Origin of the sequence: Propioniciclava flava, assembly GCF_004126535.1 — a bacterium.
Taxonomy (GTDB): domain Bacteria; phylum Actinomycetota; class Actinomycetes; order Propionibacteriales; family Propionibacteriaceae; genus Propioniciclava; species Propioniciclava flava.
Window position 1 is genome coordinate 57,188 of record NZ_PPCV01000004.1, and the last position, 113,394, is coordinate 170,581.

The following is a 113,394-nucleotide window of genomic DNA, read 5'->3' on the forward strand; positions in this document are numbered from 1 at the left end:
GAAGCCGGGGGAGTCTCGGTCGGGTTGGGCATCGAGCTTCCCTTCGAGGACTCCCTCAACAAGTGGGTCAGTCTGGGGATCAACTTCCGCTATTTCTTCGTGCGGAAGGTGATGTTCCTCAAGTACGCCCAGGGTTTTGTGGTCATGCCCGGCGGATTCGGAACTTTGGATGAGTTGTTCGAGTCGCTCACGTTGGTGCAGACCCGCAAAATGACGCGGTTCCCGATCGTGTTGTTCGGTTCGGCTTACTGGTCAGGGCTGGTGGACTGGCTCAAGGGCCGGATGCTGGCCGATGGCTATAACAGCGAGGCGGATTTGGGTCTGATTCACGTGGTCGACGACGTGGATCGCGCCGTTGAGATCATCGTGGACGACGCCCGTCACGGCGGGCGCGGGCCGAGCGGAGCGGAGTAGCCGTGGAGTGGTTCTTGTGGGGCATGGTGGTCGTCATCGTGGGCTTAGCGTCGCTCGTGGCCGCTGGCCGGTTCGGGGGGATGCCCGCCACGGCGGTGCATGACACGGCGGTGCCGGAACTGCCGCCACACCCGCTGAGCGGGGAGGACGTCCGTGCTGTGCGGTTTGCGGTGGTCCCGCGGGGCTACTCCATGTCCCAGGTGGACGATCTGGTGGACCGCCTCGCGGCGCAGTTGGATGACCCCGCCGCTCGGGGTATGCGTCACCTCCTCGAGGAACCGTTTGTGGACTCCGAGGGCACCTCAGAACCAACGAACGGACGCCGAGCCGCGAGAGAGTCGTCCGGGTCTGCGATAATGGGGGAGAACGTGAGCTGGCAGCCAGGAAATGAGGGAGAACATGGCAGCAATGAAGCCCCGCACGGGTGAAGGCCCCATCGAGGTGGCCAAGGAGTCGCGCGTGATCGCGATGCGGATCCCCGCGGATGGTGGCGGTCGCCTCGTCATCGAACTGAATGCCACGGAAGCGGCAGAGTTGCTTGAGGCGCTGAAGGGCGTCGTTGGCTGACACTCGTCGCACCCTTTGCAACGCGGGCGGCCCCGGAGCTTCTGCTTCGGGGCCGCCCGCGTTGTGCGCGGGTGAGGCCCCGAGGGGGTCGGCTAGCGCGCGTGTCCCAGCGCGCCGACCTCCCGGTGCACCCAGGACAGCTGGTGGCGTGAGGCGGCTTCGGCGCCTTCGGGATCCTGCTCGGCGATGGCTTTCGCGATCCGCAGGTGATCGTTGACGGCGTCCAGTTCTGGCCACACCGGGTGCAGGTCGTGGACGGCGCGCCCGCGCAGTACGTCGGCGACCATGCCTCGCATGGCGTAGAGCATTTCGTTGCCGGACGCCTCGAGGAGTAGGCCGTGGAAGCGAATGTCCGAGTCGAGGTACTCGGGGGCACGGCCGAGGCCCCGCTCGGCGAGGGAGACCAGCGTGGCCCCGAGCCTGAGTAGCTCGTCGGCGTGCTCGTCGCTGCGATGCAGGGCTGCGAGGCGGGAGGCGCGGGGCTCGATCGCTTCGCGAACATCGGTGAGGGAGTCGATCTGTGCCAGACGGTCCTCGCCCGCCAGCCGCCAGGCGATGATCTCGGGGCTGAGGACGTGCCAGCCTCGACGGGGCTGAATGGTGACGCCGGCGCGGCGGCGCGTCTCCACCATGCCGAGTGCGGCGAGCGTCTTGACGGCGTCGCGTGCGACCGTGCGGGAGACGCCGTGTGCCTCTTCGATGTCAGACAGCGTCAGGCGTTGTCCGGGCGGGTAGTGCCCGGACACGATGGCGAACCCGAGGTCGTTGACGACCGCATCGTAGATGGCCGCTGCAGGCACGTCTGGCTCCTTTGTCGAAGTGTCTGGGCGACAGCCTACGCGTTGACGTTGGTGATACGTTTCGTTTATGATGCTACCAATAGCGCTCAATGGTGACGCTGGCGGCAAGCCACCAGAGTGACCTGATCAGGAGAGAGGACTCCGGTGGCCGATCGAATCGAACGTGTGGAGGTGCTGGTCGCCAGCCCCACCCGCAACTATGTGACCCTGCGGGTGACGACGGCAGACGGCATCGTCGGACTCGGCGATGCGACCGTGAACGGTCGTGAACTGGCCGTGGCGTCGTACCTGCGCGACCACGTCGGGCCGTTGCTCATCGGGATGGATCCCAGCCGGATCGAAGACACGTGGCAATACCTCTACCGCGGGGTCTACTGGCGCCGCGGGCCGGTCACGATGGCCGCCATCGGGGCCATCGACATGGCGCTGTGGGACATCTTGGGCAAGCGCGCCCAGATGCCCGTCTACCAGTTGCTCGGTGGGCGCGTCCGCGACGCCATCCCGTACTACAGCCACGCCTTCGGCTGGGACATCCCGGCGCTGCTCGATTCGGTGCGCGAGCACCAGGAACGCGGCGAGACCTACATTCGCGTCCAGTCCGGCGTCCCCGGCCTCGACAAGGTTTATGGCGTCTCCAAGGATCCCAACTACGAGCCGGCCGGCCGGGGCGCACGCCCCAGCGAAGAGCACTTTGATCCCGGGGCCTACATGCGGCACCTGCCCAAGGTGCTGACCGCCGTCCGCGAACTCGTCGGGCCCGACGTCAAGCTCCTGCACGACGCCCACCATCGCCTTACCCCCATCCAGGCCGCACGCCTGGCCAAGTCGGTCGAAGAGTTCGATCTGTTCTGGCTCGAGGACGTGACACCTGCAGAGGACCAGGAGGCCTTCCGTCTGGTGCGCAACGCCTCCACCACGCCCCTGGCCGTCGGCGAAGTGTTCAACACCATCTGGGACTGCCAGCGCCTGATCGAGGAGCGGCTGATCGACTACATCCGCACCGCGATCGTCCACGTCGGCGGCATCAGCCACGCGCGCAAGGTCTTCGCCCTGGCGGAGGTGCACGGCGTCAAGGCGGGCCCGCATGGTCCCTCCGACGTCTCGCCGATCGCGTTGGCGGCGTCCATTCACATGGCCGCGGCCACGCACAACTGGGGCGTCCAGGAGTACATGGGCTACCCCGCACAGGTGCATGAGGCCTTCCCGCACGCCTGGTCTGCTGCCGACGGCATGCTCCAGCCCGGCGATGCCCCCGGGCTGGGCGTCGACCTCGACGAAAGCATCCTCGCCGCGTCGCCGTACGTGCCCGCCTACCTGCCGACCGCTCGCACCCTCGACGGTGCGGTCCTCGACTGGTGATACCCGCGTCGCGGCCTTGCGGGGCCGCGACGCCCCATCGACCCCCCCTTGAGTCACACCCGTTGGAAGAAAGAAGCGCCATGAAGGCCTTAAAGATTCTGGGACCTGAGGAACTCGTCGTCGAGGACCTCCCCCTGCCCGAGCCCGCGGAGGACGAGGTACGCGTCCGCATGCAGTACGGCGGTATCTGCGGCTCGGATCTGCACTACTACTACCTGGGACGCAACGGCGCCTTCGCCGTCACTGAGCCGTTCACCCCGGGACATGAGATGTCCGGTGTCGTCGATCTCGACCCCTCCGGCACCTATGCCCCCGGCACCCCGGTGACCATCGCCCCGGCCACGTTCGGTACGCCGCTGCGCGGCATCGAGGATCGCCGCCACTTGTGGCCTGGCGGGACTTACCTGGGCAGCGCCTCCACCAAGCCGCACACCCAAGGCGGCATGCAGGAGTATCGCAACGTCAAGAACTTCATGATCCGGACGCTGCCCGAGGGGCTGTCGGTGCAGGACGCCGCGCTGGCTGAGCCGCTCGCGGTCGCTCTGCACGCCATCAACATCGCCGGGGGAGTCAAGGGTCAGCGCGTCCTCGTCGCGGGCTGCGGGCCGATCGGGCTGTGTGTCGTCGCTGGCGCACTGGCTGGTGGGGCCGAGCGCGTCGACGCCACCGACGTGTTGTCCGGGCCGCTCGGCCGCGCCACGGCACTGGGGGCATCCACCGCCTTCGTCGCCGGAACCGATGAGGTGCCCGCCGAGGAGTACGACATCGTCTTCGAGTGCTCGGGCGCAGCCCCCTCCATCACGACGGCCATGCGCGCCGTGCGGAAGGCGGGAACGGTCACGCAGGTCGGGATGCTCCCCGACGAGAACATCGGCGTCAACCTCGCCCCGTTCGTCAGCAAGGAGGTCACCTACAAGGCGACCTTCCGCTTCGACGACGAGATCGACGCCGCCATCACGACGCTGGCGCAGAACCCCAGCATCGCGTCGATCATCACCACCCATGTCATTCCCGCGCAGCGAGCCGTGGACGCCTTTGCCGTCGCCAAGGACTCGCAGGTCTCGGGCAAGGTCGTCGTGTCGCTGTGGCTCGACGAGTGATCGAACCCTTCACAAGAAAGACAAACCGCAATGGCACGCAATGAGGCATTAGCCGCGGACCCGGCCGAGCAGCGCACGACAGGTGACCTTGCTCGCGCCGCCGTCTCCGGCTGGCTGGGAACCGCCCTGGAGTTCATGGACTTCCAGCTTTACTCGCTGGCGGCAGCGCTGGTCTTCCAGACCATCTTCTTCCCGACCGACGCCCCCGGCATGGCGATCATCCTCGCTATGGCCACCTACGGTGTGGGGTACATCAGCCGTCCCCTGGGCGCGTGGTACTTCGGTCACCTGGGCGACAAGATCGGACGCCGCAAGGTGCTCTTCTACACGATCTTGCTGATGGGCGTCTCCACGACTCTCATCGGCGCGCTGCCCACCTACCACCAGGTCGGCGCCCTGGCCCCGATTCTCCTGGTCGTGCTCCGGTTGGCGCAGGGCTTCGGTGCGGGTGCTGAGATTGCTGGCGCGTCCGTCATGCTCACGGAGTACGCGCCGCGTCGTCGTCGTGGCATCGTCGGCTCGCTGGTTGCGCTTGGCACCAACTCCGGCACGCTGGGCGCCTCCGCCATCTGGGGCGTGCTCGTCGCGACCCTCTCCCACGACGACATCGTCAACTGGGGTTGGCGTATCCCGTTCCTCGCGTCGGTCCTCATCATGGTGTTCGCCGTGTGGGTGCGGTTCAACCTGAAGGAATCCCCGGTGTTCGAGGCCCGCGAGGACGTCGTCGACGGCGTCGCGGTCTCCAAGGAGGAACTGGCTCAGGTGGCCTCGAACAGCAACGTGCTGGCCGAGGGTCTCTCCGAGCGCAAGGGCCGCGCCTTCTTCGAGGCGTTCTTCCTGCGGTTCGGCCAGGCCGGTAACTCCGGCATGGTCCAGACCTACCTGATCTCCTACATCACGGCGACGCTGCTGCTGGCGCCGAGCGTGGGCACCAACGTGGTGATCACCTCCTCGCTGGTCGGCTTCATCACCGTCCCGCTGGTTGGTTTCCTCAGTGACAAGTTCGGCCGCAAGCTGATGTACATGGTGATGTCGTCCATCTCGCTGATCCTGGTCTTCCCGATGATCTGGATGATCGCCACGGCACAGGTCAACGCCGTGTTCGCGGGGTACATCATCATTCACCAGTCCTCCGTCTTGGCTTTGGCCTCCCTGGAGAACCTGACCATGGCCGAGATCTTCGGCGCTCGTCACCGCTACACCCAGATGGCGCTGGCCAAGGAGATCGCTGCCATCATCGCTACCGGTGTCGGCCCGGTCGTCGCCGCCGCCCTCGTCGTGGCGACCGGTGGCTCCTGGTGGCCGATCGCGATCATGATCGCGATCTTCACGGCCCTCTCGCTGGGCGCCTCGATCGTGATGCCCGAGGTTGCGGGCCGCGACCTGACGCTGCTCAACGACAGCAAGCCGGGCGAGGCCATCATCGGGCCGTTCGCTCGCCGCGAGCGGATCAAGCTCGGCCTGCCGGTCGACGATGAGGCCATGCGGGCGAAGTAACTCATCCCTGCCACAGCGACGGAGGGCCCCGGAACTCACGTTCCGGGGCCCTCCGCCTGTCTGCGTGTGGCTAGTGCGCGCCGTCGGCTGCGTGACGGTCGATGGCTGCCTGGTAAACCTCGACGGTCTGCTGGGCGATCGCGGCCCAACTGAACTCATCGATGCAGCGTTGCCGGCCGGCGACCCCCATGGCAGCGGCCCGCTCGGGGTCGCGGGTGAGGTCGTTGATGCGCTCGGCGAAGGTGGCCTCGAAGGCGGCGATGAAGGCCGGATCGTTGGCCCGCGCCGGATCGTAGGGGACCAGCAGGCCCGTCACGCCGTCATCGACGACCTCCGGAATGCCGCCGACAGCAGAGGCGACCACGGCCGTCTCGCACGCCATCGCCTCGAGGTTGACGATGCCGAGGGGCTCATAAATCGACGGGCAGGCGAACACAGTGGCCGCCGTATTGATCTGGCGCACCTGCTCGCGCGGCAGCATCTCCTCCACCCAGAACACGCGGCCCGGACGCTCGGCCTGCAGACGCGCGAACTCGGCATTGAACTCTGCGGCGATCTCGGGGGTGTCCGGGGCGCCAGCGAGCAGGAGCAGCGTCGTATCGGGATCCAGCGCCCGCGCAGCACGGACGAGGTGGATGAGCCCCTTTTGACGGGTGATGCGCCCGACGAACACCACGATGGGGCGATCCAGCGGGACGCCGAGGCGCTCCAAGACGTCGGTGTCGTGGTCGGGGCGGAACTCATCGGTGTCGATGCCGTTCTTCACGACGTGGATCTTCTCGCGCGGCACGAACGGGTACGCGCGAGTGATGTTCTCGATCATCGCCTCCGACACGGCGATGACCGCATCGGCCTCGGCGAAGGCGGTCTTCTCGATCCAACTGGAGACGCGGTAGCCGCCGCCGAGTTGTTCGACCTTCCACGGACGATCCGGTTCGAGACTGTGCGCGGTGACCACGAGCGGCACGTCCAGGAGGCGTCCGCCGATGACCCCGGCGAACTGGGCGTACCAGGTGTGCGCGTGGATGACGTCAACATCAGGAATGGCGGCGGCCATCGCCACGTCGGTTCCTAGCGTCCGCAAGGCTCCGTTGGCCCCGGGCGGGAACGTCTCGGGGTGCGCCGTAGCGCCCTCGCGGGGTTCGCCCATCGCTTGGACGTCGACCATGTCGGTGATCGCCGCGAGTTGCGGGACCAGTTGGGCCACGTGGACGCCAGCGCCCCCGTAGATCGTGGGGGGGTACTCACGGGTGAGGATCGAAACGCGCATGACCCGATGGTGGCACATGCGGGGGGTGCCGGGGGCGGCAAATCCTCCTCGGTGGGCGCCGATGCAGGCCGCCCGAGGGGGCGTGCGGGTCGCGCACAGCGACGAAATGGGACAGTCCGGCTTGGGTTCCCCACGGAGGGCTCGCGTGGCCTAGGTTTAGCACCATGAGCGATCGACCGAATGTCCTGTCGATTGTCCTGGCAGGTGGAGAAGGCAAGCGTTTGATGCCGCTCACCGCCGACCGGGCCAAGCCGGCCGTGCCCTTTGGGGGCACCTACCGCCTCATCGACTTCGTGCTGTCCAACTTGGCGAACTCGGGGCTGACAAAAATTGCCGTTCTGACGCAGTACAAATCCCACTCCCTCGACAAGCACCTCGCGCAAACCTGGCGCATGTCGACGCTGCTGGGCAGCTACGTCACTTCTGTTCCGGCACAGCAGCGCACCGGGAAGCAGTGGTTCAGCGGAAGCGCCGATGCCATCTTCCAGTCGATGAACCTGATCAACGACGAAGATCCTGACTACGTCGTCGTCTTCGGCGCCGACAACATCTACCGGATGGACGTCGCCGATATGCTGCGCGCCCACATCGATTCGGGAGCTGAAGCCACCATCGCGGGCATTCGCGTGCCGCGATCGGAGGCGTCCGCCTTCGGGATCATCGATGCGGGCGAAGACACCGTGATCGACGCGTTCTTGGAGAAGCCCGCCAACCCGCCGGGGCTGGTGGACAGCCCCGAGGAGTCTTACGCGTCGATGGGGAACTACATCTTCACGCGCAAGGCGTTCGTGGAGGCGCTGCGCGCCGACGCGGAGGACGAGGGCTCGATGCACGACATGGGCGGGAACATCATCCCGTCGTTCGTGGACAAGCAGCAGGCGCACGTTTACGACTTCACCCGGCAGTCCGTCCCCGGCGCCACCGAAAAGGACCGGAACTACTGGCGTGACGTGGGCACCATCGACGCCTATCACGCGGCCCACATGGACCTGGTCAACGTCGTGCCGGAGTTCAACCTCTACAACCGCCGCTGGCCGATCTTCACCTCCCAGCCGCAAGCGCCGGGGGCGAAGTTCACGCTGCGTGGTACCGCTGAGGACTCGATTGTCTCCTCGGGTTGCATCATCTCCGGCGGCGACGTCGATCGGTCCGTGCTGTCGCCCAACGTGCTCGTCGACAAGTGGGCCAAGGTCGAGGAGTCGATCATCTTGACCGGCGCGCGCGTCGGACGCAACGCGGTTGTGCGCAGGGCGATCCTCGACAAGAACGTGGTCGTGGAGGACGGCGCCGAGGTGGGCGTCGATCTCGACCACGATCGTGCCCGGGGATTCCACGTCTCCGAAGGGGGCATCACGGTTCTGAGCAAGGGAGACCGCGTTCACGCCGAGTGATCTGCCTCCCACCGGCCCACACCACGACCGCCCCTCACGTTGAACGTGAGGGGCGGTCGTGGTTGATGCCAGGCGCCTTCAGGGCGCCGGGGTTGAGGGCTTAGGCGCGCCGGGCCACCAGCACGCCGTCACCGACCGGCAGCAGCACGGGGGAGAGGTCTTCTGCGTCGGCGACGGCGGCGAGCGCCTCACGCATGATGACGGTGTCGTCGTCCTCGTTGCCCGTGTCGGCGACCCGGCCGCCCGACAGCGCGTGGTAGATCACGAGGAGGCCGCCGGATCGCAGGAGCCGCAAGGCCTCTTCGACATACTCGACGGCTTCGAGCGGGTCCGCGTCGACGAAGACGAGGTCGTAGGCGCCATCGCTGAGCTTGGGCAGGACCTGCAGCGCAGGACCCGCGATGAGTCGCGCGCGGCGGGAAGGGATCCCCGCTTCCACCAGGATGCGGCGCGCAGTCGCCTGATGTTCTGGCTCAGTGTCGATCGAGGTCAGGGTTCCTTCGGCCATGCCTAAGAGCAGCGCCAACGACGCCACCCCAGCACCGGTGCCGACCTCGACGACGGTACGGGCGTCCAAGGAACGCGCCAGAAACGTCAGCAGGGTGGAGGTGCCGGGGGAGACGGCCCCGATCCCGAGACTCTGCGCGGCGGCACGGGCCGCGGCTGCGTCCGCGGACTCCGGCACGAACGCTTCGGCATAGGCCGAAGCAGCGGTGTGGGGGATGCTGGGCGTCGACGCTGCGTTCACGAGTGCCACACTAGCGCTCAGGGGGCAGGACGCCGTGCGGATGTGCCTAGACTGTCCCTCATGGCCCCGCAACCTTTCGGGCGACTCATCACGGCCATGGTGACGCCCTTCACGTCCGACGGCTCTCTCGACCTTGACGAGTCGCGCCGCCTCGCCGCCTACCTCGTCGACGAGCAGGGCAACGATGCCTTGGTGATCAACGGCACCACAGGCGAGTCGCCGACCACCGACGACGACGAGAAGAAGGCCCTGCTGAAGGCTGTCGTGGCGGAGGTCGGGGACCGCGCGCAGGTCATCGCGGGCGTCGGCACCAATGAGACGGCCGCCACGATCAAGCGCTGCCACGATGCGGTCGAGGCGGGTGCTCATGGCGTCCTCGTCGTCACGCCGTACTACTCCAAGCCCCCGGCGGACGCGTTGCTGGAGCACTTCGTCATGGTGGCGGACTCCACCGACCTCCCGGTCATGTTGTACGACATCCCCAGCCGCTCCGGTATCCCGATCCCCGAAGACGTCCTGATCGAGTTGGATCGCCACCCCACGATCGTCGCGGTCAAGGACGCCAAGGGTGACCTGGTGAGTTCCGCGCGCGTCATGGCCTCCACGGATCTCGCCTACTACTCCGGGGACGACGCCGTCACGTTGCCGTTGCTCTCGCTCGGGGCTGTGGGGCTCGTCGGAACCTCGACCCACTTCACGGGGGCTGCCACGAAGGAATGGCTGTCGCTGTGGGAGGACGGTGCAACGCAGGAGGCCTTGGAGTTGTACCGCCGGTTGCTGCCGGTCTACACGGGGGTCTTCGCCACGCAGGGCTGCATGCTGGTCAAGGCTGCGTTGGCGGCGCGTGGGTTCACCACCCACACATTGCGGCGACCGCTGAAGCCCGCCAGTTCGGCTCAGGCTCGAACTTTCCTCCAGGTCCTGGAAGCCGCCGGCTTGTGACCAGACCCCGCGGCTAGGAGTCTGCGTGGACTTCAACATGGTGGAGATCGTCTTGCTGGGCGGTCTGGCCATCGTCATCTTTGGCCCCGAGAAACTCCCGGAGTTGGCTCGGAAGGCGGCGCGCGTCCTGGCCTACCTGCGCAAGATCAGCGAGGACGCCCGCGGGCAGCTTCGCGAGGAGTTGGGCCCGGAGTTCGACAACTTCTCCCTCGCCGACCTGAACCCGAAAACCCTGGTGGCTAAGCACCTTCTATCGGGCGAAGAGATCGCCGATTTCCGCGAGATGCGTGACGAGGCGATCGCGACTGGCCAGATCGTGAAGGAGGCCGTCGACGAGGCCAACGGCGTCGCCTCAACGGCATCCGTCGTCGCGGAGCCTCGCGTCGTGCCGTTCGATCCCGAGGCGACCTAGAACTCTCCTACCCCCGTGGGCCATGATGTGCCGATCCGTTGGGTCGGCATTCGTGAGCGTGCGCTAGCCTTCGCCCGTGAGTGGATCTGCCTCGTCGATCTTCGTGTCGCGCATCAGGGGCCTGCCGATTATGGACGCCAGTGGCGACCAGGTGGGCAAGGTGCGCGATGTCGTTGTGCAAAACCGATCGAATGCCCGGCCTCCCCGTGTGAAGGGCCTTGTGGTGGAGTTGCTGAGGCTCAGACGCGTGTTCTTGCCGATGGAACGGGTGCACTCGATCGACGCGCAGCAGGTCATCATCTCTGGCGTCGTCAACACCGTCGTCTTCCAGCGTCGCGATTTGGAACGCTTGGTCGACGCCGACCTGTTCGACAAGCGGGTGGACCGGCCAGGAGAGAAGCCGTCCACCATCTTCGACGTGGCCATCCAGCAGACCCGCAACCATGCCTGGGAGGTCAGCGAGGTCGCCTTGAAGGAGAGCACTGGGCGCCCCTTCAGCCGTGGACATGTGGTGATCGTCGACTGGAACGAGGTGCCGGACTACTTCGCAGACTCGGCGCAGGGCACCGATCAGGTCGTGGCGCAGTTGGCCGAGATGAAGCCGGCCGATGTGGCGCGAGAGTTGCACGAGATGAGCCCCGAGCGCCGCGCCGAGGTGGTTTCCGCCTTGGAGGACGACGTCTTGGCCGAGGCGCTGGAGGAGTTGCCCGAGCGTGAGCAGGTCAGCCTGATCCGTTCGCTGGACACCGAACGTGCCGCCGACGTGCTGGAGGAGATGGATCCCGACGACGCCGCCGACCTGATCGCCGAACTGACCCCAGAGTTGGCCGAGACGATTCTGCAGCAGATGGAACCAGAAGACGCCGAGGACGTCCGGACGCTGTTGAACTATGACGCGGCCACCGCGGGCGGCCTGATGACGCCCGAACCGGTGATCCTGGGGCCCGACGAGACGGTGGCCGATTGCCTGGCCAAGCTCCGTCAGGAAGAGGTGACACCCGCGCTGTCCGCGTTGGCGTTCTTGTGCCGCCCCCCGCTGGATACCCCGACGGGCCGCTACGTCGGAGCCGTGCACATTCAGCGGCTGCTGCGCGAGCCACCCTCGACGTTGGCGGCGAACCTGGTCGACGCGTCGATCACGCCGCTGCGCCCCGACAACAGCGTCGCCCAGGTCAGCCGCTACTTCGCGACCTACGACCTGGTGTGCGCGCCCGTCGTCGACGAGAGGGGTCGCCTGGTGGGCGCGGTCACCGTCGATGACGTCTTGGACCACATTCTGCCTGCGGACTGGCGCGGGCTTCAGCTAGCAGAGGGGGCGGATGATGGCCGCCGGTGATCGACTCAATACGCCCGGGCGCAACCGCACCTGGCTGCCACGGATGCGCCTGCCCGATGACGCCTTCGGGAGCTTCGCGGAAACCTTCGCCCGGTTCATGGGCACGGCCTCCTTCATCATGTGGATGACCGCCTTCATCATCGCCTGGATCGTGGTCAATCAATACAACTCCAGCTTCCTGGGGGACCCGTTTCCGTTCATCTTCTTGACGCTGCTGCTGTCGCTGCAGGCCTCCTATTCGGCGCCTTTGATCCTGCTGGCTCAGAACCGATCCGAAGCGCGCGAACGCGTCAGCATGGAGCATGATCGGCAGGTGGCGGCCCAGAGCCGCGCCGACATGGACTTCCTAGCCCGCGAGATCGCTGCGCTGCGGATCCGGATCAACGACATGCCGACCCGCGACTTCCTTCGCAGTGAACTGCGTGATCTGGTCGACGAACTGGGACGCGAGGACGACAAGGCGGCCGCAGAAGCCGCCGAGGACGACACGGAAGAGGCCGCAGCCACGGCGGACGCCGCGACGTCCACGCAGCAGCGCTCCTGATCGGCCTGTCACTCCACGACGCCCAAGGGGCTCGGGCCGTAGTCCTGCCGTAGACTGGGGGCATGTCTGCCGTCAGCCTCCACGAAGCCGTGTGGGACGCGTTGTCTCACGTCCAAGACCCCGAGATCCACAAGCCGATCACCGAGTTGGGCATGGTCGAATCGGTGGAGGTCGACGATGCGGGTCAGGCCAACGTGTCGGTGCTGCTGACCATCTCCGGGTGCCCGATGCAGAACACCATCGAGCATGATGTGCATGCCGCGTTGCAGCAGGTCGAAGGGCTCACCGGCTTGGAGTTGAACTTCGGCGTCATGTCGGATGAGCAGCGCGACGAGTTGAAGACCAAGCTGCGCGGCGGCGTCCGGGAGCGCGTGATTCCTTTCGCTCAGGACGGCAACCTGACCCAAGTGCTGCTCATCGCCTCAGGCAAGGGTGGCGTCGGCAAGTCGAGCGTGACGGTGAACCTGGCCAGCGCCTTGGCGGCCCAGGGCAAGAAGGTCGGCATCCTGGACGCCGACATCTACGGTCACTCCGTCCCGCCGATGCTGGGCATCGCGGACGCGGACGTGACCGGCATCGACGACATGATCATCCCGGTGAGCGCGGGGGAGAACCTCAGCGCGATCTCGATTGGCATGCTCAAGCAGTCGCGGGATCAGGTCATCGCCTGGCGCGGGCCGATCCTGGACCGGGCGATCCAGCAGTTCCTCGCCGACGTTTACTGGGGCGATCTCGACTTCTTGCTCGTCGACCTGCCCCCCGGGACGGGTGACGTGGCCATGAGCCTGGGTGCCAAGCTGCCCAACGCCGAGGTCATCGTGGTGACCACGCCCCAGCAGGCCGCGGCCGAGGTCGCCGAGCGGGCCGGAACGATGGCCTCCATGGTCGACCAGAAGGTTCTGGGTGTGGTGGAGAACATGGCCTACCTGGACGCGGAGTGCCCCCATTGCGGCCAGACCCACCGCGTCGACCTCTTCGGGTCCGGCGGTGGCGCCCGGGTCGCGGAGGCGCTCACGTTGCGGCTGGGCTACGACGTGCCCCTGCTGGCAGAGGTCCCGATCGATGCACGCATGAGCAGTTCTGGGGACGCCGGTGTGCCGCTCGTGCAGGCCGACGCTGAGCGTCCTGCCGCGGCAGCGCTGACCGGTCTGGCCGAACGGCTCGCCTCGCGCAAGCGCGGCTTGGCGGGCCGCAAGCTCACCCTGCACGTCGGCTGAGGGACGAGGAGCCCCCGCGCCGCTAGGCTGCCAGCGTGCTGGAGGAGACCAGGCGGCGTATCGAAGGGCACTGGGCCCGACGGTTCGGCGCGCCGGTCCCCGGTCTGGCGCCGGTGGTGATCGGCTCGACCGGGCTTCTTCGCGACGCCGCCGTGGTGCTCCTCCTCGGCGACCATGCGTATGTGGACACGCCCGTGGCCCATCTGGACGACATCGTGGCCGTGGCCAGGGACGCCTCCCCAGCGGAGGTTCTCGACCCGCAACGGTGGGCACCTGTCGCCGACGGTCCCGTCGCGGGGCCCGTCGATCACTGGTGGGCTGATCGCGGCACCGAACTCGCAGGTGATGTGGACGCGCTCGAGGATTCCCGGCGTCGTTCCTTGGCCGCGACCGTCAGCGAAGACGTCTGGCGGGAGGCAGGCTTCGATCGTCCCCTTCAGGCGTCCTTCGGCGTCGTGGAGGACGACACGGTGCTGGCGGCGTCCGTCGTCACCGCGCTGTGGGGATGGCCGTTGGATGTGGGGGTTTTGGTGCGTCCGGACGCCCGAGGGCGGGGACTGGGCCGTCGGGTTGCGCAGGCCGCGCTAGCCGCCGCGGTCGGGCTGAGCGGATTCGCCGCATTTCGGGTGGATCGAGGGAACCCCGCGGCGCAGAGGATCGCCGCCGGTCTGGGGCTGACTCGCTACGGAACCCATGTGAGCGTGCCCCTGCCCGTAGGCTAGAGGGCATGCCCGTCACGCCTCGCCCAGCCCGCGTCCGCCGCACCGTTTTGGCTGTCCCCGGCTCGTCAGACCGGTTCATCGCCAAAGCGCGCACCCTTCCCGTGGACACCTTGTTCCTGGATTTGGAGGACGCCGTCGCGCCTGCGGTGAAGCAGGAGTCGCGGCAGCGCATCGTCGAAGCCCTGCTGGATCCAGCGGGGTTCGCGGCGCCGACGGTGACGGTCCGGGTCAACGACTGGTCGACGCCCTGGACGTTTCGCGACGTCGAGGTGGTCGTCGGCGGTGCCGGGGTCAAGATCGACTGCGTCCTGCTACCCAAGGTGACGTCGGCGTCCCAGGTCGTTGCGTTGGATCTGCTGCTGACCCAGGTGGAGCAGGAAGCGGGCCTTGAGGTGGGGGCGATCGGGATCGAGGCGCAGATCGAGGAGGCGCTCGGGCTGATCCACGTCAACGAGATCGCGGCCGCATCGCCCCGGTTGGAGACCCTGGTGTACGGCCCCGGGGATTTCATGGCCGCCATGGGCATGGCGGGGCTGAACGTGGGCGCGCAGCCGGCCGGCTACGGCGCGGACGCGTTCCATTACGTCATGATGGCGATCCTGGTGGCCGCTCGCGCGCACGGCCTCCAGGCGATTGACGGGCCGTTCGTCGCTATCCGTGACCCAGAAGGGTTTGAGGTAGCCGCGCGTCGGGCTGCCGCGCTGGGCTACGACGGAAAGTGGGTCCTGCACCCCGACCAGGTTGCGGCGGGCACACGCATCTTCTCTCCTGATCCCGCCGACCTGGCGCGGGCGCGGCGCATCGTGGACGCCTACGCGCAGGCCGGCACCCGGGAGGGTGGTGCACGAGGCGCTATCGTGGTCGATGACGAGATGGTCGACGAGGCCGGTGTGAAACTCGCGGCGGCGATCGTCGCCCGGGGTCAGGCCGTGACGTCGTCGGCCGGGAAGGAGCAGGCATGACCCAGCAGACCCCGTTGGGCGGCAACGCTGCGCTGTTCAACCTGGAGTACCCGCAATCCCTGGGGGTCTTCGACAGCTACGCGGATGCCCAGAAGGCCGTGGATCAGCTCGCTGACGCGGACTTCCCCGTGAAGAACCTCGCCATCGTCGGGACGGATCTTCGGCTGATGGAGCGTGTCACCGGGCGACGTACCTGGGGCACGGTGCTGGGCCAAGGCGTCACGAGTGGCCTGTCGACGGGCTTCATCGTCGCGATCGTGATGATGATCTTGCAGCCGCAGCCCGAGTCTTTCTTCGCCATGCTGCTGACCGCGATCCTCATCGGCGTCGTGATCGGGCTGGTCTTCGCCATCTTGGGGTACGTGCTCAGCCGCGGCCAACGCGACTTTACGTCGGTCTCCCAGACGATCGCCACCAAGTACGAGGTGTTGTGCGAGCACAAGGTCGCGGCCCAGGCGCGCGAGTTGCTGGCCAAGAACCCGGCGACGCGTGGGCAGCAATTCAATCAGCCGCCGCGGCAGCAGCCCTACGCCGGGTACGGAAACCAGCAGTCCGGGTATGGGAACCAGCAGCCCGGGTATGGGCAGGGCTACCCGCCGCCGCCCGGATACGGGCAGCAGGGGTGGGGTCAGCCCTATCCCGAGCAGCCAGGGCAGGGTCACCCCGCCGTGCCCGGGCAGGCGTACCCCGAGCAGCCGGGCCAAGGCTATGCGCCTTATCCCGGGGCGTCCTACCCCGCTCAGCCCGAGGGGGGCGTGCCCAGCTATGGGCCCCCGCCCGGATACGGGGCAGGACCCGGCAGCGAGACCGCTCCCGAGGCGGATTCAGCACCTGCGGCAGAGACGAACGCTGCGGCCGGTGGCGACCCTGAACCCCATGACAAGCAGACGGGGGACGCCAAGGCGTAATCCGTCCTTGCGGGCGAGGTTGACGCTCACGGCGAGGGGAAAGGCTCCCCGAGGGAGCGAGCCCGCCGCATCACAGAGCCACGTCACAGACGACAACGAGGGGGACACAGGCATCAAGCCTGTGTCCCCCTCGTTGGGTGTGGCGTTACGCGTCCAGCATGTTCCCGGCCAGGAACTCCGAGTACGCCGGGAGGTCAAGCTGCCCGGAGCCGGAGACCCCGATCAGGATGACCGGGGAGGTGCCGTCCTGCGCGGCCTGCTTGGCCTGGCGAAGCGCCCCCGCGATCGCGTGGTTCGACTCCGAGGCCGGGACGATGCCCTCGGCGCGGGCAAACTCGACACCTGCAGCGAACGCTTCCCGCTGCTTGATGGCGATCGCCCGCAGCAAACCCTCGTGGTAGGCGTGCGAGACCAGCGGCGCCATGCCGTGATAGCGCAGCCCGCCCGCATGGACCGGGTCGGGCACAAAGTCGGCGCCCAGGGTGTACATCTTCAGCAGCGGGGTCATCTGCGAGCTGTCGCCGAAGTCGTAGCGGTATTCGCCCTCGGTCAGCGACGGGGCTGCCGCGGGCTCGCACGCCACAACGTCGACGTTCATCCGGCCCTCGATGTTCTCCCGCAGGAACGGGAAGCTGATCCCGGCCAGGTTTGAGCCACCGCCCGCGCACGCGAACAAGAAATCGGGTGCCTGCTCGCCGAACTTGGCCAGTTGCTTGATCGCTTCCTGCCCGATCACGCTTTGATGCAGGGCCACATGGTTGAGAACCGAGCCCAGCGCGTAGGAGGCGTCCGGATCGCCGGCGGCAACCTCGACGGCCTCGGAGATGGCCATCCCCAGGCTGCCGGGGGTGTCGGGGAAGCGTTCGCGCAACGCGCGTCCGGCTGCGGTCAGTTCTGAGGGGCTCGGCGTGACCGTCGCACCGTAGGTCTCCATCAGCATGCGGCGGTACGGCTTGGATTCGTACGTGTTGCGGACCTGCCACACCTCACACGACTGGCCAAAGATCTGCGTGGCGAAGGCCAACGCCGACCCCCATTGCCCGGCACCCGTCTCAGTGGTGAGCCGCATGCGGCCCGCCTCGCGGTTGTAATAGGCCTGCGGCACCGCAGAGTTCGTCTTGTGTGAGCCGACCGGCGATTCGCCCTCGTACTTGTAGTAGATGCGGGCGGTCGTGCCGAGTGCCCGCTCCAACCGGCGCGCACGATGCAAGGGGGAGGGGCGCCACAGCCGATAGATGTCCCGTACCTCGTCGGGGATCTCGATCCAGCGCTGCGTGCTCAGTTCCTGCTCGATGAGCCCGGCCGGGAACAGGGGGGCCAGATCGTCGGGCTGCAGCGGCTGCTGCGTGCCCGGGTGCAGGTGAGGCGGCGCCGGGTTCGGGAAGTCCGCGGCAATGTTGTACCAGTGGGTAGGGATCTCGTCCTCGTCGAGGAAGACCTTCGTCAGTTCGGCCATGACTGAACTGTAGAGGGCTCACCCCGCCTCATGCGCGCGAGGACCACCCTCCGGCAAGGGTTGCCGCCCCTGCCGGACGCGACTGGCTCAGGCGCGCTGGGCCGCTAGCCAGGCCTCGACATCGTCGGGGGTACGCGGCAGCGATCCCGAGAGCAGGCGCGGTGCACCATCGGTGATGACGATGTCGTCCTCGATGCGCACCCCAATCCCACGCAACTCCGGCGGAACCAGCAGATCGGTCGACTTGAAGTAGATGCCGGGCTCCACGGTGATCACCATGCCCGGACGCAGGATCCCCTCGCGGTAGAACTCCTGACGCGCCTGCGCGCAGTCATGCACGTCCATGCCCAGGTGGTGCGAGGTGCCGTGCACCATCCAGCGACGATGCTGACCGCCCGTGACCGGATCCAGCGATTCCTCCACCGTCACGGGGAGAATGCCCCACTCGCGCAGGTAGGTCGCGACGACCCGGATGGCCGCCTCGTGAACATCCTGGAACCGGGCGCCGGAGCGCGCGGCCTCCATGCCCGCCTGCTGGGCTACCAGCACCGCCTCGTAGACCATGCGCTGAGGGTCGGTGAACGTGCCGTCGACCGGAAGGGTGCGCGTGACGTCGGCGGTGTAGAGGGAATCGACCTCCACACCCATGTCCAGCAGGATCAGATCCCCGGGACGCAGGCCACCGTCGTTGCGAATCCAGTGGAGTGTGTTCGCGTGGTCGCCCGAAGCACAAATACTGCCGTAGCCGACCCCGTTGCCCAGGTGGCGGGCGTGCAGTTCGAAGACGCCTTCGCACCAGCGCTCGCCGCGGCCCTTCTCGACCGCCGTGGGAAGGTCGGCCGCCACAGCGGCGAATCCGACGGCGGTGGCGTCACAGGCGGCCTGCAACTCGTCGATCTCGAAGGCGTCCTTGACCAGGCGCAACTCCGACAGCGCCGTCCGTAGTTCCTCATCGGCGTCACGGTCGACCTCGCCCGTGGCTTCCTGACGCAGGCTGTCCAGCAGGGCAGTCAAGGAGACATCGACGTCGCGGACCAGGCGAGTTGGCACCGTGTCGATATGGTCGGCCAGCGCGCCGGGAAGTTCGCTGATCGGACGCGTGGGGAGCCTGGTCAGGGCCGACATTTCCTCGCACGACTCGCGTTGCCCGACCCACATTTCGCCGTAGCGCGGGTCAGCATAGAACTCAGGGTCGGTGCGCGGCGCGCGCGGCTTGAAGTACAGCGTCGCGTCGTGGCCTGCCGGCTGATCGCCTGCGGCAGCGTGCGGCTCCAAGACGAGGACGGCGTCGGGCTCCCGGTCGGTGCCCAGGCCGGTGAGGTGAGCGAACGCGGAATGCGGACGGAAGCCGTAGTCGCAGTCGTTGCTGCGCACGACCAGGTTTCCGGCGGGAATGACCAGTCGTTCACCGGGGAAGGCGGCGCTCATGGCGTCCCGGCGCGGGGCGGTGTGCGCGGACGCGGGCAGCGGTGCGGGGAGGTCGCTCGGATAGGGCTCCCAGTCGGTCGCGATGAACGACACGAAGGCCTCCGAGAAGGGGGTTTGGCGGTTGGGCAGCTTGGGTGCCTTCTGCGACATGAGATCCATCTCCTCCCTCGCGGCATCTGACCACATGGGTTCTTCTCCACCCTAGCGCGCAGTCCTGCTCTGGTCAGGGGGTTCTCCGCCGTCCCCCGCTCCCCGGGGGGGAGAAGTGTTGGGTGGACGGGAACGCTAACATGTTCCAGTGCAGGACGGCCCAGGACTCCTTCTCTCGCCCCAGCACCGACAGCGAGGCCGTGTCGAGCGGGAAGCTTTGGCCAAAGATCAACGGGAAGTCCAACCAGCACTGGGCCAAGACGCGCAGGGCGTGCCCGTGGCTGAAGCAGATGGCCCGCGCCGCGCCGGAATCGCGTACCCGGTGGACGACACGCGTCAGTCGCGCGCGGACCTGATCGGCGGTCTCACCGCCGCGCGGCCCGTTGAACCACAGCCGCCAGCCGGGGTGGAACTGCGAGCGGATCTCGTCGGAGGTGAGGCCTTCATAGTCGCCGTAGTTCCACTCGGCCAGGTCGTCGGTGATCTCGAGGTTGGTGAACCCCGCCAGTTCTGCGGTGCGGCGCGCGCGACGTCGCGGGCTCGACAGCACCAGGTCGAAATCGGACGGATTGAGCTTCTCGCGTAACGACAGCGCCTGCTCGACGCCGTGGGGCGTGAGATCCAGGTCGGTGTAGGAGGTGTGCTGTCCTGACTTGCTCCAGGACGTCTCACCGTGTCGGACCAGATACAGGTTCGTCATGGGTTCATCCTGGCAGGTCGCCTCCCTGCATATCAGGGGAGGACCGCCGCAGCCTTTCCCCCTGCGGTATCGTGCGACCGGCGAAACGGCTCAGGAGGACGCATGAAGGCACAACCCGCAGCGCAGCATCGGCTGCTTGATCTTCAGGCGACGGACACCGCGATCGCCCAACTGGACCATCGGCGGGCAACACTGCCCGAAACGGCGACGGCGCGCGCGCTGCAAGCCGACCGGGCCAAGGCCGCCGAGCGGGTCATCGCCGCCGACACGGTCGCCTCGGACGCCGACCTCGAACTCACCAAGGCTGAGCAGGATCTGGTCCCGGTGCGTGAGCGTCTCGCCCGCAACGAGGCCCGCGTCGCCGATGGCACGATGACCGATCCGAAGGCGCTGCAAAGCATGCTGGAGGAGATCACGCACCTCAAGCGCCGGATCAGTGAGCTAGAGGACGGCCAACTCGAAGCGATGGAGCGGGCCGAGGCGGCGCGCGAGAAGGCCAACCAGGTGCAGGCGGACAAGACGGAGATCGAGTCACGGATGCGGGCTGTGCTCGCGGAGCGGGAAACCAAGCTGGCGGACATCGCCGCCGAGCGTAAGGTCTTGGAGCGGGAGCACGACGTCGTCGCCGCCGGGATCCCGGCCGAACTGCTCGCGCTGTACGCCCGGATCGCCGAGAAGGCGGGCGTCGGGGCCGCGCTTCTGCAGCACGGGCGCTGCGGCGGCTGCCAACTGGAGGCCAACACCTCCGACATGAACCGCTACCGCGCCGCTGCGGCCGATGAGGTCCTGCGCTGCGAGGAATGCGGTCGGATCCTCGTTCGCACCGCCGAGTCGGGGCTGTGAGCCCCAGCGCGGTCTATTCCTCCGGGCGGACGGCCCCTGAGCCGTTGCGTCCCGGGTTGCGGCGATTGCGCGGTGAACTGAACGTCCCGGACGCCTTCCCGGCGTCCGTGGAGGCCGAAGCGGCGGCGTCCGCGCGCGACACCTCGCTGCCCGTGCGCGACGCCACCGACATCCCGCTGGTCACGATCGACCCGCCGGGTTCCACGGACCTGGATCAGGCCCTGTTCATCGCCCGTGAGGGCGAGGGCTATCGGGTGGTCTACGCGATCGCCGACCTGGAACGTTTCGTGACGCCCGGTAGTGCGCTGGACGCCGAAGTGCACGCGCGTGGGGTGACGCTGTACGCCCCCGACGGGCGCGTCCCGCTGCACCCCACGGTGCTGAGCGAAGGCGCTGCGTCGCTTCTGCCGGACGTAGAGCGCCCAGCACTGTTGTGGGAGCACACGCTGGACGCTGAGGGTCGTACCACGGCGTCCCGCGTCGAGCCTGCCCGCGTGCGTAGCCGCGCCCAGCTCAGCTACGAGCAAGTTCAGGCGTCCCTGGACGATGGCACCGCCGACGAGACGCTGATGCTGTTGCGCGAGGTCGGCCTCAAGCGGGAGGCACTGGAGCGCGACCGCGGTGGCGTCAGCTTGCAGATCCCGGAGCAAGAGGTCGAGGTCATCGACGGTCGCTGGGCGTTGCGTTTCCGGGCGACCCTACTTGTGGAGGGGTGGAACGCGCAGATTTCCTTGCTCACTGGCATGGCGGCGGCCGAACTGATGCTGCGTGGCGGTGTGGGGATCCTGCGGACACTGCCGCCCGCCCGCCCGGCGGATGTGGCCCGGCTGCGTCGCGTCGCGTCCGCGCTGGGTATCCGCTGGTCGGCGTCCCTCAGCTATCCGGAGTTCGTTCGCACGTTGGATCCGGCGTGTCCGCGCGACCTGGCAATGCTCAACGCCTGCACCACGCTGTTTCGGGGTGCGGGCTACGTCGCGTTCGACGGCGCTTCGCCGCAGCAACCGCTGCACGGGGCGATGAACGCGCCGTATGCCCACTGCACGGCGCCGCTGCGTCGGCTGGCGGACCGCTACGCCAACGCGGTGTGCGTCGCCCTCTCGGCCGGGGCCCCGGTCCCCGCGTGGGCACGATCGGGTCTGGCGGCGTTGCCGGGGGTCATGGGGAAAGCGACCCAGCGATCCAACGCCTATGAGCGCGGGATCCTCAGCCTGGTCGAGGCGCTCGTGCTGGACACGCGCCGCGATGAAGAGTTCGTGGGCACCGTGGTCGAGGTGAATGAGAAGTCCGGTCGGGCTGAGCTGCAACTGGCAGACCCGGCAGTGTCGGCGCCCATGGAGGGCGAACCGCACGTCTTGGGCGAGCAGGCCGCCGCGCGCCTGGTCGAGGCCGATCTCCTGACCGGCGCAGTCCTGTTTGCGCGGGAGTCTCAGTGAGCGGGGGAGGGGAGCGGGTTCCGCTGCTCCGCGCCAACGACGAGGCCCAGATGCAGGGGGACAAGGCCGCTTTGGAGCGGCTGGTTGCCTTCAGTGACGCCGTCGTCGCGATCGCGATCACCCTCATCGTGTTGCCGCTGGTGGATCACGCGATCGAGGCCGAGAATGCGACGGAGTTCTTTGCCGGGAACGTCGTCGGCCTGATCACAGCACTGCTGAGTTTCGTGATCGTCGGGGTGTTTTGGCGAGCCCACCACCTCGTCTTGGCGCAGGCCACGGGCTACACCCGCAACGTCATGCGGGTGGAGTTCCTGTGGCTTGCTTCGGTCGTTTTCTTGCCGGTGGCGACCGCGCTGGACTTTGCTGGACACGGTCCCGACGTCGTGGCGTTGGCGTCCTATTTCGGGACGCTGCTGGTGGCCAGCGTCTCGTTGCGCCTTCAGCGGGTGTTGCTGGAACACGCAGGGCTGATTCCGGTGGAGACCATCAGCTTCCTGGATCGCTGGCTGGGGAGCCTGCTGTTGGCTGTCGCCTTCGTCTTGGTGCTGCTGGTGCCCTCGGTGGGGGCAGCGTGGCTGCTCGTGCAACTCGTCGAGCCGGTCTCCCGGCGCATCTTCGGGCGGCGCATGGAGCGCCCCCGAAACGATAAGCTGGTAGAGGATGAGTCGGCCGGGTGATCGCGGCGCGTCAGCGTCGAGGAAAGTCCGGACTCCACAGGGCAAGGTGGTGGGTAACGCCCACCCGGGGTGACCCGCGGGACAGTGCCACAGAGAACAGACCGCCGCCCCCGCGAGGGGGAGGTAAGGGTGAAACGGTGGTGTAAGAGACCACCAGCGTCCTCGGTGACGGGGATGGCTCGGTAAACCCCACCTGGAGCAAGACCAAGAAGGGCTTCGGCCCGCGGATGCCGTTCGAGCGCTGCCCGTGCGAGGCATCCGGGTAGGTTGCACGGCATCGCCGGGGGTTCCCCGGTATACCGGAGGCCGTCGGCAACGGCGGTCACAGATGGATGATCACCGCCCGTTTGGGCACAGAATCCGGCTTACAGGCCGACTCGTCCCCACCCACTCCCGATGGCGGCAAAATGACGCCTCGGCTGCGCAATGCCGCCGCATAGGTCATCGTGGGGTCATGAACCGTGCACCCCTCATGGCTGCGGGAGCGGCGCTCCTGCTCGTCGGGTGCACTGCGGTGCCCGTGGGGCTGCCGATCAGCCCGACGCCGACCGCTACCGTGGCATCGGGCCGACCGTCGACCATCCCCGCGACGGAATCCGCTGGAGCGCAGCCTCCGCCAGCCGAGCAGACGCAACCCACTTTCGGATGCGAGAGCGTTCCTGAGCCTGCACGCAAGGCGGCCATCAAGGTGGCGGATAGCCGGGGATTTGCGGCGTCGGGACGGGCCGTCATGGTGCGGGGCGGGGTGACGTCCCAGGGGTTGCCGTGGCGAGTGATAGCGCTGGCTGGGAGCGCCCGCAAGGGCCACGAGGCGTCGGCCACCAACACGGTGCTGTGGTGGGGCCCCGCGGGCGGTAAGCCCGAGGTTCAGCAGGGGCACGCTCGGGGTCTCTTCGGCTGGCTGATTCCCGGTTGGACCGGTGACGCTACGGCTGGCTTCTCGGTCCCCTGGGGGGCGCAGGGGCAAGCAGCGGCGCTGGCCTGTCTCGGGAGGTAGACGGCGCTGACCTGTTTCGGGAGGTAGGGGAGTGAGCCGCGCCCCGTTCCTGTCGGCATGGGCAGTGCTCGTGCTGCTCGGGTGTACCGGCGGCCCGCAACCCACCCCGACCCTCACCGGCGCCCCCTGTCTGGAGGTGCCGATGCCGAGCGCGTCCGCGCCGGAATCGTTTACGCCGACGCGTCCACGCCGAAGACTTCTGTGCCCGGCATGGACGGACCGACGGGGTTGCCAGGGACGCGCTCGGCGGCGTTGGGCTCAACGCTCCCGTTGCTCGGGCGGGGGCATGATCGTGGCCGGAACCACAGGCTCGGACGCGACCGAGGGAACCATGCCGCCGGTGGCCGGGGCTGCGACGGCTCGCGGCCCGCGCCGCAACCGGTTCTGGATCCAACCTGCCAAACGGGTCAAAGCCGAGTTGACCAGGATGTACATGGTGGCCAAGACGATCATCGTCGGGATCAGGTTGCCGTACGCGGTCGACAGGTAGGTGCCCGAGCGCAGCAAGTCCAGGTAGGAGATCATCGAGCCGAGCGCGGAGTCCTTCAAAATGACCACCAGTTGGCTGACCATCGAAGGGAGCATCGCGGTGACGGCTTGCGGGAGCAGGATCGTCACCAAAGTGCGCAGCGGTGTCAGACCGATCGCCAGCCCGGCTTCGCGTTGACCATGAGGCAGGTTGTTCACGCCAGAGCGGATCAGTTCGGCGATGACGCAGGAGTTGTAGAGGGTCAAACCGACGACGACACCGAAGAAGGGCAGCGCCGCGCCGGTGATCTTGAGCAGGAACAGGCCCGCATAGTAGGCGAAGAGCATCATCATCAAGACGGGGACGGCGCGGAAGAACTCGACGAACGCGCCGCAGGCCCACCGGACCCACCGAATCTGGACGAGGCGCCCGATCCCCAGCAGCAACCCGAAGAACAGGGACGCCACCACGGCAGTGACGGCCGCGAGCAAGGTGCCCCACAGGCCGGGCAGCAAGTAGGAGGTCCAGGTCTGCGGCTGCAGGAACGGGAGCCACTTCTCGGGGGCCCATTGATTGTTGGGCGTCCGGCCGACCGGAGCGGGGAAGTCCGCCAACCGCAGCACGAGCCACACCAGGAGGGCGGCCACGACGAGACCGCCAGCGATGGCGATAAGGCGATACCGGGCGCGGGCCTTCGGGCCGGGCGCGTCGAACAGGACGGAGGCTTCCGCGCTCATCGTTGCACCGCCAATCGGTTGGACAGCCACGTGAACAGCAGCCCGATGGGAAGGGTGAGGATCACGAAGGCCGAGGCCATCACGAAGAAGATCAGGTAGAGGTACTGCGGGGAGAACTCGATCATGTTCTTCATCTGGAAGGCCAACTCGGCGACGCCGATCGTTGCGGCGACCGTCGTGTTCTTCGTCAAGGCGATGAGGGTGTTCCCCAAGGGGGCGACAGCGCCGCGCATCGCCTGAGGCAAGACCACGTAGCGCAACGTGGAGGCGAACCCGAGCCCGATGGAGCGAGCGGCTTCTGCCTGCCCTTGGGGCACCGTGTTGATGCCGCTGCGGATGGCTTCGGCGACGAAGGACGCATGGTAGAACGCGAGCGCCACGATGGCCCAGCGGACGCCATTGTCGGTGATCGACGTCGGCGAGTTCGGATCGGACAACGTGATACCCAGCGTGAACGACAGACCGAGCAGGCAAAAGGCGACGATCAGCGTCAGGGGGGTGTTGCGGAACACGGTCACGTAGGCCGTGCCGAACTTCTGCAGGACGGCGACCGGGGAAACCCGGCAGATCGCGATCACCAAGCCGATGACGAGCGCACCAAGGGCCCCCAGGAGTGAGAGTTGAATGGTGAGCCAGAACGCGCCGAGGACGTCGTAGCGGGTGAAGAGTTCGACGAACCCTGTCATGGGCTCACCTCCTTCCAAGAACGAGTGGGGTGAGGTGGCCGACGCGAGGCGCGCCGGCCACCTGGATGATCAGGAGCAGGCGTCAGCCTTGGGCGGGTTCACCGCAGCGTCCGGGGTGAACCCCGAAGCACCCACGGTCGAATCGAGAGCCTTCTGCCAGGAGCCGTCTTGGACCATCTTGGACAGGGCGCCGTTGATCTTGGTGCACAACTCGGTGTCACCCTTCTTGATGCCGACGCCGTAGCGCTCCTGCGTGAAGGGCTTGCCGACGACCTTGAGCTTGCCCACATACTGCGGCTGCGAGGCGAAGCCCGCCAAGATCACGTTGTCGGTGGTCACCGCGTCGATGGAGCCGGTTGAGAGGGCCTCCACGCACTTGGAGTAGGTGTCGAGTTCCTGCAACTGCACCTGGCCAGCGAACTGGTCTTTGACCTTCTGCGCCGAGGTGGAACCGGTCACCGAGCACAGCTTCTTGCCGTTGAGCGACTCCGGGCCAGTGATGTCGGTGTTGTCGGCGCGCACGAGGAGATCCTGCCCGGCCACGAAGTAGGGGCCAGCGAAGGAGACCCGCTGCTTGCGCGCATCGGTGATCGAGTACGTCGCCACAACCATCTTCACTTGCTCGGATTCCAGCAGCGTCTCGCGCTGAGCCGACGGCGCCTCCTTGAAATCGACCTGGGTGTAGCCGAGATCCTTGGCGATGTACTTTGCGACCTCGACATCGAAGCCCTGGTACGCCTCGCCGACCTTCAGGCCCAGGCCGGGCTGATCGAACTTGATGCCGATAGTGATCTTGGAGGAGTCGCTGGCTCCTGGGGTCGATGAACAGGCCGTGAGGCCAGCAAGCAGGACGAGGGCCGCAGAGGCCGCCGCCCATACCTTGACGTTCTTCTTCATCTGTCTTCCTTTCGGATGCATGAAACGGAGGAGGTGGATCAGTGGGACAAGATCTTGCTGAGGAAATCCTGTGCGCGGGTCGTCGTGGGGTTCGTGAAGAACTCGGCGGGCGTGTTCTCTTCCACGATCTGCCCGTCAGCCATGAAGACGACGCGATCGGCGGCCTTGCGGGCGAAGCCCATCTCGTGCGTGACGACGACCATGGTCATGCCGCCTCGAGCCAGAGTGACCATCACGTCGAGAACCTCATTGACCATCTCGGGGTCGAGAGCGGAGGTGGGCTCGTCGAACAAGATCACTTTGGGATCCATGGCGAGTGCTCGCGCGATGGCGACACGTTGTTGCTGTCCGCCGGAGAGTTGGGCGGGGTACTTGTCGGCCTGGTTGGCGACGCCCACGCGCTCCAAGAGTTCCATCGCCCGAGTACGGGCCTGCGCGGCGGGAACCTTGCGCACCTTGGTGGGGCCGAGGGTGATGTTCTCCAGGACCGTCTTGTGGGCAAAAAGGTTGAACGACTGGAACACCATTCCTACATCGGCGCGCAGGTTGGCGAGCGCACGGCCCTCCTCCGGCAGGGGGACACCGTCGATCGTGATCGTCCCCGAACCGATGGGTTCGAGTCGGTTGATCGCCCGGCACAGCGTCGACTTGCCCGAACCTGACGGGCCAAGAATGACGACCACCTCACCCTTGTGGATGGTGAGGTCGATGTCGCGCAGGACGTGCAGTGACCCGAAGTGCTTGTTCACGGAGGTGAGTACCACCAGGGGTTCACCCGACAGGCCTGCGGGGTTCGGCTCGGCTTCGGTCATAGGGGCGACGCTAGCGGCCTCAGGCTTACGGGTCTGTGAACTCGTGTTACAAGAGCGTCACGAAAATGTGGGTTTGGTTCTGGTTTCGTGCGCTAGAAGGCGACCTTTGCCGCCCGTTACGCTGGTGCGAAGTCGGCCACCCCTCCCGAAAGGCGCGCCATGTCACACCCTCATCTTGACCCGACGTCCGTCCGGAACCCCTCGCTGTCGCTGTCGCTGGATCCGGACGCTGCGAAGCTCCCGCAACTCATCGATAACGTGGTCATCCTCGCCTTCGAGGCGCAAAAGGCGTTCATCGAACGGTTCGGCGGGTTACCCCAGTGGGGCGTTGATCTCGATGCGCAACTCCTGTGGTTGGAAGGCGAGCAGGGGCGTGCCGAGTTCGTGCCGTTCTTCCTCGGTACGGCGGCGGAAGGGTCCGACACGTGGATGTGGGGATGGAACAACATCAACGGGTTCTCCGCCTCCGTGGTGGGAATCGCCAATGACGTCTTGGCCTTCGGCGAGCACTTCGCGGAGCAGGCCCTCACCGTGGCGCAGCAACCGCTGGATGCCGCCAACCGCGTGGCGCAAGGGCTGCCCGCTTTGCAGCCCGATGTTTCGCTCGTGCGGGTGTGCGTCCTTGCAGCCCAAGCTCTGTCCGGAATCGCCGCGCCTGTGTGGTACGTCGCGAAAGCGGCCCCGGGCTCGGATGCGTGGTTCCTGCTGTCGAATCCTGCCCAGTTCGCCCTGCCCCCGGCCACATTCCTGCCCACCTTGGCCGCTTTGACCGATGCCCTCGCGGTGGGAGCCATCACGCACGGTGCCGCAGCCCTGGCTGGCTACGCGTCGCGTCGGGAGGGTGTCGCGTTGATCGAGGAGGGCCCGAACCTCGTCCTGCGGCTCACCGACGGTGACATCCGCGTGACGCTCGATGACCGCGGCCGGATCACGCGGATGAACGGGACGGCGGGTGCGTCGGCGCCACAGCCGCCCGCCGAGTCGCGCCCAGGGCTCCTGAGGCGGATGTTCGGGCGCTGACCGCGTCCGCTCACACCGTCTCGGCCGGACGCAGGCCCAGACGGTGGAAAGCGTACGAGCAGCCCGCAGCGGCAGCCAGGCAGATTCCGCCGGACACCATCAGCGCGGCGGGGGCCCCATAGCTATCGGTGACCCATCCGGTGAAGAGGGACCCCAACGGCGTGGTGCCCATCATGACGACGAAGTACAGGCTCATGACGCGGCCACGGACGGCGGGGTCGGCCTCGATCTGCACCGACGCGTTGGCCATCGTGTTGAACGACACGCCTGCCAGGCCGGCGATCACGAGCACGACCATGAACGCGGGGAGCCAGCCGATGAGACTCAAGACGATCAACCCGGCGGCGAAACTGGCCGACATGGTGATCATGCGCGCCGGCGTCACGCTCTCCCGACGTGCAGTCAGGATGGCGCCGAGGACCGACCCGACGGCCATCATCGAGTTCAGGATGCCGTAGAGGGCCGAACCGCCGTCGAACACCTTCGCGGCATACGCCGTGAGGATGATGGGGAAGTTGAAGCCGAACGTCCCAATGAAGAACACCAAGATGATGGTGACCAAGATGCGAGGATGCCCGGCGACGTAGGACAGGCCTTCGCGGAAGGCTCGCGCCCCCCGCCCCGTGCGGGGCACCTCCTCAAACCCGGACGAGTCGAGGGTGGCGAGCGCATAGAGCATGGGCAGGAAGCTGAGCGCATTGAAGAGGAACGCCCACGCCACCCCCGCGGACGCGATGAGCAGCCCGGCCACGGCGGGCCCCGACAGCCGTGCGAGGTTGAAGTTGCCGGAGTTGAGCGCGACCGCGTTCGGCAGGAGCCGTGGGGGCACCATGACGCCGACGAAGCTTTGCCTGGCGGGGTTGTCGAGCGCGGTCACGATGCCGAACAGCAAGGCAATGATGTAGACCCACTCGACGGTCACGAAGTTGAGGAAGGTTACTGTCGCGAGGAGCCCAGCCAGCAGCATCATGGCCATTTGGGTGAGCAGCAGGATCCTGCGCTGGGGGTAGCGATCGGCCAGGACGCCGCCGTAGAGGCCGAGCACGAGCATGGGGCCGAACTGCATGGCCATGGTGATGCCCACGGCCAGGCCTGAACCGGTCAGGGTGTAGACGAGCCAGTCCTGGGCGATGCGCTGCATCCAGGTGCCGTTGTTGGAGACGAGCGCGCCAATGAAGTAGTGCCGGTAGTTGCGGACCGACAGCGAAGCGAAGACGGGCAGGTACCCTTGGGCGGGTTCTTGGCGGGTCGAGGTCATGTCGTGGCGAGTTTCTGGAGTGCGGGGATCGCGTGGCTGAGGGCCTCGCGCTCCTCTTCGGTCAGGGTGTCGATGCGGCTTGCGAGCCACGTCGAGCGTTGCCGGACGGTCGCGGCGAGATAGTCGGCGCCGGTGGGGTCGAGGTGAACGATCGTCGAACGACGATCGTCGGGGTTGGGCTGTTTGGTGACCATGCCCATCTCGACCAAACGGTCGACGATGCGGGTCATGGTCGGGGGGCGCACATGCTCGGCGCAGGCGAGGGCCTGAAGGGTCGTGGGCCCTTCGCGGCGCAGAAGCCCCAGGACGGCAATGCCTGTGGCGGACAGCGGGCGGGCCGTGGGCGCCTCATTGCGGAGCCGGCGCGCCAGGCGTGACACCGCAGCCCGGAGGGCGTCTACCTGATTTGCATCCATGTATCCCCAGGCTAGAACGTTAGTTAGCCTAAGTAAATAGTTGCGCGGTGTTGCTCTCCCCGAGGGCGAGCCGAGGAGCGTCAGGCGAACTCCGGCGGGGGAGAGGTCAGGATCTCTGCGCCCGTCTCCGTCACCACGATGGTGTGCTCCCACTGCGCCACGCGTGAGCCGTCGTTGGTCGAGACGGTCCACTCGTCGTCCCACACGTGACTGCTGGGGTTACCCAGGGCCAGCATCGGCTCGACGGTGAAGGTCATGCCTGGTTCCATCACGTCGCGGTAGGCCTCGCTGTCGTAGTGGAGGATCACCAGCCCGGAATGGAAGGCGCTGTGCACCCCGTGGCCGGTGTACTCACGCACGACGCCATAGCCGAACCGCTTGGCGTACGCCTCGATCACCCGCCCGATCACGTTGGTCTGCCGGCCCGGCTTGACCGCACGGATGCCGCGCAGCATGGCCTCCTTCGTGCGCTCCATCAGCAGGCGCGACTCCTCGTCGAGTTCGCCACAGCCGAAGGTGGCGCAGTTGTCGCCGTGGACGCCGTTCTTGAAGGCGGTCACATCCAGCTTGACCAGGTCGCCGTCCTCCAACGGGCGCGCGTCGGGGATGCCGTGGCAGATGACCTCGTTGACCGACGTGCAGATCGACTTGGGGAAAGCCCGATACCCCAGGGTGCTCGGGTAAGCCCCGTGGTCGAGCATGTACTCGTGCGCGATGGCGTCCAACTGATCGGTCGTCACGCCCGGAGCGATGGCCTTCGCCGCCTCGTACAGTGCGTCGGAGGCGATCCGGCTCGACTCGCGCATCAGCTCAATGGTCTCCGCCGATTGCACGTGCGAACCGGTGTACCGGTCGGGGGCGGGGCGGTCCACGTACGAGGGGCGCGGGATCGAGGCGGGAACGTGCCGCCGGGGGGACTGCGGGTAGGGCATCATGGGTGTCACCCGCCGATCATAGTTCCCGGCGATAGAGCCCTCAGGAGGTCACCATGTCGACTGAACAGTGGTACTACTGCCTCGTTCATCACGATGTTGAGCCCGCCGAAGGGTGCAAGGCCATCGAGCGCCTCGGCCCTTACCCCACCCGCGAGGAGGCTGCGCAAGCGCTGCGGCTGGCCCAGGAGCGCAACGAGGAGTGGGACAACGATCCTCGGTTCAACGACGACGAAGACGAGCCGGACAAGGACGACGGCGGCTCGGCGTTCGACGCGCTCAAGCCCTAAAGCAGGCCGACGGTAGCATCAGGTCAGCAGGACGACCGAGGCGAGGGCGACGAGCAGGCTGGCGAAGGTGCCGACCAGGAAGTACTCGGTGACCTCGTCGACGGCCCGAGGCTCCTGACGCGCTGCGGCCTGGAGTTCGGGAAAGCGCAAGATCCCCTTCGCGGCTACCACGACAGCCGCCGCCTCGATGTGTCCGGCGGCCCCGAAGCCGATGATCAGCAGGCGTTCCATCGGCCCCAGCAGACGTCCGCCGCGCAGAGTCTCTGAGGCGGGGCCTTGCCCCGACGATGCCACCAGCCGAGGCGGGTGAGCGTCCACTGCGACCAGGGCCAACCGGACGACGCGGTTCGCGGTGGAGAGGTTCGTCACCACGACGGCAGCGAGCATCAGCGCTTGGCCGGGGGTCCGGTTTGCCAGGGCAGGGACGTCCACCCACGAGAGCCATGCTGCGAAAGGCCCCCCAACCGGTGATGCGTAGCCCGACCCGGCCAGCAGGGCAGCAGCGGGGATGGCAAGCGTGGCGAGGGTGCGCCGCGCCTGGACGGGGCTGGACTCGGCATGGGTGGCCATCAGCGACCACAGGCAGGTCGCCACGAAGATGACACCCACGGCAATGAGATCGGGAAGCGTGAGCAGGGCCGCCAGCCCGGCCACCGCGGCGGTCGCCGCCACGGCTGCTAGCAGGCCCATGCGTCGCCAAGCTGGCCTGGTCGAGGCGAGCAGATCGCTGAGGCCGACGCACAGCAGGAGCAGGGACAGCCAACTCATGCGACCTCCTCGAGGTGGGTCATCGCTTCCGCGAGAATAGCGAGCCGCCCCCGCGCCACGCGCTGACTGACCGCCGAGGGGCTGATCTGTAGGCGTGTGGCCATCACGGCCTGCGAGGTTCCGGCACGGAGACCGGCGAGGATGACGACATCCTGATCGTCCAGGCCGAACAGGGCGGCATCGGTCAGGGCCACGGCGGCACGCAGGGATGCCGTGGGGGGCTCGTGACCCTCGGCGGCGGCCACCCCGGTGCGCAAGGCCCGGTGTGCGCCATGGGCGGCTTCTTCGACGGCCTCGATGGCGGAACGCGCGGCCCACCAGGCCGATCCATCTTGAACATTGGTCTCGGCGTCGATGATCTGGACCGACCCGATGCCGAGGCCGAAGCGAGCCTGGGCGGGGTGTAGGGCGGCGCGCAGGGTGAAGGTGGCGGCCAGCGCTGCTCCCACGCTCGCGAAGACGCCCTGAAACTCGTCGCCAGCAGTCACGCGCAAGGGATCAAGGATCTGGGGACCGGCGTTGGCCGATCGGATCGCCTGCAGCAAGTGCCGGTGGAGCGCACTGCGATCGGGGGCCTCGCGAGACGCAACGAGATCCCCGAGGAGCGCAACGCAAGCTGTGGGCTTCATCAAGGGCATATGAAGAGTTTAGCTTCATTTGTGACGGAGTGTCGTAACCGTGGCGTAACAGCGCCCAGGCAGACTGACCGCATGGACAAGCAGACTGATTTCGTCCTGCGCACCCTGGAGGAACGGGACGTGCGGTTCGTCCGCCTCTGGTTCACTGACGTGCTGGGGTTCTTGAAGTCTGTGGCGATCGCGCCCGCCGAACTCGAAGGTGCGCTCAGCGAAGGCATCGGGTTCGATGGCTCGGCCATCCAAGGGTTTGCCCGCGTCTACGAGTCGGACATGGTCGCGCACCCGGACCCCTCCACGTTCCAGTTGCTGCCGTGGCGCGGCAACCCGGGCGGGACGGCTCGGATGTTCTGCGACATCGGCCTGCCGGACGGCTCTCCATCGTTTGCTGACCCGCGGCACGTGCTCAAGCGCGCCATGCGGAAGGCCGCCGACATGGGATTCACCTACTACGTGCACCCCGAGATCGAGTTCTACCTGTTCAAGCAGCCCATCATCCCCGGCGAGGTGCCGACCCCGGTGGATCGCAGCGGCTACTTCGACCACACCACCGCTACTGCCGGAACCGACTTCCGCCGCTCCGCCATCAGCATGCTCGAACAGATGGGCATCTCGGTGGAGTTCAGCCACCACGAGGGCGGCCCCGGGCAGCAGGAGATCGACCTGCGCTACGCCGATGCACTGTCCATGGCTGACAACATCATGACGTTCCGCGTGGTGGTCAAAGAGGTCGCGGTCATGCAGAACCTCTTCGCCTCGTTCATGCCCAAGCCGTTGGCCGACCAGCCCGGCTCGGGCATGCACAGCCACGTCAGCCTGTTCGAGGGCGACACGAACGCCTTCTACGACGCGTCGGGGGAGTACAACCTCAGCACGATCGGGCGCCAGTTCGTCGCAGGCCTGCTCCATCACGCTTCGGAGATCAGCGCAGTGCTGAACCCCTGGGTGAACTCCTACAAGCGCCTGGCCGGTGGCGGTGAGGCCCCCAACTACATCTGCTGGGGCCAAAACAATCGCTCGGCCATGGTGCGCGTCCCCATGTTCAAGCCGAACAAGTCCTCTTCTGCGCGCATCGAGTTGCGCACCGTCGACAGCGCGGTAAACCCCTACCTGGCCTACGCGCTCATCCTCACTGCCGGGCTGTCCGGTATCGAGAACGAGATGGTGCTGCCGGATCCGGCCGAGGACGACGTGTGGTCCCTGACCGATCGGCAACGCGAAGCGCTCGGGATCAAGCCCCTGCCCAACAGCCTGGACGCCGCCGTGCGGGCCATGGAGACCAGCCAACTGGTCGCCGACACTCTCGGGGAGCACGTCTTCGACTTCGTTTTGCGTAACAAGCGGGCCGAGTACGCCGAATACATGCGTCAGGTCACGCCGCTCGAACTGGGCAAACTGCTGCCTTCGTTGTGATCCGTGGCGCTTCCGCGGTCGTGACCTCACCATCGTGAGGACGCGGCCGCGGTTGCACATGCGCAGCGGTTTCCCCGCCGCGTCCGAGGGATGGAGACGCTCGAACAGGCGCCATGCGCGTGTGCCATCGTGGACGAATCGTGAACACGCTCTTCGCTCCCTTTGAACCTGAATCCTCCGGCACACCGATGCCGGAGGCTCATGTGCGCCTAGGAGTACGCGGGGACCTCCCCCACACCGGGGCTCTGGCGGCCCAGCGCGAAGGCGGACTCCCCGCCGACTGGATCGCTCAGCATGCGCGTCGCTTCGAGACGGACGGCAACCAACTCTTCGTCGTCGAAGCCGAGGGTGCGATCATCGGCTACGGGTGGGTGTCCTTCCTCACCCCGGTGGATCATGGGGGCCGCAACGCACCCGATGGCTGGTACCTCAGCGGCGTCGTGATCGCCCCGGACGCCCGCCGCCGTGGGCTGGGGCGTCGCCTGACGCAAGAGCGCATCGACTGGGCGCTGGAGCGCGGATCGGCCGTCTACTACGTGGTGGCGGCGTCGAACTGGGCTAGCCGTGCTCTGCATGGAGAACTCGGCTTTGAGGAACTCACGGACGACTTCCGGATGCCGGGCGTCGTCTTCACCCGCGACGATGGCTTGCTATGCCGTCGGGTCGAGCGCCCTGACGCCACGGTCACCGAGTTGGCTTCACGGCGCTGATCCCCAGGCCGAGGGCGAGGACCGGTTTGACCCCTCAGGCGAGAAGGTCTCCCAGGTCGGCATGGGCGCCACTAGCCCGCACCCGATGGTCGGCCCGCGCATCATGCCAGGAGAGATGCCGGGAGACGAGCAAGAGCCATGTCGCGGCGTCCGTCTCCACCACATTGGGCGGTGTTCCCCGGGTGTGGGCTGACGCGACACCGACCATGCCGATCTGCACGGCGCCGAAGGGCGGAATCCGCACCTCAACCAGCTTGCCGGGGTGTTGCTCCTCGAGCCGCGCCAGGCTGGTGCGCACGGCGGCCGCAAGATGAGCACGGGGGAGGGTAAGCCCGGCCGCCAGCGCGGCGCAGACCAGACGCTCCTCGGCCCGTGAGGCGTCGGCGGGCTCGGTGGGCGCAGGAAGCTCCAGGAGCCGTCGGACGTCAGGCTCGGGCGTCCCTGTGAGGGACATCCGCAGCGACGCCAGCCGGGTCAAGGCGCCGGCATCGGGACGCTTCACCTGCTGGGAGTCGGGGTGGGGGATGCGGAGGAACCGCGCCCCATATCGGCGCCGAGACCGCCAGGAACCGGGAGCCGTCGGTCCGCGAGGACGACGAGCTGACCCTCGCGCAGCCCGGACGTGATCTCGATCCGTCCGTCGCCTTGACGCCCGGTGGCTACGGTGACGGTGTCAGCGGTGGTTGCGTAGGCGTCGCCAGCGACCTGAACGGTGCCCGCGTTCTCGGAGGTCTTCGTCACTGCGGACATGGGCACGGTGAGAACGTCGGTGGCGCGCGCCAGATCAAGGCTGACCTGGGCGTAGCTGCCCTGCGGCAGCGTCTGGCCGGGATCGTCGGCATTGAGGCGGGTGGGGTAGGCCGGCTGAGACCCTGTGGTGGCGGGCAAAACGCCAATCGACGCCACGGTGCCAGTCAGCGAGGGACGCGTCGCGAGGTGACCCACCTGGGCGGCGACGCCTGCAGCGACCAGCGGGCGATCGGCCAGCGGAACATTCACGGTGATGGAGACCGCTCCCGGGCCGACGATGGTCGCGGACTTGCCTGCCGAGGACTCCCCGACCGTGAGGCTCAGCGCGCCGACCACACCCGAGATGGGGCTCGTGATGGTTGCCTGGGACAGATCAGTCTCGGCCCGGTCCACGCCCTGCTGGGCCTGCAGCACGGCGGCGCGGTCACTGGCAATGGTGGCGTCGGTGACGGTTGCCCCGAAGTTGGCAGCCATCTGCTTGGCCATCTCCGCCTGGGCCGCCTTCATGGCCTGTTCGGAGGCCTGCCGGGCAGCCACTTCAAGGTTGGCCTGGGCTGCCGCGACCGCAGCCATGGCCTGCTGCGTTTGCTGGGACAGGCCCTGGGCCGCGGTGGCGATCGCTGCTCCCGCGTTGCCCTCGGCTGTCGCGAGTGCGCCCAGCGCATCGGAGCAGGCGGTGACCTGATCGGCCATGCCCGCGAGCTTGTCGAGGTCGGCCCGCGTGATCGCGGGCAGGCTGGGCGTCGGGGTCGCCGACGTCGCCGTGGTGGAAGAGGATGGGCTCGCGGTGGTGGAATCGGTGGGAGAGGGGGGCGTCGTGGGCGCGCTCTCGGTGGTCGAGGGGGACGCCGAAGGAGACACGGGGGCTGTGGCGGTGCTCGTCGGCCGGGCCGACGGTGTGGGCAGCGCGGTCGGCAACGGAATGTTCTTCAGCCGCTGGAGGGCCTCGAACACGGGGGTGCACTTCTTTTGCTGGTCCTTGACGGCCACCTGCAAGGCCGCCAGGGAGTCGTTCATCGCCGTGACATAGGTGGGGGTGCCCGTAGGCAGGCTGCCCTTGCCGCCGCCGGGGGTACTCGGGGGCGTGGTGCCCCCACCGGGGACGGCACCGCCGGGGGCGCCCATCCCGCCTGCGGACGGGAGACCAGCCTGGGTCCGAGCCGAACCGGCCTTCTGCGCGGCGAGATCGGAGTCGAGTTGCGCCTGGGTTTGCGTCAACCGGGCGCGCGCTTGGAGTAACGCGAGCCGAAGATCGGCCGGGTCGATGGAGGCGAGCGCTTGCCCCGCACTCACCGTGTCACCGACCTGGACATTCACGGCGGTGACCATGCCAGCTGCGCTGAACTCCACCGTGGATGCGCCTGAACGCTCCACGGGGCCCACCAGGGTCAACTGTTGATGCAGGTCGCCGCGGGAGACCGGCGCGGTGACATACGACAAGGCACGCTGCGGCCGTGGCCACAAGGCGACGAGAAGGACCAGCACCACGGCAAGGCTGGTGCCGATGATCAGATAGCGACGGCGTCGCATCACTCGCTCCTCAGGGCGTCGATGGGGGGAAGGTTCGCGGCCCGCGCGGCGGGATAGACCCCGGCGATGACGCCGATGCCCAACGAGACCGCCAAGGCGAGCACGGTGGCGGGCAAGGAGAGCGTGACCTGCAGGTTGAGCAGCGGCGTCAAGATCGCCGCCCCCAGCAGGCCGACCAGGACGCCGAGGGCGCCGCCCAGCAGACCCAGAATGCCCGCCTCCACCATGAACTGACGACGGATCAGTCGGGGAGTGGCGCCCAGCGCCTTACGTAGGCCGATCTCGCGCACCCGCTCGCTCACCGAGACGAGCATGATGTTCATGACACCGATCCCGCCCACGACCAGGGAGATCGCGGCCAGCCCGCCCAACAGGGAGGTGAGTACCCCGGTCATGGTGTTCGCGGCGGTCAGCAAGGCCTGGAAGGTGAAGATCGAGAAATCCTGGTCGGCGGTGGTGGTCTGCCGGTTCACGGTCAGCGCACGCGTGATCTCTTGATGCGCGGCCGTGATCGACGCGTCGTCGCGCGCGGCGACGTACATGGTGTTGATGGTGAGGGCACCCGACGGCGTCGAAAGTCGCTGCGCCATCGTCGACATCGGGATGACGAGCACGTCGTCGTCGTTGGACAGCGAGGCCGACCCGGAAGACTCCAGCACCCCGATCACCACGAAGGTCTGCCCGCTGACGACGATCTCCTTGCCGACGGGAGGCTCCTGATCGAATAGCGAGCGGGCGGTTTCCGGCCCGAGAACGGCCACCTGTGCGGCGGAGGCCTGTTCCGCCTCCGTGAAGAAGCGCCCCTCACTCAACGTGCGGGCACGGACCCGCGCCCACGCGGGCAACGTCCCATTGACCTGCGTGGAGGTGTCCTTGGTGCCGTACTGGAGGGTGACGCCCGACGTCATCACAGGGGCGACGCCCGCGACATCGGGAGCGATCGCCGGATCGGAGATCACCTGTGCATCGGCCAGGCTGAAGCCGCCCGAGGACGAGCCGCTCAACCCGCTGGAGAGCCCCCCATTGCCGGGAATCACGATGAGCAGGTTCGATCCGAGCTTGTTGATCTCCTTGCCGATCTGCAGGCGGGCCCCTTCACCCAAACCGACGGTCAGCATGACGGCGGCGATGCCGATCAGGATGCCCAGCATGGTCAGCAGGGAGCGCATCCGACGGCCGTTGAGGGCCTCCCAGGCGGTGCGCAGCGTTTCAGTCCAGGTCATCGCGTCGCCACCGTGTCATCGCTGATGAGCCCGTCGGTGATCCGCAGGACGCGACGCGCTTCCTGCGCCACATCGGGTTCGTGGGTGATCAAGACGATGGTGCGTCCTGCGTGGTGAAGGTCGTGGAAGAGTTCCAAGACGTCATTGGTCGAGACCGAATCCAGGTTCCCAGTGGGCTCGTCGGCGAGGATCAGCGTCGGGTTCGTGACCAGCGCACGCGCCACGGAGACGCGTTGCTGCTGGCCACCGGACAGTTCGCCGGGTCGATGGTCAGTCCGCTCGCCCAACCCCACGCGAGTCAGCGCCTCGCGTGCGCGCTCGTGACGCTCAGCCGAGGGCACGCCCGCATACACCAGGGGGAGTTCCACGTTGCGTAACGCCGTCATCGACGGCAACAGGTTGAACTGCTGAAACACGAAGCCGATCTGGCGGTTGCGGACCAGGGCGAGGTCGGCCTCGCTCATCCGGCTGACGTCGGTCCCGCCCAGTTCGTAGGTGCCCTCGGACGGGACATCCAGGCAGCCCAGAATGTGCATCAACGTGGACTTGCCGGACCCTGACGGGCCGGTGATCGCGACGAAGTCGCCCTCCTCGACCGCGAGGCTCACTCCGCGTAAGGCCTCCACCTGGACGACGCCGGTGTCGTACACCTTGCGGACGTTCTCCATCCGCAGCAGGGCCGTCATCGGCGGGCGCTCGGGCTGGAGCTCGCGGTGGAGCTGGGGCGCGCGAACGGGTTGGCGGGGGGAGCGCTCACGGCGGTGACGACGGGGGTCAGCACATCGTCGCCGACGGCGAGCCCGGAGACGATCTCGGTTCGGTCGCCGAACTGGCGCCCCGTCGTCACGGTGACCTGGCGGCCTAGCGCGCTGCCATCAGGGACGCGCACGTGCGCGGTGTTGCCGTCATAGGAGATGGCGCGCCCCGGCAGCGTGGTCACGTCCTGCACAGTCTCGGTGGTCACCACGGCGTCCGCGCTGGACCCGGCAAATAGCCGCGAGGAGGCGTCGTTCACCTTGATGGTGACCGGGAAGGTTGCCGCTTGCCCGGCGGAGCCAGAGGCGACGATACCGACGCTGTCGACCGTGCCGGACACGTGGGTATCGGTGCCCTTCGGCGTCACGATGGCAGCCTGACCCGCCTTCAAGGCGGCGATGTCTGCGGTGCCGACCGTGGCGTCCAACTGCCAGGCGTCGGGCACCAGGATCACGAACTGGGCACCCGAGGACGCCGACGAGGCGCCCAGGCTACCGGTGGGCAAACCTGCCGCACCGCCCGCGGCACCCAGCCCCGACAGGCCGCCCAGGCGGCCACCCGTCGTTGCGCCGGACAGTGCCGAGGTGTTGATGCTCCCGCCGCCGCTGACCTGGTCACCGACCTCGACGGAGACGGTGGCGACGACGCCGGTGAGGGGCGCAGTCAGCGTGGCGTCCCGCACGCGGGACTGAGCCTGGTCCAGGGACGCCTGCGCCGAGGTCACTTGGGCCTGGGCTGCGGTCACTTGCGCGGAACTGGAGGAGGACGCGTTGCGGATGGTCTTGACCTGGGCGCGGGCGGCGTCGAGTTGGGCTTGCGCCAGGGCGACCGCGTTACGGAGATCGCGGTCATCGACGGAGGCCAGCGTCTGGCCCTCCTTGACCGACTCCCCGACCTTGACCGCAACGGATTCGACCGTGCCTGCCACAGCGAAGGACACGTTCGCCTGCCGTTGTGGCGCGATGACGCCCGAGACGGAGACGCTGGTGGCCTCATTGCTGCGGGTGACCTTGACGACTTCGGTGGCCGGAGCGGCCGGGGGCCGCGGTGCGACGAGGGCGAACCAGCCCGCCACCAGCGCAATAATCAGCAACGTGATGCCGATGACCGTGACCCAACGGCGACGAGACCAAGGGGTACGTGGGCGGCGCGGCGGCATGAGGCCTACTTTCCTGTCTGACGTGCGGCTACCAATGTAGCTGTCTGCACGAAGGGGTCTTCGCTAGCATCCAGACATGGCCCTGGACCGGACATCAACACTCGTGGGCCGCTTGGCCGGCCGGGGTTTCGAGGACCCACGCCGCGCCGCCGCGGTGATGGAGAGCTGGCTCGAACACCACGACGAGGACGCGGTGATCCGCGTCATGAACGATGTGCTCGCCTCTGATGATCCCGATGTGGCGCTCTCGGGGCTGGTCCGACTCGCCGATGAGAATCCGGCCGTGGTGGACGAGGTGGTGGGTTCGCCGTCGCTGGCTCGGCGCCTGATCCGCCTGCTGGGCGGTTCAGCCGCCTTGGCGCAGCATCTCGCTGCTCACCCCGAAGCGCTGGAGGACGTGCGTCTTGAGCCTGCCCGCCACAGTGCGGCCGACGTCCGCGCCGCGTTGCTGCGAGCTGTGGGGGCAGACCCGGACGCAGCCTCCCCGGTGGGTCACGCGGACGGTGCCGATGCGCTGCGGCTGGCCTACCGCCGCCACCTGCTGCAGATCGCCGATCGGGATCTGACCGCCCCCGAGCCGATCGCCGTGGTGGCCTCGGTAGGGGCCGACCTTGCCGATCTGGCCGACGCCACCGTGGAAGCCGCCCTCGCGGTGGCGCGCGCCACGACACCCGGGTGGGAGGGCGTCCGCCTCGCGGTGCTCGCTATGGGCAAGACCGGCGCTCGAGAACTCAACTACATCTCCGACGTGGACGTCATCTACGTCGCCGAACCTGCCGTGGACGCCGACGGCACCCCGCTCGTCAGCCCCGAGGAAGCGGTCGCGGTGGGAAGCCGATTGGCCGCAGCGCTGTCGCGGATCTGTTCGGCGCATACGGCCGCGGGCACGATCTGGCAGGTCGACCCGAACCTGCGCCCTGAGGGGAAGGCGGGCCCCCTCGTGCGCACGCTGGCCTCGATGCGGACCTACTACACCAAGTGGGCCAAGAACTGGGAGTTTCAGGCGCTGCTGAAGGCACGGCCGATGGCCGGTGACCGGCACGTGGGGCAAGAGTTCGTCGACCTCGTCGCCCCGCTGGTGTGGCGCGTCGCCGACGATCCTCACTTCGTCGGGGAGACCCAAGCCATGCGGCGGCGTGTCATCTCGTTGATCCCCGCGAAGGAGGCCCAACAGGAGATCAAGCTGGGTGCGGGCGGCCTGCGTGACACCGAGTTCAGCGTTCAGTTGTTGCAGTTGGTCCATGGTCGCGCCGATGAACGGCTTCGCCTGCGAGGGACGTTCGAGGGCCTCAACGCCCTCGTGGCGCACGGCTACGTGGGCCGAGCCGACGGGGCCGCCATGGCGGAGGCCTACGCGCTGCAACGCGTGCTGGAGCACCGCATCCAGCTGTACCACCTGCGCCGCACGCACCTGATGCCCACGGACGAACCGAGCCTGCGGCGCCTGGCGCGCAGCGTCCAGTTCGATGGCCCCGACGCGCTGGTGGACGCCTGGCGGGCTTCCACCCGCAAAGTACAGCGCCTCCAACAGCGCATCTTCTACTCCCCGGTCCTGGAAGCTGTCGCGCGGATCCCATCGGACCAGGTTCGCCTCACGTCGGAGGAGGCGCAGACGCGACTGCGGGCGCTCGGCTTCAACGACACTGCGGCGGCCCTGCGACACATCGAGGCGCTCTCGACGGGCGTCCGACGGCGCACCGAGATCCAGCGCCAACTGTTGCCCGCGATGCTGGGGTGGTTCGCAGCAGGCCCCAACCCCGACCATGGGCTGCTCGCCTTCCGGCAGGTCTCAGAGGCCCTGGGCACCTCGGCCTGGTACCTGCGGGCCCTGCGGGATGAGGGCGCGCTGGCGGAGAACCTGGCCACCGTGCTGGCGTCCAGCCGATATGCCGTTGACCTGCTGCTTCGCGATCCGCAGACGGTCCAACTGCTGGGCGACGACGCGGGGGAGCGCCGCTCGCAAGAGGAGATGTCGGCGCAGATGCGCGCGGTGGCGCGACGCCACGCCGATCCCGGGGATGCGATCGAGGCCGTTCGCGCCGTACGCCGCCGCGAACTCCTGCGCGTGGCCGCCGGGGAACTGCTGGGACGCGCCGACGTGCAATCGGTCGGGGAGGCGCTCAGTGATGTCATGGCCGCCACCCTCGACGTCGCCTTGGACGTGGCCAGCCGTGTTGTGGAGGACCCGCCCCCGCTAGCGATCATCGCCATGGGGCGGTGGGGCGGCCGGGAACTCACCTTCGGGTCGGACGCCGACGCGCTGGTGGTCGTCGGGGACACCGAGGACCCGGAGGCGATCGTCAAGGCGTCGAGGATCGTGACCCGGCTGAGGGATCTGCTGCGGCGTCCCGGCCCCGACCCCGCGGTCGAGCTCGATCTGGATCTGCGCCCCGAGGGCAAGGGCGGCCCCATGGTGCGCAGCATGGCGTCCTACCTGGCCTACTACGAGAAGTGGGCCGCGACGTGGGAGGCGCAGGCGCTGTTGCGGGCCTCCCACGGCGCCGGGGATCCGACCGTGTCGGCGACCTTGTTGGCCGGTGTCGCCCCGCTGCGCTACCCGGTCGACGGGCTGGATACACGCCAGGTCGCCGACATTCGCAAGCTGAAGGCGCGGATGGAATCCGAGCGCGTCCCCCGAGGCACGGATCCGCGCCGCCACGTCAAACTGGGCCCGGGCGGCTTGTCCGACGTCGAGTGGACGGTCCAACTGGTCCAGTTGCAGCACGCTCACGAGGTGCCGTCCCTGCGCACGACGGGCACCTTGTCCGCCTTGGACGCCTCCGTTGCGGCAGGCCTGCTGACACTTGAGGATGCGCAGGCGCTGCGCGAGGCGTGGGAGATGGCGACCCGGATCCGCAACGCCACCATGCTGCTGCGCGGGCGAGGAACCGACACGGTCCCCACCGATGCGCGCGAGCGGGCCGCGGTCGCGGAACTGCTGGGATACGCGAAGGGGGAGGCGTCGTTCTTCCTGGACGACTGGACGCGTCGCGCCCGGCAGGCGCGGGCGGTGATGGATCGGGTGTTTTGGGGTTTGACGTGAGGGCTGCCTCCCCAGACCGACCTTTGCGGCGCGCTCTACGACTATGGTCGCGGTGCAACCGGTTCGCCTGCCGAGGGCGATGGGCCTCGTTAGAATCGCCTCGATGACCACGACCCAGACCCCGCCCGTTCCTACCCGGCTCACCGGCTGGGGACGCACCGCCGCAAGCACCGCTGAGGTGCTGACCACCCCCGATGTTGATCAGATCGCTCGTGCGGTCGCCCGCGCCGCCGAGGCGCGCGCTGAGGGCAAGGGTCGCGGCGTTCTCGCCCGCGGCTTGGGCCGTAGCTACGGTGACGTCGCGCAGAACGGCGGCGGGACCGTCGTCGACATGACTCAGCTCAACACCATCCATGTGATCGATCCTGATGCCGCCACGGTCACCGTGGACGCCGGCGTCAGCCTGGACGCGCTTATGAAGGCCGCCTTGCCCTATGGGCTGTGGGTGTCGGTGCTGCCCGGCACACGGCAGGTCACCGTCGGCGGTGCGATCGGCAACGATATCCACGGCAAGAACCACCATTCCGCAGGCAGCTTCGGTAACCACGTGCTGGCGATGGATCTGCTGGTTGCGGACGGTCGCGTCCTCACTTTGCGGCCCGAGGGCAGCCCGGACGACCCGGACGGTTCGCTGTTTTGGGCCACCGTCGGCGGCATCGGGCTCACCGGCATCATCCTGCGGGCAACGTTGTCGATGACGCGGACGGAGACGGCCTACTTCCTGGCCGACGGCGTCGTCACGCACACGTTGGATGAGACGATCGCGGTCCACTCCGACGGTTCGGAGTCACGCTACGACTACTCCTCTGCCTGGTTCGACGCGATCAGTGCGCCGCCGAAGCTGGGGCGGGCGGCGATCAGCCGGGGCAGCCTGGCGACGCTGGCGCAACTGCAGGAGTTCGCGCCGCAACTCGCCCAGCGTCCCTTGGAGTTCAGCGGCAAAACGTTCCTGACGCTCCCTGACGTGTTCCCCAATGGGCTGGCCAACAAGCTCACCTTCGGTCTGCTGGGCGAGGCCTGGTATCTCAAATCGGGGGATTACACCAACAAGATCCAAAGCCTCACCGGCTTCTATCACCCGCTGGACATGTTCGGCGAGTGGAACCGGGCCTACGGGAGCCGCGGCTTCCTGCAGTACCAGTTCGTCGTCCCGCCCGAGGCTGTGGCGGAGTTCAAGCAGATCATCGGCGAGATCCAGGCGTCCGGCAACTACTCATTCTTGAACGTGTTCAAGCTGTTCGGCGAAGGCAACCGCGCGCCGCTGTCCTACCCGATCCCCGGGTGGAACGTCTGCGTCGACTTCCCGATCAAGGCGGGCCTGTCCGACTTCCTGACTCGCTTGGACGCCCGCGTCCAGGAGTTTGGTGGGCGCCTGTACACCTCGAAGGATTCGCGCACCACCGCCGAAACGTTCCATGCCATGTATCCCCGCGTCGATGAGTGGATCGCCACCCGTCGCCGCATCGACCCGACTGGGGTTTTTGTCTCCGACATGGCCCGACGATTGGAGCTCATCTGATGATCGACGCCACCGGAAACCCCGGCAAGATCCTGGTCCTGGGCGGTAGCTCGGAGATCGGCCTGGCCATCGCTGCGCAGTACCTGTCCCACGGCCCGGCTGAGGTCGTCCTGGCCGGCCGCTCCGGCGACCCGCGTGAGACGGCCTCACTGGACGCGATGACGGCCGCCGGTGCGTCCGCCGCCCGCTGGATCGACTTCGACGCCACCGCCTTCAGCACCCACGAGGCCGTGATCGAGGACGCGTGGCGAGGCGAAGACGTCGACGTCGCGATCGTCGCCTTCGGGCTGCTCGGGGACGCCGAGGAACTGTGGCAGAACCAGGCCAAGGCCGTGGAGATCGCCCAGGTCAACTACACCGGCGCCGTCAGCGTCGGCGTCCTGCTCGGGCAGCGCATGGCGCAGCAGGGTTACGGGCAGATCATCGCGATGAGCTCGGCGGCCGGCGAGGTGGTGCGGCGCTCGAACTTCGTCTACGGCTCCACCAAGGCGGGTCTTGACGGGTTCTACCGCAACCTGGGCCAGGCTCTCGAACCGAGCGGGGTCAAAGTGCTCGTGATCCGCCCCGGTCAGGTGCGCACGCGCATGTCCGCTGGCGTGAAGGAAGCTCCGCTGACGGTCAACAAGGAAGACGTCGCCAAGCTTGCGGTCAACGCGGCACGGGACGGCAAGTCGCTCATCTGGGCGCCGCCGTTGTTCCAGCTCGTCATGATGATCCTCAAGCACATCCCCGGCCCGATCTTCCGCAAGCTGCCCATCTAGGCTTCGCCGGGGAACCGAACCCCCACCTGGGCGCGGATCTTATCGAGCGTGCCCATGATGGCGAGGGTTTCGGCCCACGGCAGCAGCGGGGATTCGGGGCGGCCCTCGGCCACCAGCCGAGCAAAGTGCGCGGCCTCGAACGCGAGGCCACCCGAGCCGGTGATCACGGGTTCCGGCGAGGTGCAGATCGCGCCCTCACGGGGCGCGAACGTCAACGACACAGGCGTGTAGAACCCGCTGGGCAACACGACCAGGGCCTCGGATCCGCTGATCTGGGCCCTGGTGGGCGTGCGGGCGGCCAGGGTGGTCGTCACCACCGCGTGCGCCCGTGAACCCGGGAACTCATCGAAGATCGCCGAGACCTGGCGATCCACTCCCGTGTCGGTGAGCGTCCCGCGTGCGGTGATGCGTCCCGGTGTGCCGAGCACCATGCTGGCCAAGGACACGGGGTAGATCCCCAGATCCAACAGCGCCCCACCCGCGGCGTGCGGGTCATAGAGGCGATGCGTCGGGTCGGGGGCAAACCACTGGCCATGGTCGGCGCTCACCGTCTCGATATCGCCCAGCGCCCCGTCGGCCAGCAGTTGGCGCAACACGTCGATGTGCGGCAGGAACCGCGTCCACATGGCTTCCATCAGCGTGACGCCCGCAGCGGCGGCCGCATTGATCACGGCGGACGCCTGCGCCGCATCCTGGGTGAACGCCTTCTCCACCAGAACGTGCTTGCCCGCGCTGATCGCGGCCAACGCCTGCTCGGCGTGCCTGCTGTGAGGCGAGGCAACGTAGATGGCGTCCACGTTCGGATCCGACAGGAGCGCCTCGTAGGAACCGTGTGCCGCGGCGACGCCGTGCTCGGCGGCGAACGCCTCCGCGCGGGCCTGCGAACGAGAACCGACGGCGACGACCCGTTGCGTCGTGTGTGCCGCCAAAGCGGAGACGAACGCCGAGGCGATACCGCCGGGGGCCAGGATGCCCCAGCGCAGTGTGGGCGCTTCGGCGGGATCGGGCACGCGGCTGAGCGGGAGCGTCGTCATGCGCTCATGCTAGTGAAGCGGTGCCGCAGACGAACGCTCCGCGAGAATGACACCATGGAGGGGCGGCGCGCCGGTGTCGCCCCATCAGTGCAGGAGTGATGCATCGTGATCCCACCCGTTGTCGATCAAGCTTTCCTCGCAGCGCACCCCGACGCTGTGCTCGTCGATGTGCGCTGGTACCTGGACGGGCGCTCAGGCCGGGACGCCTGGCTGTCGGGTCACCTGCCGGGTGCCGTCTTCGTCGATCTCAACACGGCGCTCGCCGCGCCACCATCGGCCGAAGCGGGTCGGCACCCCCTTCCCGAGCCGGAGCAATTCGCTGCCGCGCTGGGAGGCCTCGGCATCGGGGACGCCGACACCGTCATCGCCTACGACGACGCCGGCGGCTCCTCAGCCGGTCGGCTGGTCTGGCTGCTGCGCACCGTCGGGGTGTCCGCCGCGCTCCTGAATGGGGGAATCGCTTCGTGGGAGGGTCCCCTGGAGAAGGGTGAGGTGACCCGTGACGCCGTTTCGTTCGCCGCGCGGCCCTGGGACGCTGCGGCACTGGCCACCATCGATGACGCCGCTACGGCCCTGCACGTCGTCGACGCGCGGGCCGGGGCCCGCTACCGCGGGGAGACCGAGCCGGTCGATGCGCGGGCCGGGCACATTCCGGGCGCCATCAATCTGCCGTTCAGCGGCAACCTGGACGCCGAGCAGCGCTTTTTGGCGCCCGCGGTGCTGCGGCAACGTTTCGCGCAAGCCGGTATCAGCGACGCCTCAACAGTGGTGGTCTATTGCGGTTCCGGCGTGACGGCCTGCCATGATCTGTTGGCTCTCGAGTACGCCGGGCTCGGGCGTGCGCGCCTCTACCCAGGATCCTGGTCGCAGTACGCGGCCACGACGCGGCCACAAGCAACGGGTTCCGAACCGGGGGAGCGTCCGAGCGCCACTCCCGATGGGGTGTCGCGCTAACCACACTCCCGTGCGCTCAGGAACACGATCAGGCCCGCTCGCGCAAGCGAGCGGGCCTGATCAGTGCTGGGCGATGCCGTCAGGACTCAGAGGTCGAAGTACATCTCGAACTCGTGCGGGTGCGGACGCAGACGCAGGGCGGTGATGTCCTCGCGCTTCATGTCGATCCAGGTTTCGATCAGGTCGGCGGTGAACACGTCACCGGCGAGCAGGTAATCGTGATCGGCCTCCAGGGCAGCCAGGGCATCCCCCAGGGAGGAGGGAACCTGAGCGATCTCGGCGTGCTCCTCGGGAGGCAGCTCGTAGAGGTCCTTGTCGATCGGGGCCGGGGGCTCGATCTTGTTCTGGATGCCGTCCAGGCCGGCCAGCAGCATCGCGGCGAACGCGAGGTACGGGTTGGCCGACGGATCGGGGCAGCGGAACTCCATGCGCTTGGCCTTCGGGGAGGGCCCGGTCAGCGGGATCCGGATGCAGGCCGAACGGTTGCGCTGGCTGTAGACCAGGTTCACGGGAGCTTCGAAGCCCGGAACGAGGCGGTGGTAGGAGTTCGCGGTCGGGTTCGTGAACGCCAGCAGCGACGGTGCGTGGTGCAAGATGCCGCCGATGTACCAACGAGCCAGATCCGAGAGGCCCGCGTAGCCGGACTCGTCGGCGAACAGCGGGACGCCGTCCTTCCAGATGGACTGGTGCACGTGCATGCCCGAACCGTTGTCACCGAAGATCGGCTTCGGCATGAAGGTGGCGGTCTTGCCGGCCTCCCAGGCGGTGTTCTTGACGACGTACTTGTACTTCATGACGTTGTCGGCGGCGGCCAGCAGCGTGTCGAACTTGGTCGCGATCTCGCTTTGGCCAGCGGTGCCGACCTCGTGGTGGGCGCGCTCGATGGTCAGGCCGACACCTTCGAGGTTGCGGACCATGTCGTCACGCAGGTCGCCGAAGTGGTCAACCGGCGCGACCGGGAAGTAACCACCCTTGTACTTGACCTTGTAGCCGCGGTTCGCGTGGCCGTCGATGTCCTTCTCGTCGCCGGAAGCCCAGGCGCCCGCGTCGGACTCGATGAAGTAGTAGCCGGCGTTCTGCTTGGTCTCGAAGCGCACCGAGTCGAACACGTAGAACTCGGCCTCGGGGCCCATGAACGCGGTGTCGCCGATGCCGGTCGACTTGAGGTACTCCTCAGCCTTACGCGCAATGTTGCGCGGGTCGCGGCTGTAGGCCTCCTTGGTGATCGGGTCGTGGACGAACCAGTTCATGTTGAGCGTCTTGCTCTTGCGGAAGGGGTCCACGTACGCGGACGAGAGATCCGGCAGGAGCGCCATGTCGGACTCGTGGATCTTCTGGAAGCCACGGATCGAGCTGCCGTCGAAGCTCAGACCGTCCTCGATGATGTCGCGGGTGAGGAACTTCGACGGGATGGTGAAGTGCTGCATCACGCCAGGCAAGTCACAGAAGCGGACATCGACCGTCTCGATGTCGTTCTCCTCGATGTAGGCGAGGAGCTCGTCGGCGCCTTGGAACATGGGTCCTCCGAAGTGGTAGGTAGCTTTCTGCGCGAAACGCTAGTGATGCAGGATCACCGAGCAGTGTCGTCCGTGTTTCGGCAGTGTTACAGCCCCCGCTAGGGTGGCGCTCGTGACGGCGTCCCCTGACTACCCGGGCAGCGGCCTGGGTCTGCCTGCCGAAGGCCGTGGCTCGTTGGCGAGCTGGCGGGCCCGTGTCAGCGCACTGGTGATCGACTGGGGCGCCAGCATGGCGGTGGCCGTCGGTGTCTTCGGCGGCGGCGTCCTGGAGGCCAACACGTGGCGGTCATGGATGGTGCTCACGGTGTTCTTCGTGCAGAAGGCTCTCTTGACGGCATTCACCGGGAGCAGCTTTGGTCAGCTCATCACCGGGGTCGGCGTGACCCAACTGGACGGATCGCCGTTGGGGTGGTGGCGCGCGTTCGCGCGCGCGGCAATGGTGGCCATCGTGCTCCCCGCTGTGGTCATCGGGCCGGATCGTCGCGGTCTGGATGACCTGCTGTTGGGGTCGGTTGTCGTCACGCGCCGCTGATCACTTTTCACTTTCCGACTTGGGGATTCGTCACGCTTGGGTAACGAAAGGGATTCGGTTTGTGGAACGACCTGCCAGTTCAGGTCACCCCGTGTGTACGGTTCATCCACAACGCCCACCTGTCCGCCATGCGGTCAGATGGATCAGCTTGGAGGGCCTCACGAGGTCCCTCACACACTCCATGGAGGAACATTGAGCAACCGCAAGCTCATCGCTGCGGCGGGCATCGCGCTGACCAGTGCGCTGGCCTTGACCGCCTGCACGCCGCCGACCCCTGGCGCGAACTCGTCCGCCAATGCCGCGACGTCGATCAACGTGAGCTGGAACCAGGCGTTCTACAGCTACAACAACAACACCGACTACGGCAACGCGGTCGCGAACACCAACCCGGTCTACATGTCGAATGACCGCATCGCGTACTACGACAAAGACCTGAAGATCGCGCAGAACCCGTCCTTCGGCAAGTACGAGAAGGTCAGCGATAGCCCGCTCAAGGTCAAGATCACGTTCGCGGACACCGCGACCTGGTCCGACGGCACGCCCGTGACCGCTGCGGACGCCATCTTGAAGTGGGCCTCGGCCTCGGGCAACTACAACACCACCAAGAGCGAGCAGGACGACGACGGCAACGTTGCCGCGAACACCGGCAACGACGTCTTCTTCAACAGCTCCGATCCTGGCTTCGCCCTGATCAAGGACTTCCCGGAGGTTTCGGCCGATGGCAAGTCGGTGACCTTCACCTACTCCGCGCCGTTCGTGGACTGGGAGATCCTGGCCATGGATCCGGCAGGCGTTCCGGCCCACGTGGTCGCCAAGCGTGCCCTCGGCACGACCGACCCGGCCGCCGCCAACCAGGCGCTGATCGATGCGTTCAAGAACAAGGACAACGCCGCGCTGTCCAAGATCTCGAACGTCTACAACAACGACTTCAACTTCAAGAAGACGCCGGCCGACAAGGAACTGCTCGTCGGCTCGGGCCCGTACACCATCACCGACATCGCTGAGGAGCAGTACCTCACGCTGGAGAAGAACCCCAACTACAAGGGTTCGCACGTCCCCAGCATCGGCAAGGTGACGATCCGGATCACCCCGGATCCCCAGGCGTCGGTGCAGGCCCTGCAAAACGGTGAGGTTCTCGTCACCCAGCCGCAGGCCACTGCCGACATCCTCAAGCAGCTGCAGGGCATGTCGAACATCAACGTCCTGACCCAGAACGGCGGCACCTACGAGCACGTCGACCTGGTGTTCAAGAACGGCGGCCCGTTCGACCCGGCCAAGTACGGCGGCGACGCAGCCAAGGCCCTCAAGGTTCGCCAGGCCTTCCTGCAGACCATTCCGCGGCAGAAGATCGTCGACAACATCATCAAGCCGCTGAACCCGACGGCCGAACTGCGCAACTCCTTCACGCGTGTGCCCGAGGACAAGGCTGCCTACGCTGCGGTCACGGCCGCCAACGGCATCCAGGCCACCTACGGTGGCGGGTCGAACATCGACAAGGCCAAGGCTCTGCTGGCCGAGGCCGGAGTGACCAACCCGACTGTCCGCGTGATGTATGCCCAGAACAACACGCGTCGCCAGCAGGAGTTCCAGCTCATGCAGGAGTCCGCACAGGCGGCAGGCTTCACCGTCCAGGACGTCAGCAGCAAGGACTGGGGTCAGCTGCTGAAGAAGACCGAGACGTACGACGCCTCGCTGTTCGGTTGGCAGTCGCAGTCCACCGGGGTGAGCGAGTCCATCGCGAACTACGAGACGGGCGGCCAGAACAACTACGGCAAGTACTCCGATCCTCAGGTGGACAAGCTGCTCGATGAGCTGAAGGTCACCACGGACACGGCGCGCCAGACGGAGATCCTCGCCAGCGTGGAGAAGCAGCTGGCCGACGATGCCTTCGGCATCACGATCTTCCAGTTCCCCGAGGTCACGGGCATCAGCAAGAAGGTTCAGGGCGTCAGCTCGATCCCGCTGTCCCCGAACTACTTCTGGAACTTCTGGGAGTGGAAGGTCTCCTGACCTCGCGCTGAACGCAACTGTGTAGTTATCCCCAACGGTGGGGCGTCAGGTAACCTGACGCCCCACCGGCGGTGACAGGGCCCAGTGTCCGTCTGCCCTGTCGATCTTCTTTGTTCGCACTCCACTCTCGAGGTATCCATGGCACGTTTCCTAGCCCGGCGACTAGGCCTCGCGGTCGGCATCTTGTTGGTGCTCTCCTTCGCGATGTATGGCCTCCTCGACATCGCTCTCGACCCGCTCGCGGATCTCCGTGAAAACCCGGCCCCCAACCGGGAGGAGATGATCGCCAACCGGGTCCGGCTGCTGAACCTCGACCTGCCCTGGTACCAGCGGTACTTCCTGTGGCTGAGCCACTTCGTGCGCGGCGACTTCGGGTTGGCCTGGAAGACGATGCAGCCCGTGGGCGCGATTGTGCAAAGCGCCGTCGCCACGTCGATCCAGTTGATCTTCGCGGCCACGATCATCTCCATCCTGACCGGCGTGACGATCGGCCTGATCTCCGCCCTGCGTCAGTACACGACGTTCGATTACGTCATCACCTTCATCTCCTTCCTGCTCTACTCGCTGCCCGTCTTCTGGGTGGCCGTGCTGTTGAAGCAGTTCTTCGCGATCGGCGCCAACGACTACATCGCCAACCCGAGCATCAACTGGGTGGCGGTGCTCATCGCCTCGGTGGTGTCGGGATTGTTCTGGGCGGGGGCGCTGGGAGGCCGGCGTCGCAAGAAACTCATCGTGTTCGCCAGCGCTTTCGGGCTCACGCTCGTGCTGCTCGCCGCCTTGCTGCTGTCGGGTTGGGTGAGCCACCCGCAGATCGGTCTGGTGGGCATCGTGATCGGCTCGCTCGCAGCAGCGCTGGCCGTCACCGCCTTGTTTGCGGGCATGAACAATCGGCGCGCGCTGTACTCGGCGTTGACGGCCGCCGCCGTGGGAGCCATCTCGTGGTGGCCCTTGCAATGGCTGTTCGTTCTGGTGCCGATGAACTGGGGCTGGATGATCGGCCTCTTGGCTTTGGCGATGGTGATCTGCGCCGGCATCGGGTGGCTGTACGGCGGGCCTGACCGCAACGTCTCGATGCGCGGCGCCATGTTCGTGGGGCTGTTCTCTAGCGTCTTGGTCTTCCTGGATCGGGTGCTGCAGACCTGGCCCGAGTACTACAACACCAGCGAGATCAACGGGCGTCCGATCGCCACCTTGGGGGCCCAGACTCCCGGGCTGAATGCGGATTTCTGGATGGCTCAACTCGACCGGGCCACCCACTTGATGCTCCCGACGATCGCGCTGGTCCTCATATCCTTCGCGACCTACACCCGGTATGAGCGGGGCGCCATGCTGGAAGTCCTGAATCAGGACTACATCCGCACCGCCCGCGCGAAGGGGCTCTCCGAGCGGGTCGTCATCGTGCGGCACGCGCTGCGCAACGCGCTGATGCCCTTGGCGTCGGTGGTGCCGGTCGACTTCATCACGCTGATCGGCGGCGCGGTCATCACCGAAACCATCTTCAGTTGGGCCGGTATGGGACGCCTCTTCATCGACTCCATGACCAACCAGGAAGTTGACCCGGTGATGTTCTACATCATGCTGACGGGGGCCTTGGCGATGATCGCCAACCTCGTGGCCGACTTCCTCTACGCCGTCATCGACCCCAGGATTCGGGTGAACGCATGAGCAACAACAATGGATTCAACGAACCTGACGACGCGCGACTCGAACAGGAGATCCCCGAAGGGGACGCCGTCGAACGTGCCCTTGTGCCCGACGTGGAAGGCGCTGCCGCTCACGAGGTAGCGGGCGCAGACGAAGCCTCGGGGCGCGGCGAAGGCGTCGGGGAGGGCAAAGAGGTCGCCGGCCTGTCCCAAGGGCAGATCGTTGCCCGGCGCTTCTTCCGTCACCGCGGTGCGATCTTCGGGCTGGTCACGCTCGCTTTGGTGACGCTGGCCTCCGTTTTGTCCATGGGGCTGGGGCCGATCCCGGGCCTGTGGCGAGATCAGGAGATGCGCTCGGGGGACGTCATCAACGGCGGGACGCCGACGCTGCAGATCCCGTTCATCAACGGCTCCACGTTCAGCCTGGGCATGTACCCCTTCGGTCAGGACTCGCTGGGGCGTGACTACTTCGCGCAGGTGCTGCTCGGCGTCCAAACCTCTTTGTTCGTGGCCTTCATCCTCGGGGCCGTGGCGCTCATCCTGGGTGTCACGGTGGGATCGCTCGCGGGCTACTACCGCGGCTGGGTTGACATGGCGCTGATGCGCCTGACCGACCTGGTCATCACGTTGCCCGTCATCGTGATCGGGGCAGTCCTGGGTGCCCTCATCTCGAAGCTGCCCCTGCGCCTGCACGCCGGACCTGAAACCGCTGTGTGGCTGCGCGAAAACATGCCGCTTTTGCTCGCGATCGCGCTGGGCTGTGTCCTGTGGACCGGGTTGGCGCGACTGGTCCGCTCGGAGTTCTTGTCCCTACGCGAACGCGAATTCGTCGACTCGGCGCGGGTCGCTGGCGCGAGCGACTGGCGCATCATCACCAAGCACATGCTGCCGAACGCGGTCGGCGTCATCGTGGTCAACACGACGCTGCTCATGTCCTCGGCCGTCACGCTGGAAGCCGCTTTGAGCTTTGTGGGCTTCGGCATCCAGGCACCGGCGGTGTCCCTGGGCCGCCTCATCTCGGAGAACCAAGGCGCCTTCTCGACGCGTCCGTGGCTGTTTTGGTGGCCTGGCCTGTTCATCATCTTGATCGCGCTCTCGATCAACTTCATCGGGGACGGCCTGCGCGACGCCTTCGACCCGCGGACCAAGCGCGTCCCGTCGGCCCGCGCGATGCGCAAGGCCGAGGCTGAACTGGCCGCACGACAGTCCACGCAGACCGCCGAGGGAGGCGCACGATGATCGGCCGCAAGAAAACCGAGGCGACGCCGGAGAGCGCAAGCCGCTCCGCGTTCACCGATGCGATCAAGCTCAGCCGCGACACTGGCGGCCCGGTGGCCAACGGCGATGTGATCCTCACCGTGCGCGACCTCAGCGTCCAGTTCTGGGTGGGCGACGAGTGGTTCACCGCCGTCGACAAGCTCAGCTACGACCTGCATGCGGGTGAGGTCTTGGCCATCGTCGGCGAGTCGGGGTCAGGTAAGACCCAGTCGTCGATGAGCCTGCTCGGCCTCCTACCACCCACCGGTAGGGCGACCGGCTCGGCCAACCTCAAGGGGACCGAACTCGTCGGCATGTCGATCCAGGAGTTGCGGGAGATCCGGGGCAACGAGATCTCGGTCATCTTCCAGGAGCCGATGACCGCGCTCAACCCGGTCTACACCGTGGGTTTCCAGATCGTGGAGACGCTGCGGACGCATTACCTGATGAATCCGTCTGCGGCCAAGCAGCGGGCCATCGAACTGATGACGCTGGTGGAGATCCCCGATCCGGCCGACAGCTTCGACAAGTATCCTCACCAGCTCTCCGGTGGTCAGCGGCAGCGGATCATGATCGCCCAAGCGCTGGCGTGCGAGCCCAAGCTGCTGATCGCCGACGAGCCGACCACGGCCCTGGATGTGACGGTCCAGGCCGAGATTCTGAAGCTCATGCGTGACCTGCGGGAGCGGGTGAGCGCGGGCATCATCTTGATCACCCACGACATGGGCGTGGTGGCCGACATGGCCGACCGGATCATCGTGATGAAGGACGGCCTGGTCGTCGAGCACGGTTCGTCCCACGACATCTTCACCAACCCGCAGCACCCCTACACCCAGCAATTGCTGGCCTCAGTGCCGCACCTGGCCGAGCATGCCGATGGCGATGACCTGGCCGGGCCGCCGCAGACGACGATCATGGTGGGCGACACGCCTGTGCCGCTGTCGGAGGCGCGCACCGAGCAGACACCCGCGCTCCTGATGGAGGACGTGGCGATCGTCTATCCCAAACAAGGTCGACGCCCGGAGTTCCGGGCTGCCGAACATATCAACCTGCGCATCGAGCAGGGCGAAGTCATCGGCCTCGTGGGTGAGTCGGGTTCCGGCAAGACGACGTTGGGTCGCGCGGCTGTCGCGTTGCTACCGGTGCGTGAGGGAACGCTCACCGTGGGCGGCCACGACATCACCCATGCCAGCCTCAAGGAACTCAAACCGTTCCGCAAAACGGTCGGCATCGTGTTCCAGGACCCGGGCAGCTCGCTCAACCCTCGGTTGCCCGTGGGGGAGTCCATCGGCGAACCTTTGCTGCTGCACGAAGGTCTCAAGGGGCAGGCGCTCAGCAAGCGGGTCGAAGACCTGCTCGACTCGGTCCACCTGCCTCGCGCGATGCGCAACCGCTACCCGCACGAGTTGTCCGGCGGGCAGCGCCAGCGCATCGGCATCGCCCGCGCGCTCGCGCTCAACCCGAAGCTGCTGATCGCGGACGAGCCCACCTCGGCGCTCGACGTCTCGGTGCAGGCTCGCGTCCTTGATCTGTTCAAGGAACTGCAGGAGCAATACGGCTTCGCGTGCCTGTTCATCAGCCACGACCTGGCGGTCGTCGAACAGGTCTCCAGCAGGATTGCGGTCATGCACCACGGCCACCTCGTCGAGGTGGGGGACACCTACGACATCGTGACGCGTCCCCAGCACCCCTACACCCAGCGGCTGTTGTCCGCGGTGCCGGTGCCGGATCCCGAAGAGCAGCGCAAGCGGCGCGAACTGCGCGACGCGATTATCGAGGAACAACACATCGTTTCCTGAAGCGGGATGTCACGCCGGGGCAGGGCAGGGGGATCCATCCCCTCGCACTGCCCCGGCGTCGTGCTGTCCTGGGTTAACTGGCGCGACCACACGCCCTTGACCCGCGACAGGGGAGCCCAGAGGCCCCGATCGTGCCTGTCTGGGGCTGTTGTGTGCCTCACGTAACCTGCACCCAGACCTGGAACGACATCAAGAAGGAGAGGTCATGGCACGAACCGTGGCGGACCAACTGGTCGCCTTTCTCACCGAGGTAGGGGTCGAGCGCATCTACGGCCTGGTGGGAGACAGCCTCAACCCCATCTCGGACGCCCTGCGCCGGCAGGACGTGATCGAGTGGGTGGACGTCCACAACGAGGAGGCGGCCGCTTTCGCAGCAGCAGCCGAGTCGCGCATCACCGGCGAGCTTGCGGTGTGTGCGGGTTCGTGTGGCCCCGGCAACACGCACCTCATCCAGGGGCTGTACGACGCCAACCGCAACGGCATGGCCAAGGTGTTGGCGATCGCCTCCCACATTCCCTCAGAGCAGATCGGCACCTCCTACTTCCAAGAGACCCACCCCGACCGGTTGTTCGCTGAGGCCAGCCACTACGCCGAGGTGGCCAACTCTCCTGAGCAGGCCGCCCGGATCTCTCACATCGCCGTCCAGACGGCGATCGCACGCAATGGCGTCAGCGTCGTGGTGATGCCCGGTGACGTCGCCTCCGCGGACGCCGTGGAAGCGCCGACCATGGGTAACGTCTCCACGCTGGCCCCGGCCCACGTGCCGCACCCCCAGCAGGTGTCGGCGTTGGCCGACCTGATCAACGACGCGAAGAAGATCACCCTGTTCTGCGGGGCGGGGACCGCGGGGGCGCACGACGAGGTGATGGCGCTCGCCGAAGCCCTCAAGGCCCCGATCGGGCACGCGATGGGCGGCAAGGAGTTCATCCAGTACGACAACCCCTATGACGTCGGCATGAGCGGTCTGCTGGGCTACGGAGCGGCCTATGACGCCATGCACGAGTGCGATCTGCTGCTGTTGGTCGGCACGGACTTCCCCTACGACCAGTTCCTGCCCAAGGACGTGACGATCGCGCAGATCGACCGCTTCGGCGAGCGCCTCGGGCGTCGCGCCAAGCTGGAACTGGCTGTAGAGGGGGACGTCGCCGCGACCATCGAGGCCGTCTTGCCGTTGGTCTCAGAGCGCACCGATCGCTCCTTCCTGGACAAGATGCTCAAGCAGCACTGCGACAAGCTGGAGAAGGTCGTCGAGGCCTACACCCGCGACGTGGAGCATCATACCCCGATCCATCCCGAGTATGCGGCGTCCATCCTCGACGAGGTGGCGGCCGAGGACGCGATCTTCACCGCGGACACCGGCATGTGCAACGTGTGGGTGGCGCGGTATATCACCCCCAACGCCAAGCGTCGCGTGCTCGGCTCTTGGCATCACGGCACGATGGCGAACGCCCTGCCGCACGCGATCGGCGCCTCGTTCGCAGCCCCCGGGCGTCAGGTGATCTCGGTCAGCGGAGATGGCGGCCTCTCGATGCTGCTGGGCGAACTGCTGACCGTGAAGGAGCATAACCTGGACACCACGATCGTGGTGTTCAACAACTCGACGCTCGGCATGGTGCGCTTGGAGATGCTCGTCGACGGCATGCCTGCATGGGGAACCGATCGTCCGGCGACCGACTACGCGGCCATCGCGCAGGCGATGGGCATCCGGAGTTGGCGGGTCACGGATCCGGCCGCGGTGCGGGCGACGCTCACCGAAGCGTTGGCCACGCCTGGCCCCGGACTGGTGGATCTCGTGACCGACCCGGACGCGTTGTCGATCCCGCCGCACATCACCGGCAAGCAGCTCACCGGTTTTGCGGTGGCCTCAGCCAAGGTCGTGCTGGATGGGGGCGTGGGCGCGATGCTGAAGCTGGCACGCTCCAACCTGCGCAACATTCCGCGCTAACCCGAATGCACAACGCGAGGGGCGCCACCCGGTCAGGTGGCGCCCCTCGCGTTCTCTGCTGATGGCGTCAGTGCCGCGTCCCCATGCGGTGCTGGGCCGACGCCGTCAGGTCAGAACTCGGCGTCGATGTCGACCACACCGATGACCTTGTGGTTGACGAACTCGTTGAGGCCCAGGTCGGTCAGCTCGCGTCCGAAACCGGACCGCTTCACGCCACCGAAGGGAACATCGGCCTTCACCAGGGTCGGGTGGTTGACGAACACCATGCCGGTGTCGATGCGTGCGGCAACCGCCTTGCCCCGTTCCAGGTCCGTGGTGAACACCGAACCACCCAGACCGAAGTGCGAGTCGGTGGCGATCCGCACAGCGTCGTCCTCATCGCGGGCGCGGAAGATCAACGACACCGGGCCGAAGAACTCCTGGTAGTAGGCGGGATTGTCCTCGGCGAGGTCGGTGAGCAGTGTCGGCTGCACGAACGCACCCTGGGTCGGCACCGGGGCCCCGACCTGGGTCGCCGTAGCACCCTGCTTGACCGCCTCGGCGATCTGCGCGGTGATGTCGTCGGCGGCCTTCTGCGAGGACTGGGGGGCGAGCGTGGTGCTCGGATCGGACGGATCGCCCGCGACCAGCGCGGCGACGCCCTCGCTGTAGCGGCGCACGAACTCGTCGTAGACGGCGTCCACGACGATCATCCGCTTCGAGGAAACGCATACCTGGCCACCGTTCCAGTGGCGCCCGAAGACGGCCCACGGGACGGTCTTGTCGAGATCGGCGTCCTCCAAGACGACGAACGCATCGGCTCCGCCCAGTTCCAGCGTGCTCTTCTTCAGGGCGGCTGCGGCCTGCTGGGCCACCACCGCGCCTGCTGCTTCCGAGCCGGTCAACGCCACGCCCCGCACGCGATCGTCGGCGATGATCCGTTCGATCTGCTGGCGGGTGGCGTACAGGTTGGTGAAGCCGCCGACCGGAAGGCCTGCGTCCAGGAGCAGCTTTTCGAAGCGGGCCGCCGACTGCGGGACGTTCGAGGCGTGCTTGAGCACAAGCGTGTTGCCAGCGGAAAGCTGCGGTGCCGCGATGCGGGCCAGCTGGTAGTAGGGGAAGTTCCACGGCTCGACCGCGAACAGGACTCCCAGGGGCTCGCGGACGACGACGATCTCGCCGGTGGACTTCTCCTTCACGTTGAGGGGTTCGGGTGCGAGGAGTTCCTCGGCCTTGTCGGCGTAGTACTCGAAGATCTTGGCCGACAGCTCCACCTCAGCCAAAGCCTCGGCGGTGAGCTTGCCCATCTCCACGGTGAGGATCGCGGCGAGGGCGTCCTTGTCGGCGCGCAGCAGTTCGGCGGCCTTCGTCAGTACCGCGCGGCGCTCGGCGAACGTGGTGGTCCGCCACGCCTGGAACGTCGCATGGGCGGTGGCCAGCGCGGCATCGACCTGGTCGTCGGTGGCATCGGGGAAGGTGGCTACGGTCTGCCCGGTGTAGGGATTGATCGTTGCGTACGACATCGTGCTCCTTCTGGGCCACAGCAGGCCCTCGTGGTGGGCGGCTCGCCGTGAGTCGTCACTGGGACAGCCGGGAGTGTGGGGAGCGCCTCACACCCCGCCGACGTCGGCGGGGGCGGACACTCGCGGACGCATGGCGTCCCGGCCTCTTGATTCTTCAATCATCTGCCGCGAGCGGCCCAGAATCAAGGCGAGGGTCACCCCGTGGACGCTGTCACCAGTCCGGTTGTGCACGCGGCCGGAATCCGCGTGCGGATCAGCCACGACCGGATCACTCCAAGGTGGCTGACAACTCCAACCACTGTTCCTCCAGCCCGTTCGCTTCGTCGTCGAGGGCGGTGATGGCCGTCATCTTCGCACCCAACTGGTGGTAGTCAGTGGGGTCCACGTCAGCCATGGCGGTGCGGGCGTCATTCGCTCGTTCACGCAGCCGTTCGATACGGCGTTCCAGCGATGCCAGTTCCTTGTGTGCGGCGCGCAACTCTGCCCCCGACAGGGCTGCTGTGGGCGCGGCCGACGTTGTGGCTGCGGCCTCACGTGGCTGTGCGGGGGAGGTGGTCTCGGCGGCACGCAGCCGGAGGTACTCGTCGACGCCGCCGGGCAAGTGACGGAGCCGGTGGTCAAGGATCGCGTACTGCTGGTCGGTCACCCGCTCCAGGAAGTAACGATCATGGCTGACCGCCAGCAGCGTCCCCGGCCAGGAGTCGAGGAGGTCCTCCATGGCCGCCAGCATGTCGGTATCCAGGTCGTTGGTGGGCTCATCCAGGATGAGGACGTTCGGCTGGTCCAGCAGGATCAACAACAATTGCAGCCGTCGTTTCTGGCCTCCGGAGAGGTCTTTGACCGGCGTCGAGAGTTGGGCGCTGGAGAAGCCGAGCCGCTCCAGCAACTGTGAGGGGGTGAGCTCTGCGGCCTTGGAACCCGTGCCGAAACTGTAGGTGGTGCGCAGCCGCGCCAGCACGGTGCGGACGGGTTCGTCGGCGAACTCGTCAAGAGAGTCGAGCCGCTGGGTGAGCGTGGCCACCTTCACGGTCGTGCCGCGCTTGACGCGTCCCGAGGTTGGTTCGAGCGTGCCGCTGACCAGGCCCAGCAAGGTCGACTTGCCCGAACCGTTGACGCCCAGGATGCCGGTGCGCTCGCCGGGGGCGATGCGCCACTCCACGTCGCGCAGGACCTCGTTCTCCCCGTAGGAGACCCCCGCATCGAGCAGGTCGACCACATCGCGACCCAGCCGGCTGACCGCCAAAGACTGCAGCGAGACGGTGTCGCGTAGCGGGGGGACGTCGGAGATGAGGGCGTTGGCGGCGTCAATGCGGAACTTCGGCTTCGACGTCCGCGCCGGGGCTCCCCGCCGCAGCCAGGCGAGTTCCTTGCGTGCGAGGTTTTGACGTCGCTGTTCGGTGGCGGCGGCGATCCGGTCTCGTTCCACTCGCTGCAGGATGTAGGCGGCGTAGCCACCCTCGAAAGGCTCCACGATCCGGTCGTGGACCTCCCACGTCGTCGTGCAGACCTCGTCGAGGATCCAGCGATCGTGGGTGACCATGAGGAGGCCACCGGTGTCCGGGGCCCACCGGTTCTTCAGGTGACCAGCCAGCCACGTGATGGCCTCGACGTCGAGGTGGTTGGTCGGCTCGTCCAGCACCAGGATGTCGTGATCACCGATGAGGACCTGAGCCAGCGCCACCCGGCGCCGCTGGCCACCCGACAGCGTCCCGATGGTGGCGTCCCACGCCAGGTCGCCGAGAAGCCCGCCGATGATGTCACGGGTTCGCGCGTCGCCGGCCCACTCGTATTCGGGGACATCTCCCACCACCGCATGCCCGACGGTGTCGGCGTCATCGAGGCTGTCGGTTTGATCGAGGACGCCGATCCGGACGCCGCCACGCATGGTGACGCGGCCAGCGTCGGATTCGCGGCGTCCGGCCAGCAAGGCCAGCAGGCTCGACTTGCCGTCTCCGTTGCGCCCCACGATGCCAATGCGGTCACCCTCGTTGACGCCAAGGGTCACCGAATCGAACACGACCTTGGTCGGGAAGTCGAGGTGCAGGGCTTCAGCCCCCAGAAGGTGCGCCATTGAAACAAGACTAGGCGAGGGAAGCCCTCGCGCGGGACGAACCGGCCGCGGTGGGCGCTCGCACGTTTGCCCGGTGACTCACCGTGAGCGCCTCAGTTCACCAGCCTGAGCGCCAGTAGGGGGCGGGCTGGGGGTTCTGAGCGCGAGCCACGCCCAGGTCATGAGCGGCGCCGGAGGCCCAGTGAGGGTTGCGCAGCGCCGCCCTGCCCAGGGATACGGCATCGGCCTGCCCGGTGGCGAGGATCGTTTCGGCCTGCTGGGCGTCGACGATCAGGCCGACAGCGCTCACCGTGGCCGTGGTGTCGCTCAGCGCGGCCCGCAGGCGTGCCGCCAACCCCACCTGGTAGCCGGGCCCCACCGGAATGTCGGCGCCCGAGGTGAGGCCCCCACTGGAGGCGTCCAGCCACGAGACCCCGTGCTTCACGACGAGGGTGCGGGAGAGTTCAACGGTGGCGTCGGTGTCCCAGCCGCCCGGAACCCAGTCGGTCACGCTGAACCGGACCCCCAAGGGCTTGTGGGCGGGCCACACGGCACGTACGGCGTCCACGACCTCGATCAGGAGCCGAGCCCGTTCGGCATTGCCGCCGCCATAACGATCGGTCCGGGTGTTGGTGAGCGGGGACAGGAATTGATGGAGGAGGTAGCCGTGTGCCGCATGGATCTGCACCACGTCGTAGCCCGCCTGGTCGGCGCGCACCGCCGCCGCCGCGAAGGCCGCGACCACGTGGTCGATCCCGGCTTGGTCCAGGGCCCGTGCAGGGGCGAGCCCAGGCAGGACAGGGGCGTCGCTGACACCCTCAGTCGGCCAGCCGCCCTCACCGGGAGGGACCGTGCCCGAGGCAAAGCCGGGAAGCCCCGGGTAGGTGGACGCCTTGCCTCCCGCATGGCCTAACTGGATGGCCGCGCGGACACCGTGCGCGTGGGCAAACGCCACCAGCGGGGCGTGAGCCTGGGCCTGGTCGTCGTTCCACAAGCCGAGATCGCGCGGGCTGATGCGAGCCGTGGGCGTGATGCCGGTGGCCTCGGTGACCACCATGCCGAAGCCGCCCGCGGCCAGGCTCCCCAGATGCTGGCGGTGCCAAGCGGTGGGAAGCCCATCGGCGGCGTCCACGGAGTACTGACACATCGGCGCGACGAAGGCGCGGTTACGTACCCGCAGCCCGGGGCCCTCGGGGGCCGCGAGCGTGACGGGTGTGAATAGCGCCGGCGCCGTCATGGTCAGCGTCCGCGCATCGCGCGATTGAGGCCCTTCGGGGTCGGCATGGGGCCCTTAGGCAGCGGGGCGCGGGGACGCACCGCGTCCAGTGCACGCAGGCGCTGCTTCAGTTCGGTGATCTGGTGCGTCTGGAGGGCCTTCGGCATCTTCTCGATGTGCTTTTGCAGGTCACCCAGCTTGATCTGGTTCGCCCCATCGCCCACCATCACGGTGACGACCGGCGTCCCGAAGGAGACCTGTTCGTGCTTCTTGGCGTCGCTGGCCAGCATCTGACGCACCCGGCCCGGGCTTCCCTCACCGATCAGCACGATGCCCATCGGGCCGACAACACGATGAACCAAGTCCATCTGACGGTCGGCGTTGATGCCCATGTCGTAGCTGTACTTCTTGTTGTTCAGCAGTTGCAGCGCGACCTCAGCGGAACCGGGTTGGCCCTCGTAACGCTTGATGGTGGCCGTGCGCACCCGACGGGTCAAGACGAACAGCGCACCCAAGAATCCGGCCATGAGGGCAAGAAGGATGTAGGACCACCACGGCCAGCCCAAGAGCAGCCCCGCGACGATGATCACGGCAGCGGTACCCAGCCCGACGCCCAGCATCCACCAGGTGACGGCCGGATCGACTTCGGCGGTGCGCTTGTAGGCCTCCACGACCTGCTTCACGCGCCCCCAGTCGCGGGGATCGTCGCTGTTCTTCTTGCGCAGTTTCTCGGCCTTGGCGGCCGCCTTCTGCTCCGCGGCGAGTTGTTTCGCCTTCTCGCTAGCCATGCTGATTCACTTTCACGTTCGTTCGGGACGCCTTCTTGCGGGCTTCGATCGCCTGCCGGTAGAGCCGGCCCGCGCGATACGACGAGCGGACGAGCGGCCCCGAAAGCACTCCCGCATATCCTAGGGCTTTCGCCTCGTCTTCGAGTTCGGCGAACTCCTCCGGCGTCACCCAGCGGTCGATCGGGTGATGCAGGGCCGAGGGGCGCAGGTACTGCGTGATGGTGATGAGGTCGGTGCCGGCCTCGCGCAGGTCCACGAGTGCCTGGGTGATTTCCTCACGCGTCTCGCCCATGCCCAAGATCAGGTTCGACTTGGTGACCAGCCCGAACTGGCGGGCCTTGTCCAGCACCCCGAGGCTGCGGTCGTAGTCGAAGGCGGGGCGAATGCGCTTGAAGATGCGGGGGACCGTTTCGACGTTGTGCGCGAACACTTCGGGGCGCGACTCGAACACCGTCTGCAATGCGGAGTCGGCGCCCTTGAAGTCGTCCACCAGCAATTCCACCCCGGTGCCGGGGTTGAGTTCGCGGATCCGGCGGCAGGTCTCGGCGTACAGCCAGGACGCGCCGTCGGGCAGATCGTCGCGAGCGACGCCGGTCACGGTCGCATACTTCAGGCCCATCTCCTTGACCGATTCCGCGACGCGGCGGGGCTCCTCCTTGTCGTAGGAGGTGGGGCGACCGGTCGCGATCTGGCAGAAATCGCAGCGGCGCGTGCACTGATCGCCACCGATGAGGAACGTCGCCTCGCGGTCCTCCCAGCATTCAAAGATGTTGGGGCAACCCGCCTCCTGACACACCGTGTGCAGCCCACCATCGCGCACACGCTGCTGCATGTCGCGGTATTCCGGGCCCATCGTGGCGCGCGTCTTGATCCACGAGGGTTTGCGTTCGATCGGGGTCTGCGCGTTCTTGGCTTCGATCCGGAGGAGGCGGCGTGGTTGGGTGTCGGTCACAGGCTCATCCTAGACTTGCAGGTCAGCAGACTCAGGCGTCGGCGTCGCCGGGGCGTCGGCCCAGCGCTTCGAGGACCGGTTTGAGCACCAGCCACCATTGGTCGATCGGGCGGCGGGCATGCCAGTCGACCAGATCGTCAAGTTCCTTGACCGACCGCATCCCTTCGGGGGTCGCGAAAGTGTGCTGGGCGGAGTGGGTCTCGAACTGTGCCGACATCCAGTCGATGACCGACGCCGCAAAACGGACCCCGTTGATGCGGTCGAAAGGCGAGGGCACGCCGCCTTGCTGGACGTGCCCGAGCACGGCCCCGCGGACGCTGAACCCGCCTTGGCCCTCTGCCTCGAACATGCGGGTCAGCAGATCGGTGGTGTAGAACTCCGAGGCGTTCTCGTTGCGGATCGACAGCCAGAAGTTCTGCCCGCGGCCAAAAGCGCGCACCATCGCGTCCACATCGTGCTTGAGGTCAGCGATGGTGATGCCGTCCTCATTGAGGTACACGCGCTCGGCGCCCGCCGCGACACCCGTCGTCAGGGCCAAGAATCCGCACCGCCGACCCATCGTCTCCACCACGAAGGCCCGCTTGGATGCCGTCGCCGACTGCTTGATGCGGTCCACGGCCTGCACGTCGACGTTCAGGGCTGAATCAGCCCCCACCGCCATCTGCAGCCCCGGAAGGTTGTTGTCCAACGAGGCGGGCAACACGACAATCGGGATGCTCAGGGCAGGGAAACGCTTGCGTTCGGCGTTGATCCGGCTCAGCGCCCGGTAGGCCTGGAAGCCGCCGATGATGACGATGCCGTCAAGTTCGTGGGTCTCGATCGAGCGGGCGACCGCGTACAGATCGCCATCGCCGGGGATGCTGCGGCGCGTCCCGAGATTGGCCCCGGCAGCGGCTTCCCAGCCTTCGACATCTCCCCAGGTCAGGTCGCGAAGGTCGCCCTCGATCAGCCCGGGGAAGCCACCCTGGATGCCGACCATGTCGTGGCCCTGGTCGACCCCCAGGCGCACGACGGCACGTGCCGTCGGGTTCATGCCCGGGGCCAGGCCCCCGACGTTCATGACGCCGATGCGCTTGGCGGACGCCTCCCGAACCACGTTGGGTCGCGCTTCCGACAGCCGCTGGAACACGTGGGCCATCTGGACGAACGAGTGACCGCGCGCAGCCATGGCCTCCTCGTAGCGTCCCTCGGCGATCGAGGTGGCGACAGCCTTGGTGTCCTTGACGGCCTCCAGCAAGGACATGGCGTGCGGACGATTCGCACGGACGCCGATCACCTGGGGTTCGCGGTCACCGTAGAGGACCTCATCGACGGCGGCGCAGCCCACCATCGAGGCCATCCACCGGTCATAGGCGCTGGGGACGCCGCCGCGCTGCACGTGGCCCAAAATGGTGACGCGGGCGTCCTCACCCATCTCGTCGGCCAGCACCTTGCGGACGGCATCGGCGGTGATGGGGTTGCCCTCGCGGTCGGCGGCGCCCTCGGCGACCACCACGATGGAGGAGCGTCGTCCGGCATTGCGGGCGCGGCGCAGCACGGTGGCCATGTGCTCGTGCCAATCCGCTGCCGGGGGCCGCTCGGGGATGAACGCGTAGTCCGCACCGCCCGCAATCGCGCTCATCAAGGCCAGGTAGCCGCAATGGCGCCCCATGACCTCCACGACGAAGCTGCGCTGATGCGAGGCCGCCGTGGAGGCGATGGCGTCGATGGCTTCGGTGATGCGATGCAGTGCCGAATCCGTGCCGATGGTCATGTCGGTGCCGACCATGTCGTTGTCGATCGAGCCGACCAGCCCGGCGACACGCAACGTGGGGTGCTCGGCGGCGTCCTGGGCGGTGATCTGGCCCCAAGCCACCAAAGCGTCAATGTGGTCGGGCCATTCGTCCCGCAAGACGTCGGTGCCGGTGAGGGATCCGTCGCCTCCGATGACGACGAGACGATCGATCCCGGCGAGGATCAGGTTGAGGACGGCGGTCCGGCGTCCTTCAGGCGTCCGGAAGGCGGCACAGCGGGCCGTTCCGATGACGGTCCCGCCCTGGATCATGATGCCGCTGACGTCTTCCCACGACATCGGGCGGATGAAGCGCCCGCCGTCCACGGCGCCCTGCCAGCCCTCGTAGATGCCGTACACCTCGACACCGGCAGTGATGCCTGCACGGACGACGGCTCGCACCGCCGCATTCATACCGGGGGCGTCTCCGCCCGACGTCAAAACCCCGATGCGTACACTCACGCGGCTCAGACTAGGCCGCGCGACGTGAGCGTGAAGGCAAGTTGCCGTTCCAGTTGCGGTTCCAATGCTCTGGCAACCTCCACCAGGGGGAGCGCGGGGCCGCCCGTCTCGTCTTGGAGGCTTGTCACCCCAGCATCGCTGATGCCGCACGGGATGATGTTCCCGAAGGGACCAGTCGCCTGTGAGGTCACGTTGAGGGCAAACCCGTGCATCGTCGTCATCTTGGCGACGCGGACGCCGATGGCGCAGATCTTGCGCTCTGGCCGCTGGCCGTCAGCCGGCAGCCAGACGCCGGTGCGTCCGTCGACCCGAATGCCGTGGACGTCCCAGTGGTCGGCCAACGTGTCGATGACCGCCTGTTCGACGCGGCGGACGTACTCCAGGGGGCCGTACTTCCGGGTCAGGGTGATGATGGGGTAGCCGACGAGTTGCCCGGGGCCGTGATAGGTGATCTTCCCGCCCCGGTCGACGTCGACGACGGGTGTCCCGTCGCGGGGACGCTCCTCCGGCTGGGTGCGGTGACCGGCCGTGTAGACGCTCGGATGCTGCACGAACAGCACCTGAGGGCCGATCGTGCCCGCGACGACCTGGGCATGCACGTTGCGCTGCAGATCCCAGGTCTCTTGGTAGTCGCTGAGCCCGAGGTCGTCGCCGTCGAAGCCCAGATAGGTGAACGTGAATCCCTCGCGGGAGTCTTGAGGTGGCACGCAGCCATGCTACGCAGCCGAGGAGGCGAGCGCGGAGGCTGGTCGCATCCCGACCGGCCTAGCGTATGGGCAGGGCGGATGCGGATGCCCGCCGCGTGTCGATGTGGGTACGAGGAAGCGCGCGTGCCCGCCCCCGAGAGCGGGGACGGGCACGCGCGGTGAGTGAATCAGATGCCGAACTCGGCGCCGAAGTCGGCTTCTTCGAGGCGCGCCTTCACGAACGAGAGGAACCGGGCCGCGACCGCACCGTCAATGAGGCGGTGATCGTAGGTCAGCGAGAGGTACATCATGTCGCGAACGGCGATGACCTCGCCCAACGCCGGATCCTTGATCACCATCGGACGCTTGACCAGCGCGCCGGTCCCCAGGATCGCCGACTGGGGCTGGTTGATGATCGGTGTGTCGAACAGGGTGCCCGCCGAACCGTAGTTGGTGATGGTGAAGGTTCCACCGGTCAACTCGTCAGGGCCGACCTTGTTCGCACGGGTGCGTGCCGCCAGGTCGCCGATCTTCTTGGCCAGGCCGGTGACGTTGAGGTCGCCGGCGTCCTTGATGACGGGCACGAGCAGGCCACGGTCGGTGTCCACTGCGATGCCGAGGTGCTCGGCGGCCGGGTAGGTAATCGTGCCCGCCGTCGTGTCGATCTCGGCATTGATGACGGGGAACTGCTTGAGCCCCTCGACCGCAGCCAGCGAAATGAACGGCAGGTAGGACAGCGACGCGCCTTCACGAGCCTTGAAGGCGTCCTTTACCTTGGCGCGCAGCTTCGTGATGTTGGTCACGTCGATCTCGACCGTGGCCGTCAACTGCGCGGCGGTCTGCAGGGATTCGGTCATGCGCTTGGCGATGACTGCGCGCAGACGGTTGAGCTTCTCCGTGGTGCCGCGCTTGGCGGACGGCTCGACCTTGGGGGCGCTCTTCTGTGCGGGGGCGGACGCCGCGGCCGCGGGCGCCGCAGGGGCGGGAGCCGGGGCCTTGGCGGCCTCGGCCGCGTCGAGGATGTCCTGCTTGCGGATGCGTCCGCCGACGCCGGTTCCGGTCACTGAGCCCAGATCGACGCCGTTTTGCTGGGCGAGCTTGCGCACCAGGGGCGTGACGTAGCCGGATTCGGGAGCCTCGCTGGCGCGTCGCGGTGCGGCGGCGGGTGCCGGGGCCGCGTTAGCCGGAGCCGAGACGGACGCCGGTGCGGCGGCTGCTGCGGGGGCGGCCGGTGCGGCGGCTTGCGGTGCCGGAACCGCGGGCGTTGCTGGGGCTGCGGGAGTCGCCGGGGCGGCGGGTGCTGCCGGGGCGGCGGGTGCTGCGGAGTTGGGGTCGCCGATGATGGCCAAGACGGCGCCGACGTCGGCGGTCTCGTCTTCGGGGACGCGGATCTCGAGGATGGTGCCCGCGGCGGGGGAGGGAACCTCGGTGTCGACCTTGTCGGTGGAGACCTCGACGATGGGCTCGTCAACCTCGACGGTGTCGCCGACGGCCTTGAGCCAGCGGGAGATGGTGCCTTCGGTGACGGATTCGCCCAGGGCGGGGAGGGTGACCTCGACGCCGGTGGCGGCTGCTGCGGGGGCGGCCGGTGCGGCGGCTTGCGGTGCCGGAGCTGCCGGAGCTGCCGGAGCCGCAGCCTGTGGGGCCGGGGCAGCCTGCTGCGGTGCGGAGCCTGCTTCGCTGGGATCGCCAATCACGGCAAGGGTCGCGCCGACGTCAGCGGTCTCATCCTCAGGGACGAGGATCTCCAAGATGGTGCCGGCGACCGGGGAGGGAACCTCGGTGTCGACCTTGTCGGTGGAGACCTCCACGATGGGCTCGTCAACCTCGACGGTGTCACCGACTTGCTTCAACCATCGAGAGACCGTGCCTTCGGTGACGCTTTCACCCAGTGCGGGGAGGGGGACATTGGTCGGCATGCTCGCGGGCTCCTTCTTCGATGACTGGCCGTTTCCGTTGCCCACACTAGCCCTCCGACAAAGCTTTCACACTCTCGGTCGGGCCAGAGCAAGGGCTTAGGGGCGCTCCGCCTCGGCCAGGCTGCGTGCGAGGGCAACGAGAGTGCGAACGCCGCTGCCGGTCCCGCCCTTGGCGACATAGTCGTAGGCCGCGCCGCCGTTCCACGACGGCCCAGCGATGTCGAGGTGCGCCCAGCGGTCACCCTCGCGAACGAACTCTTGCAGGAAGGCGGCCGCGGTCAGGGCTCCGCCGTAGCGGGTCGTTCCGGAGGAGAGCAGATCGGCCACCTCGCTGCGCAGGTTCGTGCGGATGTGCTCGGGGATCGGCAACTGCCAAAAGTCCTCGCCGGAGGCCTCAGCAGCGTCCAGGACCGTGTCGGCGGTCTCGTCGTCAGAGGCCATCAGGCCAGCAACCCGGTCGCCCAAGGCGACCATGCAGGCGCCGGTCAGCGTCGCGATGTCGACGGTGAGGTCAGGATCGTCCTCGCCGGCCCGGACGAGAGCGTCCGCCATCACCAGGCGCCCCTCGGCGTCACTGTTGGCGTTCTCCACGGTGGTGCCGCCGTACATGGTGAGCACATCGGAGGGGCGGTACGCAGAGCCCGACGGCATGTTTTCGGCCATGGCGGCATAGGCGGTCACGCGGATCTTCAGCTTGAGTTCGGCGATGGCCGCCACGGCTGCGATGACGGCGGCGGCGCCCGCCATGTCGGTCTTCATCGTGATCATGCCGTCGGACGGCTTGAGGTTGAGCCCGCCCGTGTCGAACGTGATGCCCTTGCCGACCAGAGCCAGGTGCGTCCGGGCCCCGCGAGGCGCATAGCTGATGCGCACCAACCTCGGCGGGCGGGCCGAACCGCCACCGACAGCGAGGATGCCGCCGTAGCCGGCTCGCGCCAAAGCCTTCTCATCGAGCACCTCGACGTCCAGTTTGGCTGCCTTGGCCACCGAACGGGCTTCCTCGGCGAACGTCTCGGGGTACAGCACATTGGCGGGGGTGTTGACCCAGTCGCGGGCACGGACGACGGCGCGTGCGACCACCGCAGCACGCTCCACCTGAAGGGCGGCGTCGCGGGTGGGGGACACGATCACGAGCGAGCCGATCGTCGGTGCGGGGACGCTCGCGCCAGCCTTCACGTAGGCGTAGCTCCCCAGCAAAGCGCCTTCGGCCACCCCGCGGATGACATCGGGTTCCACGGCATCAAAGCTGACCGCCACCCGCTGGCTGGAGCCGGTAGCTGCCGCGGCACGCACGCCCGACCCGGCGGCACGGCGCACCTGCTCCGGAGTCACATCGACGCCGCCCAGGCCGGTCACCACAACGAGCGGGGAGCCCGGCAGCGTCACCGTGGCGCCCACCTTCGTGGATGCGCCGACCTGCTGGGCTGCCGACAACAGCGAACCCGCGTGGCGCTTGGCCCAGGCCTTCTCCAGTTCGTCACCGGCGCCGACCAGGACTGGTCCTCCGGATGCTTCCGCCACCCCGATCACCAGGGCGTCGACGTCCTTGGGTGTGGCAGTGGTGGTGGTGATGGTCGGTAGCGAAGCGTTCGTCACGGGTGTGTCATCCCTCCGGTCGTGGCTCAGTCAGCCAGCCTACCCACGCCACGCCCTGGGAGGGAGCCGGGAGAGGCCCATCCATGAGGGGAGAGCGACGATCTCGTCTGCCCCAACGGCGAGGTGCCCCTGGGGTAGGTTGAGCGCATGGCCGAGCTCAAGACATCGCCTGTCCACGCACGTCATGAGGCCCTGGGGGCGAAGTTCGCGGAGTTCAGCGGCTGGTTGATGCCGCTGCAATACACCTCTGTGGTCGCTGAACACACCGCCGTGAGGACCACTGCTGGCCTCTTCGACGTCAGCCATCTGGGGAATGCGAGCGTCCGTGGGCCCGGGTCGCGCGCCTTCCTCAACGCCTGCCTGACCAATGACCTGGACCGCATCGGCGCGGGACAGGCGCAGTACACGCTGTGTTGCTCCGACGACGGAGGGGTCGTCGACGACCTGATCCAATACGTCGTCTCCGATGAGGAGGTGCGGCTCATCCCGAACGCGGCCAATACGGCTGCTGTCGTTGCGCTGCTCAGCGCGGCGGCGCCCCCGCAGATCGCCGTGACGGACGAGCATGAGGAGCACGCGATCTTCGCCCTGCAAGGGCCACTCAGTGACGCAATCCTGGCGTCGATGGGTGTGGAGCCCGCCTTGGAGTACCTCCAGTTCCGCCCCGCTGAGATCGCTGGCGTCGCGGCGACATTGTGCCGCACGGGATACACCGGCGAACTCGGATACGAGGTGGTCTGTCCCTGGGAGGAGGCGCCCGTTGTCTGGGACGCCTTGATGGTGGCAGGGGAGCCGTTTGGCATGCTGCCCGCAGGCTTGGGCGCCCGCGACACGCTGCGCACGGAGATGGGTTACGCCTTGCACGGGCATGAACTCTCCGCCGAGATCACCCCGGTCATGGCTGGGCTCGGGTGGGCGATCGGCTGGGACAAGCCGACGTTTTGGGGCGCGGAGGCGCTGCGCAAGCAGCGAGCCGAGGGGCCGACGCGCCGATCGCGCGCCATCAAGGCCCAGGGTCGAGGAATCCCGCGGCCGGGCATGGAATGCGTCGCGCCGGACGGAACGGTCGTGGGAGTCGTCACGTCGGGGACGTTCAGCCCCACCTTGCAGACCGGCATCGGTTTGGCACTGCTCGACCCGAGCTTCACGCCGGGTACTCAGGTGGGGGTGCAGGTGCGTTCTCGCGTCGAACCGTTCAGCGTGGAGAAGGCGCCGTTGGTCCATCCGAACGTGCGAGCCCAGTGACGCGCCGGTTCTGGGCGCATGTGGCGCTGGCGACCATCGGAGCAGCGGCGCTGCTGTGGGCGCTGACGCTCGCCGCCGCCCCCACCATCACGTGCCGAGACGTGGTCATGGCTCCCGGTGACGTGTGCGTCAACGCCCAAGGCAGCAGGCAGCAAACCTATGCGGAGCGCTTCGAAGCGGCCCAGCAGGCGCGTCCGCTGATCGGCGGCGTCGGAGCCCTCGTCGCGGGCTTCGGGGTGGCGTTGGCGATCGTCGAGGTCAGGCGTGCAGGCTCATCGGGCCGTACACGACCTGCCCATCCTGCAGCAGAGTGACCTCGTCGAGTCCGGCGTCCTCAAGCAGGTCATAGTTCTCCGTGAGCCACGCTTCGGCGTCGGCCTGTGAGGGAAATCCCTGCCCTAGCCCCGTCGAGGCGGCGAGGGCGTCGTCGGCCTGCGGCGAGGACCAGGACCAGGACATCAGAAGGACTCGCCGCGCTTGATCACCGGCGGGGGCTGACGCCAGCGACGGAAGGACATCTGCCGGTTGAAGCCATACATCAGCATCCCCCGCAGCGGCGCCTCCGGGATGCGCTGTGCGGCCAGGATCTTGAACCGGCGCCACATCAAGAAGGCATCCAGGATGATGACGGCGATGAAAGCCCAGGTGAGGTAGAGCAGCCACTGGATGTACGGGGTCAGCGGGGGAATGAACGCGAGTGCCATGACTCCCAGGAGCACGGGCATCGCGATCTCGGCCGGGTTGAACCGGGAATCGATCAGGTTGCGCATCAGGACGCGGCCCGGTTGATCCTCTTGCCTGGCGAGGTCCCGTTGTCGGGATGCGTAGTTGGCCTCGCGATCCCGACGCCGGGCCTCCTTGGGGGACAAGCTGGGGTTGACGCGCTGACGACGCGCAGCCTCGGCCTCGCGCCGCGACGGCGTCGGCACGTTCTTCTTGGCTTGCGGGTCGCGGGGCGCGGCGACCGGCTCCGGCGCGGGAGCCGACTCCGACTTCTTGAACAGGGCCACGTGGATCAGGTCCTTCTTGTGCGATGGCGAACGCGCGTCAGTCTAGATCAGGGGAAGGCCGGGGGAAGACGCCCTCGCTAGGAGCGGCCCTCCGGCTAGGCTGTGAGCGCTGCACGCCCCACGGAAGGACCCGAAGGAAGACCATGGCCGGCTTGTTCGAACGACTCAGGATCATCTTCAACGCCAAGGCCGATAAGGCCCTGGACAAGTGGGAGGATCCTCGCGAAACCCTCGACTACTCCTACCAGCGCCAGCTTGAGCTGCTCCAGAAGGTGCGTCGCGGCGTTGCCGACGTGGCCACCAGCCGCAAGCGCGTGGAACTCCAGGCCAATCAGCTCGACTCTGAGATGAAGAAGCTCGCCCTGTCGGCGCAGCGGGCGCTTGAAGTGAACCGCGAGGACCTGGCCCGTGAGGCGCTGACACGCAAGTCGGGTCTGCAGGGGCAACTCGATGATCTGATGCAGCAACACGCGCAACTGCAGGGGGAGGAAGAAAAGCTCGTCCGCGCGAGCACACGCCTGCAAGCGAAGGTGGACGCGTTCCGCACCCGCAAGGAGACCATCAAGGCCACCTACTCGGCTGCCGAGGCGCAGACGCGGATCAACGAGGCCTTCACCGGGATCAGCGAGGAGATGGGCGATGTCGGGATGGCCATCCAGCGGGCCGAGGACAAGACGGCTCAGATGCAGGCGCGCGCGGGTGCCATCGACGAGCTGCTCGCCTCCGGGGCGCTGGACGATCCCACGAACACCTACAAGGACGACATCACCCGCGAACTGGACTCGCTGGCCTCCTCGTCGCAGGTCGAGAACGAGCTGGCCGAGCTGAAGGCGTCCTTGGGCGCACTGCCCTCCGGGACCCCGTCTGTGGCACCTCAGGTCGGAGCCGGCGCGCCCCGGGTAACTGAGGCGACCGTCACCGAGGTCGCCGAGATCGAGTCGAACGGCGGGCCTTCGGCGGCTCCCGGCTCGCAAGGGTGACGCCATGATCGTCCGCATCCTGGGCGAGGGGCAGTACCGGCTCGACGATGCCGAGCTGGTGATCATCAATGCCTTGGACGATGACGTCGAGGCCGCGCTGGCCGACGGGGATCCTGCGTGGGTTCACCGGGCCATGTCGCGGCTGCTGGCCGAAGTGCGTGAGCAGGGGACCCTCCTGGATGACGACTTGCTGATCGATTCCGATGTCATCCTCCCCGAGGCAGACACTGCGCCCGAGCAACTGCGTGAGTGGATTGGCGACAGCCACGGTGCTGGGGGGTTGCTTCCCTAGTGCGTCTGCTGATCTGCACCGATCGCATCGGGGCCCTCGCGTCTGTGGACGCGGGGGCCGCCTTGGGTCGCGCCTTCGTCGCCGCGAAGCCGGAGGCTCAGGTGGCGGTTGTGCCGATGGCCGCGGCCGGGGCGGATCTCCAACAGGCGCTGGCAGAGTTGGGCGACGACGCAGTAGTGGTGAGCGCCCCCACCGACGGGGCGGTCCCCGAGCCAGGCATCGACCTGCACGCGTCCACGTTTGAGCTCGGGGTGCGGTTGGCTGACGCCTTGGCTCAGCACCCCAGGCGGGTCGTGGTCGACGTGACTGGGGTGCGGGCGCATGACGGTGGGGCTGGGCTGCTCGCCGCGTTGGGTGCGACCGCCGATGTTCCCCTGAACAAGGGGGTCGGCGCCCTCGCGGGGCTCACGAACCTCGACGTCAGCGCGGCGCGCGCGGCCGTCGGTGACACTGAACTCGTGGCGGTCATTGACCCCGCTCAGCTGGGCGATCTCCTGCTTGGTTTGCGCGGGTTGACCGCGCGTCGAGGGCACGCGACCGGAACCGATCCCGCCATCATGCTCGCCACGGACGCCTCCCTCGGTGCTCTGGCGGGTGCGCTGGGTGTGCAAGACGCCCCAGGTATGGGGGCCGCCGGCGGCTCGCTGGTGGCGCTCAACGCCGTGGGTGCGTGGCTCACCAGCGGCCCGGCGTTGTGTGCGGCGGTTGCCGGGTTAGAGAAGACCGCCGCCCTGGCCGACGTCATCGTGACCGGCGGCGACCACCTCGACTTCGTACGCCGCGGCGGACCAGTGGTGGGGGAGGTCATCTCGCTCGCGGAACGGACACTGCGCCCCTGCGTGGCGGTGGCAAGGAGCGTGGAGGTCTCGTCTCGCGAGTTGCGGACCTTCGGCGTGGAGATCGCCTACACGCTGGGCGGCGGCCCCGAACTGGGAGGCGATGAACTCTCGGCCCGGGCCGCCGGAATGGCCAACAGTTGGACGTGGTGATCGCTGGTTGGGCCGAAACGGTCGCGCTTCGCCCTGCGCCGAGCGTGACCTAGACTGTTCGAAGCAGCGTTGCTGCGGCCACAATCCCTACCGGGGCCGCGGTCCATCGAGCACGAAGGAACACCCACATGAGCGTTGATCAGCAGCCGGAGGTCCAGACCGACGGCATCATCTTGACCGAGGTCGCGGCCCGCAAGGTGTCCGACTTGGCGGCAAGCGAGGGCGAAGAAGGTCTCTCGCTGCGCATCTCCGTGGCGCCCGGCGGGTGCTCGGGTCTGCGCTACCAGTTGGCGCTGGACGATCGTGAACTCGAAGGCGACATTGAGAAGGAGTGGTACGGCGTCAAGGTCGTCACCGACCGGATGAGCGCCCCCTACCTCCTCGGCGCGACGATTGATTTCGTCGACACGATTCAGCAGCAGGGCTTCACGATCGACAATCCCAATGCGGGCGGCTCGTGCGCTTGTGGAGATAGCTTCCACTGATTCCGCACGTCCGTGACGCAGGTCACGATCGGGACACAAGTGTCCCGGACTCGGGCATCCGGTCGCCTCTCAGGAGGCGGTTGGATGCCCGTTTGGGTTAGTGTTCCTACGTGCATCGACAGCTCCGCCGACCGTGTGCACGCGGAACGGCAGATGAACAAGGGAAGGGTGTGACGTGGCTCTGATTCGAACTCGTTCGGTTCGCCGGGCCGTCGCCGCTGTGGTCGCCGTCGGTAGCGCAGTAGCGCTGAGTGGCTGCTCCCAGGCGACGGTGGAACAGTGGACGCGATGGGGTCTTCCCGAGGCCGCCAGTGACCGAGCTCCCTTCATCGGGAATCTCTGGTCCGGCGCGTGGATCGCATCAATGATCATCGGTGTCCTGGTCTGGGGCCTGATCGTGTACGCCATCATCAAGTTCCGTCGCAAGAGTCACGATGAGACTCCCAAGCAGACGCAGTACCACGTCCCGATGGAAGTGCTCTACACGCTGGTGCCCTTCTTGATCATCGGCGTGCTGTTCTTTTTCACGGTTCAGGCGCAAAACGGTGTGCTCGCCAAAACTGAGGCTGAGAACCCGCATCAAATCGACGTCATTGGGCAAAAGTGGTCGTGGAGCTTCAACTACCGTGAGGCGGCCAATCCCGCTGTGGGCAGCGATGCGCACACCGTAGGCACCATCGAGTCCATTCCGACGTTGTACCTGCCGCTGAACAAGCCGGTCCGGTTCAACCTTCAGTCGGCCGACGTCATTCACTCGTTCTGGGTTCCTGACTTCTACTTCAAACTGGACGTCATCCCCGGCCACCCCAACAGTTTCGACGTGACCCCCACCAAGCCGGGCGATTTCCTGGGCAAGTGCGCCGAACTGTGCGGCACCTACCACGCTCAAATGGTGTTCAACGTGAAGGTGCTTCCCGAGGCCGAGTACAACGCGGCGATCAAGGAACTGGCGGCGTCGGGCCAAACCGGCGACCTGGTCGCCCCGTCCTTCCCCACCACCGGACCGAAGAAGGAGGGCTGAGGCCATGACCACCGCCGCACGGGTGGAGTCGGGTGTCACGGTCGCACAACCGTCGCGCCGGCTCGGTAAGGGAGCTCTCGCCTGGTCATGGATGACCAGCACCGATCACAAGGTCATCGCCAAGCTGTACCTGTGGACTGCATTGGCCTTCTTCGCCTTCGGCGGCCTGCTGGCGCTGGCAATTCGCGCCGAGTTGGCCTTCCCCGGTCTGCAGTACCTCAGCTACGAGACCTTCAACCAGTTCTTCACGATGCACGGCACGATCATGCTGCTGATGTTCGCGACGCCGATGTTCGCCGCATTCGCCAACGCGATCACTCCGCTGCATATCGGGGCGCCCGACGTGGCTTTCCCGCGCTTGAACATGTTCAGCTACTGGCTGTACCTGTTTGGGTCGCTGGTCGCGTGCGCTGGCTTCCTGAGCCCGGATGGGGCCGCGTCGTTTGGCTGGTTCGCCTACGTCCCGCTCTCGGATGCCATCAACAGCCCTGGTGCTGGCGGCAACCTGTGGCTGGTCGGTCTCTACATGCTGGGGCTCAGCTCGATCCTGGGCGCGGTGAACTTCATCACGACGATCGTGACGATGCGCGCACCGGGCATGACCATGTTCCGCATGTCGATGTTCACCTGGAACATCCTGGTCACCTCGATCCTGATCCTGGTGGTCTTCCCGGTTCTGGCAGCAGGCCTGCTCGTGCTGCTGAGCGATCGCGTGCTGGGCACGCACATTCTCGACGCAGCGACCGGTGGTGCCATCTTGTGGCAGCACTTGTTCTGGTTCTTCGGTCACCCCGAGGTCTACGTGCTTGCCCTGCCGTTCTTCGGCATCGTGACCGAGGTCATCCCCGTCTTCAGCCGTAAGCCGGTGTTTGGTTACATCGGCCTGGTCGCGGCCACCTTGTCGATCGGCGCGCTGTCGATTTCGGTGTGGGCCCACCACATGTTCGTCACCGGCGCGGTGAACCTGCCGTTCTTCTCGTTCATGACCTTCATGATCGCCGTGCCGACCGGTGTGAAATTCTTCAACTGGATCGGCACCATGTGGAATGGATCCATCCGCATGGAAAGCCCGATGCTGTTTGCCATCGGCTTCCTCACCACGTTCCTGTTCGGCGGCCTCACCGGCGTCATCCTCGCCTCTCCGCCCCTGGACTTCCAGGTGTCTGACACTTACTTCGTGGTCGCGCACTTCCACTACGTGCTCTTCGGCACGGTGGTGTTCTCGATGTTTGCGGGCTTCTACTTCTGGTGGCCAAAGTGGTACGGCTACAAGCTGGACGAGAAGCTCGCCGTCCTGCACTTCTGGCTGATCTTCCTCGGCTTCCACATGACGTTCCTTGTGCAGCACTGGTTGGGTGTTGAGGGGATGCAGCGGCGTATCGCGGACTACCTGCCCCAGGAAGGTTTTACCTTCCTGAACCAGGTGTCGACGGTCGGCGCGTTCCTCTTAGGCGTCTCGATGCTGCCGTTCATCTGGAACGTCTACAAGAGCCACAAGTCCGCGCCGCGGATCACCGTGGATGATCCCTGGGGCTGGGGGCGCTCGCTGGAATGGGCGACCTCGTGCCCGCCGCCACGCCACAACTTCACGTCGCTGCCGCGAATCCGTAGCGAGGCTCCCGCCTTCGATCTCCACTATCCGGAGATCTCCGGGCGCGGCTCCGTGGCGACGTCCGAGGCCAAGCCTGCGCTCGAGGAGGACACTGACCGATGAAGACCGAATCCAAGATCTTCTTGTTCCTCATCATCTTCTTCGCGGTGGTGACCCCCTCGTATGCCTACGTGACATGGCAGATGGGTCACTTCGAGGTTATCGGGACGACCGTGTTCGCGCTGACCTTGCTGTTCTGCCTCATGATCTGGGGCCTGCTGGTCATCACGGGCCGCACGGTCGGGATGCGTCCCGAGGATCGCAAGGACGGCGAGATCGTCGAGAACGCTGGCGCGCTCGGCTTCTTTCCCCCCAGCAGCATCGTCCCCTTCTGGTCTGCACTGGCCATCACGGTGATCCTGCTGGGCGTCGTCTATGGGTGGTGGCTCAGCCTCGTGGGTGTCGCTTTGGGCATCTGGGGTGCCTGCGGCTGGGCGTACGAGTTCTACACCGGCGACTACAAGCACTGAGCGCCTCGCAGACGGCCCCGGAACCCTCACGAAGGGTCCGGGGCCGTCTGCTCTGTATCGACCTTGAGGCGGACACACGCAGGGCTGTGAGCAGGGCGTTACAGACCTGTGGGCCTCACCCAGACCTGCGTGGCTCGCCCCTGCGGGGTCTCACCAGCTCACGTGCAGTGGGCGTCCCTCTTCGTAGCCGGAGCGGGACTGGACCCCTACGGTGGCACGGGCATGGAAGTCGGTCAGGGTGCGGGCGCCCGCGTAGGTGCAGGAGGAGCGAACCCCAGACGTGATGAAGTCCATCAGGTCTTCCACCCCGGGGCGAGCCGGGTCGAGGTACATACGCGACGACGAGATGCCCTCCTCGAACAGAGACGCTCGCGCACGGTCGAAGAAGCTCTGCTCTTTCGTGCGAGCGCGCACCGCGCGGGCAGAGGCCATCCCGAAGGACTCCTTGTACGCCCGCCCCTCGGCATCACGCATCAAGGGGGAGGTGGACTCGTGCGTTCCAGCAAACCACGACCCCACCATGACGGCACCGGCTCCCGCGGCGAGGGCGAGGGCCACGTCGCGCGGGTGACGGACCCCGCCATCGGCCCAGATGGCCTTGCCCAAGTCTGCGGCTGCCGCAGCGCAATCGAGGACAGCCGAGAACTGGGGGCGGCCGACCCCGGTCTGCATGCGCGTGGTGCACATCGCACCCGGCCCGACCCCGACCTTGACGATGTCAGCTCCCGCCTCAATGAGGTCGTTCGTACCTTCGGCCGTGACGATGTTGCCGCCCACCAGAGGTACCCGCATGCCGGTGCGTGCCGCGTGCTCGTCTCGGACTGTTCGTACCAGGCGCAGCGTCTCCAGCATCCGGTCCTGGTGTCCGTGAGCGGTGTCCATGACGAGGACGTCCGCACCCGCTTCGAGGAGGGCCACAGCCCGCTGTTGGGTTGAGCCGGAGATGCCAACGGCGGCCCCGATCCGTAGGCGTCCCTGAGCGTCGAGGGCGGGGGAGTAGAGCGCCGAACGCAGGGCGCCCTTCAGGGTCAGCACCCCGACGAGCCGCCCGTCCGCATCGGTGGCAATGGCGATCTTGCGTCGCTGCTCGGTCAGTAGGTCGAACGCCTCCTGCGGGGAGATCGTTGCGGGAACGAGCGTGAGATCGGTGGTCATCAGTTCGTGGATGGGGACGAACCGATCCATACCAGCAGTGTCCGCATCCGACAGCAGACCCACCGGAACCCCGTCGTCCAAGACGACGGCAACCCCATGAGCCCGCTTGGGAATGAGGGGGAGGGCGTCCGCGACGATCATGTCGGGCGTCACCTTGATCGGCGTGTCGAAGACGGTATGCGCGCTCTTCACGCGGGCGATCGCGTCCGTGGCCGCGGAGGGGGAGAGGTCCTGCGGGATGATGGACACGGCGCCACGGCGGGCGACCGTCTCTGCCATCCGCCGCCCGGAGATGGCGGTCATGTTGGCCACGATCAAGGGGGTGGGGAGTTCCAGGGCGTCGGTCGAGGTGAGATCGACCTCCATCCGCGAGCGGACTGACGACCGAGTAGGCGACATGAAGACGTCGTCGTAGGTCAGATCGTGATCGGGTTTACCGGTGGTGAAACGCACGGCGCACAGCCTAGTGGGTGCAGGAAGGGCGGTGACCCAGAATGGTCACCGCCCTTCCTGGCGTCCTCAGGAGTGCAGTTGTGCCGGATCCTCTGATGAACCCTCAAGGCTGTTCTCGTCCGATGCTCCGTGGTGAGCAGCATCGGCGATCTCCGCCTTCGTAGGGATCGCGATGTCGTCGCCGGAGTACCAGTGAGACAGACGGGCTCGGAACCCGCTCACCGCATCAGGGTTCTTGATCCTGACACCATGCTCATCGACGTCGGCAGTCTCCTCCAAAGGCGTGTGATGCGTGTGCTGCGTGAGCGTGTACGCCTCATCGTGGGAGAGGGGGGCGTGCGGTTCGGAGAAGCCACCGTCCGGGCTTTGGACGATCGTTCCGGACTCCGAGCCGTGCAGGACCCGCTCGCGGTCGGCGCGCTGCAACGACAGGCAGATCCGCTTGGTGATGATGAACGCGACGATGGGGCCCAGGAACACCGCGAAGCGCAGGAACCACGTCACAGCGTTCAGCGACAGGTGGAAGTGCGTCGCGATGATGTCGTTGCCACCACCGGCCCACAAAAGCCCGTAGAAGGTCATCCCTGCGACGCCCAGGCCCGTGCGGGTCGGAGCGTTGCGCGGGCGATCCAGCAGGTGGTGTTCGCGCTTGTCGCCGGTGATCCACGACTCGACGAAGGGCCACAGGGCCAGCGACGTGTAGAAGATGCCCATGAGGACCGCGAACGGCAAGAAGATATTCCACGACCACGTCGTGGGGCCCCAGTGCGACTCCAGGCCCGGCATGATGCGGACGGCACCCTCAACCCAACCCATGTACCAGTCGGGCTGGGAGCCTGCGGTGACCTGAGCCGGGTTGTAGGGCCCGTACAGCCACACCTGGTTGATGGACATGGTGGCGCCCATCAAGATCAAGACGCCGAAGACGATGAAGAAGAAGCCGCCCGCCTTGGCCATGTACACGGGGAACATCGGGTACCCGACGACGTTCTTCTCGGTACGCCCAGGGCCAGGGAACTGCGTGTGCTTGTGGTACACCAGCAGCGCCATGTGGGCCCCGATCAGCGCCAGCAAGATCGCGGGGATCAACAAGATGTGCGCCATGTAGAACCGGGCGATGATCGCATCCCCCGGGTATTCGCCCGCGAAGACGAAGAACTGCACCCACGTTCCGACGACCGGGACGGACAAGATCGCACCTTCGGTGAAGCGCAAGCCCGTACCGGACAGCAGGTCGTCGGGAAGTGAATAGCCGGTCATGCCGGCGATCATCGACAGCGACAACAGCACGACGCCGATGAGCCAGTTCAACTCGCGGGGCTTGCGGTAGGCGCCAGTGAAGAAGATGCGCAGCATGTGGACCGTCATCGCAGCCATGAACAAGATGGCAGCCCAGTGGTGAATCTGGCGGACCAGCAGGCCGCCGCGCACATCGAAACTGAGGTGAAGCGTCGACTCGAAGGCCTGCGACATCTGCAGCCCGCGCAGCAACTGGTAGCTGCCGTCGTATTCGATCTCAGCCATCGACGGCTTGAACCAGATGGTGAGGAAGATGCCGGTCAACAACAGGACGATGAAGGAGTACAGGGCGATCTCGCCCAGCAAGAAGGACCAGTGGTCAGGGAAGACCTTGCGCAGCGCGGCCTTGCCGATCTTGGCGACGCCGAGGCGCTCGTCGAGCCAGCCGAGGGGGCCTCCCACCGTGGTGACGGCGCCCTCCTCGGCGGGGGACTGGGTGTCAAGGAGCGGCGCCTCGGGAGAAATCGCAGCGGGCCTCGCCATTATCGATCACCCTTCTTGTAGTCGTTTCGGGAGTCGCGCTCAAAGAAGCTCGGACCCACCGGAACCGTGAAGTCGCTCTGCGCGACAAGGTAGCCCTGCGCGTCGACCTTCAACGGCAACTGGGGCAGCGAACGTGCGGCAGGACCGAACACCACGACGCCGGAATCACCGAGGTCGAAGGTGCTTTGGTGGCACGGGCACAGCAGGTGGTGCGTCTGCTGCTCCCACAACGAGATCGGGCAGCCGACGTGGGTGCAGATCTTGCTGTAGGCCAGGATGCCGCCGACCTGCCAATCTCGGCGCGACTCGGGGACCTTGATCGAGTTCGGATCCATGCGCACCACGATGAGGGCCGTCTTGGCCTTCATGTTCTGGTACTCGGTGCCATGCAAGTCGCGCAGGTTCTCCGGTTCAGCGTTGACCAACTGACCGATCTCGATGTCTGCGGCCTTCAAGGGGATCCAGTTGGTGTCGTTCACGACGCGAACCCCATCAGCCCACAGAGTGTGCTCCAGGGTCTCCTTGCGGGTTGCCGCCGTGGGCCAGGGGCCGAGGTCGGCCAGCGTCACCAAGGCGGGCACGGCCATGATGCCGATCGCACCTCCCAGGGAACCCAGCAGCATGCCGCGACGCTTGATGCCAGCGTCGGAGGCTCCCGCGTTAACGGCGGCAACGAATTCGGCCTTTTCGCTGGCGGTCGAGGCCACCGGGTGACGCTCTTCGGAGATCTCGGTGTCGTTCATCAGCTGGCGAGCCCAGTGGATCGCACCGATCCCGATGAGGAGGACGCCGAGCCCGGCGGTCAATCCGAGCAGGGTCGGCTGGATGGACCAGCGCTGACCGAGCAACTCCGCCGTGGCGGTGTGGGGCACGGCGAAATAGATGACGACAAAGGCGATCGCCAAAACCGGTACCGCGGCGAAGAGCGCCACCACCTGGTGATAGGTGCGCTGGCTCAGGCGGGGATCGGAATCGGTGTAGCGCTCGACGTGAGGCTCAATGCCCGGGTCCGAGACGGGCAGGTCGGACTCGCCCTGCTCGCGGGGGGTCAGCGTGGACTGATCGTGCGTCATTTCGCTCGCGCTCCTCGTGAAGTGATCCAGACGGCGAACAGGCACAGACCGCCGATGCCGATGATCCAGCCGAACAGGCCTTCCGTGACCGGGCCGAGCCCGCCGAGCGTGAAGCCAGCGGACGGCTCCTGCTCCAGGCCCTTCAGGTACCCGATGATGGCGGCGATGTCCTCGTCCGGGATGGCTCCGGCGGCGAACACGGGCATCTGCTGGGGGCCGGTACGGACGGCCTCGTAGATGTGCAGGGGCTCGACACCGTGAAGCGGCGGGGCGAACTTGCCGTTGGGCAATGCGCCACCGTTGGCGCCCGCCTGGTGGCAGGCGGAGCAGTTGGTGCGGAAGAGTTCACCACCGCGGGCGATTTCCTCGTCGCTCAGCTTGGAGTAGTCGTACTGAGACGAGTGGGGGATGGCGGGGCCGGGGCCCAGCGAGGCGACGTAGGCGGAGATCTTGCCGATCTCCTCAGCCGTGTAGGTGTTCACCTTGCGGGGGGCTTGCTCGCCCGGACGAGCCATCGGCATACGGCCAGTGCTCATCTGAAAATCGACGGATGCGGCGCCGACGCCGACCAGGGAGGGCCCCTGCGAGGTGCCCTCACCGTTGAGCCCGTGGCAGGAAGAACACGTCACTTGGAACAGTGCCTTGCCTTCTGCCACCTGGGCCGAGGTGCCGCTGTCAGCCGCGACCTGACCCGAGGGGACCAGCGCCGCATACAGGGAGCCGAGGAGGACGAGCGCCAAGATGAGGGAGAGGGGTCGCGCCGCCGTGCGCCGCCTTCTGGGATGACCCGATCGCATGGTGTGTGCGCCTTTCGAGGTGGGGACGGACGGTTAGCGGATGATGTAGATCACCGCGAAGAGGATGATCCACACGATGTCGACGAAGTGCCAGTAGTAGGAGGCCACGATCGCACTGACCCGTTGTTCGTGGGTGAACGTGCGTGCGACGTAGGTGCGGCCCAGCATGAAGATGAACAGGATGAGGCCGCCCAGGACGTGTAGCCCGTGGAAGCCGGTCGCCAGGAAGAAGGCCGAGGTGTAGGCGTTCGTGTTGGGCAGGAAGCCTTCGGAGACGAGGGTCGAATACTCGTAGGCCTGCCCGCCGAGGAAGACCGCGCCCATGACGAAAGTCAGGGTGTACCACTCGCGCATGCCCCACTTCGCGACGTTGAGCAGGCCACCGGTTCGCGACACGAAACCGCGCTCGGCGCGATGGACGCCGATCTGGCAGGTGATCGAGGAGAGAACCAGGATCGTGGTGTTGATCAGCGAGAACCAGGGCGCCTCGATGCCAAACAGGTTCTGCAGGAAGTGGGCGCTGCCCCACTGCCACATCGTCTGCTCTCCGGGGGCAGCCATGGCGGTGGTGACGTTGCGCAGATTGAAGTAGGCGGCGAAGAGCGCGGCGAAGAACATGAGCTCGCTGGCGAGCCAGATCACCGTCCCGACGGCCAACATGTCAGGACGGCCCTTGACGCCGTTCAGACGTGTGGGCGCCACCGGGTGAAGGGCGCCGTGAGGAACGACCGGGACCGCGCTCGTATTCGCTGTATTCGCCACGGGCGCCATTATTACCGTTGAACTGGGTTGGGGTCACCTTCGGATGGGGCGTAGGCGACAAAAGATGAGTGTTCGTTACCTGGGCGGCGCTTCTCTCTCTGTTCTGCACCCGCCTCGAAGGGGGTGGCGGCGCTCGTCGTCTTGGGCCGGATCCGGACGCCGGAGTGCGCCGTCGTGGACTGTGAGCGATAGCATGGCCAGCGTTGCCCGTGGAAGAAGTGAGGACACGATGAGCGAAGAGGCACCCGCCGCCAAGGCGACGATCCTGATCTACTCCGACGACCGTCACACTCGTGATCAGGTGAAGGTGGCCCTGGGTCGGCGCGTCGCTGCGGATGTTCCGGAACTCTCCACCGTGGAGTGCGCGACGCACCAGGCGGCCATCAAGGTTCTGGACGAAGGCGGCATCGATCTGGTGATCGCCGACGGTGAGGCCGTGCCGCTTGGCGGGATGGGCTTGTGCCGTCAGGCCAAGGACGAGGTGGCCAACTGCCCGCCGTTCCTGCTGCTGGTCGAGCGCGTCGCCGACGCGTGGCTGGCGACGTGGTCGCGCGCCGACGCGGTCGTGCCCTACCCGATTGACCCGATCCGGCTTCCTGCCTCGGTCGCTGACGTGCTGCGCGCCCGGCTGGGGGAGCAGGCGCGCGTCTCGTGAGCCGGAGTTGGCCCGACGTCCTGACCGGCCTGGTCACCGGGAACGACCTTGATCCCGAGGCTGCGGCCTGGGCGATGAACGAGATCCTCGTGGGCGCGGCTACTCCCGCCCAGATCGCCGGATTCATGGTGGCCTTGCAGGCTAAAGGCGTGACCCCCGGTGAACTCACCGGCTTGGTGAGCGGCATGCTCGCCAACGCCCGTTCCATCACCTTGCCGACCGCAGAAGCAGTCGACATCGTCGGGACCGGCGGTGACCGTGCGAACACGGTCAACATCTCGACGATGGCGGCGGTCACGGCCGCGGCTGCCGGGGCGCGCGTGGTGAAACACGGAAACCGCGCCGCATCCTCCGCTTCAGGGACAGCCGATTGCCTGGAGGCCCTCGGTGTCGTGCTCGATCTGGACCCGGCCTCCCAGGCGCAGGTGTTCGAGGACGTCGGCATCGTGTTCTTGTTCGCCTCGCACTACCATCCCTCCCTGCGTAACGCTGCGGCTCCTCGGCGGGAACTGGGGATCCGGACGGTCTTCAACTTCCTGGGGCCTTTGGCGAACCCTGCCCGGCCCAATGCGCAGGCGATTGGCGTCGCCGACCCGGTAATGGCCGGTGTCGTGGCCGACGTGGTGGCCGGACGCGGTCAGCGCGGCCTCGTCTTCCACGGCGGCGACGGGCTGGACGAACTGACGACCACTACCCAGAGCCGGGTCTGGGTCGTCGCCGACGGGCGCGTGGTGGAAACCACGCTGGACCCGGCCGATCTGGGTATCCCGCGGGCGACCCGAGATGACCTGATCGGTGGCGATCCTGCCGTCAACGCGCAGGTGGCACGCGACACGTTTGCGGGCAAACCGGGCGCGGTGCGCGACATCGTCACGGTGAATGCCGCCGCGGCGTTGCTCGCTTTCGATGGGCCTGACCTGGACGCACCCTTGGCCGATCAGTTCCGTGACCGCATTGCCCGGGCGTCACAGGCCTTGGATGACGGTTCGGCCACGGCGCTGCTGCAGCGCTGGGTTGACGCCACCCGGCGTCTGGCGCGCTGACGGCGGCCCCGCCCAGGCGTTCGCGAACCTGCACGATCTGGTGGGGCTGTCCGCTGCGCTAGGCACACGGCAGCAACAAGGCGACAAACGCGCCGGCGAGCAACCCCGGACCATAGGGAAAACCGCCGCGGCGTCCGCGGGCGCGTTCCACGATGCCCGTCACAGCCCCCAGCAGCGTCCCGGTCAGCAGCGCCCACGCCACCATGGACGCTGACGAGAGCGCCGTGACGGCGCCGATCGTCGCGGCGAGCCGGACATCTCCGTAGCCGAGTTGTCCGGTGAACCGCCACACCAGGTGGAAGAAGCCCCCCACCACGACTGCGCCTGCGGCCGCGGCGGCCAGCGGCCACCAGGAACCGTCGACCCCACAAGCGAGCAGGGTTCCTGCCAGAGCGACGAACCAGCCTGCGTGAGACAGGCGGGCAGGCAGCCACGTCGTGCGGGCGTCGATGGCACACGCAAGCACGTTGGCGGTCGTTAAGGCAGACCAAGCCAGCCATAGCTGAGGCGCTGTGCGCGACACGGCGAGCCCGGTGGCCACCCCGGATAGGGCCGCAACGACGATGACGAACGGAGGCGTTGCCAGGGACGCGTAGTGAGGGGCCTCGGGGTCGTCGTGCGGCTCGGGCAGCCAACCCAGCACGCGTGGGGACACCAGCAGCATTCCTACCGCGGCGATCGCCGTGACCAAGACGCCCCAGGCCAGCACGGGACCTACGTCGAGGAAGGCGAGGAAGGGGAGCGGGGAGGGCACGGGGAGAGCCTAGGCCGCACACGCCACCACAACGGGCGGATCCTCGCTGATCCTGTCCAAGGCTTCGGTGAGGGCCCGGGCACGCAAGGCATCGACTGCCGAAACCCGCCTCGCCTCGCCACCAAGCACCGCCGTGAGGCGTGCAGGTGACCACCGCATGACGCGGCACAGGTGCCGCGGTGTCATGCCGCGGGCCAGAGCAGCCGAGAGGCGGCTTGAGGTGGGTTCTGAGGGTTGCGTCGTGCGCTGTAGTGCGCGCAGACCAGCGACATCGACCTGCCACAGCAACTGAGCTGCGGGCCGGGGTAGGCGGCGGAGGGGACGGCCACGGCGTCCGTGCAGGAGAACGTCGGCGTGACGCAGGGTGAGGCCCGCATGGAGGGCGACCACCTGCCACGGCAACCCCGTCGAGGAACAAAGATAGCGAAGGTGGGCGCGGAAGGGGGCTGCGTCGACCCAGCGTCCCTGGTCGAAGGAAGGCAGTGATGAGGGTGCAGCGGCGGGCATGGCGGCTCCTTGGGTTGACCTGTCACCCAAGAAGGCCTTTCGCAGACGCCGATTGTGAGATCGGATTCGCCGATGGTGTCGTGTGCTGCCCTCCGGACGCACGCAGGGGCGCAACCCCAACGGGTTGCTCCCCTGCGTGGCATCGGTGACTAGCGCTGCGCCTTCGTGAAGCCCGCAGCTTGAGCCGCGGCCTCGTCGGCGAACCACACGTCGGCGATGGTGCGCTCATAGCCCCCGTTGCCGGGGACATGGAACTTCATCGACCGTTCGTTGCCCTTGATGCGGAAGCCCTCCGGCGGTTCGGTTCCGACGAAGGAACCCTCCCCGTAAGGGCTATCCACGAAAGGGGCAGCATCATCCTCCGCGGCCTTCTTGGCGTCTGCCGCAGCGTCGGCGACCTTCTCCTTGACCGTCGCGGCGCCCTTCTTGAGGGCCTCCTTCGCGTCCGAGGCGGCATCGCTCGCGTCCGCCTTCGCGTCCTCGAGCTTCTCGCCTGCCTTCGCGGCGGCGTCGGCGAGCTTGTCCTTAGCGGCGGCGGCCTTGTCGCCCGCCTCATCGATCCACTCGGACGCCGCATCAGCGGTGGCACTGGACTTCTTGGCCAGGTCGTCGACGAGGTTCTGCGTCGAGGTCGGGACGTAGGGCTTGCTCGGCTCGTGGGCGTACCAACCGGAGTCGCTGGGGGCAAAGAACTTGCGCAGCGCGATGACGACGCCGACCAAGAGGCCGCCCGCCAAGACGACCTTGCCGAAGGTCTTCCACCCGGACTTCTTCTTGACCGGTTCGACCAGAGCGGGGATCTCCACCTTGGCGAGGTCGTCAGCAGCGTTGTGCAGCAACTCGCTCACCGCGGGAATGAAGTTGTTTTGCACCTTGTCGCGCGCCGTATCGACGGCGGGGACGAGGCGCGCGTAGGCCTCGTCGATGGCGGGAGAGACGCGGTTGAGTGCCTCGTCCAGCTTGGGCTGCACGGCGTCTACGGCATCGGCGGCGAACTTGGCACCCTTCTTCTTGGCGTCCTTGGCCAGGGGGGTCAGGTACTCCTGCGCCTGCTGCAAGTACACGCCCGCCTGAGCGAGGGCGTCCTTGCCGAGGTCTTGAGCGGCGTGGGTGGTGTCACCGACGACGCTTTCGAGGTTCTTCCGTTTCCTCACGGTCTTTCCTCCTGATCGATTGGGTTCGCGTGATCGCGTGCCAGCCACGGTACCTAATCCTGTGGCCGCGGCACAGGGGCAGGTGCGCATTCCCAGGGACACATCGGGGTGTTGGTGCGCCATGGTCCTAGGTGGCCTTGGGTAACGTGGGGGAGAATGCCCGCATGGCGGGCCCACGCATGAAAGGAACCGACGTGGCCAAGAAGGCAACGCTCCACACCAACCACGGTGACATCACGCTCAACCTCTTCGACGAGCAGGCTCCCAAGACGGTCGCCAACTTCGTGGGGCTCGCTGACGGCACCAAGGAGTACCGCGACGCCGAGACCGGTCAGACGACGACGGGCAAGTTCTACGACGGCGTCATCTTCCACCGGATCATCGACGGCTTCATGATCCAGGGTGGGGATCCGCTCGGTACCGGCACCGGTGGTCCCGGTTACCAGTTCGGTGACGAGTTCCACGCCGACCTCTCCTTCAACCGCCCCTACCTGCTGGCCATGGCGAACGCGGGCCCCGGCACCAACGGGTCGCAGTTCTTCATCACGGTGAGCCCGACGCCGCACCTCAACTTCCGGCACACCATCTTCGGCGAGGTGGCCGATCAGGCTGGTCGCGACGTGGTCGACGCGATCGCCAAGGTCCGCACCGGGCGCGGCGACCGGCCGATCGATCCGGTGGTCATCGAGTCGGTGGAGATCGACCAGGCCTGACCTGGTCGAGTGCCCAGGGGGCGCGAGACGCTGAGAGGGGGCGACGGCCATGGCCGTCGCCCCCTCGTCATGTGTCGAACCGCTGCGCACAGTGCGTGCGCAATCTTGGCCGGATGGGACTGTCGCTGGGCACCCCCTGGGGGCGCAAGGGCGCGGTGGGTGCCAGCGCACGCTCACCGCGCGTGAGGCCCTGCTTTGCCCGGGGGGCTGGGGCCTTACTCTCTCAGGGAGCCTTACTCTCCCAGGGAGAAGGCGGCCTCCAGGTCATGACTGGAGTAGGCGCGGAACGCCAGGTGCGTCGTCGTGCCCGTCACGCCCGGAACCTTGTTGATGCCCCCGGTCACCACGTCAGCGATGCGGTCGATCTCGCGCGTGCGCACGATCGCGATGAGATCCATGGCCCCGGTCACGGAGTAGACCTCAGTGACCTCCGGCATCGTGGCGACGCGATCAGCAACTTCGCTGACCTGATCGACGGCCGTAGAGATGAAGACGATCGCGGTGTTCATGGGTTCACCCTAGCGAGGAGCCACGCGCCTCGGGCGCCGTCACGTGCGGGCCCTGAGGCGTCCGGTGTCGTGAAGAAACTGCAACCGTTCGGTAACACCAGCCTCTCGACATCGCGGCACGGTGGGGTTAGGTTCTTTTGAAAAGAGTCTGACCTAATGCGGTGTGGCCGCATCGTCACCCCTCAACGACGAGGCTGACATCAGGCTCACGGATGAGAAAGGCACCTCACATGGCACGATTTGCCACGACCGGCCTTGCGGTGGCGACCGTCGTCGCCCTCGCGTTGACCGGCTGTTCCGGCGGCGCGGCGCCGACCGCTTCCACGGGAGCCGACGGCACCCTCTCCGCCACCACCATCAAGATCCTCGCCCCTTCCTACTCTGAGTCCTCCAAGAGCGACTGGCAGAAGATCATCACCGAGTTCAAGACCAAGCAGCCCAACGTCACCGTCGAACTGCAGATCGAAGGCTGGGACGACTTCAGCTCCAAGGTGCAGGCCCGCATCCAGGCCAAGGACTACCCCGACATCCTCAACGACAACGCCTTTGCCGGCGCCGCAGAGGCCGGACTGCTCTACCCGGTTAACGAAGTGATGAGCGCCAACACCCTTGCCTCCATCGAGCCGGCCCTGCTCAAGAACGGCATGGGGACCGATGGGAAGCAATGGGCCGCCCCCGACATCGCCTCCAGCCGAATGCTGGCCTACAACACCGACCTGTTCGCCCAGGCAGGCATCGCCAAGGCACCCACCACCTGGAGCGAACTCGCGGCTGACGCGCAGAAGATCACGGCGCTCGGCGGCGACATCCACGGCTACGGTCTTCCCCTCGGCAAGGAAGAAGCCCAAGTGGAATCGTCCCTGTGGCTGTGGGGCGCGGGCGGCGACTGGGTGCAAGGCAACAAGCTGGTCGCGAACCAACCCGCCGCGGTTGAGGCGTTCACCGAGATGAAGAAGCTCGTCGATGCCGGCGTGACCCAGCCGAATGCTGGCGCGACGAACCGGCAGCAGGCGGCCGATCTGTTCAACAACGGCAAGCTGGGCATGATGCTGAGCCACTCGGGCCTGCTGAAGGAGACCCGCGCCAAGTTCCCCCAGACGAAGTTCGCGGTCGCGCCCATCCCGTCCAAGAACGGTGACCCTGTCGCCTTCGGCGTGACCGACTTCATCCTCGCGTTCAACAACGGGGACGCCAACCGCAAGGAAGCCACCAAGCAGTTCCTCGACCTCATGTACTCCGACTCCATGTATCAAACCTGGTACGCGGGCACGGGGCTGCTGCCTGTCACCACGTCGATGATCGCCAAGGGCAAGGCCAGCGACACCGACAACGCGGCGTTCTATGACGCACTGTCCTACGTGAAGTTCCTCCCCGTCGGCGACCCGAAGTGGGACGCCCTCCAAAAGGCGCTCCAAGGCACGGCAGGCACCATCACCTCGGACACACCCGAGAACGTGCTGGCCAAGATCCAGGCGCAGGTGGACGCACAAGGCTGAGCCCTCCGCGTTCGAAGGAGGTGGGGAGTCGTCGTCACGCGCAGGCACCGACGGCTCCCCGTTCCCTCCCGCTCGCCGGACGCACAGCCTTCCCGCATCCCTGCTTCCCGCATCCCTGGAGAAGAGGAGACACCCATGACCGCACCCCGCCGTCGCGGACGCGCCCACGAGGTTCGTGCGGCACTGCCCTGGCTGGTGCCCACACTGATCCTCATCGTCGGCGTCGTGCTCTACCCCGCCGTCTTGATGGGGTGGACCGCCACCCGGAAGTACAACGCCTACGGCGTCGAGCGAGGGCCGGCAGGCTGGGACAACTTCGTTGGACCAGCCGGGGCCCTGACCTTCCCCACCGTCCCCATCCCGCAGATCCTGATCAACACGGTGGTCTGGGTCGTCGTCGTGGTGGCGATCACCGTGGCCTTGTCGTTGCTGTTGGCACAGTTCCTCAACCAAAAGTTCCGCGGGCGCAAACTGCTGCGTCTGGTCATCATCCTGCCGTGGGCCAGTTCCGTGGTCATGACCGCGACCGTCTTCAACTACGGTCTCCAAACCGACGTGGGGCTCTTCAACCGGCTTCTGGTCGACACAGGGATCCTCGAGGCGGCCTACGGGTTCACCAAGAACCCCACCTCGGCCTTCTGGGTGGCCGTCTTCGTCGCCATCTACGTCTCCCTGCCCTTCACGACCTACACGATCCTCGCCGGGCTGCAGGCCGTCCCCGAGGACATCTTGGAGGCCGCCCACATGGACGGGGCCAATCGCTTCCAGCGGTACACGCGCATCGTGTTGCCGATGCTGCGTCCCGCACTGCTCGTCGCGACCCTGATCAACATCATCAACGTGTTCAACTCCCTGCCGATCCTCAAGATCCTCAACGAGACCCCCGGATACAACACAGGGCACACCACGACAACGCTCATCTTCGAATACAAGGCGCAATTGGGCCCCGGGGTGGCGAGTGCGCTCTCCCTGGTGAACTTCGCCTTCTGCCTCGTCGTGATCGCGATCTACCTCGCCGCCGTCCAGCCCACGAAGGAGGTCTGACCCATGGCCGCCACACGCCGCCGCGGCGGCATCGACCAGCCGCCGAACCCGATCGGGATCGCGCTGGGAAGCCTGGTCATCGTCGTGTTCTTCGCGTTTCCCTACGCCTTGATGCTGATCAGTTCGCTCAAGTCGCGCGAAGACATTGCCAAGATCCCCCCGGACTACCTGCCCGCCTCGCCCCAATGGGACAACTACCTGACCGTCTGGGCGTCGAACGTCGCGCCCGGGGGCGCACTACTGGCCACGACCGTCATCGCGCTGGGGGCCACGCTGCTCGTCTTGCTGGTCGCCACGCCCGCCGCCTACTACATCGCACGGTTCCGGTTCCCGGGACGCCTTGCCTTCTTGTTCCTCGTGCTGATCACCCAGATGCTCCAGCCGACGGTGCTGGCCGTGGGCCTCTATCAAGAGTTCAGTTCGTGGCGCGGACCCCTGGTCTGGGTGGCGTTGATCCTCATCAACGCGGCGTTCAACCTCTCCTTCGCGATTTGGATCATGCAGGCTTTCTTCGCGTCCGTACCGAAAGAGGTGGACGAAGCCGCCCTGATCGATGGCGCCGGACGTCTCCAGACACTGTTTCGGATCTCACTGCCGCTGGTGTGGCCCGGCATCGTGACGGCGATCGTGTTCGTGTTCGTCAACACGTGGAATGAGTACGCGGCCGCGTTCATCCTGGTCCAGGACCCCGCGTTGCAGCCGTTGACGGTGGCCATGCCGCGCTTCCTGGGGCTCTACGTGCGTGACTGGCAGTACCTGTTCACGACCGCGATGGTCGCCGTGGTTCCGGTGATTATCTTGTTCGCCTTCATTGAGCGCCGTCTCATCGGCGGACTGACAGCCGGGGCCGTGAAGTAGCGCGCGCTCAGCCGCCGAGGACGAACCGCGGTAGGTCGTCCTCGGCGATCGAGCCGTGGAGAGGCCACCCCCACTCGCCGTCCACGTCGATCAGCCGGATGCCTGGTGACTCGAGCCACGACGCGATGCGTTCGGTCTCTTCGATCGTCGCGGCAGGCAACCCCGCCACGGGCGCGGTGACCTGTTCGGCCACGGCGGTGGCCTCGCGTGCCGCTGTGACCACACTGTCTCCCGGACGGACCCACGCCGCCGCAGCGAGGCGCCCGTAGCGGATGACGTGGGCCTCCCAGCCGCCCACGCTGCGGCGGACGGCCACCAGTTCGGCACACTGAGCCAACGCACCGACGCGGCGGGCTCGTGTGGAGGCCCGGACGAAGCCGCGCAGACGACTGGTGAGCCGTTCGGCCTCTTCGAACCGCTCTTGCGCCATGAGTGCTGCCAGGCGGGTCGCCGGGGCGCGCACGACAGCGCGGACGTCGACGGTCAGGCTGCTGCGCACCGCCTCGACGAGATGGGCGTAATCGACGCGAGCAACAGTGCCGTCGCAGGGCGCGGCGCAACTGCCCAGATCGCCCAGCGCGCAACGGCTGCTAGGGGTGCGCTCGGACAGCCGTGCCGTGCACTGACGCAACGGAAAGGCGTCGTAGATGGCGGCCATCGCGTCTTCGGCTGCGGCGCGGCGCGAGAAGGGGCCGAAGTAACAGGCGCCGTCGTTGGTGACCTTGCGTACCACCGACAAACGCGGGAACGGCTCTTGGGTCAGCTTGATCCACTGCTGCCGCTCAGGAAACTTGGAGCGACGGTTGTACCGCGGGGCGTGCGCGGCGATGAGGCGCAACTCCAAAACTTCGGCCTCCAGCGGCGTGCGGCACGCCGTCGCCTCGACCCCCGTCGCGATGCGGATCATCTCCTCCATGCGCGGACGCTTCTCCGCTGCGGTGAAGTAACTCCCCACGCGAGAGCGGACATTGACGCTCTTGCCGACATAGAGCACCTGACGACGGATCTCACCATCGCGATCGGGCAGATCGGCGACGAACTGGTAGACCCCCGGGCCACTGGGCACGTCTTTGGCCCAGGTGCGTTTAGCCCGGCGTTGCGGCGAGACCCCCCGGGTGAACTCCAGAAGATCCTCCACCGTCGTCACGCCCAGGTTTCCCACGCGTTCCAACAGGCGATGCAGGACCGTCACGGTGGCACGGGCGTCGGTGAGGGCACGGTGATTGGGGGACTCCTCGACGTGGAAGTGACGCGCGAGGGTCGCCAACTTCACATTGGGCACCTCGTCGCGGGTCAGGACGCCGCGTGCCAGGGCGACGGTGTCCAAGACGCCGAACCCCGGCCAGCGCACGTCCTGATCGGCGCAGGCACGCTTGAGGAAACCGACGTCGAAACCCGCGTTGTGGGCCACGAGCACCGACCCCCGCGCGAACTCCAAAAAGGGAGGGATCACCTGATCCACGCGAGGGGCGTCCGCCACCATGGCATCGGTGATGCCGGTGAGCACGGAGATCAGGGGCGGGATGTGCCCGTGAGGGTTCACCAGCGTCTGGAACTCGCCCTCGACCGCCCCGCCGCACACCCGGACGGCGCCGATCTCGGTGATGCTCGCCTCAGGACCCGCGCCCGTCGTCTCCAGATCGACCACCACGAACGGCGTCGTGGCCAGGGACCGGCCCAGATCCTCGAAGCTGGGTTGCAGCGTGGCGGAGTTCATGATCGGACACGCTAGGCGTCGCCTCCGACACTTCAGTCGAGGGTCGCTGTCCTCCGCCACCACTCGGGCCGAGGACGGCGTTTTGTCGGCGGGCGCTGTCAGGGTGGGGCCATGAACACGATGCTCATCGATTGCGTCGGCTGCGCGGCGCGAGGCCCCGCGTGCGACGACTGTGTGGTGTCGGCGCTCCTGGGAGCGCCTGAGCAGGGGGCCCCTGAGCAGGGGGCCCCTGAGCAGGGGGCCCCTGAGATGGCCGCCTTGGCCGACGACGAGCGAGCCGCGCTCGGCGTCATGGCCGAGGGGGGATTGCTGCCGCCGTTGCGTCTGGTGGCGCGGGCCGTTCCCGAACGTTCGCAGCGGTGGCGCCGTGGCGCCTGAGTCAGGTCGGCCGCTTCGTCGCCGCGGTCTCGGCGGTGGCCTGCTGCCGGCCCCCGATCGACGTGGCAGGCGGCGCCCGCGGCACGGGTGGGGCGGGGCAGGGGCGCGCTAACCGTGCGTCGGGCGTCGGCACACTGCGCTGGGTGTCGGTGCCTGGGCGTTGCTCGGCGCGGCACGCGGTAGCGTCGGCGGCGTGGGAGCGCGGATCGGACGCAGGGCAGCCGTCACGGCAGCCATGGGCCTCCTCGCGGGGTGTGCGGCGCTTCCGGGGTCGCAGAACACCGCGCCCCAGGCGTGGCCCTCTCCCACCCCTCGCGCACCCGATGCGGACCTCCTCCAGCGGTTGGCGACCGACCTGACGGCCGCTGTGCGCGATCACGATGCCGACCGGTTTGTCGCCCTCTTCGCACCACAGGGGCGGGCCGCCGGGTCGGTCATCGGGCGCAACGCCCTCCACCTGGCCGCCTGGCAGGCCGAGGCGGACGCCGATCACCTCCGCGTCCGAACCCAAGCAGGCGCGCAGACGGGGTGGGGCAGCGCGACACTGGCTCTCGCAGTCGATCCCGAGGGCCGCATCCTGTGGCTGGGGTCACGCCCGGGCGATCATCCGGTGGTGTGGCTCGACCACCTCATCGACGTCTCCCACGACGACCCGATCTGGTTGATCGCCGCAGCCTCCCAGGCGTCCATGGCCCCCGTGTGGCTCAGGACGGCGCGGGATGCATCCGAACGTCTGACAACCCTGGATTGGAGTGTGTGGCGCCCCCCGAGCGAAGTGGCTGCCCCGTTGACCCTCGAACTCCCCGCTGACCTCGTGGGTTTTGGCGAACCGATTGACGTCGGGGCCTACGTCCGGCTGCGTGGCACCGACGACGAGCCGCGCATCGTCGTCAGCCCCGCCGACCGCCCCGGCCTCACGCAGGAGGAACGCCTCCACCTCCTCACGCACGAGGCCGTCCACGCCCTCACGCGCTCACCGGAATGGGCTGCCCCTGGGTGGGCGGTCGAGGGGCTCGCTGAACAGGTCACCGAACAGCTCTTCCCGGATCTGGCAGCCGCCCATGCGGCCCTGCTGCCTCGCGCATCCGAGGGGGTCGGCCTTCCCTCCGACGCCGACCTAGCCGCCGGTGGCCTGCCGGTCTATGCGCTGGCCGCGCGGGCCATCGCGGGGGCACAAGACCGCTGGGGAAGTGCCCAGGTGCAACGGTGGCTCGCCGATTGGCAGGCCCCCGGACGCCCCTCCGAGGCGGAGTTCACCGACGCGTTGCGCGCGGCACTCCCACAGTGAGACACCCCGCCCCGCAGGGACAGGCGACCCGCAACGGCGTCCTGACGAGCGGGGGCGAGTCCAGCCCCGCGCTGCGGTGGCACCCTCCTGGGCAGGCGGCAGGCGGCAGGCGGCAGGCGGCAGGCGGCAGGCGGCAGGCGGCAGGTGGCAGGTGGCAGGTGGCAGGTGGCAGGTGGCAGGTGGCCTAGGCCTGGATCCTGTCAGCGCTGACGCGCTCGATGAAGGCTGTCGACGCGGCGAAGATCGTGTCCGCGTCGTAGTCCATCGTCGCGACGTGGTAGCTGTTGGGCAGCATGATCTCGGTGATGTCATCGCTGGAGACCTGGCGCACCACGATCTCCGTCGACGAGGCAGGGACGACATGGTCGACCGTCGACCGGAACACGATGATGGGGCACGTGACGAGATCCAGGCACGAGCGCACGTCGGCCCACAAGGCCAACAACTCGGCCACGGCGGCCGTCGGGGTGACGTCATAGCCGCCCTCATCGACACCCGGCTTGTGAATGTCGTTGCCGATCGAGTCGACGCGGCGCACGACGTACTTCAGCACCGGCGCGAGGCGTGCCAGAGGATCCACCGCGCCCAGTGCTGGGTTGATGAGCATCAGCCCCGCCGTCTGAGGGTGCTGTTCGGCCAAGCGCAACGCCAAAGACCCGCCCATCGAGATGCCCGCGACGAAGACCACCGAGCACCGCTGCGCCAACGCCTGGTATTCGGCGTCGACGCAGTCGTACCAGTCCTGCCATGACGTCACGCTGAGTTCCTGCCAGGTCGTGCCATGCCCGGGCAGGCGGGGGACGGCGACGGTGAATCCCGCGGCGGCCAGGTGGCGGGCCCACTCCACCATCGAGGTGGGCGTCCCGGTAAACCCGTGGCACAAGACGACCCCCACCGGCCCGCCGTCGGCGTGGAAGGGGCGCGCATGCTCGGCGATCGTCATGGCGTCATCGTAGGCGAGGTGACCACTAGGCTGACCCGTCAGGAGGTTCGCCTGACATGAGTTGGTATGGGTTTTTCAAGGTGCCGTTTCGCGCGATGGTGCGATTCGGCTACGGCGCCCGCGCAGTGGGGGAAGAGAACATCCCCACGACGGGGCCGGTCATCTTGGCAGGCAACCACATCGGTGCCGCCGACACGTTCGTGATGCCCGCCTTGATCAAGCGGAAAGTCACCTTCCCCGCCAAGGCAGAGATGTTCACCGGACGCGGCGGGCCCATGACCAAGCTGGTGGCCTGGTTCCTCAAGGCCGTCGGTCAGGTGCCGTTGGACCGCTCCGGCGGGCGGGCGTCCGCCGACGGGCTGGGGCCGATCCTGGACGTGCTCGAACAGGGCGGCGTGGCGGGCATTTTCCCCGAGGGAACACGGTCTCCTGACGGACGCATGTACAAGGGCAAGACCGGCGTCGCACGCTTGGCCCTGGCTTCGGGCGCCGTCGTGATCCCCGTCGCCGTGCGCGATTCGCAGTTCACCGGAAAACGGCTGGGCATTCCGTGGGCCGACCACCCGGTCATCACGTTCGGGCGTCCGCTGGACTTCTCCGACTACGCATGGGGCGAGAACGATCGGGCCGTCTTGCGGTGGGTGACCGATGAGGTGATGGCAGCGATTCAACAACTCACCGGTCAGGTGTACGTGAACGCTTACGCCACCTCCGTGAAGTACGGCGGAATGAGCGAGGAGGAGGCGCTGCGCCGCATCGCTTCGCGTCCCGGCGGCGGGCCTGCGCCACTGCCCCCGGCCCCGCAGGAACCCGCGTCCTTGCCGCCTGCAGCGGAGGACCCTGCCTCCCAGGGGCCTGCAGCGGAGGACGCCGCGTCCTGACCGGCGGCATGTGAACGGAGTTCGCTACCGGGTCGCGTATCCTGTGCCGGTGCCAACCACCATTCCCACACTGACGGATCTGCATGCCCACGGAGCGGCCCAGCAGCCGAACTATCCCGATGCGCGTGCCGTCGAGGAGGTCGTCGCCGAGTTGCGGCAGCGTCCGCCGCTGGTGTTCGCGGGGGAGGCCGACGAACTGAAGGCCCGGCTGGCCGACGTGGCGGGAGGCCGCGCGTTCCTGCTGCAAGCGGGCGACTGCGCGGAGACCTTCGGCAACGTCACGGCAGCCAACATTCGCAACTCGCTGCGCGTCCAGCTCTCGATGGCGGTCGTGCTGCAATACGCGGCCCAGGTGCCGGTGGTGAAGGTCGGACGCATCGCAGGCCAGTACGCCAAGCCGCGCAGCAACGACCTGGAGACCCGCGACGGCGTGACGCTGCCCAGCTACCGCGGCGACGCGGTGAATGGGCTCGACTTCACCCCCGAGGCGCGCGTCCATGAGCCACGCCGCCTCCTGGACGTCTACAACAGTTCGGCGGCCACACTGAACCTGGTCCGTGCCTTCGTCAACGGTGGCTTCGCGGACCTGCGCACCGTCCATAGCTGGAACAGCGATTTCGTGCGCAGCAGCAACGTCGAGGAGAAGTACACCCAGCTCAGCGACGAGATCGAGCGGGCCATGGCCTTCATGGTCGCGTGCGGCGTCAGCGACGATTCGCTGCGCCGGGTCGGCTACTGGGCCTCGCATGAAGCGCTGCTGATGGAGTACGAGCACGCCATGGCGCGCATCGACTCGCGCACGGGAAACCCGTATGGCACGTCCGGCCACCTGCTGTGGGTGGGCGAACGGACGCGTCAACTCGACGGCGCGCACGTTGAGCTCCTGGCCAGTCTGCGCAACCCGATCGGCATCAAGATGGGGCCCTCCACGACGCCGGACGATGCGCGCGCGCTGGTGGAGCGCCTCGACCCGAATGCCGAACCCGGACGCCTGACCGTCATCACCCGCATGGGTGCCGGCAAGGTTCGCGACGCGTTGCCGCCGCTCATCGAGGCGGTCGAGTCCACCGGTCGCAAGGTGGCGTGGGTGTGCGATCCGATGCACGGCAACACGTACTCCACCGAGCGGGGCTACAAGACGCGCGCCTTCCCGGTGATCTGGGACGAGGTGGACGGCTTCTTCGACGTCCACGCCGACCTGGGCACCTGGCCTGGCGGGGTCCACATCGAGCTGACCGGCAACAACGTGACCGAATGCGTCGGCGGCGTCCACGAACTGGACGAGGCCGACCTGGCCACACGGTACGAGACGGCGTGCGATCCGCGCCTGAACCGGGAGCAGGGCATCGAATTGGCGTTCTACCTGGCTGAGCGGCTCCGCGAGGACATCGTCCGCCGGGGCACGAACCCGGTTCAGGAGTTCGAGCCGCGCGAGCTGTGATGATCGACCTGCGCTCGGACACGATCACCCGGCCCACCGAGGCGATGCGGGCGGCGATGCTGGAGGCGCCGGTCGGCGACGACGTCTACGCCGAGGACCCGACGATCGACGAACTGGAGTCGCGGGTCGCGGCGCTGCTGGGTCACGAGGCGGGGCTGTACTGCGCCACCGGCTCCCTCGCCAACGTGCTGGGGGTCGCGGCGCACGTGGCCCCCGGCAGCGAGGTGCTGTGCGACTCCGGCGCGCACATCGCGCGGGCCGAGATGGGCGCCCACGGGGCGCTGACCGGGGTGACGATGCGCACCTGGGTGACCGCCGACGGTCGCGTCGATCCCGGGCAGATCGCCGCGCTGCTCTCCCCGGACGCCGGCCCCTACCTGGTCTCGACGTCCTGCGTCGCGATCGAGAACACCCACAACTTCGGCGGCGGCACCGTGCAGCCGTGGGACGCCCTGGTGGCGGCCACGTCCCTGGTGCGGGACGCCGGGGTCGGGCTGCACCTGGACGGCGCCCGGCTGTGGAACGCCCACGTGGCCACCGGCATCCCGATGGGGGAGTACGGGGCGCTGTTCGACACGATCAGCGTCTGCTTCAGCAAGGGCATGGGCGCGCCGGTCGGCTCGGTGCTGGTCGGCTCCTCCGAGGCGATGGCCGCCGCGCGCGTCCGCCGCAAGCGCCTGGGCGCCGGCTGGCGGCAGGCGGGCATCCTCGCCGCCGCGTGCCTGTACGCGCTCGATCACCACATCGACCGGCTCGCCGACGACCACGCGGCCGCCCGGGCGTTCGCCGCCCCGCTGCGCGCGGCCGGCGTCGAGGTGGCCGAGCCCGAGACCAACATCGTCGTGGTGCCCACCGGCGACCGGGCGGCGGCCGAGGTCGTCGCGGCGGCGTCCGCGCGCGGGGTGGCGCTGTCGGCGGTCGGGGCGCGCGTGGTGCGCGCCGTGACCCACCTGGACGTCACCGAGGACGCGTGCGCGGACGCGGGCGCGGTGCTCGCCGCCGTGCTCAACACCCGTTCGGCGGCCTGACCGCCGGACCCTGCGCCTGGGCCGCCCGCGTGCTGCCCTCGACGGCGAGGGTGGATCGCCTTGGGGAGCCTGCCGGGCGCGGACGCCGGGCTCAGGCGGCGCGCGGCAGGGCGTCCAGCATGGCCAGGGCTGCGTCGCGTCCGGCGCGCGTCGCGCCGAGGGTGGACGCGGACGCGCCGTACCCCACCAGGAACACCCGCGGATCCCGCGCCGCCCGGACGCCGTCGGTGCGGATCCCGCCGCCGGGCTCGCGCAGCCGCAGCGGGGCGAGATGGTCCAGGGAATGCCGGAAGCCCGTCGCCCACAGGATCGCGTCGGCCTCGACCAGCCGGCCGTCGGCCAGCCGGACGCCGCGGGGCGTCACCGCCGACATGGGGCCGGCGGAGACCAGCACGCCGGCGTCGATGCCCGCCCGGTACTCGGGCGTGAGCGGGATGCCGGTCGCGGCGACCACGCTCTCGGGCGGCAGTCCGCGCTCGGTGCGGGCGCGGACCCGGTCCTCGACCGCCCGGCCCCACTCGGTGTCGAAGGGGCGCACGACCCACTCCGGCGGGCGCCGGGTGACCCATGTGGTGGCCGCGCCGGCGGCGTCCAGTTGGAGCAGGAACTGCACCGCCGACGTGCCGCCGCCCACGACGACGACCCGCTGCCCGGCGAACTCCTCGGCGGAGACGAAGTCGTGGGTGTGGAGTTGGCGCCCGGCGAAGGAGTCGCGGCCCGGGTAGGCCGGCCAGAACGGCTTGTCCCAGGTTCCGGTGGCGTTGATGAGCGAGCGGGTGGCGAAGCGGCGCTCGCCGGCGGCGACCTCGAGCAGCCCGTCGGGGCGCGAGCTCACGGCGTCCACGCGGAGAGGGCGGAGCACCGGCAGGCCGAAGCGCCGCTCGTAGTCACCGTAGTAGCGGGCGACGACGCGGGAGGCGGGCTCCTCGGGGTCGGGCGTGCCGAGCGGTGACCCGGGCAGGTCGTGGACGCCGTGGGCCCGGCCCAGCGTGAGGGAGTCCCAGCGGTGGCGCCACGCCCCGCCGGGGCCGTCGTTGGCGTCCAGGGTGACGAAGTCGCGGTGCGGCGCGAGCCCCCGGTGCGCCAGGTGGTAGGACGCCGCCAGCCCGGCCTGCCCGGCGCCGATCACCACCGTGTCGAGGACGCTGTTCTCCATACCCTCGCCAACAAACTCCAACCTTCAACTATTCCGCACCATCGCCCCACGGACGACTCCGCCTCCCGCCGCCGAGGACTTCGACTCCCGCCGCCGAGGACTTCGGCTTACGCCGCCGAGGACTTCGGGTTACGCCGCCGAGGACTTCGCGTACCGCTCAGCGGCCGCCGGGACGCCACGGCGTCCCACCACGCAGGTCGTGCACGCGGGTCGGCGTCATGGAGGAGTAGCGATCCTGCGCCAGTTGCCAGCCACGTTCGGAGAGCAGCCCCTCATGGATGCCGAATCCCTCGGGGGCGCCGAGGGCACGCAGGAAATCGATCTGCTCCTTCATCGCGGCCCACGGGCCCATCATCGGCACGGCGACGACATCGACGCCTTCAGGGACGGCGTCCAGTTCATCCCCGGGGTGGAAGAACGTGGGGTCGCCGAGCGAGGTCAGGACGAGCCCGACGTTGCCGATGCGCGGAATGTCGCGGTGGATCTCCGCGTGGCTGCCGCCGACCGCCTCGATGTGCACGTTGCCGACGTCGAGCTCGTCGCCGGGGGACAGCGGGATGGCCCGGCCGCCGAGGTCAACCTTGTCCAGGACGCCGCGCTCCGTGGCCACGATCGCATCGGGGTTCGCGTCCAGGAGGGCGTCGATGTGCTCTGGATCGATGTGGTCGGGGTGCTGGTGGGTCACGAGGATGGCGTCCAGGCCGGTGAGGTTGCGCCAGGTGGAGGTGAAGTTGCCCGGGTCGAACAGGATGCGACTGCCATCGGCCTCGACGAGCACCGCGGCGTGCCCCAGATGCGTGATCTGCATGGTCCCCACACTAACCGGTCGCCCACCGGTTCGATCGGACGCCGAGGGCGTCCGCACCAGGCCATGACTGGGCGCCCACTGGCCTTCACGAGTCGATCGCAAGTCCTCGGCGGCGTAACTCGAAGTCCTCGGCGGCGGGAGTCGAAGTCCTCGACGACGGGAGCCGCAGTCCTCGGCGGTGGGAGCCGCAGTCCTCGGCGGTGGGAGCCGAAGTCCTCGGCGGGGGGAGGCGAAGTCGTCGGCGGGGCAGGGCGGGGCAGGAACGGCCGGGTGGGCGTCCTTTTAATGCGCGTGATTTAAAGCATGGCAGGAGGCGGTGCAGCGGGAGTAGGGTGCCAATCGCTGTTGTCGGAATTCACCCCTCTTCCGGAGGTACGCCATGGCCGAGTCGAGCCCCACGCTCACCCACGAACCGCACGACCCTCCCCGGCCCAACCCGACGATGATCGTCGGAAAGGGCTGGGTCCAGGGCGTCGCGCTGGTGTTGGTGTTCAGCTTCTTCGTGATGGGCATTCTGGCCTATCGCACCTACACGGCCTCGATGCCGATGCCGGCCAAGGTCGTCGCCGCCGACGGCCAAGAACTGTTCAGCGGGGCCGACATCACCAAGGGCCAGGAGCTGTTCCAGGCGCGCGGGCTGATGCAGTACGGGTCGGTCATGGGGCACGGGGCCTACCTCGGCCCCGATTTCACCACCGAGTACCTGCGGCACGCCGCCACGTCGGTGCGCGACCAGTTCGCCGCCCAGGGGATGGCCGACCCGCAGGGCGCGGTCGTCACCGAGTTCCGCACGAACCGGTACGACGAAGCCTCCGGGGTGCTCACGTTCTCCCCGCCCCAGGTGATCGCCTACAACGAGCAGCTCGCCTACTACACCGAGTTCTTCGGGCCGAAGTCGCGCGACAACGGCCTCATCCCCAACGCCATCACCGACCCGACCGAGATCAAGCAGCTCACCTCGTTCTTCGCCTGGACGGCGTGGGCCTCGGCCGCGACGCGTCCGGGCCACGACTACAGCTACACCAACAACTGGCCGCCCGAACCGCTGGTCGACAACCACCCCACCGCCGACCTGGTGGTGTGGTCGACGCTGTCGCTGATCGTCCTCATCGGCGGCACGGGCGTGATGTTCGCCATCTACGGCCGGTGGAGCCGCAAGATCGGCTGGCATTCGGAGGAGGCCCCGGCCATCTCGTTCCGGCAGCCGGGCGAGGTCGGGCTGACCCCGGCCCAGCGCGCCTGCGCCTGGTTCATCCTCGTCATCGCCGTGCTGTTCCTCATCCAGACCCTGGTGGGCGCCGCGGCCGAGCACTATCGCGCCGACCTGAGCACGTTCTTCGGCTTCGACCTGGCCTCGATCCTGCCCTACAACCTGGCCCGCACCTGGCACGTGCAGCTCTCCCTGTTCTGGACGGCGGCGGGCTTCCTCGCCGCGGGCATCTTCCTCACCCCGTTCATCGCCGGCCGGGAGCCCCGGGGGCAGGGCACGCTCGCCTACGTGCTGCTCGGGGCGGTCGCCTTCGTGGTGTTCGGTTCGCTGCTCGCCGAGGGCCTCTCGATCCACGGCGTCGACTGGGCCACCGGCCCCTTCTTCGCCCAGCAGTGGGAATACCTCGACCTGCCGTTCTTCTTCCAGGTGATGCTGACGCTGGGCATGTTCATCTGGATCGCGATCATCCTGCGTGGGCTGGCGGCGCGGCTGAAGGGCGAGAGCAAGGGCAACATGCCGTGGCTGTTCTTCTTCGCCGGGCTGGCCATTCCCGCCTTCTACGCCGTCGGATTGCTGGCGCGCACCGATTCCCCGCTGTCGGTGGCCGAGTTCTGGCGGTTCTGGGTGGTCCACCTGTGGGTCGAGGATTTCCTGGAACTGTTCAGCACGGTGATGGTCGCCTACGTGTTCGTGCTGCTCGGCGTGGTCCGGGAGAAGATCGCGCTGGGCATCATCTTCATGGACGTGATCCTGTATTCGGCCGGCGGCGTCATCGGCACCATGCACCACCTGTACTTCTCCGGGACGCCGGTGGAGCACATGGCGCTGGGCGCGTTCTTCTCCGCCGCCGAGGTGATCCCGCTGACGTTCCTCACCGTCGAGGCGTGGGCGTTCATGCAGCTGGGCGCCCGCCAGGAGGCCAAGGCCGACAAGCCGTTCCCGCACCGCTGGGCGGTCATGTTCCTGGTCGCCGTGGGTTTTTGGAACTTCCTCGGCGCCGGCGTGTTCGGCTTCCTGGTGAACCTGCCGATCGTGTCCTACTACGAGATCGGCACCGCGCTCACGGCCAACCACGCCCACGCCGCCATGATGGGCGTCTACGGCATGCTCGCCATCGGGTTGTCGATGTTCGCGCTGCGCTACCTGATCCCGGCCGACAAGTGGCCCGACAAGTGGGCCAAGGTCAGCTTCTGGTGCCTCAACATCGGCCTGGCCTGGATGGTGTTCGGCACGCTGCTGCCGCTGGGCATCCTGCAGCTGTACCACTCGGTCGACTCGGGCTACTACGAGGCCCGGACGCTGGGCTACATCACCAGCCCCGGCAACGCCCTCATCGAGTGGACGCGCCTGCCCGGCGACCTGATCTTCATGATCGGCGGGGTGCTGCCGTTCCTCTACATCGCGTTCCTGGGGGTGAAGTACTTCCGGCACGGCCGCACGGTGTACAGCTTCCCCGCCGACGTCCTATACACCGAGCTGGCGCCCTCGCAGAAGAAGCGCGGCTGGGCGGAGGAGAGGGAGTCCTGATGCCCGACGTGACGGTGTGGCTCATCGGCGCCTACGCGGTGTTCCTGCTGGCCGTCGCGTGGGGGATCGACCTGCTGGGCAAGCGCAGCGCGGAGCGGTCGGCGTCCTGGCGGACGGGCAACTTCGTGTATCACTCCGACAACGACGCCTGGAAGTGCCACGAGGACAAGTGGCTGTGGCCGGCGTCCTTCGACCCCGACAAGCGGGTGATCCGCTACGTGGGCCAGCACGAGATCTGCGGCCGTTGCCCGGTCAAGGACGCCTGCTCGCCCACGCCGGGCCCGCGCGAGCTGACCCGGCAGCTGGATCCGTGGCCGTTCTCCGAGGCCGGACGCTTCCAGCGCGGCATCGCCCTGGCCGTCGCCGTCGTCGCGGTGGCCCTGCCGGCGGGCGCGCTGGTCGGCTCGCACGGCCCCCTGGACGCCGTGGTGCTCGGCACGGTCATCGCGGTGGTGCTCGGGGCCGGGGTGTGGCCGCTGGCGCGCCACCTGTGGCGCTCGCCGGCGAACTTCCCCGAGCACCTGCAGCGCGAGGGGATGGCCGAGACGGCGGCCGGTCACGCCGCCGTCGTGCCGCTCGACGCCGTGGGACGCCTCGGGCGCGCCGGCGGCGTCCCCGACACCGCGCGGGCGGCACCGGCCCTCACCGACCGCTACGCCACCCGGTGGGCCAGCGACCGACGTCGCCTGCCCGGAGAGGACTGACATGGAGACGCCGATGGCGTGGGGGATCGTGGCCGGGGCGGTGATCGTCCTGGCGCTGTTGGTGCTGGGGCTGAGTCTGAAGGTGATCCCCGAGTACGAGCGCGGGGTGCTGTTCCGGCTGGGACGGCTCAAGCCGCTGCTCCAGCCGGGGCTGCACGTGGTGATCCCGGGCATCAACCACCTGGTGCGCGTGGACCAGCGCGTCGTGACGCTCACCATCCCGCCGCAGGAGGTCATCACCCGCGACAACGTGCCCGCGCGTGTCAACGCGGTGGTGCTGTTCAACGTCACCGACCCGTTGCGGGCGGTCATGGAGGTCGAGAACTACGCGATCGCGACCTCCCAGATCGCCCAGACCACGCTGCGCTCGGTGCTGGGACGCGCCGACCTGGACACCCTGCTGGCGCACCGCGACGCGCTGAACTCCGACCTGCGGGAGATCATCGAGGTGCAGACCCAGCCGTGGGGCGTCCACGTGGCTGTGGTGGAGATCAAGGACGTCGAGATCCCCGAGCAGATGCAGCGCGCCATGGCCCGGGAGGCCGAGGCCGAGCGCGAGCGCCGCGCCAAGGTGATCAACGCCCGCGGCGAGCTGCAGGCCTCCGAGGAGCTCAAGCTGGCCGCCGACCGGCTGTCGCAGTCGCCGGCGTCCCTGCAGCTGCGCTACCTGCAGACGCTGCTCGAGCTCGGCGCCGACCAGAACTCCACGGTGGTGTTCCCGCTCCCGATGGACATCGTGGGGCCGCTGCTGAACCACTTCGCGCCGCGCGGGCCGGACGGTGACCGCCGCGAACCAGGACCCGCCGCGGATGGTAGGAAGGAGGCATGAGCGCACCTTCGTCCGACGTCTTGACCTGGCTTCAGAAGCTGATCGCGATCGACACCACGAGCCGCGATTCCAACCTGCCGCTGATCGAGCTGGTGGCCGATCACGCCCGCGGCCTCGGGCTGGAGCCGCAGGTCTTCCCGACGCCCGACGGCCGCAAGGCCAACCTGCTCGTCACCGTCCCGGACGCCGACGGCAACACCGGCGGCGGCGTCCTGCTCAGCGGACACAGCGACGTGGTCCCCACCGACGGCCAGGACTGGACCTCGGACCCGTACACGCTCACCGAGCGCGACGGCCTGCTGTACGGCCGCGGCGTCACCGACATGAAGGGCTTCGACGCGGTCGCCGTGAACGCCTTGGCCGCGCTCGTCGCTCACCCGCTGCGAACCCCCGTGCACGTGGCGCTCACCTATGACGAGGAGATCGGATGCGTCGGCGCGCAGCCGCTCGTCGACTCGTGGCACGACCTGGGCGTGCTGCCCGAGATCGTGTTTGTCGGCGAGCCGACCTCGATGCGAATGATCCGGGCACACAAGTCGATCAACCTCGTGCAGGTCTCCTTCACCGGCGTCCCGGCGCACAGCTCGTTGACCGCCTCCGGCGTGAACGCGATCGAATATGCCGCCCTGCTGGTGCGCTACTGGCGCGACCAGGCGGACGCGTGGCGCACCGAGGGGCCCTACGACGAGGCCTATCCGCTGCCCTACACCACGGGGTCGGTGAACCTGTTCACCGGCGGCAACGGGGTCAACATCGTGCCGGAGTCGGCGAGCGTGACGCTGGAGTTCCGCTCGATCGCCGAGACCGATGATCGCGCCGTCTTGGATGCTGTGGTGGCCTACTGCCGCGATCTGGAGGCGCAGATGCAGGCCGAGCATCCGCAGGCCAAGGTCGAGGTGACCATCGTTGCGGAGACGGTGGGCCTGGACACGCCTGCCGACGCCCCGGCCGTTCAGCTGGGGACCGAACTCGGTTTGGAGGTCCAGGCGGACAAGGTGACCTACGGCACCGAGGCGGGCATCTTCGCTGGTGGGGGCATGTCTGCGGTCGTGTGCGGGCCTGGCGATATCGCCCAGGCGCACAAGCCCGACGAGTTCATCGACCCCGATCAGTTGGCGCAGTGCGAGGCGTTCGTGGCACGGCTCGTGGAGTACGCGCGCGCCTAGGTCGTCTGTGGCGGTACCGAGATGCCTCCGGGGGAATCCCCTGGAGGCATTTTCGCAAGCACTCAGTTGCAAAATAAGCTGAGGCTTGCCTAACCTTAGCGTCGTGAAGGAAGTATCCGGCTCGTCGCTGTACGCCGCCGACGTCAGTCTCGCCTACGGCCCCCTCCGCGTGGTCGAAGACGCCTCGCTCAGCGTGACGGCCGGTCGCGTCCTGGCGCTCGTGGGCCCCAACGGGTCGGGAAAATCGACGCTGCTGCGCGGCATGGCGCGGTTGCACTCATTGTCATCGGGTCGTCTTGAACTCGCCGACGCGGATGCGTCCCCGATCGACGCCGCAGCGTTGTCACCCAAGGAATACGCGATGCGGTTGGCCATGCTCACTCAGCAGCGTCCCACCCCCGCAGGCATGACGGTGCGCGAGGTCGTCTCGCTGGGGCGGCACCCGCACAAGACGCGCTGGCTCGGCACCGACCCCGACGGTCCCGCAGCGATCAAACGGGCTCTGGAACTGGCGCAGGTCACGGATCTGGCACAGCGTCCTGTCGATGAACTCTCAGGGGGGCAACTGCAGCGCGTGTGGCTCGCCAGCTGCCTCGCGCAAGGCACTGACGTCCTCCTGCTCGACGAGCCCACCAACCACCTTGACCTGCGCCACCAGGCCGACCTGCTGGACCTGATCCGGGGCCTGGCCGACGACCACGGCGTCGCCGTCGGAGTCGTCCTGCACGACCTGAACCACGCCGCCATCGTCGCCGACGACGTCGCGCTCCTCGTCGAGGGGCGGATCGTTGCCACCGGCACACCCCGCGAGGTCCTCACCGAGGCACGGCTGAGCCACGCCTACGGCGTCCCGATCCAGGTCCGCGACGACGAAGACGTGCTGCAGGTGCGTCCGCTGCCTCACTGTCTGCACCGCACCCGCCGAACCCCCGCTGTCGCGTCGGCCAGGGACGCCCTGATCGCCTGAGATCCCCCGGGCGCGCGGTATCGCGCTGCGTGCCCGCCGACCGGCAGCCGCCGGATCGGCCCGCTCACCCGTGAGGAGAACACCGATGCCCTTGTCCCGCCGCGCAGTGCTGGGATTCGCCCTGGCTGCCCCCGTTCTGGTCGCCTGTGGCACTACCGAGGCCGCACGCACTCCCGCCCCCGGCAGTTCGGCGTCGGCCTCCGGGGGCGGCATCACCGCCACCGACTCCCGCGGCGTTACCGTGACGCTGGCCCAGCCCGCCACCAAGGTCGTCACCCTTGAGTGGGGCCCCACCGAGGACGTGCTGGCACTGGGTGTCACCCCCATCGCTGTCGCCGACCCCACCGGCTTCGCGTCCTGGGACAGCGCCGTCACCCTGCCCGCAGGGACCGCTGACGTCGGGCTGCGGACCGAGCCGAGCCTGGAGTCGATCGCGAAGGCAGCCCCCGACCTGATCTTGGGGGTCACCGGCTCCATTCCCGAGGCGGCGCTGGCCCAGGCCGAGAAGATCGCCCCGGTCTTCCTCCTCAAGGCCGCCGATGCCTCGCGTCCCCTCGAGCAGATGCGCGAGAACTTCACCACCACCGCGAAGCTGCTGGGCAAGGAGGCCGCGGCCACCCCGATCCTGGCGGCTCTCGACGCCAAGCTCGCCGAAGGCAAGCAGAAGCTGGCCGGGCTCACCTCGCCCTACATCTTCACCTACATCAACGTGACCGGCGCCACCGCAGATCTGCGCATGCACAGCGACCGCTCCCTGCCCGGCGCGGTCGCCAAGGCGGTCGGGCTGACCAACGCCTGGACCGACGCGGGTGACCCGGCCTGGGGCATCGGTTCGATCGACCTGGAGGGCCTCACCAAGTTCCCGGCCGACACGACCGTTTTGTACTGGGCCAACGCGTCCGCGGATCCGCTGGCCACCCTCAAGGGCAACGCGCTGTGGGAGGGGCTGCCCTTCGTCAAGGACGGACGCGTCAAGCCCGCCGCGGACCGCATCTGGATCTACGGAGGCCCCTCCTCCATGATCCAGTGGATTGATGATCTGGTCGCGAAGCTCGCGTGACCGCAACGACCCCCGTCCCCGCCGCGCCAGGGCCGGCGCTACTGCGGCGGGGCGGGCGCCTGCCCACGGTGTTCATGGTGGGCCTGGCACTGGTCGTCGGGCTGTCCGTGGTGCACCTCACCCAGGGCAGCGCCGACGTCCGCGCCGCCGATCTGCTGGCATGGCTGCTCGGTGACGCCTCGCGGGAGACCGGCGCGGTCGTCGTCGCCTCCCGCCTTCCCCGTCTCGGCGCGGCCCTCATCGTGGGGGCCGCGCTGGGAGCATCGGGTGCCGCGCTGCAAGCCGTCGCGCGCAACCCCCTGGCCTCACCCGACACCCTCGCCGTCAACGCGGGCGCCTACCTCGCCCTCACGGTCATCGCCGCCTTCGGCATCAGCACCGGGGTGCTCGGCGGCACCGTCATCGCCCTCCTGGGTGGGCTCGGTGCGGCGGGGTTGGCGTTCGTGCTGACCGGTGGGGGCGGCTCGACGGTGCGTCTGATCCTGGGCGGCTCCGTCCTCACGCTGGCACTCTCCTCCATCACCTCAGCCCTACTCATCATGTTCAGCCAACAGACGCAAGGCCTGTTCGCGTGGGGTTCGGGGTCGCTGAGCCAATCCCAGCCCGCCGCCGTCGTGCAGGCGGCAGCGCTGATCGGTGCGGGTCTGATTGCCGTGGTCGCGCTCGGCGGACGCCTCGACCTGCTGCAATTGGGGGACGATCAGGCTCGCGCCCTGGGCGTCAACGTCGTGCGCAGCCGCCTCAGCGTCGTGGTAGTCGCCGTGTTCTTGGCGGCAGTCTCCGTGGCGCTGGCGGGCCCGCTCGGCTTCGTCGGCCTGTGCGCCCCTGCCCTGATCCGCCTGCTGTCCGTGCACGTTCCCGGGCTGCCTCGCCACCGCCCCCTTGTCCTGGCGTCCGCCCTCACCGGCGCACTGCTTGTCTTGGTGTCCGACGTGGCGCTGCGTGCCGTCATCGGCGCCGCCGAGGCGGCCCGGATCCCCACGGGCGTCCTCACCACACTGCTGGGCGCCGTCTTCTTGGTGGCCTTGTCCCAAGGGATGCGCACCGGACGCAGTGACGCCACCGCCGCCCTGATTGCCGCAGGGCGCTTCGCCCGCTGGTCGATCCCGATCACGCTCGTAGCGCTGGGGGCGCTCCTGGTCGGGGGAGTCCTCGCCCTCCTGGCCGGGGACGGCTGGCTCCTTCTGGGCGACGTGGCGAACTGGCTCACCCACCAGGCCTCGGGGCGCATCACCTTCGTCCTGGACGCCCGCTGGCCTCGTGTGCTGGCCGCGATCCTCGCCGGGGGTGCGCTCGCGCTCGCGGGCACCCTGACCCAGGCGGTGACACGCAACGCGCTGGCCGACCCCGGGCTGCTCGGCATCTCCGCTGGTGCGGGCGTGGGGGCGCTGGTCGTCATTATCGGCAGTTCGCGCGCAGGGCTCACCCTTCCCACCAGCGCGGTGACACTGGGGGCCCTTGCGGGTGCCCTCCTCGCCGGGGGACTGCTGTTCACCCTGGCCGCACGGGGCGGCTTCAACCCGACCCGGCTCGTGCTGGTCGGGCTCGGCATCGCGGCGGGTGCCGCCGCCCTCTCGACCCTGCTGGTGGTCAGCACCGATCCCTGGAACCAGTCCCGGGCCATCACCTGGCTGGGCGGCTCCACCTACGGGACCATGTCCGAGAGCCTGCCCCCCGTCGCCATCCTGCTCGCCCTGGTCGGCGTCGGCGTCTACGCGGGACGGCACGAACTCGATCTGGTGCAACTCGACGCGGACACCCCGCGCCTGCTGGGCGTCCGGCATGGGCGTGTGCGGGGACTGGCCTTGCTCGGGGCAGTGCTCCTGGCCGGGGCGGCCACCGCGGCCGTGGGCGTCATCGGGTTCGTGGGGCTGGTGGCCCCACACCTCGCGCGGCTGCTGGTCGGCCCCGAGCATCGGCGCATGGCGGGCTTGGCCGTCGTTCTCGGCGCGCTGCTCGTCCTGGTCGCCGACACGCTGGGACGCAGCGTCTTGGCCCCCGCCCAGTTGCCGGTCGGGCTGGTCTGCGCCCTGGTGGGCGCCCCGCTGTTTTGGTGGTTGATGTACGCCCAACGAGGAGACCGATGAATCCCTACCGCCTGTA

104 protein-coding genes, 1 other RNA gene and 3 pseudogenes (2 of these 108 only partly in view) are annotated in these 113,394 nt (G+C 67.6%); 62 read left to right on the top strand and 46 right to left on the bottom strand.

Annotated features, from left to right (window positions below):
- The 3 genes in view from C1706_RS06755 to C1706_RS06765 are tightly spaced (at most 2 nt apart) and all read left to right on the top strand, a layout consistent with a single transcriptional unit that may run on beyond the window.
- Positions 1 to 414, top strand: partial view of an LOG family protein gene (locus C1706_RS06755; protein ID WP_241653470.1) — the 3' portion only. 354 nt of this gene lie to the left of the window's left edge; only the last 414 of its 768 coding nucleotides appear in the window; its start codon lies off the left edge, out of view; it ends in the stop codon at positions 412 to 414.
- A gap of 2 nt (positions 415 to 416) precedes the next feature.
- Positions 417 to 842, top strand: a complete 426-nt coding sequence (locus C1706_RS06760) for a DivIVA domain-containing protein (RefSeq protein ID WP_129458470.1) — start codon at positions 417 to 419, stop codon at positions 840 to 842.
- Positions 814 to 981: a DUF3117 domain-containing protein gene (locus tag C1706_RS06765; protein ID WP_129458471.1), complete on the top strand. Its 168-nt coding sequence runs from the start codon at positions 814 to 816 to the stop codon at positions 979 to 981. The genes C1706_RS06760 and C1706_RS06765 overlap by 29 nt, the downstream gene beginning before the upstream one ends.
- Positions 982 to 1,073: 92 nt before the next feature.
- Here the strand turns inward: C1706_RS06765 and C1706_RS06770 are convergent, their stop codons facing one another.
- Entirely contained in the window at positions 1,074 to 1,781 is a 708-nt protein-coding gene (locus C1706_RS06770; protein WP_164987468.1) for a FadR/GntR family transcriptional regulator, read from the bottom strand.
- Between the two features lie 144 nt (positions 1,782 to 1,925).
- Here C1706_RS06770 and manD point away from each other — a divergent pair, with 144 nt between their 5' ends.
- The 3 genes from manD to C1706_RS06785 all read left to right on the top strand — a co-directional run bounded on the left by manD (position 1,926) and on the right by C1706_RS06785 (position 5,737).
- Positions 1,926 to 3,140 carry a D-mannonate dehydratase ManD gene (gene manD / locus C1706_RS06775; protein WP_129458473.1) on the top strand — a complete coding sequence of 405 codons (1,215 nt, stop codon included), beginning with the start codon at positions 1,926 to 1,928 and terminating at the stop codon, positions 3,138 to 3,140.
- Positions 3,141 to 3,220: 80 nt separating this feature from the next.
- A complete protein-coding gene (locus C1706_RS06780) occupies positions 3,221 to 4,240 on the top strand; it encodes a zinc-binding dehydrogenase (protein ID WP_129458474.1) in 1,020 nt (339 codons plus the stop codon).
- A 30-nt stretch (positions 4,241 to 4,270) separates the two neighbouring features.
- Positions 4,271 to 5,737, top strand: coding sequence for an MFS transporter (locus C1706_RS06785; RefSeq protein ID WP_129458475.1), 1,467 nt, complete (start codon positions 4,271 to 4,273; stop codon positions 5,735 to 5,737).
- A 70-nt stretch (positions 5,738 to 5,807) separates the two neighbouring features.
- Here the strand turns inward: C1706_RS06785 and glgA are convergent, their stop codons facing one another.
- On the bottom strand, positions 5,808 to 7,007 hold the full coding sequence (gene glgA, locus C1706_RS06790) for a glycogen synthase (RefSeq protein WP_129458476.1): 1,200 nt from the start codon (positions 7,005 to 7,007) through the stop codon (positions 5,808 to 5,810).
- A gap of 164 nt (positions 7,008 to 7,171) precedes the next feature.
- Between glgA and glgC the strand changes: the two genes are divergently transcribed.
- Positions 7,172 to 8,398 (top strand): glucose-1-phosphate adenylyltransferase, encoded by a 1,227-nt coding sequence (glgC, locus tag C1706_RS06795; protein ID WP_129458477.1) that lies wholly within the window; start codon positions 7,172 to 7,174, stop codon positions 8,396 to 8,398.
- Between the two features lie 100 nt (positions 8,399 to 8,498).
- Here glgC and C1706_RS06800 read toward each other — a convergent pair whose 3' ends face one another.
- On the bottom strand, positions 8,499 to 9,146 hold the full coding sequence (locus C1706_RS06800) for an O-methyltransferase (protein ID WP_129458478.1): 648 nt from the start codon (positions 9,144 to 9,146) through the stop codon (positions 8,499 to 8,501).
- 60 nt (positions 9,147 to 9,206) lie between these two features.
- Here C1706_RS06800 and dapA point away from each other — a divergent pair, with 60 nt between their 5' ends.
- The 8 genes and pseudogenes from dapA to C1706_RS06840 form a co-directional block, all read left to right on the top strand.
- The gene (gene dapA / locus C1706_RS06805; protein ID WP_129458479.1) at positions 9,207 to 10,088 is read left to right on the top strand and encodes a 4-hydroxy-tetrahydrodipicolinate synthase; all 882 of its coding nucleotides are present in this window, start codon (positions 9,207 to 9,209) and stop codon (positions 10,086 to 10,088) included.
- 25 nt (positions 10,089 to 10,113) lie between these two features.
- Complete coding sequence (locus tag C1706_RS06810) at positions 10,114 to 10,500, top strand: sec-independent translocase (RefSeq protein ID WP_129458480.1); 387 nt, start codon at positions 10,114 to 10,116, stop codon at positions 10,498 to 10,500.
- A 76-nt stretch (positions 10,501 to 10,576) separates the two neighbouring features.
- On the top strand, positions 10,577 to 11,836 hold the full coding sequence (locus C1706_RS06815; protein ID WP_129458481.1) for a magnesium transporter MgtE N-terminal domain-containing protein: 1,260 nt from the start codon (positions 10,577 to 10,579) through the stop codon (positions 11,834 to 11,836).
- On the top strand, positions 11,823 to 12,380 hold the full coding sequence (locus C1706_RS06820; RefSeq protein WP_129458482.1) for a DUF1003 domain-containing protein: 558 nt from the start codon (positions 11,823 to 11,825) through the stop codon (positions 12,378 to 12,380). The genes C1706_RS06815 and C1706_RS06820 overlap by 14 nt, the downstream gene beginning before the upstream one ends.
- A 62-nt stretch (positions 12,381 to 12,442) precedes the next feature.
- Positions 12,443 to 13,597, top strand: a complete 1,155-nt coding sequence (locus tag C1706_RS06825; RefSeq protein ID WP_129458483.1) for an Mrp/NBP35 family ATP-binding protein — start codon at positions 12,443 to 12,445, stop codon at positions 13,595 to 13,597.
- 35 nt (positions 13,598 to 13,632) lie between these two features.
- Entirely contained in the window at positions 13,633 to 14,319 is a 687-nt protein-coding gene (locus tag C1706_RS06830; RefSeq protein WP_129458484.1) for a GNAT family N-acetyltransferase, read from the top strand.
- 5 nt (positions 14,320 to 14,324) lie between these two features.
- Entirely contained in the window at positions 14,325 to 15,281 is a 957-nt protein-coding gene (locus tag C1706_RS06835) for an HpcH/HpaI aldolase/citrate lyase family protein (RefSeq protein ID WP_129458485.1), read from the top strand.
- Positions 15,278 to 15,784 (top strand): annotated as a pseudogene (locus tag C1706_RS06840) (general stress protein); the annotation flags it as partial. The gene C1706_RS06835 and the pseudogene C1706_RS06840, both read left to right, overlap by 4 nt.
- Positions 15,785 to 16,334: 550 nt before the next feature.
- Here C1706_RS06840 and C1706_RS06845 read toward each other — a convergent pair.
- The 3 genes from C1706_RS06845 to C1706_RS06855 all read right to left on the bottom strand — a co-directional run bounded on the left by C1706_RS06845 (position 16,335) and on the right by C1706_RS06855 (position 19,923).
- Positions 16,335 to 17,645: a TrpB-like pyridoxal phosphate-dependent enzyme gene (locus tag C1706_RS06845; protein WP_129458486.1), complete on the bottom strand. Its 1,311-nt coding sequence runs from the start codon at positions 17,643 to 17,645 to the stop codon at positions 16,335 to 16,337.
- An 87-nt stretch (positions 17,646 to 17,732) separates the two neighbouring features.
- A complete protein-coding gene (locus tag C1706_RS06850; RefSeq protein WP_431830690.1) occupies positions 17,733 to 19,259 on the bottom strand; it encodes an aminopeptidase P family protein in 1,527 nt (508 codons plus the stop codon).
- A gap of 37 nt (positions 19,260 to 19,296) precedes the next feature.
- The gene (locus tag C1706_RS06855) at positions 19,297 to 19,923 is read right to left on the bottom strand and encodes a histidine phosphatase family protein (RefSeq protein WP_129458488.1); all 627 of its coding nucleotides are present in this window, start codon (positions 19,921 to 19,923) and stop codon (positions 19,297 to 19,299) included.
- 102 nt (positions 19,924 to 20,025) lie between these two features.
- Here C1706_RS06855 and C1706_RS06860 point away from each other — a divergent pair, with 102 nt between their 5' ends.
- The 5 genes and pseudogenes from C1706_RS06860 (at position 20,026) to C1706_RS06880 (ending at position 23,873) form a co-directional block, all read left to right on the top strand.
- Positions 20,026 to 20,766: a zinc ribbon domain-containing protein gene (locus C1706_RS06860; protein ID WP_129458489.1), complete on the top strand. Its 741-nt coding sequence runs from the start codon at positions 20,026 to 20,028 to the stop codon at positions 20,764 to 20,766.
- A complete protein-coding gene (locus tag C1706_RS06865; protein WP_241653471.1) occupies positions 20,763 to 22,199 on the top strand; it encodes an RNB domain-containing ribonuclease in 1,437 nt (478 codons plus the stop codon). Before C1706_RS06860 ends, C1706_RS06865 begins: the two co-directional genes overlap by 4 nt.
- Positions 22,200 to 22,249: 50 nt before the next feature.
- Positions 22,250 to 22,480 (top strand): annotated as a pseudogene (locus C1706_RS14970) (TMEM175 family protein); the annotation flags it as partial.
- Between the two features lie 380 nt (positions 22,481 to 22,860).
- Positions 22,861 to 23,260, top strand: an RNA gene (gene rnpB, locus C1706_RS06875) — RNase P RNA component class A.
- Between the two features lie 70 nt (positions 23,261 to 23,330).
- Complete coding sequence (locus tag C1706_RS06880) at positions 23,331 to 23,873, top strand: hypothetical protein (RefSeq protein WP_129458491.1); 543 nt, start codon at positions 23,331 to 23,333, stop codon at positions 23,871 to 23,873.
- A gap of 258 nt (positions 23,874 to 24,131) precedes the next feature.
- On the opposite strand, the gene C1706_RS06885 is transcribed toward C1706_RS06880, so the two are convergent.
- The 4 genes from C1706_RS06885 to C1706_RS06900 form a co-directional block, all read right to left on the bottom strand.
- A complete protein-coding gene (locus C1706_RS06885; protein WP_129458492.1) occupies positions 24,132 to 25,079 on the bottom strand; it encodes an amino acid ABC transporter permease in 948 nt (315 codons plus the stop codon).
- Positions 25,076 to 25,765, bottom strand: coding sequence for an amino acid ABC transporter permease (locus tag C1706_RS06890; RefSeq protein WP_129458493.1), 690 nt, complete (start codon positions 25,763 to 25,765; stop codon positions 25,076 to 25,078). Before C1706_RS06890 ends, C1706_RS06885 begins: the two co-directional genes overlap by 4 nt.
- Positions 25,766 to 25,834: 69 nt before the next feature.
- Complete coding sequence (locus tag C1706_RS06895) at positions 25,835 to 26,662, bottom strand: glutamate ABC transporter substrate-binding protein (protein ID WP_129458494.1); 828 nt, start codon at positions 26,660 to 26,662, stop codon at positions 25,835 to 25,837.
- A 38-nt stretch (positions 26,663 to 26,700) separates the two neighbouring features.
- Positions 26,701 to 27,474, bottom strand: a complete 774-nt coding sequence (locus C1706_RS06900; protein WP_164987469.1) for an amino acid ABC transporter ATP-binding protein — start codon at positions 27,472 to 27,474, stop codon at positions 26,701 to 26,703.
- Positions 27,475 to 27,633: 159 nt separating this feature from the next.
- Here C1706_RS06900 and C1706_RS06905 point away from each other — a divergent pair, with 159 nt between their 5' ends.
- Positions 27,634 to 28,494, top strand: a complete 861-nt coding sequence (locus C1706_RS06905) for a DUF6882 domain-containing protein (RefSeq protein WP_129458495.1) — start codon at positions 27,634 to 27,636, stop codon at positions 28,492 to 28,494.
- A 10-nt stretch (positions 28,495 to 28,504) separates the two neighbouring features.
- On the opposite strand, the gene C1706_RS06910 is transcribed toward C1706_RS06905, so the two are convergent.
- The 3 genes from C1706_RS06910 to map all read right to left on the bottom strand — a co-directional run bounded on the left by C1706_RS06910 (position 28,505) and on the right by map (position 31,103).
- Positions 28,505 to 29,752, bottom strand: coding sequence for an MFS transporter (locus C1706_RS06910; protein WP_129458496.1), 1,248 nt, complete (start codon positions 29,750 to 29,752; stop codon positions 28,505 to 28,507).
- Positions 29,749 to 30,168, bottom strand: coding sequence for a MarR family transcriptional regulator (locus tag C1706_RS06915; RefSeq protein ID WP_129458497.1), 420 nt, complete (start codon positions 30,166 to 30,168; stop codon positions 29,749 to 29,751). Before C1706_RS06915 ends, C1706_RS06910 begins: the two co-directional genes overlap by 4 nt.
- A gap of 80 nt (positions 30,169 to 30,248) precedes the next feature.
- Positions 30,249 to 31,103 (bottom strand): type I methionyl aminopeptidase, encoded by an 855-nt coding sequence (gene map / locus C1706_RS06920; protein WP_129458686.1) that lies wholly within the window; start codon positions 31,101 to 31,103, stop codon positions 30,249 to 30,251.
- A 53-nt stretch (positions 31,104 to 31,156) separates the two neighbouring features.
- Here map and C1706_RS06925 point away from each other — a divergent pair, with 53 nt between their 5' ends.
- On the top strand, positions 31,157 to 31,390 hold the full coding sequence (locus C1706_RS06925) for a hypothetical protein (protein WP_129458498.1): 234 nt from the start codon (positions 31,157 to 31,159) through the stop codon (positions 31,388 to 31,390).
- Between the two features lie 18 nt (positions 31,391 to 31,408).
- Here the strand turns inward: C1706_RS06925 and C1706_RS06930 are convergent, their stop codons facing one another.
- Together C1706_RS06930 and C1706_RS06935 are read right to left on the bottom strand one after the other, a co-directional pair.
- On the bottom strand, positions 31,409 to 32,158 hold the full coding sequence (locus C1706_RS06930) for a hypothetical protein (protein WP_129458499.1): 750 nt from the start codon (positions 32,156 to 32,158) through the stop codon (positions 31,409 to 31,411).
- Complete coding sequence (locus tag C1706_RS06935; RefSeq protein WP_129458500.1) at positions 32,155 to 32,796, bottom strand: SatD family protein; 642 nt, start codon at positions 32,794 to 32,796, stop codon at positions 32,155 to 32,157. The genes C1706_RS06930 and C1706_RS06935 overlap by 4 nt, the downstream gene beginning before the upstream one ends.
- A 105-nt stretch (positions 32,797 to 32,901) precedes the next feature.
- On the opposite strand from C1706_RS06935, the gene C1706_RS06940 reads away from it, so the two are divergent.
- Complete coding sequence (locus C1706_RS06940; RefSeq protein WP_241653490.1) at positions 32,902 to 34,206, top strand: glutamine synthetase family protein; 1,305 nt, start codon at positions 32,902 to 32,904, stop codon at positions 34,204 to 34,206.
- Positions 34,207 to 34,346: 140 nt separating this feature from the next.
- Positions 34,347 to 34,916 carry a GNAT family N-acetyltransferase gene (locus C1706_RS06945; protein WP_164987470.1) on the top strand — a complete coding sequence of 190 codons (570 nt, stop codon included), beginning with the start codon at positions 34,347 to 34,349 and terminating at the stop codon, positions 34,914 to 34,916.
- Between the two features lie 34 nt (positions 34,917 to 34,950).
- Here the strand turns inward: C1706_RS06945 and C1706_RS06950 are convergent, their stop codons facing one another.
- The 5 genes from C1706_RS06950 to C1706_RS06970 are packed head-to-tail and all read right to left on the bottom strand — an operon-like array spanning position 34,951 to position 40,334.
- Complete coding sequence (locus tag C1706_RS06950; RefSeq protein ID WP_129458503.1) at positions 34,951 to 35,418, bottom strand: sterol carrier family protein; 468 nt, start codon at positions 35,416 to 35,418, stop codon at positions 34,951 to 34,953.
- Complete coding sequence (locus tag C1706_RS06955; RefSeq protein WP_129458504.1) at positions 35,415 to 37,196, bottom strand: HlyD family efflux transporter periplasmic adaptor subunit; 1,782 nt, start codon at positions 37,194 to 37,196, stop codon at positions 35,415 to 35,417. Before C1706_RS06955 ends, C1706_RS06950 begins: the two co-directional genes overlap by 4 nt.
- A complete protein-coding gene (locus C1706_RS06960) occupies positions 37,196 to 38,419 on the bottom strand; it encodes an ABC transporter permease (RefSeq protein ID WP_129458505.1) in 1,224 nt (407 codons plus the stop codon). Before C1706_RS06960 ends, C1706_RS06955 begins: the two co-directional genes overlap by 1 nt.
- The gene (locus C1706_RS06965) at positions 38,416 to 39,105 is read right to left on the bottom strand and encodes an ABC transporter ATP-binding protein (RefSeq protein WP_129458506.1); all 690 of its coding nucleotides are present in this window, start codon (positions 39,103 to 39,105) and stop codon (positions 38,416 to 38,418) included. Before C1706_RS06965 ends, C1706_RS06960 begins: the two co-directional genes overlap by 4 nt.
- A complete protein-coding gene (locus C1706_RS06970; protein ID WP_129458507.1) occupies positions 39,102 to 40,334 on the bottom strand; it encodes an efflux RND transporter periplasmic adaptor subunit in 1,233 nt (410 codons plus the stop codon). The genes C1706_RS06965 and C1706_RS06970 overlap by 4 nt, the downstream gene beginning before the upstream one ends.
- A gap of 76 nt (positions 40,335 to 40,410) precedes the next feature.
- Between C1706_RS06970 and C1706_RS06975 the strand changes: the two genes are divergently transcribed.
- The 3 genes from C1706_RS06975 (at position 40,411) to dprE2 (ending at position 45,657) form a co-directional block, all read left to right on the top strand.
- Entirely contained in the window at positions 40,411 to 43,377 is a 2,967-nt protein-coding gene (locus C1706_RS06975) for a bifunctional [glutamine synthetase] adenylyltransferase/[glutamine synthetase]-adenylyl-L-tyrosine phosphorylase (protein ID WP_129458508.1), read from the top strand.
- A gap of 103 nt (positions 43,378 to 43,480) precedes the next feature.
- Positions 43,481 to 44,896 (top strand): decaprenylphosphoryl-beta-D-ribose oxidase, encoded by a 1,416-nt coding sequence (gene dprE1, locus C1706_RS06980; protein ID WP_129458509.1) that lies wholly within the window; start codon positions 43,481 to 43,483, stop codon positions 44,894 to 44,896.
- Complete coding sequence (dprE2, locus tag C1706_RS06985; protein WP_129458510.1) at positions 44,896 to 45,657, top strand: decaprenylphospho-beta-D-erythro-pentofuranosid-2-ulose 2-reductase; 762 nt, start codon at positions 44,896 to 44,898, stop codon at positions 45,655 to 45,657. Before dprE1 ends, dprE2 begins: the two co-directional genes overlap by 1 nt.
- Here dprE2 and C1706_RS06990 read toward each other — a convergent pair.
- The gene (locus tag C1706_RS06990; RefSeq protein ID WP_129458511.1) at positions 45,654 to 46,691 is read right to left on the bottom strand and encodes a Gfo/Idh/MocA family protein; all 1,038 of its coding nucleotides are present in this window, start codon (positions 46,689 to 46,691) and stop codon (positions 45,654 to 45,656) included. The two genes, dprE2 and C1706_RS06990, sit on opposite strands and share 4 nt — an antisense overlap.
- 105 nt (positions 46,692 to 46,796) lie before the next feature.
- Here C1706_RS06990 and C1706_RS06995 point away from each other — a divergent pair, with 105 nt between their 5' ends.
- Complete coding sequence (locus C1706_RS06995; protein WP_129458512.1) at positions 46,797 to 47,645, top strand: sulfurtransferase; 849 nt, start codon at positions 46,797 to 46,799, stop codon at positions 47,643 to 47,645.
- 86 nt (positions 47,646 to 47,731) lie between these two features.
- Here C1706_RS06995 and glnA read toward each other — a convergent pair whose 3' ends face one another.
- The gene (gene glnA, locus C1706_RS07000; protein WP_129458513.1) at positions 47,732 to 49,162 is read right to left on the bottom strand and encodes a type I glutamate--ammonia ligase; all 1,431 of its coding nucleotides are present in this window, start codon (positions 49,160 to 49,162) and stop codon (positions 47,732 to 47,734) included.
- A 112-nt stretch (positions 49,163 to 49,274) separates the two neighbouring features.
- On the opposite strand from glnA, the gene C1706_RS07005 reads away from it, so the two are divergent.
- The 6 genes from C1706_RS07005 to C1706_RS07030 all read left to right on the top strand — a co-directional run bounded on the left by C1706_RS07005 (position 49,275) and on the right by C1706_RS07030 (position 58,348).
- Positions 49,275 to 49,694: an RDD family protein gene (locus C1706_RS07005; protein WP_129458514.1), complete on the top strand. Its 420-nt coding sequence runs from the start codon at positions 49,275 to 49,277 to the stop codon at positions 49,692 to 49,694.
- A 192-nt stretch (positions 49,695 to 49,886) separates the two neighbouring features.
- Positions 49,887 to 51,704, top strand: a complete 1,818-nt coding sequence (locus C1706_RS07010; RefSeq protein ID WP_206661022.1) for an ABC transporter family substrate-binding protein — start codon at positions 49,887 to 49,889, stop codon at positions 51,702 to 51,704.
- Positions 51,705 to 51,842: 138 nt separating this feature from the next.
- The gene (locus C1706_RS07015) at positions 51,843 to 53,369 is read left to right on the top strand and encodes an ABC transporter permease (protein ID WP_129458517.1); all 1,527 of its coding nucleotides are present in this window, start codon (positions 51,843 to 51,845) and stop codon (positions 53,367 to 53,369) included.
- A complete protein-coding gene (locus tag C1706_RS07020; RefSeq protein WP_129458519.1) occupies positions 53,366 to 54,586 on the top strand; it encodes an ABC transporter permease in 1,221 nt (406 codons plus the stop codon). The genes C1706_RS07015 and C1706_RS07020 overlap by 4 nt, the downstream gene beginning before the upstream one ends.
- Positions 54,583 to 56,403 (top strand): ABC transporter ATP-binding protein, encoded by a 1,821-nt coding sequence (locus C1706_RS07025; RefSeq protein WP_129458520.1) that lies wholly within the window; start codon positions 54,583 to 54,585, stop codon positions 56,401 to 56,403. Before C1706_RS07020 ends, C1706_RS07025 begins: the two co-directional genes overlap by 4 nt.
- Before the next feature lie 205 nt (positions 56,404 to 56,608).
- Positions 56,609 to 58,348, top strand: a complete 1,740-nt coding sequence (locus C1706_RS07030) for a pyruvate dehydrogenase (RefSeq protein WP_129458521.1) — start codon at positions 56,609 to 56,611, stop codon at positions 58,346 to 58,348.
- A 110-nt stretch (positions 58,349 to 58,458) separates the two neighbouring features.
- Here C1706_RS07030 and C1706_RS07035 read toward each other — a convergent pair whose 3' ends face one another.
- From C1706_RS07035 to C1706_RS07075, 9 genes are all read right to left on the bottom strand, one after another.
- A complete protein-coding gene (locus tag C1706_RS07035) occupies positions 58,459 to 59,850 on the bottom strand; it encodes an NAD-dependent succinate-semialdehyde dehydrogenase (RefSeq protein ID WP_129458523.1) in 1,392 nt (463 codons plus the stop codon).
- Between the two features lie 268 nt (positions 59,851 to 60,118).
- On the bottom strand, positions 60,119 to 61,921 hold the full coding sequence (locus C1706_RS07040) for an ABC-F family ATP-binding cassette domain-containing protein (protein ID WP_129458524.1): 1,803 nt from the start codon (positions 61,919 to 61,921) through the stop codon (positions 60,119 to 60,121).
- Positions 61,922 to 62,018: 97 nt separating this feature from the next.
- Positions 62,019 to 63,137, bottom strand: a complete 1,119-nt coding sequence (locus C1706_RS07045) for an NADH:flavin oxidoreductase/NADH oxidase (protein ID WP_129458525.1) — start codon at positions 63,135 to 63,137, stop codon at positions 62,019 to 62,021.
- A 2-nt stretch (positions 63,138 to 63,139) separates the two neighbouring features.
- Complete coding sequence (locus tag C1706_RS07050) at positions 63,140 to 63,904, bottom strand: DUF4191 domain-containing protein (protein WP_129458527.1); 765 nt, start codon at positions 63,902 to 63,904, stop codon at positions 63,140 to 63,142.
- Positions 63,897 to 64,856 (bottom strand): lipoyl synthase, encoded by a 960-nt coding sequence (lipA, locus tag C1706_RS07055; protein ID WP_129458528.1) that lies wholly within the window; start codon positions 64,854 to 64,856, stop codon positions 63,897 to 63,899. Before lipA ends, C1706_RS07050 begins: the two co-directional genes overlap by 8 nt.
- Positions 64,857 to 64,887: 31 nt before the next feature.
- Entirely contained in the window at positions 64,888 to 67,089 is a 2,202-nt protein-coding gene (locus C1706_RS07060) for a 6-phosphofructokinase (protein ID WP_129458530.1), read from the bottom strand.
- Between the two features lie 5 nt (positions 67,090 to 67,094).
- Positions 67,095 to 67,796, bottom strand: coding sequence for a lipoyl(octanoyl) transferase LipB (gene lipB, locus C1706_RS07065; protein ID WP_241653473.1), 702 nt, complete (start codon positions 67,794 to 67,796; stop codon positions 67,095 to 67,097).
- A 167-nt stretch (positions 67,797 to 67,963) separates the two neighbouring features.
- A complete protein-coding gene (gene sucB / locus C1706_RS07070; protein WP_129458531.1) occupies positions 67,964 to 69,694 on the bottom strand; it encodes a 2-oxoglutarate dehydrogenase, E2 component, dihydrolipoamide succinyltransferase in 1,731 nt (576 codons plus the stop codon).
- A gap of 96 nt (positions 69,695 to 69,790) precedes the next feature.
- Positions 69,791 to 71,290, bottom strand: coding sequence for a leucyl aminopeptidase (locus C1706_RS07075; RefSeq protein WP_129458532.1), 1,500 nt, complete (start codon positions 71,288 to 71,290; stop codon positions 69,791 to 69,793).
- 147 nt (positions 71,291 to 71,437) lie between these two features.
- Between C1706_RS07075 and gcvT the strand changes: the two genes are divergently transcribed.
- Complete coding sequence (gcvT, locus tag C1706_RS07080; protein WP_129458534.1) at positions 71,438 to 72,535, top strand: glycine cleavage system aminomethyltransferase GcvT; 1,098 nt, start codon at positions 71,438 to 71,440, stop codon at positions 72,533 to 72,535.
- Positions 72,532 to 72,849: a hypothetical protein gene (locus C1706_RS07085; RefSeq protein ID WP_129458535.1), complete on the top strand. Its 318-nt coding sequence runs from the start codon at positions 72,532 to 72,534 to the stop codon at positions 72,847 to 72,849. Before gcvT ends, C1706_RS07085 begins: the two co-directional genes overlap by 4 nt.
- On the opposite strand, the gene C1706_RS07090 is transcribed toward C1706_RS07085, so the two are convergent.
- Positions 72,794 to 72,994: a hypothetical protein gene (locus C1706_RS07090; RefSeq protein WP_129458537.1), complete on the bottom strand. Its 201-nt coding sequence runs from the start codon at positions 72,992 to 72,994 to the stop codon at positions 72,794 to 72,796. The two genes, C1706_RS07085 and C1706_RS07090, sit on opposite strands and share 56 nt — an antisense overlap.
- Entirely contained in the window at positions 72,994 to 73,545 is a 552-nt protein-coding gene (locus C1706_RS07095) for a DUF3043 domain-containing protein (protein WP_164987471.1), read from the bottom strand. The genes C1706_RS07090 and C1706_RS07095 overlap by 1 nt, the downstream gene beginning before the upstream one ends.
- A 143-nt stretch (positions 73,546 to 73,688) precedes the next feature.
- On the opposite strand from C1706_RS07095, the gene C1706_RS07100 reads away from it, so the two are divergent.
- The 7 genes from C1706_RS07100 (at position 73,689) to ctaF (ending at position 79,433) form a co-directional block, all read left to right on the top strand.
- Entirely contained in the window at positions 73,689 to 74,525 is an 837-nt protein-coding gene (locus C1706_RS07100) for a PspA/IM30 family protein (protein ID WP_129458541.1), read from the top strand.
- A 4-nt stretch (positions 74,526 to 74,529) separates the two neighbouring features.
- Positions 74,530 to 74,817 (top strand): PspA-associated protein PspAA, encoded by a 288-nt coding sequence (gene pspAA, locus C1706_RS07105; RefSeq protein WP_129458543.1) that lies wholly within the window; start codon positions 74,530 to 74,532, stop codon positions 74,815 to 74,817.
- Positions 74,817 to 75,806: a glycerate kinase gene (locus tag C1706_RS07110; RefSeq protein ID WP_129458544.1), complete on the top strand. Its 990-nt coding sequence runs from the start codon at positions 74,817 to 74,819 to the stop codon at positions 75,804 to 75,806. Before pspAA ends, C1706_RS07110 begins: the two co-directional genes overlap by 1 nt.
- A 128-nt stretch (positions 75,807 to 75,934) precedes the next feature.
- A complete protein-coding gene (locus C1706_RS07115; RefSeq protein WP_129458545.1) occupies positions 75,935 to 76,291 on the top strand; it encodes a HesB/IscA family protein in 357 nt (118 codons plus the stop codon).
- Between the two features lie 175 nt (positions 76,292 to 76,466).
- Positions 76,467 to 77,312 carry an aa3-type cytochrome oxidase subunit II gene (gene ctaC / locus C1706_RS07120; protein ID WP_431830691.1) on the top strand — a complete coding sequence of 282 codons (846 nt, stop codon included), beginning with the start codon at positions 76,467 to 76,469 and terminating at the stop codon, positions 77,310 to 77,312.
- A 4-nt stretch (positions 77,313 to 77,316) separates the two neighbouring features.
- Positions 77,317 to 79,026 (top strand): aa3-type cytochrome oxidase subunit I, encoded by a 1,710-nt coding sequence (ctaD, locus tag C1706_RS07125; RefSeq protein WP_129458546.1) that lies wholly within the window; start codon positions 77,317 to 77,319, stop codon positions 79,024 to 79,026.
- The gene (ctaF, locus tag C1706_RS07130; RefSeq protein ID WP_129458547.1) at positions 79,023 to 79,433 is read left to right on the top strand and encodes a cytochrome c oxidase subunit 4; all 411 of its coding nucleotides are present in this window, start codon (positions 79,023 to 79,025) and stop codon (positions 79,431 to 79,433) included. The genes ctaD and ctaF overlap by 4 nt, the downstream gene beginning before the upstream one ends.
- Before the next feature lie 150 nt (positions 79,434 to 79,583).
- On the opposite strand, the gene C1706_RS07135 is transcribed toward ctaF, so the two are convergent.
- The 5 genes from C1706_RS07135 to ctaE all read right to left on the bottom strand — a co-directional run bounded on the left by C1706_RS07135 (position 79,584) and on the right by ctaE (position 85,455).
- Entirely contained in the window at positions 79,584 to 81,041 is a 1,458-nt protein-coding gene (locus C1706_RS07135; protein WP_129458548.1) for a GuaB1 family IMP dehydrogenase-related protein, read from the bottom strand.
- 66 nt (positions 81,042 to 81,107) lie between these two features.
- The gene (qcrB, locus tag C1706_RS07140) at positions 81,108 to 82,823 is read right to left on the bottom strand and encodes a cytochrome bc1 complex cytochrome b subunit (protein ID WP_129458549.1); all 1,716 of its coding nucleotides are present in this window, start codon (positions 82,821 to 82,823) and stop codon (positions 81,108 to 81,110) included.
- A complete protein-coding gene (gene qcrA / locus C1706_RS07145; protein WP_129458550.1) occupies positions 82,823 to 83,896 on the bottom strand; it encodes a cytochrome bc1 complex Rieske iron-sulfur subunit in 1,074 nt (357 codons plus the stop codon). Before qcrA ends, qcrB begins: the two co-directional genes overlap by 1 nt.
- On the bottom strand, positions 83,893 to 84,693 hold the full coding sequence (gene qcrC / locus C1706_RS07150; protein WP_129458551.1) for a cytochrome bc1 complex diheme cytochrome c subunit: 801 nt from the start codon (positions 84,691 to 84,693) through the stop codon (positions 83,893 to 83,895). The genes qcrA and qcrC overlap by 4 nt, the downstream gene beginning before the upstream one ends.
- A gap of 33 nt (positions 84,694 to 84,726) precedes the next feature.
- Positions 84,727 to 85,455: an aa3-type cytochrome oxidase subunit III gene (gene ctaE, locus C1706_RS07155; protein WP_431830692.1), complete on the bottom strand. Its 729-nt coding sequence runs from the start codon at positions 85,453 to 85,455 to the stop codon at positions 84,727 to 84,729.
- A gap of 229 nt (positions 85,456 to 85,684) precedes the next feature.
- Here ctaE and C1706_RS07160 point away from each other — a divergent pair, with 229 nt between their 5' ends.
- Complete coding sequence (locus C1706_RS07160; protein WP_129458552.1) at positions 85,685 to 86,110, top strand: DNA-binding transcriptional response regulator; 426 nt, start codon at positions 85,685 to 85,687, stop codon at positions 86,108 to 86,110.
- The gene (trpD, locus tag C1706_RS07165; RefSeq protein WP_129458553.1) at positions 86,107 to 87,153 is read left to right on the top strand and encodes an anthranilate phosphoribosyltransferase; all 1,047 of its coding nucleotides are present in this window, start codon (positions 86,107 to 86,109) and stop codon (positions 87,151 to 87,153) included. The genes C1706_RS07160 and trpD overlap by 4 nt, the downstream gene beginning before the upstream one ends.
- 58 nt (positions 87,154 to 87,211) lie before the next feature.
- Here trpD and C1706_RS07170 read toward each other — a convergent pair whose 3' ends face one another.
- The 3 genes from C1706_RS07170 to C1706_RS07180 all read right to left on the bottom strand — a co-directional run bounded on the left by C1706_RS07170 (position 87,212) and on the right by C1706_RS07180 (position 89,568).
- On the bottom strand, positions 87,212 to 87,907 hold the full coding sequence (locus C1706_RS07170) for a prepilin peptidase (protein ID WP_129458554.1): 696 nt from the start codon (positions 87,905 to 87,907) through the stop codon (positions 87,212 to 87,214).
- Positions 87,908 to 87,916: 9 nt separating this feature from the next.
- Positions 87,917 to 88,414, bottom strand: coding sequence for a hypothetical protein (locus C1706_RS07175; protein WP_129458555.1), 498 nt, complete (start codon positions 88,412 to 88,414; stop codon positions 87,917 to 87,919).
- A 149-nt stretch (positions 88,415 to 88,563) separates the two neighbouring features.
- On the bottom strand, positions 88,564 to 89,568 hold the full coding sequence (locus C1706_RS07180; RefSeq protein WP_129458556.1) for a sunset domain-containing protein: 1,005 nt from the start codon (positions 89,566 to 89,568) through the stop codon (positions 88,564 to 88,566).
- A gap of 194 nt (positions 89,569 to 89,762) precedes the next feature.
- On the opposite strand from C1706_RS07180, the gene C1706_RS07185 reads away from it, so the two are divergent.
- Positions 89,763 to 90,281, top strand: a complete 519-nt coding sequence (locus C1706_RS07185) for a peptidylprolyl isomerase (protein WP_129458557.1) — start codon at positions 89,763 to 89,765, stop codon at positions 90,279 to 90,281.
- Between the two features lie 233 nt (positions 90,282 to 90,514).
- Here the strand turns inward: C1706_RS07185 and C1706_RS07190 are convergent, their stop codons facing one another.
- On the bottom strand, positions 90,515 to 90,790 hold the full coding sequence (locus C1706_RS07190; protein ID WP_129458558.1) for an Lrp/AsnC family transcriptional regulator: 276 nt from the start codon (positions 90,788 to 90,790) through the stop codon (positions 90,515 to 90,517).
- A gap of 230 nt (positions 90,791 to 91,020) precedes the next feature.
- Between C1706_RS07190 and C1706_RS07195 the strand changes: the two genes are divergently transcribed.
- From C1706_RS07195 to C1706_RS14335, 3 genes are all read left to right on the top strand, one after another.
- Complete coding sequence (locus C1706_RS07195) at positions 91,021 to 92,286, top strand: extracellular solute-binding protein (protein ID WP_164987472.1); 1,266 nt, start codon at positions 91,021 to 91,023, stop codon at positions 92,284 to 92,286.
- 135 nt (positions 92,287 to 92,421) lie between these two features.
- Complete coding sequence (locus C1706_RS07200; protein ID WP_129458560.1) at positions 92,422 to 93,330, top strand: carbohydrate ABC transporter permease; 909 nt, start codon at positions 92,422 to 92,424, stop codon at positions 93,328 to 93,330.
- Positions 93,331 to 93,441: 111 nt separating this feature from the next.
- Positions 93,442 to 94,188 (top strand): carbohydrate ABC transporter permease, encoded by a 747-nt coding sequence (locus tag C1706_RS14335; protein ID WP_348981030.1) that lies wholly within the window; start codon positions 93,442 to 93,444, stop codon positions 94,186 to 94,188.
- Here the strand turns inward: C1706_RS14335 and C1706_RS07205 are convergent.
- Positions 94,075 to 95,905: pseudogene (locus tag C1706_RS07205) on the bottom strand (DEDD exonuclease domain-containing protein); the annotation flags it as partial. The gene C1706_RS14335 and the pseudogene C1706_RS07205 overlap by 114 nt on opposite strands.
- Before the next feature lie 111 nt (positions 95,906 to 96,016).
- Here C1706_RS07205 and C1706_RS07210 point away from each other — a divergent pair.
- Both C1706_RS07210 and C1706_RS07215 read left to right on the top strand, forming a co-directional pair.
- The gene (locus C1706_RS07210) at positions 96,017 to 96,283 is read left to right on the top strand and encodes a hypothetical protein (protein ID WP_348981029.1); all 267 of its coding nucleotides are present in this window, start codon (positions 96,017 to 96,019) and stop codon (positions 96,281 to 96,283) included.
- 193 nt (positions 96,284 to 96,476) lie between these two features.
- Positions 96,477 to 97,571: a hypothetical protein gene (locus C1706_RS07215; RefSeq protein WP_129458561.1), complete on the top strand. Its 1,095-nt coding sequence runs from the start codon at positions 96,477 to 96,479 to the stop codon at positions 97,569 to 97,571.
- A gap of 184 nt (positions 97,572 to 97,755) precedes the next feature.
- On the opposite strand, the gene C1706_RS07225 is transcribed toward C1706_RS07215, so the two are convergent.
- Entirely contained in the window at positions 97,756 to 98,514 is a 759-nt protein-coding gene (locus C1706_RS07225; RefSeq protein ID WP_129458562.1) for an alpha/beta hydrolase, read from the bottom strand.
- 56 nt (positions 98,515 to 98,570) lie between these two features.
- Here C1706_RS07225 and C1706_RS07230 point away from each other — a divergent pair, with 56 nt between their 5' ends.
- From C1706_RS07230 to C1706_RS07240, 3 genes are read left to right on the top strand one after another with little or no spacing between them, the layout of a single operon-like run.
- Entirely contained in the window at positions 98,571 to 99,395 is an 825-nt protein-coding gene (locus C1706_RS07230) for a lysophospholipid acyltransferase family protein (RefSeq protein WP_129458563.1), read from the top strand.
- A gap of 49 nt (positions 99,396 to 99,444) precedes the next feature.
- On the top strand, positions 99,445 to 100,836 hold the full coding sequence (locus C1706_RS07235; RefSeq protein WP_129458564.1) for a class II 3-deoxy-7-phosphoheptulonate synthase: 1,392 nt from the start codon (positions 99,445 to 99,447) through the stop codon (positions 100,834 to 100,836).
- Positions 100,836 to 101,864 (top strand): threonine aldolase family protein, encoded by a 1,029-nt coding sequence (locus C1706_RS07240; protein ID WP_129458565.1) that lies wholly within the window; start codon positions 100,836 to 100,838, stop codon positions 101,862 to 101,864. Before C1706_RS07235 ends, C1706_RS07240 begins: the two co-directional genes overlap by 1 nt.
- A 91-nt stretch (positions 101,865 to 101,955) precedes the next feature.
- Here C1706_RS07240 and C1706_RS07245 read toward each other — a convergent pair whose 3' ends face one another.
- Both C1706_RS07245 and C1706_RS07250 read right to left on the bottom strand, forming a co-directional pair.
- Positions 101,956 to 103,041, bottom strand: a complete 1,086-nt coding sequence (locus C1706_RS07245; RefSeq protein WP_241653474.1) for an NAD(P)-binding domain-containing protein — start codon at positions 103,039 to 103,041, stop codon at positions 101,956 to 101,958.
- Positions 103,042 to 103,177: 136 nt separating this feature from the next.
- Positions 103,178 to 103,828: an MBL fold metallo-hydrolase gene (locus tag C1706_RS07250; RefSeq protein WP_129458566.1), complete on the bottom strand. Its 651-nt coding sequence runs from the start codon at positions 103,826 to 103,828 to the stop codon at positions 103,178 to 103,180.
- Positions 103,829 to 104,270: 442 nt separating this feature from the next.
- Between C1706_RS07250 and C1706_RS07255 the strand changes: the two genes are divergently transcribed.
- From C1706_RS07255 to C1706_RS07290, 8 genes are all read left to right on the top strand, one after another.
- A complete protein-coding gene (locus C1706_RS07255; protein ID WP_129458692.1) occupies positions 104,271 to 106,565 on the top strand; it encodes a nitric-oxide reductase large subunit in 2,295 nt (764 codons plus the stop codon).
- The gene (locus C1706_RS14830; protein WP_129458567.1) at positions 106,565 to 107,269 is read left to right on the top strand and encodes a hypothetical protein; all 705 of its coding nucleotides are present in this window, start codon (positions 106,565 to 106,567) and stop codon (positions 107,267 to 107,269) included. Before C1706_RS07255 ends, C1706_RS14830 begins: the two co-directional genes overlap by 1 nt.
- Positions 107,270 to 107,282: 13 nt before the next feature.
- Positions 107,283 to 108,098, top strand: a complete 816-nt coding sequence (locus C1706_RS07265) for a slipin family protein (protein ID WP_206661042.1) — start codon at positions 107,283 to 107,285, stop codon at positions 108,096 to 108,098.
- Complete coding sequence (argE, locus tag C1706_RS07270; RefSeq protein ID WP_129458569.1) at positions 108,095 to 109,264, top strand: acetylornithine deacetylase; 1,170 nt, start codon at positions 108,095 to 108,097, stop codon at positions 109,262 to 109,264. Before C1706_RS07265 ends, argE begins: the two co-directional genes overlap by 4 nt.
- A 103-nt stretch (positions 109,265 to 109,367) precedes the next feature.
- On the top strand, positions 109,368 to 110,231 hold the full coding sequence (locus C1706_RS07275) for an ABC transporter ATP-binding protein (RefSeq protein ID WP_284690556.1): 864 nt from the start codon (positions 109,368 to 109,370) through the stop codon (positions 110,229 to 110,231).
- Positions 110,232 to 110,316: 85 nt separating this feature from the next.
- Positions 110,317 to 111,291, top strand: a complete 975-nt coding sequence (locus C1706_RS07280; RefSeq protein WP_129458570.1) for an ABC transporter substrate-binding protein — start codon at positions 110,317 to 110,319, stop codon at positions 111,289 to 111,291.
- Positions 111,288 to 113,378: an iron ABC transporter permease gene (locus tag C1706_RS07285; protein WP_241653475.1), complete on the top strand. Its 2,091-nt coding sequence runs from the start codon at positions 111,288 to 111,290 to the stop codon at positions 113,376 to 113,378. Before C1706_RS07280 ends, C1706_RS07285 begins: the two co-directional genes overlap by 4 nt.
- A protein-coding gene (locus C1706_RS07290) for a siderophore-interacting protein (RefSeq protein WP_129458571.1) crosses the window boundary here: on the top strand, positions 113,375 to 113,394 show its beginning. 823 nt of this gene lie beyond the right edge of the window; only the first 20 of its 843 coding nucleotides appear in the window; its start codon is at positions 113,375 to 113,377; its stop codon lies off the right edge, out of view. Before C1706_RS07285 ends, C1706_RS07290 begins: the two co-directional genes overlap by 4 nt.

What these genes read in the sequence shown, in the direction of transcription:
- C1706_RS06765 (WP_129458471.1), top strand. Translation starts at nt 814, where the DNA reads ATGGCAGCAATGAAGCCCCGCACGGGTGAAGGCCCCATCGAGGTGGCC.
- C1706_RS06780 (WP_129458474.1), top strand. Translation starts at nt 3,221, where the DNA reads ATGAAGGCCTTAAAGATTCTGGGACCTGAGGAACTCGTCGTCGAGGAC.
- C1706_RS06785 (WP_129458475.1), top strand. Translation starts at nt 4,271, where the DNA reads ATGGCACGCAATGAGGCATTAGCCGCGGACCCGGCCGAGCAGCGCACG.
- glgA (WP_129458476.1), bottom strand. Translation starts at nt 7,007, where the DNA reads ATGCGCGTTTCGATCCTCACCCGTGAGTACCCCCCCACGATCTACGGG.
- glgC (WP_129458477.1), top strand. Translation starts at nt 7,172, where the DNA reads ATGAGCGATCGACCGAATGTCCTGTCGATTGTCCTGGCAGGTGGAGAA.
- dapA (WP_129458479.1), top strand. Translation starts at nt 9,207, where the DNA reads ATGGCCCCGCAACCTTTCGGGCGACTCATCACGGCCATGGTGACGCCC.
- C1706_RS06820 (WP_129458482.1), top strand. Translation starts at nt 11,823, where the DNA reads ATGGCCGCCGGTGATCGACTCAATACGCCCGGGCGCAACCGCACCTGG.
- C1706_RS06825 (WP_129458483.1), top strand. Translation starts at nt 12,443, where the DNA reads ATGTCTGCCGTCAGCCTCCACGAAGCCGTGTGGGACGCGTTGTCTCAC.
- C1706_RS06835 (WP_129458485.1), top strand. Translation starts at nt 14,325, where the DNA reads ATGCCCGTCACGCCTCGCCCAGCCCGCGTCCGCCGCACCGTTTTGGCT.
- C1706_RS06845 (WP_129458486.1), bottom strand. Translation starts at nt 17,645, where the DNA reads ATGGCCGAACTGACGAAGGTCTTCCTCGACGAGGACGAGATCCCTACC.
- C1706_RS06850 (WP_431830690.1), bottom strand. Translation starts at nt 19,259, where the DNA reads ATGTGGTCAGATGCCGCGAGGGAGGAGATGGATCTCATGTCGCAGAAG.
- C1706_RS06855 (WP_129458488.1), bottom strand. Translation starts at nt 19,923, where the DNA reads ATGACGAACCTGTATCTGGTCCGACACGGTGAGACGTCCTGGAGCAAG.
- C1706_RS06860 (WP_129458489.1), top strand. Translation starts at nt 20,026, where the DNA reads ATGAAGGCACAACCCGCAGCGCAGCATCGGCTGCTTGATCTTCAGGCG.
- C1706_RS06880 (WP_129458491.1), top strand. Translation starts at nt 23,331, where the DNA reads ATGAACCGTGCACCCCTCATGGCTGCGGGAGCGGCGCTCCTGCTCGTC.
- C1706_RS06885 (WP_129458492.1), bottom strand. Translation starts at nt 25,079, where the DNA reads ATGAGCGCGGAAGCCTCCGTCCTGTTCGACGCGCCCGGCCCGAAGGCC.
- C1706_RS06890 (WP_129458493.1), bottom strand. Translation starts at nt 25,765, where the DNA reads ATGACAGGGTTCGTCGAACTCTTCACCCGCTACGACGTCCTCGGCGCG.
- C1706_RS06895 (WP_129458494.1), bottom strand. Translation starts at nt 26,662, where the DNA reads ATGAAGAAGAACGTCAAGGTATGGGCGGCGGCCTCTGCGGCCCTCGTC.
- C1706_RS06900 (WP_164987469.1), bottom strand. Translation starts at nt 27,474, where the DNA reads ATGACCGAAGCCGAGCCGAACCCCGCAGGCCTGTCGGGTGAACCCCTG.
- C1706_RS06905 (WP_129458495.1), top strand. Translation starts at nt 27,634, where the DNA reads ATGTCACACCCTCATCTTGACCCGACGTCCGTCCGGAACCCCTCGCTG.
- C1706_RS06910 (WP_129458496.1), bottom strand. Translation starts at nt 29,752, where the DNA reads ATGACCTCGACCCGCCAAGAACCCGCCCAAGGGTACCTGCCCGTCTTC.
- C1706_RS06915 (WP_129458497.1), bottom strand. Translation starts at nt 30,168, where the DNA reads ATGGATGCAAATCAGGTAGACGCCCTCCGGGCTGCGGTGTCACGCCTG.
- map (WP_129458686.1), bottom strand. Translation starts at nt 31,103, where the DNA reads ATGATGCCCTACCCGCAGTCCCCCCGGCGGCACGTTCCCGCCTCGATC.
- C1706_RS06925 (WP_129458498.1), top strand. Translation starts at nt 31,157, where the DNA reads ATGTCGACTGAACAGTGGTACTACTGCCTCGTTCATCACGATGTTGAG.
- C1706_RS06930 (WP_129458499.1), bottom strand. Translation starts at nt 32,158, where the DNA reads ATGAGTTGGCTGTCCCTGCTCCTGCTGTGCGTCGGCCTCAGCGATCTG.
- C1706_RS06935 (WP_129458500.1), bottom strand. Translation starts at nt 32,796, where the DNA reads ATGCCCTTGATGAAGCCCACAGCTTGCGTTGCGCTCCTCGGGGATCTC.
- C1706_RS06955 (WP_129458504.1), bottom strand. Translation starts at nt 37,196, where the DNA reads ATGCGACGCCGTCGCTATCTGATCATCGGCACCAGCCTTGCCGTGGTG.
- C1706_RS06960 (WP_129458505.1), bottom strand. Translation starts at nt 38,419, where the DNA reads ATGACCTGGACTGAAACGCTGCGCACCGCCTGGGAGGCCCTCAACGGC.
- C1706_RS06965 (WP_129458506.1), bottom strand. Translation starts at nt 39,105, where the DNA reads ATGACGGCCCTGCTGCGGATGGAGAACGTCCGCAAGGTGTACGACACC.
- C1706_RS06970 (WP_129458507.1), bottom strand. Translation starts at nt 40,334, where the DNA reads ATGCCGCCGCGCCGCCCACGTACCCCTTGGTCTCGTCGCCGTTGGGTC.
- C1706_RS06975 (WP_129458508.1), top strand. Translation starts at nt 40,411, where the DNA reads ATGGCCCTGGACCGGACATCAACACTCGTGGGCCGCTTGGCCGGCCGG.
- dprE1 (WP_129458509.1), top strand. Translation starts at nt 43,481, where the DNA reads ATGACCACGACCCAGACCCCGCCCGTTCCTACCCGGCTCACCGGCTGG.
- dprE2 (WP_129458510.1), top strand. Translation starts at nt 44,896, where the DNA reads ATGATCGACGCCACCGGAAACCCCGGCAAGATCCTGGTCCTGGGCGGT.
- C1706_RS06990 (WP_129458511.1), bottom strand. Translation starts at nt 46,691, where the DNA reads ATGACGACGCTCCCGCTCAGCCGCGTGCCCGATCCCGCCGAAGCGCCC.
- glnA (WP_129458513.1), bottom strand. Translation starts at nt 49,162, where the DNA reads ATGTTCCAAGGCGCCGACGAGCTCCTCGCCTACATCGAGGAGAACGAC.
- C1706_RS07015 (WP_129458517.1), top strand. Translation starts at nt 51,843, where the DNA reads ATGGCACGTTTCCTAGCCCGGCGACTAGGCCTCGCGGTCGGCATCTTG.
- C1706_RS07020 (WP_129458519.1), top strand. Translation starts at nt 53,366, where the DNA reads ATGAGCAACAACAATGGATTCAACGAACCTGACGACGCGCGACTCGAA.
- C1706_RS07025 (WP_129458520.1), top strand. Translation starts at nt 54,583, where the DNA reads ATGATCGGCCGCAAGAAAACCGAGGCGACGCCGGAGAGCGCAAGCCGC.
- C1706_RS07030 (WP_129458521.1), top strand. Translation starts at nt 56,609, where the DNA reads ATGGCACGAACCGTGGCGGACCAACTGGTCGCCTTTCTCACCGAGGTA.
- C1706_RS07035 (WP_129458523.1), bottom strand. Translation starts at nt 59,850, where the DNA reads ATGTCGTACGCAACGATCAATCCCTACACCGGGCAGACCGTAGCCACC.
- C1706_RS07040 (WP_129458524.1), bottom strand. Translation starts at nt 61,921, where the DNA reads ATGGCGCACCTTCTGGGGGCTGAAGCCCTGCACCTCGACTTCCCGACC.
- C1706_RS07045 (WP_129458525.1), bottom strand. Translation starts at nt 63,137, where the DNA reads ATGACGGCGCCGGCGCTATTCACACCCGTCACGCTCGCGGCCCCCGAG.
- C1706_RS07050 (WP_129458527.1), bottom strand. Translation starts at nt 63,904, where the DNA reads ATGGCTAGCGAGAAGGCGAAACAACTCGCCGCGGAGCAGAAGGCGGCC.
- sucB (WP_129458531.1), bottom strand. Translation starts at nt 69,694, where the DNA reads ATGCCGACCAATGTCCCCCTCCCCGCACTGGGTGAAAGCGTCACCGAA.
- gcvT (WP_129458534.1), top strand. Translation starts at nt 71,438, where the DNA reads ATGGCCGAGCTCAAGACATCGCCTGTCCACGCACGTCATGAGGCCCTG.
- C1706_RS07090 (WP_129458537.1), bottom strand. Translation starts at nt 72,994, where the DNA reads ATGTCCTGGTCCTGGTCCTCGCCGCAGGCCGACGACGCCCTCGCCGCC.
- C1706_RS07100 (WP_129458541.1), top strand. Translation starts at nt 73,689, where the DNA reads ATGGCCGGCTTGTTCGAACGACTCAGGATCATCTTCAACGCCAAGGCC.
- pspAA (WP_129458543.1), top strand. Translation starts at nt 74,530, where the DNA reads ATGATCGTCCGCATCCTGGGCGAGGGGCAGTACCGGCTCGACGATGCC.
- C1706_RS07115 (WP_129458545.1), top strand. Translation starts at nt 75,935, where the DNA reads ATGAGCGTTGATCAGCAGCCGGAGGTCCAGACCGACGGCATCATCTTG.
- ctaD (WP_129458546.1), top strand. Translation starts at nt 77,317, where the DNA reads ATGACCACCGCCGCACGGGTGGAGTCGGGTGTCACGGTCGCACAACCG.
- ctaF (WP_129458547.1), top strand. Translation starts at nt 79,023, where the DNA reads ATGAAGACCGAATCCAAGATCTTCTTGTTCCTCATCATCTTCTTCGCG.
- qcrB (WP_129458549.1), bottom strand. Translation starts at nt 82,823, where the DNA reads ATGGCGAGGCCCGCTGCGATTTCTCCCGAGGCGCCGCTCCTTGACACC.
- qcrA (WP_129458550.1), bottom strand. Translation starts at nt 83,896, where the DNA reads ATGACGCACGATCAGTCCACGCTGACCCCCCGCGAGCAGGGCGAGTCC.
- qcrC (WP_129458551.1), bottom strand. Translation starts at nt 84,693, where the DNA reads ATGCGATCGGGTCATCCCAGAAGGCGGCGCACGGCGGCGCGACCCCTC.
- C1706_RS07160 (WP_129458552.1), top strand. Translation starts at nt 85,685, where the DNA reads ATGAGCGAAGAGGCACCCGCCGCCAAGGCGACGATCCTGATCTACTCC.
- C1706_RS07175 (WP_129458555.1), bottom strand. Translation starts at nt 88,414, where the DNA reads ATGCCCGCCGCTGCACCCTCATCACTGCCTTCCTTCGACCAGGGACGC.
- C1706_RS07190 (WP_129458558.1), bottom strand. Translation starts at nt 90,790, where the DNA reads ATGAACACCGCGATCGTCTTCATCTCTACGGCCGTCGATCAGGTCAGC.
- C1706_RS07195 (WP_164987472.1), top strand. Translation starts at nt 91,021, where the DNA reads ATGGCACGATTTGCCACGACCGGCCTTGCGGTGGCGACCGTCGTCGCC.
- C1706_RS07200 (WP_129458560.1), top strand. Translation starts at nt 92,422, where the DNA reads ATGACCGCACCCCGCCGTCGCGGACGCGCCCACGAGGTTCGTGCGGCA.
- C1706_RS14335 (WP_348981030.1), top strand. Translation starts at nt 93,442, where the DNA reads ATGCTGATCAGTTCGCTCAAGTCGCGCGAAGACATTGCCAAGATCCCC.
- C1706_RS07210 (WP_348981029.1), top strand. Translation starts at nt 96,017, where the DNA reads ATGAACACGATGCTCATCGATTGCGTCGGCTGCGCGGCGCGAGGCCCC.
- C1706_RS07225 (WP_129458562.1), bottom strand. Translation starts at nt 98,514, where the DNA reads ATGACGATCGCCGAGCATGCGCGCCCCTTCCACGCCGACGGCGGGCCG.
- C1706_RS07230 (WP_129458563.1), top strand. Translation starts at nt 98,571, where the DNA reads ATGAGTTGGTATGGGTTTTTCAAGGTGCCGTTTCGCGCGATGGTGCGA.
- C1706_RS07240 (WP_129458565.1), top strand. Translation starts at nt 100,836, where the DNA reads ATGATCGACCTGCGCTCGGACACGATCACCCGGCCCACCGAGGCGATG.
- C1706_RS07250 (WP_129458566.1), bottom strand. Translation starts at nt 103,828, where the DNA reads ATGCAGATCACGCATCTGGGGCACGCCGCGGTGCTCGTCGAGGCCGAT.
- C1706_RS07255 (WP_129458692.1), top strand. Translation starts at nt 104,271, where the DNA reads ATGATCGTCGGAAAGGGCTGGGTCCAGGGCGTCGCGCTGGTGTTGGTG.
- C1706_RS14830 (WP_129458567.1), top strand. Translation starts at nt 106,565, where the DNA reads ATGCCCGACGTGACGGTGTGGCTCATCGGCGCCTACGCGGTGTTCCTG.
- C1706_RS07265 (WP_206661042.1), top strand. Translation starts at nt 107,283, where the DNA reads ATGGCGTGGGGGATCGTGGCCGGGGCGGTGATCGTCCTGGCGCTGTTG.
- argE (WP_129458569.1), top strand. Translation starts at nt 108,095, where the DNA reads ATGAGCGCACCTTCGTCCGACGTCTTGACCTGGCTTCAGAAGCTGATC.
- C1706_RS07280 (WP_129458570.1), top strand. Translation starts at nt 110,317, where the DNA reads ATGCCCTTGTCCCGCCGCGCAGTGCTGGGATTCGCCCTGGCTGCCCCC.